Below are 115,343 nucleotides of genomic sequence, written 5' to 3' on the forward strand. Positions count from 1 at the left end.
CTTAAATTAACAGTAAACTTGAAATTAACATTTTAAGGTCCCAAAAATAGTTTTTCAGCAACCTGTTAGTGATTTTTTCTCGACGAAAGGGCGCACCGGAAGCCCGTGTCCCAAAATCTCCCTGAAGGGGGAACAAAGTTTCTGTAGGTCAGGGTCGTAAACTCCTGCATAAACCCATGTTCGCGTTTTTGAATACCCGCTCCGCGGGTGACCTTGTATTTATCGCCGAAGTTTTCGTCCTGATGGGTGGAGTTGGGGTAGGGGAGATACCAGCTTGCCGTCCATTCGGAAACGTTTCCATTCATATCGTAAACACCGTTACGGCTGATGTCTTTTTTAAAGCTCCCCACTGAGCTTACGGTTTTTCCGAAATTGGCCCAGTCGCCATGAAACTCTTGCCCCCATACGAATAACAAGCCATTGTCGCCCCTTGCCGCCTTTTCCCATTCAAATTCCGTAGGCAGTCGTTTGCCAATCCACAAACAATATGCGTCGGCTTCGTACCAACTGATTCCGCGAATGGGCTCATTGGGTTTTAAGGTTTTGTATTTGGCCAGGGGTTTAAATCGCATGAAGTCTTCATAAGTCACTTCATAGCGGTCGATATAAAAGGATTCCAGGAAATATATTTGCTGAGGTTGGGCATTTTTACCTGCTGTGCGTTCGGACATGAACCTTGGAGTATTTTTTTCGGACGAAAATCCCAGCGTAAATTCCCCGGAAGGAATCAAGACTCCGTCTGAAATGTTCTGTTGACAGGAGAGTAAAGAAAAGAGAAACAAAATTGCCAGCGGTGTAAGTTTCAATTAAGGAGTTGTAGAATTTTGTTTAAGGTTTTGGGTGATTTCGCGTGGGGGAGAGATAGCAAATTTCCTGGTGCTTTCGTCGGACATAATGTATTCGACCGTCAAGCAGGCGGCTTCATCCCTGGAACACATAACTGTTCTACAGTCCGTGGCATCTTTGGAGCAATAATAATTTAGAATTCGCATTTTGAAGAAACTATTATCCGAAGTCTTTAGAATGTATACATGCTTATTTGATTCGATATTATGAGTGCGCGTTCGGTAATTATACCACCCATTGAATGCCTTGTTAACACGCGAACCGAAAGACCGTGAGTCTTGTATGAAATCGGTTTCAGGCACCTCGACAATACTATCGAAATCTACAGGACCCAGGTTGACGGCTCCGACCTTTCCGGTTGGATTGGTCACGCCGCTGTTGGTGACGATTTTGGTCCGTTGGAATCCCATGTCCCAATCCAGCCGCCCCAGTTCTTCCTTTTGCTCGTCCAAATCGGACACAAAATGGGTTTTCCCCGAAGAAAAATCTACCAGAGCCCACCTTTCCTTGGAAGTTGCGTCAATGGTCAGCGTGGGGTTTGAGCTTTTAATTACTTTTAGTTTTTTTGGAGGCAGCGGAACGGTTTCAAAATCTTCAATATTATCCAGCATCATATTTAATATAGTATGAAACAGGACCGTCGCAATCAGGAGAATTCCAAATACCTTTACTGTTTTATTCATTATTTCATTTAAGCAGAGATCCAGCTGACAACACATTGAAGAAAAGTCGGACCCAATTCAGCTAATTTATTAAGATTAGTGGTTATATTAATTTATTTCTATGGAAATCCATTAGCCTAATTCATTGAAATCAAGCGCGTTTATTAATTTAACAAATTTCTCTAGAGGTATGATAAATTATATATTGAATAGTGTTGAGAATGAACAACTAATATTTTCAATTTTTTGGGTCCCTGGAACGATCGCTGAGGAAAATGAATAAAGACCGGGAATTTGAATTTAAAAAAGTACAAATAGAAAGCTTTTTAAAAGTAGCTTTTCAAAAAAAGTTTGGCCGAAATTCCAGGGTTTCCATCCGTAAAAGGCAAAAATTTATGGATGAAATAACCCGAAAAGTCAGTAAGAAATTCGGCAAAGATGTGTTGTGCCTTGTTGATTTTACAAAACAGGGGTTCGTGACCCTGGTTTCTCCAGCAAGAAAAATTTCCACTGAAAAAGGCAAGTTAACGCAGTCGTTCACGCATCCTCAGGTGTTTTATACGTCTCATTGCATCGACCGTTTCAGTCAGAGAACAAAAACGGAAGCCAATTGTGTGGTATTTCTTGATTCCTTCATGAATGATGCCTTGCTCTCTTATGGGGAGAACGAAGGGAATTTAACCTGCCCCACCGGTGTTTTTGCCTATGAACTGGAAAACTACCGGTTGATAGTCAAGACTTTCGTTAATTTTGAATTGCTTTCAGCGGCTCAGATCAAGAAGTTTTATGGCCCCGGTATGATATCCACGTTTCCAGAGGAATTTTTAACAGATGAAGCCACAGAAAGTGACTTCATCATAGGAGACGAATTCGCCGATTTTGCAAAGTAGCCATGAGTTTGAGATAAGAAATTATTTTCTCTATTTTCAGAAGCCGGTCTTTTTCTACCCCTGTTATTTTTAGATTCCTAAACATCATCTCCTGAACCCTCGCATTAATGATCCAGCTTTTCAATGTTACAAAAAATTATGGGGGAGTGACCCCGGCTCTCATTGACGTTACTTTTTCCGTCAAAAAAGGTGAGTTTATATTTTTGACTGGGCCTAGTGGCGCGGGTAAAACCACCCTTTTAAAAATACTTTTTCGAACGGAAAAATTCGACCGTGGGCAGGTATTGGTGCATGGAATGAACATAGGGAAAATTCCTGACCGAAAGCTTTACACCTTGAGACGCGAGATTGGTTTTGTTTTTCAGGATTACAAACTCCTTGCAAGGAAAAGCGTCTTTGAAAATGTGTCTTTTGCTCAGGAGGTGATCGGCGCGGATAGAAAACGGATTCGTTTTAAAACCTGGGAAGCATTAAAGAATGTGGGATTGACTCATAAGAAAGACGCCTATCCTCCGCAATTGTCCGGCGGGGAGCAACAGCGGGTGGCCATCGCCAGGGCATTGGTTAATTCTCCAAAGATTATTCTTGCCGATGAACCCACGGGAAATTTAGACCCGGAAATCTCTCTGGAAATATTAAATTTATTTGAACATGCGGTAAAAAAAGGAGTCACGGTTGTTTTTGCCACCCATGATCAGGAAATGATCCGTTCCAGAAATCATCGTGTGATCGTGATCAAACGAGGGGAGTTGGTTGAACGTTGAAAAGGATTTTACAATTTGTGTTGAACGCGGTTTCAACCACCATTTCCAATATAAAATCCAATCGCCAGGTTTTTCTGGTTTCGATTACAACGATCACGATTGCCTTTTCAATCCTGGGACTATTTCTGGTCATATTTGTCAACCTCAATTCCTTTTTGATCACCTGGAACCAACAGGTTCAATTGATCGTCTATCTGGAAGATACTGTCACTACAGAGCAACGCCAGGCTTTGGAGCAGGTGATTTCCATTAATCCAGATGTGGAGTCCATGACCTTTATTCCAAGGGAGGCCGCGTGGGCAAAATTTAAAAATACTTTTTCGTCCAAAAAATCCAATTTCATTGACGACTTGACATTCAATCCTTTACCTAGTTCCTACAATCTAAAATTTAAGCCTGCAGAGGACCGATTTTTGAAAATTCGTCAATTTTCAGAAACTTTTAAGACGAAGGATGGTGTTGAATCGGTTGAGTTTGGTGAAAAGTGGTTGGCAACATTTGAAAATTTCATGGTTTTCATTCGCATTTTCATTTTAGCCATTGGATCGCTATTGGCCCTGGGTTTGATTTTTATTATATCCAATACCATCAAGTTATCGTTTTATTCACGTCAAGATGAAATCGAGTTGATGCTTTTGATTGGCGCCACTCCCAATTTTATCGTCATTCCTTTTCTGATAGAGGGGATGCTACAGGGACTATTAGGGAGTATTTTGGGCCTTACTTTAATAAAGTTTCTGCATATTTATATTAGCATTCAGTTTCAAGGTTCACTCGAGTCTATTGCCCGCGGTATGGGTTTCCAATTTATAACCGCACCCTTGATTTTTAGCCTTTTAATAGCAGGAGTTTTCATTGGCTGGCTGGGCAGTTTAATTTCTATCCGCCAATTTTTAAGTCTGGGCCACAAAAAATGAGATTCCTTTTTAAAAAAAATTGGTATCTCCCTTTTAGTCTGGCTTTAGTGGTTTTGGTTCTATCTGGTCCCGGGAGCGCCGATACGATTAAGGACATTCAGGTTCAGATAGCACTGGAAAAAACAGAACTCGATAAATTAAAAGCCCAATTGGATAAACACAACAAATCCATTGAATCTGCTGGGGCTAAGGAAAGCTCAGTATTGACGACGCTGCAGAAAATTGACAACGGCTTGAAGATGAAAGAAAGGGAGCTGAAGATTCATCAGTATAATAAGGCAATAAACCAACAGAAAATATCTGAATCTTCAGAAAATATTGCCGTTGCTGAAAATCAATTGGTTCAACAAAAACAGATTCTGGCGAAGAGGCTTCGGGCCATTTTTAAAGAGGGAAACATGTTTCCCATTAAAGTGCTTTTTTCGGCTGAGAATTTTAACGACCTTATTCAGCGTATAAAATATATGGAATTGGTTACGGCCTATGACTCTTCATTATTTGAAAAGTACGATGAACGGTTAAAGCAACTTGAAGATGGAAAAAAAGCGTTACTTGTTGCGCGAGCCAAACTTGATAAACTGCAGCAGGACACCCTTAAAAAAAACGATGAAATCAAAAAGGAAAAAACCGAAAAGTCAGCGTTTTTGAATAAACTTAAAAAAGAAAAACAATTAAGCGCCAAACTGAAAGAGGAACTCCTGCAGGCTTCAAATAATTTAAACAACCTGATTTTTAAATTGGAACAAAAGCTTGGAAAAGACCAGGGACTGGATTTTGGCGATAAAAAAGGCTGGTTGGCCCTCCCGGTTAATGGGCAGTTTCTCAATAAATTTGGCAAGAAAAGGGATAAACAATATGATTCCTATATCGTTTATAATGGAGTGGACATCAAGGCGGCCAAAGGAACCCCTGTCCGCTCGATTTTTTCGGGAAATGTGTTGTATGCCAATGAACTGGAAGGTTATGGCAACCTTGTGATCATAGGGCATGGTAAAGATTACCATTCTCTGTATGGTCATCTGGATGAAATAATCACCAAAGAGGGCCGCACCGTCCAGCCCAGTCAAATCATTGGCCGGTCAGGAGACACTGGCTCCCTGGTGGGGGAAACCCTCTATTTTGAACTGAGGCACAAAGGCAAACCGATCGAACCCACCCGTTGGTTCAGGCTAGCCCAAAAGTAAGTGTTTAGCATTTGAAACTATGAGTAACATAATGAGTATTAAAGGTTTTGTGTTTAGATAAACCAAAAATTTTCATTTTGAATCAATACTCTTTATAATAAATATTAATAATATTAAAATTTTTTTGGGAGAAACCAACTTGACTTCCGTGGAGCAGCAAACCAAATCCAATAAAGCACATTTATTTCCCAAGGCAGTGGCGACCATCGGCATGCTGGCTGTATTAATCATTCTGGGGTTCGGGGAGTTTGCCAAAGCGGAAGAAATGGGTACAGTAAAGGAAAAATCTTCCACAAAAAATTATGAAAAGTTGAAAGCCTTTTCCGAGATTCTTTCCCTGATCGAGTCCAGCTATGTTGAAGAGGTCGAATCCGAGAACCTGATTGATGGAGCGATCAGTGGCATGGTCAAATCACTGGACCCGCATTCATCTTACCTGCCGCCAACTTCTTATAAAGAAATGCTTGTGGATACCTCTGGAAAATTTGGAGGATTGGGCATTGAGATCAGCTTAAAAAAGGGAATATTGACCGTTATTTCTCCTATAGAGGAAACTCCTGCTTTTAAAGCGGGAATTCAGGCGGGTGACAAAATCATCAAGATTGAAGATGAATCCACTCTGGACATGACGCTCACCGATGCAGTATCCCGTTTGCGTGGAAAGACCGGGGAACCCATCACCATCACTATTTTCAGAGAATCTCTTGATGCGCCCAAAGAGTACACGATTGTCAGGGATATCATTAAGGTACGGAGTGTCGTCAAGAAGGTGTACCACAATGATATTGGCTATGTGAAAATCCGAAGTTTTTCCAAGTCCACCAGTGCGGACCTCGATGCGGCTCTTGCTGAATTTGAGAGAATCGGCGTTTCCAGATTGATCCTGGATGTACGTAACAACCCAGGTGGATTGCTCAATCAGGCGGTGGAGGTTTCTGACCGGTTTCTTAAAAAAGAGAATTTGATTGTTTATACCAAAGGTCGGACCAACGAACAGAATATGCGGTTCACCACCCATGATAAAGTGAACCGGGTGAGCTACCCCATGATTGTTCTGGTTAATGGCGGTAGTGCCAGCGCTTCAGAAATTGTGGCAGGAGCCCTGCAAGACCTTGGGCGTGCGATTATTTTAGGAACCACCACTTTTGGGAAAGGGTCCGTTCAGACCATCATACCCTTAACAGATGGTTCCGCATTGCGGTTGACGACGGCACGGTATTACACCCCCAGTGGACGGATCATTCAGGAAAATGGAATCGTGCCTGATATTATCGTGGAAATGCCTTTGCCATCTGAATTGAAAGAAGATGAAGCGGATGAAGAAGAGAAGAATCCTGAAAAAGATAAACTCCGCCGTTATCTTCGCGAAAAGGATTTAAAAAAACACCTCAAGGGCAAAAAAAGTTTTGATGGAGTGGACGAGCGAACTCCGACGGAAATAGAACAGGAAGAAGCAGAAGCAAAAGAAAAAGAGAACGCAGAGGATAGCGCCTCGTTGGAAGCAGAGTTGAAAAAAGATCCGCAACTCAAGACAGCCCTGGCTCTTCTTGAAGGATGGGATATTATGAAAAAAACCTTAAAATCCAACCCCACAAATGATAACTCCCTGATTCCTAATCAGGTCAGCATGAATTAATAAGGCAATTTTTTTTTTAATGGATGATATTCCTCCCTACTCTCTCCCGGTGGAGAGGTAGGGAGGTTTCATTTTTTTATGAGGTTTTTGAAAACTATCAATGTTGGTCCTGGGCATAGAAACATCCTGTGATGAAACAGCGGCGGCTGTACTAAAAGGTGGTAAAGAGCTGTTATCCAACGTCATTTCCGATCAAATCCAAATCCACAACCAATATGGAGGCGTGGTCCCGGAAATTGCGGGGCGCTGTCATGTTGAACGCATTCATCGTGTCATCAATCAATCCCTGAAGGAAGCGGGCGTTACCCTGAAAGATATCGACCTCATTGCCGTCACCAAGGGACCGGGGCTGGTGGGGGCCTTGCTGGTAGGGCTCAATACCGCCAAGGGGATCGCTTATGCGGCCCAAAAACCTCTCATCGGCGTTAACCATCTGGAGGGCCACCTGCTTGCTGTTTTCCTGCAGGAAGACGTAGCCTTTCCTTTCCTGGCTCTCGGCGTGTCCGGCGGGCACACGGACCTGTACCGCGTGGATGGGTTTGGCAAGTACAAGCTTCTGGGAAGAACTCGGGACGATGCGGCAGGCGAGTGTTTCGATAAAGTCGCCAAGATGATGGGGCTTGCCTATCCCGGTGGACCGATCATTGAGAAAACAGCCCGTTCGGGAAATTCAAAGGCTTTCAAGTTTCCGCGCGCGTTTTTGGAGAAAGAGTCGTTGGATTTCAGTTTCAGTGGATTAAAAACCGCCGTCCGCAACCTGCTCGAGAAACGCAGTAAAGGTGAATGGCCCAAACTATCAGATGCAGACGTGGCCGCCAGTTTTCAAGAAGCGGTGATTGATGTCCTGGTCAAAAAGATGTTACTGGCCTGCGAGCAGAATGACCTTGAACGGGTGGTGGTGACCGGCGGCGTTGCCTCCAACGGCGCCTTGCGAGAAGCAGTCAAAACCGCCGCCGAAGAAAACGGCATGCAATCGTATTTTCCAAAGCCCGTCTATTGCACCGACAACGCCGCCATGATCGCCTGCGCCGGCTATCATCGCTACACAAATGGCGACCATCCAAAAGATAACTCCCTGGACCTCGATGCCCGCGCGACTTTGCCGTTATAGGAAGGAAAGGTAAGCTCCAATGTGCTCACTTTAAAGACACGATGTAACAAGTCAACTCATCACCAACCATGTATCTGGCGAAAGCTTAATTCATCTCTTCTTTGAGGTTTATCTCAAGGATACAGCCCGCGCATCATTTGAGCTTCCGCTACTCGTTTGATGCCGATCATCAGAGCGGCTGTACGCATTCCCACTTTTTCCTGTTGATGCAATGTATAGGTTTCCTCGAAGGCGTTTCGCATGATCTTTTCCATGCGCTTGTAAACATCATCCATTTCCCAGAAAAAACTCTGCAGTCCTTGCACCCATTCAAAATAGGAAACCACCACGCCCCCGGAGTTACACAATATATCTGGAATCAGGAAAATCCCACTTTCTTCTAAAATTTTGTCCGCTTCCAGGGTTGTGGGGCCATTTGCCCCTTCCGCGAAAATTTTGCAATTAATTTTCCTTGCGTTTTTTTCTGTCACCTGATTTTCCAGAGCTGCCAATACTAAAATGTCGCATTTGGTGGTCAGCAATTTGGCGTTGGTGATTTTTTCCATATCCGGGAAGTTGTCCAATTGCCGGTCCTCAAGCGAATGTTGGTGCAGGGGGTCGATGGGAATTCCATTTTTGTTGAAGATCCCGCCCAGTGAATTGCTGACCGCGATGATTTTCGCCCCCATCCCCTGTAAAAATTTGGCTGAGTAATAACCAACGTTGCCGAATCCCTGCACCACCACCGTTGCCCCCTCCAGCGGCAAATTGATTTTTTTGGCCGCATGCGCGATGGATTGCGCCACCCCCAGGCCAGTAGCTTCCCTGCGTCCCAGGGAACCTCCCATGATTTCCGGTTTTCCCGTGACCACGCCCATGGTATGGAATCCCGTCTGCATGCTGTAAGTGTCCATGATCCAGGCCATGGTCTGTGAATTGGTCCCCACATCCGGCGCGGGAACGTCTTTTTCCGGCCCGATGATCGGGAAAATCGCGGTGGTGTACCTGCGTGTCAACCTTTCCAGCTCGTTTTGCGACATTTCCTTGGGATCGCAGTTAACCCCGCCTTTAGCACCGCCGAGTGGAATGTTCATCAGTCCCCCTTTCCAGGTCATCCAGGTGGCCAGAGCCGTGACTTCACCCAGGTTGACGCTGGGATGGTAGCGCAGTCCGCCTTTTCCCGGCCCCAGGGCGCTATTGTGCTGAACTCTGTAGCCATAAAAAGTTTTGACTGTCCCGTTATCCATTTTTATAGGAAGACTGACCATCAGGGACCGGTCCGGTGTTATCATCCATTCCGCCACGTCTGGCGGCAGCTTTAACAGATCGACCGCCTTGTGGAACTGGGTCAAAGCCATTTGATAGAGCGGGGTAAAATATTCTGGATTGGTTCTCTGCTCTGGAACTAAATTCATAAATGATTCTCCCGTAGGGTGGGCGGCGACTTGCTTCTTGAGAAATAAAATGGATGCTGTTAGGCTTTTGGCCTTATTAAATTCCAACTTTTGTTAAATTGCAATTTTGATTTCATCATGCGCGTATTAGTTACAGGTGGCGGCGGGTTTCTGGGCAGTCACATTGCCAATAGGCTGAATAACCGGGGGGACCAGGTTTCCGTTCTGGGGCGGAGAAAATATTCTTACCTGGGAGAAGGAATCGAATCCATCGTCTGCGATATTCGCGACAGTCAGGGGGTTGCTGACGCGCTCAAGGGCTGTGATGCGGTGTTTCATTCAGCGGCGATTCCCGGTGTTTGGGGGGATTTTAAGAAATACCACAGCATCAATGTGGAGGGCACGCACAATGTGATTGAGGGTTGCCGGGAGCATGGAGTTAAGAAATTGATATTTACAAGTTCTCCCAGTGTCGTGTTTGGCGATTCGGATCTGGAGAACGTGGACGAGAGCGTCCCTTACCCAGAAAGCTATCTTTGTCATTATCCCGAAACCAAGGCCATGGCGGAGCGAATGGTCATGGATGCTAACGGATTGGATGGATTGGCGACGGTTTCTCTACGCCCGCATCTGATCTGGGGAGCGGGGGACCCGCATCTGGTTCCCCGAATCCTGGAACGGGCCAAAAAGGGAAATCTGGTACGAGTGGGAAGCGGAACCAACCTGGTGGACATGATCCATGTGGAGAATGCCGCCGCCGCGCATGTGCAGGTTTGCGATGCTTTAGAATCGGGGGCTAAAGTGGCGGGCCAATGTTATTTTGTCAGCGATGGAGAGCCGGTGGTGTTATGGGATTGGATCGACCATCTGCTGATGGCCCTCGAACTTCCTATCGTAGAAAGGACCGTTTCCTATAAAACCGCATGGATTCTGGGAGGCATTCTGGAAAGAACTTATGGATTGTTGCGGATCAAGCGCGAGCCTCTCATGACGCGATTTGTGGCGGCTCAATTGGCAACTTCCCATTATTTCGATATCTCAAAAGCAAAACGGGATTTTGGGTATACGCCGGTGATCAGTCCGGATACGGGGATGGAGCAGATGATCAAGACTCTTCGGCAGGTTCCCCCAGCATATTAATTTTGTGCGCCATGCTTCCCGCTCCAAAGCCGTTATCGATATTGACCGTTGCGATGCCCTGAGCACAGCTGTTTAGCATGGTGAGCAGTGCCGCCACTCCGTTGAAAGAAGCACCATAGCCGACGCTGGTGGGTACCGCAATGACCGGACTTTCCATCAATCCCCCCAAGACGCTGGCCAATGCCCCATCCATCCCCGCGACTGCCACCACCACACGGGCCCGGCGCAAGTGGTCTATATTATGCAGTAAGCGGTGAATGCCCGCGACCCCGACATCAAAAACCGTTTCCACCTTGCTGCCAAATAATTCCGCTGTGACCACGGCTTCCTCGGCGATTGGTATGTCGGACGTTCCGGCGGTGACGACCACGATCAAGCCTTTGCCCTGAACCTTTTTCTTTTTTCGGATCACCAGGGTTTGGGACAATTCGTTGTATTCGGCCTTTTTGGGCAGGTGACGCTTGATGACTTTGAGAACCTCCGGTGCGAGTTTGGTGGCGAGGATATCGCTTCCGGCCTCGCTCATTTTCTGGATGATGGACACCAACTGTTTTGGGGTTTTGCCCTGGCAGAAAATAACTTCGGGTTGTCCGGTTCTCAGGTGACGATGATGGTCGATGCGGGCAAATTCCAGATTTTCAAACGGAAGAGTTTTCAGGATTTCCAGACTTTGAGCCGGAGTCATTTTTTGGTGGTAAAGATCGGTCAGAATCTTTTTCAGTTCCTCTTTTTTCATTCCAATCCCCTGACCCCGGAAAATTCGGTGTCGATTTCCACGCTCATCAAATCTTCCAGCGCTTTGTGTGGTGATTTATCCTCGTAAATCACGCGATACGTTTCTTCAATGATCGCCGCCTGAATTTTGAATTTATTTTTTAAGGCAAATGCCGATTTGACAGTAAAAATTCCCTCGGCCACCATTTTCATATTTTTGGTGATTTCGCTTAATTTTTTCCCTTGCCCGAGTTGGATGCCAACGTTGCGGTTGCGGCTCAGGTCCCCCGTGCAGGTTAGTACCAGGTCCCCCATACCGGAAAGCCCGGAAAACGTTTCCGGACGAGCCCCCTGCGCGGTGCCGATGCGCGTGATTTCCACCAGGCCCCGGGTGATCAGGGCGGCTCTGGGGTTGTATCCCAATTGCATCCCGTCACAAATCCCGGTAGCAATGGCGATGACATTTTTTAAAGCCCCGCCAATTTCCACCCCCAGAGGATCGGTGCTGGTGAAGACTTTCATTTTAGGTGTAGAAAATATTTCACGAACGCGCTCTGCGGTTTCCATAGTATCGGCGGCGGCCACCAGTGCGGATGGCAGTCCCTGGGCGATTTCCTTGGCGAACGTGGGGCCGGAAATGGCCGCTGACGTGTGCGGGACATCCAATTCCTGCTCCAGTATCTGGTGGATGGTGCAAAGGGTTTCATTTTCTATGCCCTTGCTGGCGTTAATGAGGAGGCACCCGGGTTTTAAATAGGGCTTAATATTTTTTATGGTTTGCCGCATCACATGGGTGGGCACAACTAAAAGAAGAATGGATTTATCCGCAACGGCTTCTTTAAGGGAAGCCGTGGGATGAATATTTTGGTGTAAAGGGAACCCCGGCAGGAAAAGGGTGTTCTCCCGCTTCTTTATCATGCTTGCACAAAGATCTTCCTCATAGACCCAGAGGGGAAAGGAATACCCCTTTTCTGCCAATAAAAGAGCCAGGGCGGTTCCCCAGCTTCCGGCGCCAATAATCCCTAAAGATTCATATGTCATGGAAAAAATTCGCGGATTGAAAGGTTTAAATCATTATATTTCTACATATTATAGCGAAAGGATTGCCTACGCCATAAAACTATTTTTGCAAGGAAATGGTTGTGAAAATGACCCTTGTATGTCCATTTTCTTTGTGCTTAAATCGAAAACAATCTGAATAATTATTAAAAGTAAAAATATATCCGTTTTTTAGCATCACTATTCATTAAATGATATCCGAAATTTTCCTAATTTTATGGCCAAGCGAGTAAAGGTTACCAGAAAAGAACTGCTTAAGGAACCCGACCAGTTTCTTTCCGCTTCACAGAAGGTTTCGTTATATGCTTCTCAACACAAGAATAATTTATTGATTGGCACCGGTGTGGTCGTGGTAATTTTTGCGCTTCTAGGAGGATATCGATACAACCAGCAGGTGCAGAACTTGAGGATGGAGTCCTTGTATTTTAAAATGGTTAAACTCCATGATCAGAAACCTGGCAAGGACTCTCCGGACAACACAGGCGAATTGGAAACGTTACTGGGACAGTTCAATGCGGGGCCTCAACAAGTGCGGGCCAGTTTGTTGGTGGCAGAGGAGTATTTCCGCAAGGAACAGTTTGACAAGGCAATTGCTCTTTATACCGATATTCAGCAGCGGTCTGAGTCAAAAGATCTTTCCAATCAACTGGCAAAAGTTGGTCTGGCCTATTCTTATGAGGGTAAAAAGGACTATGCAAAGGCAATCGAAACCTACATAGCTCTTGTGAATAAACCGGACGGATTTCCATTATTCGATGTTTATATAAGTCTGGCTAGATGTTACGAATTGAACAAAGATAAAAAGAATGCTCTCTTAATCCTGCGAGAAATTGAAACTAAATTTCAGGGGCACCCACAGTTGGGATCCGTAGAACGCCGAATCGCCAGCTTGTCGGGGCAGACATGAGTATAAATTTTTCTTTTAGTGGTTATGTCTTTAAAAGAGCATAAAAAGTTTCTCCCGCTTGTTGTTTTGATTCCCTTTTTGTTGGGAATCATTCTTCTTATTCCGCCCTCCGCATTTACCGTGCCTTTTATTTCCAAAGAAACCGAACTTTCCATGGGAAAGGGCGCCGATAAACAGGTTGTCCAGCAATATGGAATTTATCAGGACAAAGAGCTTCAACTTTATGTCAATAAAGTGGGGCAAAAACTGGTTTCCAACCTTTCCGATAAAGTATTTCGCCGTTATTTCTTCAAGTTGGTGGACAGCTCCGAGATAAACGCCTTTGCCCTGCCAGGGGGGTATATCTATGTGACCCGGGGCCTCTTGGCGATGCTAAACAGTGAGGCTGAGTTGGCGGGGGTGTTGGGGCATGAAATTGCTCATGTGACCTTACATCACGGCGCTAAAATGATGGTCCGTTCCATTGGCGCTCAGATTTTAAGTATCGGTGGCGCCATTGCCAGCCCAGAAAATGCGGGGCAATGGTTGGCGGTGAGTACGGCTATGTTTCAACAGATCAACCTTGGTTATGGAAGGGATGCCGAGCTTGAATCGGACGCCCAGGGAATGTTGACAGCAACAGAGTCTGGGTACAAACCAGTGGGAATCGTGAATTTTCTAAAAAATCTCCGAAGGCAGGAAATCATGACCGGTCAGTCCTATCACAGTTTTCAGGCTTCGCATCCTGATACAAAGGACCGGGTCATTAAAGCGGATTTGATGGCCACATCTGTAGAAAGAAATAAGAAAAACCTGACACTCAATCGTGAAGTTTATCTTTCAAAGATCAAAGGATTAACGTATAGCGGTAAATCCCAGGGAAAAACAGAAATAAATTACAAGCCGCAATATATTGATGTTTACGAAGTGCAGCCAGGGGATACGTTTCAGAGTATTGCCACAAAGGAACTGGGCGATAATAAGCTGGATCTGGATATTTCTGTTCTCAACGGAAGAAAAGAAAATTCTCAACCCGTTGCCGGAGAGTTGTTAAAATTAATCCGTGATGGAATCGATCCTGGCAATAAAATTTTAAAATTACAGAATAATACTCCTTGATTTTCTTATGGAGAAAGTTGTAACTTTAGCAAAAACCTACACCGTTTATTTGAAGGCGGGTGGGGAGGTTTGTAATAGGCTGGGCCGTGGAACCCGGGTTTGTCCTGTAAAAAGAAGCGGAGAATGGGTTAAAATTTCCTGGAAAAAAAAGAAAAAAGAGAGGCTGGATTCATAACCTTTTGGATTCCAGCAATATCAATGGGGATGAACTGCATTTCTAAAAGACGAGTTGAAATTTAATTTCAATAATCAGTCGGATGGTTGGGGGCCATGAACGATCAAAACTTAGATCATATTGATGACGAAGAGTTGTTGAGTTTGTTTTATGCGACGGAGAAATTATTGCAATCCAATAATAATATTGCGGACCCGTCGGCACTGAGAAAAATCGAGTCCATCAAAAAAAAGCTTATCATATTGGAACAGGAAATGAAATTGAGAAGTCTTTGGGAAAGTGAGGAGGAGGAGTGATCAAGGATCAAATGACCTGACTTATTAAGAGCTTTTCAGTAAAGCCCTAATTTATGAAGTTCCTCTTCATAGTGTTTGTGGTACATGATTTCCCATTCAGGGCTCCCCTCACGCAGTTTCTTACTGTAGGAGGTGATGGTTTTTCGGGCCAGTTCATCGGCCTTGTCTTCCACCATCAACTTTTCTGTGATGACTCGGGTGATTTCCAGGCGAATCTCATTGAGATCCACCTTGTAGTCGATTTCCTCCCGATTCTTAAAATCGTTTGCAATGAGACTGCTGATATGATTGATTTTATCTCTGCTGATTTTCATTTTAGTTAAATTCCATTTATAAAATGAGACCGCGCTCTCTAACCAGTTTGGATTTTACCATTTGAAACACTCTGCCAAAATCCATCATACCTCGTTCATATTCTTCGGTCCGGGATTCCAGAAGCATTTTCACTTCCTCGTTCAACCGATCCTCGACCATAAGATCATCAATGATGATGCCTGCGACAATGGCTTCCAGCTTTTCAGGGCGTTCTTCCCAAATGATTAACTCCTTGCTTGTCAAAGATTGAACGATTGATTTGGATATTTTTTCGACCAGCTCTTTGGGTATTCTCATTATTTTGTTTGAATTTCAAGGTTTTTTTGAACTTCTTGGCTCGGCCATTTTCCCGATTAAGCTAAAGCGGGAGACGGGATTCGAACCCGCGACATTCAGCTTGGGAAGCTGACACTCTACCAACTGAGCTACTCCCGCAGGTAATGAAGGCAAATTTAATTTTATTTAAACTTCCTGCCCTCCTAAAATTATAATCAAATTGTCTCCGGTTGTCTGAATATCCAATATTTTTATTTTTTGATGGTGAATATCAGCTATCGCTTTGTTAACCATTTTTTCAATGGCCTCAGCGTTTTCTTCTATGATATTCAATACTTTTACTCCGGAAATTCTATGTGATTCTAAACCCATTTCCACCTCGTAGAGTCACATCGGGGTTTAGCCCCCCTGAATTCATTTAAAAATCAGCAGAAAATAGGGCTATAACCGTCTAGTCAATTTGTTTGCCATTATCCAATATTTTCTGGGAGTTATCAATTAATATAATATTATCTCCTTAAGGGGTGGTCCAGAAATTGATAACCTTGATGCTGTGGGTATAAATTTTATGAAACAAACTATTCTCTTTAAATATCCGTAAGAGATTCTAAGAGTGCTCAATTAATTTTAGAAATTTACGGAAGTGCGAGTATATTTTCAGGAAGTTGGCTTCATCCTGGTGCGAAATCATAGATGAGCTTATGGAATGGGGTTGAAAGTCCATTTAAAAAAGTATAATGATTATTGTATTTCCAGATGTTATTAAGTATTATCTTTTTCAATAACATCCACACATTATCAAAGTGCAACGAATTATGCCTGGTGGGAGATCTCCCTTTTTTTAATAGGAAATAACGTGGTCAGACCTGTCAATTTTACTGAAAAAATACCCATCAGCCATCACTTGATTGAGTTGAAGGATCGATTCATTGTCGTGGCCCTTGTTGTTGCTTTTTTCTTTGGGCTCTGCTTTTATTTCATCGATTTTTTGCTCATATGGCTGGAGGACCCACTTCCCAGCCAGTACGCGGACCTCACTTTTATCACTCCCACAGAACCGTTCTTTACAGCCATGAAAGTTTCTTTCATGGGCTCTCTATTCATTTCAATGCCAGTAATTTTGTACCACACGTGGGGATTCATAGCCCCCGGCCTGAAAGTGAAGGAGAAAAAAGTCACCGCCATGTTTGTTGGCTTTGGCACGTTTTTCTTTATGATGGGCGGTCTATTTTGCTATTTTCTAGTGTTGCCGTTGGGACTAAAGTTTTTGCTGACCTATGGCAGTAATTGGTGGACGATGCAGGTCACCATCGGATTTTATTTTTCCTTCGTGGTCAAACTGATCCTGGCGTTTGCATTTGCTTTTCAGACCCCGCTGTTGATGGTGTTGATGACCAAGTTTGGCGTGGCCAATACGGTGAAAATGCGGTTGTATCGAAAGTGGGCTTTTATGGGTACCTTTGTGGTCGCGGCCGTTCTCACTCCCCCGGATATTATCACCCAGATTCTGCTTGCACTTCCTTTGTACGGATTGTACGAGTTTGGAGTTGTGGTTTCCTATTTCTTTGAAGACCCCAAAAATAGGGAAAAAGTAAGGCAACAGATGGCAGATCAAATGGCTGCCAAACAGGCCGCCAGCCAAGCAAAACAGCAGTATGAGGAACAAAAGAAAACCAAGAAAAAAGTTGTTCGCAGGGTGGTGGTCCGCAAAGTTAAAAAGGAATAAATTATATTCCTTCTAATCGAAGGCCCTTTAATTGCCTGTATGTAATTCTGATAGATTTTTTGGGTGTTTAAATATCGTTAAAAAAGAAACACCAGGAGGGTCGTCAAACGGGGATAAACATGCAGGAGCAACAAGCCCGCCAGGGAACAGCTTGCATGAAACAGGATGGATGCATACAACGTTCCCGTTAATTGGAACAAAAAAGCGGTGATGAGACCCAGGATAAAAAGTCCCAAGTTCAATTTAAAATGGGCCAGGGTGAAAATGGCTGCGGCTCCATAGACGGCCAGGATGGAATTATATTTCCTGCTCAAGCTCTGAAACACCCCGCCGGTAAAAAAGAATTGTTTCAGCAGGGGAACAAGTAAAATTTGCCCCAGTATATACAAAGGGTGAAGATTTTCCCCTCCCTGCGCCCCGCGCTGATTTACACTGAACAGTTCGTGCTTGTCCAGCCCCGAAACCAAAATGAGACCGTCTAAAAGAGGCAGGGCGACGACAATCAATCCTCCGGAAATCACTCCAATCATTAAATGATTCCCAATATGTTGTATGGAAAACCCCGATTGGTTTAAGGGGTTTTTTTTGATGCCCAGAACATATAAGAGAATGACCGTAAAAAATAACAAATAAACATATTGAGGCATCCAGGGGTGGCCTCGAAAGAATAATTGAATCCCTGGATATAAAACGAAGAAATAAAATAAAACCATCGTTACTGTGAACTTGAAATCCCAGATTTCTTGCGATTCAACCTTTTTTATTTTTAATGGGAGTCCCAAGGGGTGAAGATCCTGGTAAAAGGATGGCAGTTTATTTTGTGCTGGGGAGGGGAGGTTGGTCTACGCCCGAAATGGGAGCGACAGGGTTGACCTGGGTGGTGTTTCCGCTGAAATGAGCCTGATTTCTATTTTTTTCCTCTGGGTTGGCGACTCGTGTCTCAAAGCCACTGATGTGCGTCCAGAGTAATTTGTCCTTCGATTTGTTGCTAAAATTATCCTGATTTCCCGAGATTTCGTTTTTTAAATGGGCGGCATTAAAGTAAAAGCCGCCAAAAATTAAAGCGGAAAGGATGCAAGATTCTATAAAGACGTTTTTCCACATTTGTTTAATTTCGAGAGCCTATTAATATTTGGCATATTGTATTGCGATACTATGCTATTAGCAATATTTAACGGAAGTGAGCCCACTGTTTAATCCTTTAAAAACTTGTTAACCATAAGGTTATGGAGTTGACAAAATATTGCTCTTTATTTACTATCCCGAAAAGCACTACAATGCTCCTAGAGACTTCATTTAATTGCTCTAATTTTAATACCATAATCCTTTCAAAGCCATTTAAAACTTTATTGGATGCTTTATGGGAAATTGACGCAACAATTTTTTTCAACGAATGAGAAAATGAATAAACTTGCCATTGCATCTGACCATGCGGGATTTGAACTTAAACAAAACGTTGTTGCCTATTTGCGCGCTAAAGGGGTGGCGTTTGAGGACTATGGGCCGGTCAACTCCGACCGCGTGGACTATCCCGATTACGGAATTCAGGTTGCAAAGGCAATAATAGATAAAAAAGTCGACCGTGGAATCGTGATCTGCGGTACCGGCGTGGGCATGTCGATCGTTGTGAACCGATTTCCTGGGATCCGCGGGACGCTGTGCGCGGATTTATATACCGCCAAGATGTGCCGCGAGCACAACGATTCCAATATCCTCATTATGGGAGGGCGCGTCATTGGGATGGGCCTGGCCGAAGAGATCGTTAAGACCTGGCTGGAAACTCCATTCGAGGGTGGCCGCCATCAGCAACGCCTCGATAAAATTGAAGAAATTGACCGGACGTTAATAAATTAATAAGTTAATCAATCAAGGAGAACATTAAATTGTCGCTTGCGGATTTTGACCCAGATATTGCCAACGCCATAAAAAATGAGGCCGATCGGGAGAATAATACTCTGGAAATGATTGCCTCTGAAAATTTTGTCAGCCCCCAGGTTATGGCAGCCCAGGGGTCGGTCATGACCAATAAATATGCCGAAGGCTATCCGGGAAAGCGGTATTACGGAGGCTGCGAGTTTGTTGATGTTGCCGAGACCCTGGCCATTGAACGGGCCAAAAAACTGTTCGGCGCCGAGCATGCTAATGTTCAGCCGCATTCCGGGTCGCAGGCGAATATGGCCGTTTATCACGTGGCCGTGAAACCCGGCGACACGATTCTGGGAATGAATCTTTCCCACGGCGGCCATTTAACCCACGGTTGCCCGGTTAATTTTTCCGGCTATACCTATAATGTCGTACCCTATGGGGTCAACAAAGATACGGAACAGATCGACTATGAAGAAGTCGCAACGTTGGCGCGTGAACACAAGCCGAAACTAATTATCGTCGGCGCCAGCGCTTATCCAAGAGTGATTGATGCTGTCAAATTTCGCGAAATTGCTGATGAGATCGGCGCCAAGATCATGACCGACATTGCCCATCCGGCTGGACTTGTCGCCACGGGGCTTTACCCGTCTCCTGTTCCCTATTCGGAGTTTGTGACCACCACGACCCACAAAACCCTGCGCGGACCGCGTGGCGGCATGATCCTGTGCAATGAGAAATTTGCCAGGGAAGTGGATAAGAAAATTTTTCCTGGTATTCAGGGCGGACCTCTCATGCACGTCATCGCTGCAAAGGCCGTGGCCTTCAAAGAAGCGTTGAGCGAGGATTTCGTCACCTATCAAAAACAGGTGGTGGCCAATGCCAAATACCTTGGCGAGCATTTGTCCAAGAACGGATTCAAAATGGTCAGCGGTGGAACCGACACGCATTTGTTGCTGGTCGATCTGCGTGCGCAGGACATCACCGGAAAAGCTGCCGAAGAGGCGTTGGAACTGGCTGGAATCACGGTGAATAAAAATACCGTTCCGTTTGAAACCCGCAGTCCCTTTGTCACGTCCGGCATTCGCATTGGCACCCCGGCTTTGACGACTCGAGGCATGAAGGAAAAGGAAATGGCAGCGATCGGTGATATGATCATCCAGACTTTAGAGCGGGTGGAGGATAAAGAGTTCCATGCAAAAACCTTGTGTAAGGTTCGTGAGCTGTGCGAGCAGTTTCCCTTGAAATATGAATTGACGGGAAAATATTAATAGCCGATGAAATGCCCTGCTTGTTCCAATATGGAAAATAAGGTGATCGACTCCCGTATGAACAAGGAGGGGAATATCATCCGCCGCCGCAGAGAATGCCTCAGTTGCAGTGACCGGTTTACCACTTACGAACGTTTGGAAAGATCTTTACCATTTGTCGTTAAAAAAGATGGCCGGCGGGAAGAGTTCAACCGGGAAAAGATTCTCGACGGAGTGAAAAAAGCCTGCCAGAAGCGGCCAGTCAGTATCGAGAAAGTTGAAGCCCTGGTAGACCGCGTCGAACAGCATTTTCAGGATTTAGGCGAAAAGGAAATTTCCGCCGTCGACATTGGCGAGAAAGTCGTCAAGGAACTGTACAAACTGGACGATGTGGCCTACGTCCGGTTCGCCTCCGTGTATCGCTCGTTCAAGGACGTAAACGAATTCATGGTTGAATTGAAGGAAGTCCTGAAAGATAAGCAAAGCCCCAAAGAACCCGATCGCGTTTAGTAACCTCTGGAAAATCAAAACCTCTCCTCCCTACCCTGACGGTGGAAGGAAAAGATCTGGATAGCCAAATTCTGGATCTTGCCGAAAGAGGAAAGAAATTGGACGCGATTTCCATGGTCCGTCAGAAATATGGGTATTCCCTGGCCCAGTCCAAGGAGATTGTCGAAGGGCTAATGTAAGGTTGATTGATTTTTCTCCGAGTATCTCCTTTTTTTAACTAATCTCCCCCGTTGAATCCCTCAGTACAAAATGTTACCATAAGTCTCTCTATTTGCAGACGTTATAGTTCCATCGTTTCCCTTTGAATTTATAAGCACTAAGTCCTTACCGCTCAGGCTTTATGGAAAAAATCGCGTTTAACATTTCCCTATTCAGTTATCTAGCAGCGTCTCTGGGGTATTTCCTCTATCTGGTCTATCGCAAGCCTGTGGTTTCGACTCTTGCAACTGCCACGGTCGGGGCGGGGCTGTTGTCGCATACGGTCTGGCTGGGGTTGCGTTCGATGAAAACCGGGCATGGCCCCTATACCACCAATTTTGAGATCGCCATGTTTTTTGCCTGGGTGATCGTGGTGGTCTATTTCCTGACAGAGTGGAAGTATAAAATCAAAGACTTGGGGGCTTTTGTCATTCCCATGGCGTTTCTGGCTCTTTTGTTTTCTGTATTTATGTCTCAGGAAGCGGCACTGGTGGAGGAAACCGAGACCTTCTGGCTGACTCTGCACCGTACCCTTTCGGTGATAGGATATGCGGCTTTCACCATCGCTTTTGCGGTGGCGATCATGTATCTTATTCAGGAAAATCAGGTCAAATCCAAGAAGCTGGGGATCATGTATTTTCGCATGCCCTCGCTTGAAGTTTTAGATAAGCTGAACGACAAGGTCATCACAATAGGCTTTCCTTTGTTTACCTTAGGTTTCATGACCGGGCCTCTGTGGACAGCCAAGATGAACCAGTCGTTTTTTTCGTGGGACATAACAAAAACCTGGCCACTTGTTATCGTTTGGATCATTTATGGCTATCTGTTTTTTGGACGGTTATTTGCCGGCATTCGCGGTAAGAAAGCGGCGCAGGGGGCGGTTCTCGGTTTTGTGATGGTGGTATTAACTTATTTTTTGCACGTGTGAACATGGCGGACCCTAATTTAATTCTGGTGGGTGTGAACCACAAAACGACTCCGGTGGAAATCCGCGAACGTCTGGCGTTTTCCCGTGGCGAAATCGAAGCCTCACTGGAACGGTTGGTTGGCAATCCAGAGATCATCGAGAACATCATCCTGTCTACCTGCAACCGGGTGGAAATATACGCACGTGTCAATGACACGACAAAAGGGATCGGGCTTCTTAAAGATTTCATCTGCGATTACCACAATATCAGCCCCAAAGAACTGGATAAATATTTTTACAGCTATCAGGATGAACGTGCGGTGGAGCACCTGTTCCGTGTGTCGTCCAGTCTGGATTCGATGGTGTTGGGCGAAGCCCAGATTCTGGGGCAGGTGAAGGATGCCTACAATACGGCGCGTGCGCTCCGTTCCACGGGGATGGTCCTGAACCAGTTGTTTGAAAAGGCGTTCAATGTCGCCAAGAAGGTGCGGGAAGAAACGGGCATTGCCGAGAGGGGTGTTTCCATCAGCAGTGCCGCCGTGGAACTGGCTCGGAAGATTTTCGAGGATTTGGAAAATCATTCCGTCATGCTGGTGGGAACGGGTGAAATGGCGGAACTGGCGGCCAAGCATCTCATCTCTTATGGCGTTAAAACCGTCTATGTCTGTAGTCGCACGTATGAACGAGCCGCCGCTCTGGCCAAGACGCTCAATGGATGCGCCCTTGATTTTGAAATGTTCAAGGATGAAATGTATAAGGCCGATATCGTCATCACGTCCACTGCATCGCCAAAGTTTATTATCAAAAAGGACATGGTGGAACGCGCGATTCATCAGAGAAAAAATAAACCGATCTTTTTTATCGATATCGCGGTTCCACGGGATATCGAGCCGGAAGTCAACGATCTGGAAAACGTTTATCTCTATGATATTGACGATCTTCAGGGCGTTGTATCTGCAAATATCAAGGAACGGGAGAAAGAAGCGGAAACCGCTATGGAACTGATTCAGATTGAGGTCACCAAGTTCAACAACTGGGTGGTTTCTCTGGATGCGGTGCCCACGATTGTTGAAATTCGCAACCGCGCTGACTCCATCCGCAAAAAGGAGTTAGAGAAGGCTTTAAAGAAAATGGAGCCTCTATCCGAACAGGATGAAAATACGTTGCACCTGATGACCCAATCAATCCTCAATAAAATTTTTCATAAGCCCACCATCAACCTCAAAAAACAAACTCAATCCCAGGAAGGCCATGTTTACTTGAAGGCCATCCGGCATCTTTTTCATCTGGACGACTGAATGGATTTAGAAAAAATTATTATCGGTAGCCGGGGCAGTGGTCTGGCTCTCTGGCAGGCCAACTGGATAAAATCCCAGTTGGAAGAACTTCACCCCGGTCTCGCGGTGGAAATAAAAATTATCAAGACTTCAGGTGACATCATCCAGGATGTTCCCCTGGCCAAGATCGGTGGCAAGGGATTGTTCGTCAAGGAAATTGAAGAGGCAATGTTGCGTGGAGAAATAGACATCGCCGTTCACAGCATGAAAGACGTGCCGATGAATCTTCCCTATGAATTGGATATTTCTGTCATAACCGAACGGGAGAACCCGTTCGACGCCTTGATTTCACGGGATAATATCAAACTCGATGATTTGCCTGAAAATGCCAAAATAGGCACCGGCAGTTTAAGAAGAAGTTCTCAATTGTTGAAATATCGCCCGGACCTGCAAATTTTCCCCCTGCGTGGAAACATCGATACCCGGATCAAGAAGCTGGAATCCGAAGGGTTGGATGCCATCATTTTAGCCGCCGCAGGGCTGAGACGCATGGGATGGGCGGATAAGATCACTGAAGTAATCTCCCCGGAAATTATTTTACCGGCTATGGGCCAGGGGGCTGTGGGCATTGAGGCGCGAAAGAACGACTATGAGGTACTCGCCGCAATACTGGATCTGGATCATGAGCCCACTCACCTGGCTCTGGATGCGGAACGGGCTTTGGTTGGGGAACTGGAAGGAGGCTGTCAGGTTCCTATTGGGGCGTATGCCACACTCGACGATGATTCCGATGAATTAACCCTCAAGGGTCTTGTCTCCAGCCTGGATGGAAAAACCATTTATCAAAAGGAAAAAAAGGGAGCATCCTTTGAGGCCAAGAAACTGGGCCGGGAGACGGGCAAGGATCTCCTTCGTATGGGTGCGGATATAATTTTAAAAGAAATTTATCAGCCATCCGATCCTAATTCATAATTTATCCAAAAAGTTTAGCCGTATCGAAGATAGACTCTCTTCTTCCTCGCCTTCCTGAATACATTTCGACTTTTTATTTGAATGTTCAAAGATCCCCCAGGGAAGCCGCAAATATTTTATTCACAAAGGTATCGACAAAACGGCCTTTGGTCCAAATATTTGGAGCACCTAACCAAGATTGGATGAGGAACGTTCTGCCGTAAATTGACCGGTTCCCGCTAGCTTGTTGACAGGAAGGGTCATGACCGTTTTTAAAGTGAATGTAGGCGATAGGGGTCGCGGGGCAAGGGTTGTTTGTGGGTGTTGTTCTGGTTGCGGTTGGCATCGCAATGATGGGACCGTGGGGGGGGGTGCTCGGCGTTATTGGGTTTGTCCCATTTATCACGGGTCTGACTGGGTGGTGTCCGCTTTATGCTTTGTTTAAGGGCAACACCAGCAATTTGCTTCGCCATTGGGAGGTGTTCCAAGCGAGGACGCAGGGGAGAGCGGAGGCCTTTATTTTAAAGGAGTGGGGTAATTCAAAAAAATTTTCGTCATTTCCGAAAAAGTTAGTAATTTTCTGATACAATTGCGCTAATTTAAATGAATTTCATCTAATTATTTCCTTTTCTTTAATCATCTTCCAAATCCATTCCTGCAAGAAATTCGGTTTGTGATAAAAATGGGACACTTCCTTAATAGTTTCTTAATAAATAGATAGCAAAATAGAGAAATAAATTTGATCAATAATTTTGTCGATCAGAGTAAACCTCTGATTTGATTGACTGGTGGAGTTGTAAATAATGTTTAGTTTAAAGAAGAATCTGAATGATTGGGCAAGAGTGGGAAGAATTGTGATGGCAGTCGTTCTGATCAATTTGGGAATTGCGTTTGAGGGCACTCTGGGGTTCACTCTTGGATTAATAGCTCTTCTTCCATTGTTTATTGGGCTGACGAGCTGGTGTCCCATCAATGCACTGCTAATCCGTCTCCAAGGTACGGGCTCTGCTACAGTCGGCACGGTCCATGTAAATAAGTCTGCCTGATATTTTATGATTACTGGGTTTGTTTATTAAAACCACTGCTCATTTTTCGGTGATTGCAGTCTTTCTTCTGCCAGTTTGATGGCCTCTTCCTTAAAGATAATATCTTTTTGTTTCTGTCTAGCCAAGCGCTTGTGAATTTCTGTGATATTCCGGGAAACAGTTTTTTCAATCAATTCTTCCAGATAGCCTCTGGGTCCTTTTTTTAAGACATTCTGTCTGTAAGTCGGGTCTGCGGTCATTTTTAATTCGACAGCGCATCCTATAACGCCGCCGACATTCACGATAAAGTCCGAAAGTGACCGAATATTTCTTCGGTTTTGCAGATAGTATTCGGTCATTTTGTTGACCGGTGCGTTGGCTCCCTGAAGTATCATGCGACACTGAATACGATCGGCATTTTTTGCGGTGATGCAATCGGGTCTTGCCGCCGGAACCAGAATATCGCAGGGCGCTTCCAGCATCCAGTCCAGTTGTTTTTTTGGGAGTCGCCTTCCCACCGGTTCAGAATAGTTTTGCAGTCCTTGTGGGGCTTTTCTGATGCGGTTCAATTCCTCCACATTCAAGCCTTTAGGATTCCACAATGCCGCATGGATGTCGGATGCGCCTACAATCACAGCGCCCGCACGATGCAGTTTGGTGGCGGTCCAGGACCCCACATTGCCATATCCCTGAATGACCACCCGGGCATTTTTAACTGGAAAACCTCCCTCCTGTTGTTCCATGGTTTTTGCCGCGGCGAATAGGCCGTGGGCGGTGAGCCCCCATTCATCAATAGGAATTCCTCCCTTTTCAGGAGGCCTTCCGGCCCCGCCCCGCAAATGATTTTCGGTTCCCAGTTTTTCCGAAAAGGATTCATAAATCTGCTGAATGTCTGTTTCGTTAGTTCCCATATCCGGCGCCGAGATATAAGTATTAATTTTGAACAGGGCTTCCGCAAAGAGTCCGATGAGATCCTTTTTGAGATTGGGTTGAGCCTGTAAAAATAATGGATCGACGGCCAGTCCAGATTTTCCACCTCCAAAGGGAAGGCACGCCGCGCTGTTCTTTAGAGTCATGGCTCGCGCCAGACGCGAGACTTCCATCAAAGTCACATCCGGGGCCATGCGAATTCCTCCTAGACCAGGGCCGCGAAGGGTGTTGTCGACGACTACAAACCCCCAGGTTTTCGCGGTTTTAGGATCGTTCAAGCGAATTCTTCGATCTGGGGGATATTCATCGCATTCGGAAAATCGCCCGGACGTTGATTTTTCCGGGAGGATTTCTAGTACAAACTGGTTTGGCAATTCAATAGCTGTCAACGCTTAGTCTAATTTAAATGATTGTTTAGTTGAAATATTAAGAGAAACAAGGCAAAAATAAGCGGTTCGTGGTTATATCCATTCGTAACCGTTTAACTATATTAAAGCAAATATAGAATTCAGTAATGGAAAAAACATTTCTCTTAATTTCTCTGGTTAAGGAATCATGATGAAAAACTCCCTCACACACGATCAAATAGACGCTCTGGTTCAACGGACGTTGGTTGAAGACCTGGGTACTGGCGACATCACTACCCGCAATATTATTGACAATGGGGCTGTCTGGGAAGCGGAGGCGGTGGCGAAAGAAGCATTGACACTCTGTGGGATGGAAATATTCCGTCGGGTATTCACTATGCTTGACCCCTCGTGTACGTTTCCGGGTCCATGTCATCGTGATGGGGAGGAAGTGTCTGTTGGTGAAGTGATCATAAAAATCCAGGGCAAAGCCGTTACGTTGTTGGAAGGAGAACGGACTGCTCTGAATATCCTGCAACAATTGAGCGGTATCGCGACCTTGACACGAAAATTTGTGGATCGGGCCAAACCCGTTACTATCTTGGATACGCGAAAAACGACACCGGGTCTGAGAGCTTTCGAGAAATACGCAGTTACTTGTGGAGGCGGTATGAATCACCGCTTTGGTTTGTATGATGCGGTGATGATCAAGGACAATCATATCAAGGCCGCAGGTGGTATCAACGTGGCGGTGGAACGGATTCGAAAAAAACTGGCACACGAAAAAACCATCGAGGTGGAAACCACCAGTCTGGAAGAGGTGGCGGAAGCTTTATCCGCTGGTGTGGATATTATCATGCTGGACAATATGACGACTGCTATGATTCAGCAAGCTGTCAAGTTGGTTGACCACCGGGTAAAAATTGAAGTGTCCGGTTCCATTTCACTGGAGCGTCTGGATGAATTGGCCGGTACTGGAATTGACTATATTTCGGTTGGGGCCTTGACTCATTCCGCCCCGGCGGTGGACATCAGTATGAATTTCCTAGGAAATGCTTCTTGAGGAGAAGCCGGTTAGAAATGGTATACTGGGAAACAGATTTTAGAGGTCCCATTAAAACTATAAGGATTGGCCGTGCCCTGTAAAGATTCTTCTTCAAGAGTTGTGGTCAAGCTGGATTTTGACGAACGTTTACTGACGTTCGACTTTTCCAAGATAACCTGTAGCAAGGAAGTCGGCGGTGGCTCAGGTTATCTGGAATATTGCTCAGGCAAACTTGTACACGAAATCCTGACGGACGATTTTAACGACCTGGTGCAGACTTTGAGATTGGAGGACCCGGAAGATCAATTTTTTCTCTACCTGGAATGGGATGCCCTGAGAACGGCTATTTTTCAATATCTGGGAAGCGATGAGGAGGTGGACCGGGAACGGTATCAATTGTCCTCCATCACCCATGAGATGGACCATATAGAAATATGCCAGGTCATACGCCCGAACCAAAATATGCCAAAGCTCGTCTCCTGTTTTAAACGCTCCTCCCTGCCGCAGAATCAATCGGGGTAGAGACGAACCGGCCGCACATACCCTTGTGAAAAATCCTGATCGAACCCCTGCGAAATTCCACTGGAATAATTAAAATAAAAAGCTGCCTGCTGATCAAACGGCAGACACCAGGACCCGTTGCCGCCACCGGGAGCGAAGGCGGGGTCGAGGTGAAGCTCTTGTTTCGATCGACCGATAATCAGGCTCTCTGGAACATACAGCTTCTCAATTTCTTCGCGTTCGGCAATGCGCCAGTCATGAAACCCAAGGAAATCGGTTTTGTTTAAGTTATCAACAAAAGCCAATGCCTCCTGAAAGGTGAGCCAATCCTGCTCAATGGACCAGGAGTCCTCTTTGGACCAGACGAGTCCGGATTCATTGTCCCGGACCATCCCTGGTCCCTCATCTACAAATCTCGTTTCATTATTCATCGCGGTAAATTCAAAAATAGTGTTTGAAGGTTCAAAGAAATATTTTTCAATAATAAAAACACCGTCTATAATGCCAAAATACTAGTATCAAGGGATGTATCTTGGCGTATCCATATTATATTCAAAAATTACCTTGTAAAGAAATTAGAAACTTCCCATGCAGAAACGATTCATTGTGACAGTCATCATTTGTATCTTATTCACAAGCATCTTTCTTATCGAGAAGGAGGAACTTGCCTGGGGGCAGTCGGGTATTTCTTCCTGGGGAATTTTTTCTTCGTTTCACCTGCCGGGCGATGTTTCCAGTGAGGCATGTGGGGAAAAAATAAAACCAGCAAAATATTTTACCAATGTTTCGCTTTATTCTCTTATCGCCGGATTTGGTCTGGTTTTCGCGGGAATATTTATCAATAAAAAAGCACTGAAATTAGGGCTTTGGTCTGTATCTCTCATTCCGTTACTTATCTGGGTTTACCTGAATTATTTTGTCGATTATGAGCGAATGAAAAGATTGCAGTTCACCTACAATGCCGCGGCTGAAAATACTCTGGCAAACATCGCGGAGGCGCAGGACAGATACAAATCCGAGCAGGATACCTTTATTAAGGATTTTGATCAATTGTATTCCCATATGGCGGGATCGCATGGCATTGACGAATGTGTGGAAATTCTGAAAATTGAAGCGGAATGGAATAAATGGTCCGCTCAGGCCAAACATGTTTCCAGCCCTGATAAAGTTATTTGGGACAGTCGCACAGGTAGCTCTCTAAAAAAGGGTTAAGGAAGAGTTTTTTTATTCAAACCATAAACCAGATGCAATCATCTGCCCTGGATTACTTCATTAGACACAAACAATGCCCCTGACTAAAATACTTGTAGTTGACGATGAGCAAAAAACACAAAAAATCTTAAAACGATTTCTTGAGAATAAACAGTTTGAGGTGATGGTTGCGGGAGACGGTAAGGACGCACTTGCCAAATTCGATACGTTCAACCCTGAGTGCGTTCTTCTGGATATTCAGATGCCGCATCTAAGTGGTACAGAGACCCTGAAAATGATCAAAAGCCGGAAACCGGAAGTCGAGGTGATCATGGTGACGGCAGTGACCACTCTCAAGGTCGCCGAGGGTTGCCTGGACGATGGCGCCTTTTCCGTGATCGAGAAACCAGTGAACCTGGAATACCTGCACAGTAAAATAGTGGAAGCCTTGAAACTAAGGGAAGAAACCGTTAGTAAAACCAATAGGAAGTAAAAAACAGCCCCCAGTTCGCTCCATACACCACTCCTCTGAATCAAACACGGTGTAAAATTTTAATTTGTTTTTTGAGGTGACGGTTATCCTCAGGGCAGGTTATCCTTCATCCCAATACTGGGCAATTCCATGCAGTGAAACCATTCCGATTATGTTGTTATTTTCCAGCACCATGGCATAAGACACATTGAAATTAGTCAAGTGCCGTGCCGCATAGGGGAGGGGCATATTGGAAGGAATACTGAGAACCGGTTTTGACATGATTTCATAGACATGGGTCTCTTGCAGTTTTCGTCCTTGTCCTATCACTTTCCGGGCAATGTCTCTCATAGTCATGATCCCATAGACATCCGTATTGGATCTTGGCTCAATAAGAATTACACTGATTTTTTCCGCTTTCATCAGGGCCAGGGCATCTGACACTTTAGTAATGCCTTCGATTTTTTTGAAATCACGCATCATGATGTCTTGAACCCTTTTAGAATCCGGCATCAAACCCTCCTAAAAATATTTTATTTTTGTGTCTTTTTCCATAACAGGGAGCTGACTTTCCAACCCAATCGCCCGATCAATCGTCCAGCAAAAAGCGATCCCATTGCCATGCTCGTTCAAATGCCCACCATTGTAAATGGCTTCCATAATTTCATCAGATTTGAAATCTTCTACCAAAAAGAGAAGCATATCTTTCTGGGTTTCCATAGTCAGGCCAAAAAATGATTTATTCTTGTGAATTCCTTCTCCGCGGGCATTCAGGATCGTGACCCCCGTGGCTCCGGCATCCTTGGCTGCATTAATAACCTCATCCTGGTAGTCGTCATTAACTAAGGCGAGAATAATTTTAAAACGCATTGGAATTGTTTCCTTTAAAAGTTTGCATTATAGGATTTCAATTTGTTTTTGCAAGCCATTGGCCGATCATAGCATAGGCCAAAACGGCGATGATAGGGAAAAGGGAAGCGAAGGCTATGAGACCGAAACCATCCAAAACCGGAGAGCGTCCGGGCACGTTGGAAGCCAGGCCGATTCCCAATGCCGCTAATACGGGGACGGTTACAGTGGATGTGGTCACGCCTCCACTGTCATACGCCAGGGGGATGATCATTTTAGGGGCAAACATAGTTTGGATGAGGAGAACCAGATATCCGCCGGAGATGTAAACATACAGTGGCGTTCCCGTAACAATGCGATAGGCTCCCAAAGCCACCCCACATGCAACCCCAAGGGCAACGGCAATTCTCAACCCCCATTCCGTTATGGAACCTGTAGAAATTTCTCTTGCCTTGATAGAGACTGCAATCAAGGCGGGTTCCGCAAGGGTGGTTGAAAATCCGATAAGAAATGCGAATATATAGGTCCACATATAAAGTGCAGGGTCCACTTTGTCAGCGGCAAGAAATGCCTTTAAATTTTCACTATTGCCCCCGGTCAAAAATTCAGGTTGGGTTAATTGATCCGCCATACTGATTCCGATTGGGAAAATGCATTGCTCCAATCCAACAATAAAAATTGCCAGGCCAATGATGACGAGAACAAGTCCAAATAAAATTTGCTTTAAATGGGGAATTTTTTTTCTAAGAACAGCGCCTTGAAAAAATGCGAGGACCAGCAAAATTGGTAAAATATCAATGAGAGTGCCTTTTAGAGAACTCTGAATAAGTGCGATTAAGTTTATTTCTTCCGTCATAACTTGACACCGAGGGTAAACATTCCATATAGCATGACAAATAATATAGGTGCCAGGCTGGCCATGGCGATCAAACCAAATCCGTCAATCATGGGGTTGCGGCCACGGATAGAAACAGCCAACCCAATACCCAATGCGGTAACCAGGGGAACCGTAATGGTTGAGGTCGTGATCCCCCCTGAATCATATGCGATTCCTATAATTTCTTTAGGTGCAAAAAAGGTGGAAATAATGATCAAACCATACCCTGAAAGGATGAACCAAATCAGCGGCCAGCCCTTAATTATTCGAACCACTCCAAGGGCGGTGGACAACCCCACGGAAATGGCTACGGTGAGTCGAAGTCCAAAGACAAAGGAAGTTATGGCAGACTCTTGTTGTGAAATTGAACCGGAGTCGGCAACCAATTGACCGGCTTTGTTGGCAATAACGGTAAGTGCGGGTTCAGCAATGGTCGTGGAGAACCCCAATAAAAAACCAAAAAGTATGATCCAAAAAATATTTCCCTTTTGGGCAAATTGGGTGGCGATTCTTTCCCCCATGGGAAATAAGGCTTTTTCCAATCCCAAAATAAATAAAAAGAGGCCCACCACAACGAAACCAACACCAAGAATCGTTTGCTCAAGGTGAGGGAAGGGTTTTTGAATGACAAATGTTTGGAAAAAAAATATGACGCCCAACAAAGGGAGTATGTCTATCAGAACGGAAAAAAATTTATGGAAAATAAATTTTAGAATGCTCACAGAAAGATAAGAAACGGTTGTTTCATGAGGAGGTCGGAGAAAATGTAAAAATTATTTACGCAAAAAAGATAAAGTTTGAATTACTAGAAATTATTTTCGTTTGGAATACTTGATTATGATTCATCTGGATTCTGGGAAGTTTTCGAACCTGAACTACCCAGTGTTTCTGGGATAAGTTGTACTGCACCGGAATTTACATCACTGACTAACCGCGAAATATTCTCAACCGAGACTTCCTGATAGTCGGATTCTTTCTTAGATCGCCTGAAGTTGCGGATGGTGTTTCCAAACAGCGCTCCCAAGGCTGGGTATTTTCCAGGCCCCGAACAGGATCATGATGATAACCAGAACAATCATTAATTCGGGAAACCCTATTCTCCCCCTATCCATCCGTGACAACCAAATTTTCCAATTACTTACAGGCCAAAGAGTATACCTAATACAATTTTGAAAACCAAGTTATAATAGCTTCATAGCTGAAAAACAGCGCAAGACGGTTATCAAGTGAATTTCATTGACCTGAGGAATATGCAGATATGGACAACGAAGAATTAAATAAAGAAATCCTTATTGAATTATTCTATTCAACCAAAGGCAATATCGATAAAGTGAATGCAGCGATTGACGTCAGATTTAAAATGCACCCGACTCGCAAGATAACCATGTTTGAAAAATACGTGCAATCCCGTCTCCAGTTGAATCCTAAAGTTCTTAAAATGTCGGGCCTGGAAGTCTCTGTAATGGAAGTCGTTTATTTAAGCCAGCACCCTGGTCTTCAACAACTTGAGGTTTTAGATTTACGGAAAAATGGGTTTGGTGATGCGGGGCTGGATGCAATCGCTCAATCCACGGTGTTTACAAATTTAAAGAAGCTGGATTTGCGGAATAATCAGATCACGCGGGTAGGAATGTTGTCGCTGTCTAAAACAAAAGCACTGAATAATCTTGAAGAGTTGGATCTAAGAGTTAATAGCCTGGGAAAACGATGGGAAGAAAAACTCAGGGAAGTTGGTGATTTCCCTAAACTAAAAGAATTAAAAATCATTTAAAAATTTTTGTTGGGGAAAAGAGCGTTAAATAATTGCACTATTTTTTTGTTCCCTAATTTTCTGAACCATTTTATCTGCAATTTCCTCCGCTTTGACTTGGTAGGTTCCATTTTCCAGAATGTCACGAAACTTGCTGACTAATTTTTCGCGAACCTGTACCCCTGTCTTGGATTTTGTTGCTTCAGAAAGCGCTTCTGGCTTATGTGATAATGTCACGCGATCTATGGTTTCTGGCCCCTTGGATGCTGCCGTTTGAGCCGGAATTAAACGGGGGGACGAATTATTGACCAAACTTCGCCTGCTAATTTTTTGGGTGGGATCGAATTCTGTCATTTTATTTCGATTCGGGGCTCAATGGTTGAATGCTAAATACCAGCGACAATTTTTTTGAGGAACCGTTTCCAAAAAATAACAGGGGTTGCCGGGAACTGCTTGGTTGCGTTTCTCCTGTTTGATTTGAAAAAAGGTTGGAGGACATTGAGGGATGGGGAAGCGTAGACACTTCATGAATTATTTCCTCCTTGAAATAAAATTATCTGAGACCGAATAACTATTCTCCAATGAAATCAGAGAAAGAATGTTGAATCTCATCGGGTCAATCTTCCTTGCTGACACCTATTTAAATTTTCGGATTAAATACAGGAATCTTGAGCCTTTTGACAAAGAAATCTCATAATAATTAAAAATAACAAGAGATTAGCGTTTATTCTATCGTATGCGCGTTAATTATCATTAGGATCGTAAAAATTCCTACGGGATAATGTTTGGTTCTTGGACCGAAGTTGAAAACTTGTGAAATATCATAGGGTTTCGATCCAAAATAATAAATATTTGTATTCCGATAAAATTATTGTATAATAATAACAATGAGTTACCTCCCGTTAGTGGACCCGCTTGTGAGAATGGCCCCCCCCGACTCCCAAGCGGGTTCTCTTATTTGGCCTTCTTTTTAAAATCATGTTCCCAAATTAAAAGCCAGGACGCAGGCTGGAGGCATTTTAAATGTTTTTTTAAGATCTGATGCGATCAAGAATATTTAAATTAAAATTGAAATGAATTGAAACCTACGGAGGTGATACCGGCTGACGCACTAGGAAATTCACCCAATTAAAAAAATTAATTGGACCTTAATTACCAGTCCACTGTTGTAAATTAGCCATGAACCTGGGTAATTTATTGAGAACAGGTCGAGTTGAGTGCAATTGAATCGGTTGAAGGGTGTTCAGTCCTTTTGATTGCCAGTTTTGCTTTTTATATCTTGATAAATAGTAGCAACTTCCCCATTTGAAAAATACGATGTTCTTTGCTCAAATAGATCAGGTAACTAACTGCCAAGTAATTTCTTAGGAGCTCGTATGCCTTGACTCAGAGAAATCTGGAAACTTAGCATCAAGCGCTTCTTTAACCCAGCGTGGAATCTTACGTCGGTCTGCAGTTTGCAAAGACATGTTCTCTTCTGCCTTCTTGAAATTATCCCAATGTGTTTTTAGAAGAACATCACTGGATACGACTTGCTTCATTGTGCCATCCGGATTCAATACTTTAACCTCATAAAACATGACAGCCTCCTTATTTATCTTTAAGTTTCAATAACTTAGAGGCAAAGGTTGTGCCATTTTCGAATAATTATTTAAATATAAGGGTTTACACGAATCCCAACCCATTCGACAGAAAAATAATTATTGATAAATCATACAGTTTCAGCCAAATTGTGACTAAAAATGTCATTTATTGGCTAATAAAAAGGAGGGAAATGGTATGCAGGATTTAAGGATAAAAGTTATGGGAATGAGCTGCAATCATTGCGTTCAAACCATTGAGAAAGCGGTTGGAGAAATTTCAGGGGTTCAGCAAGTGAATGTGGATTTAGATAAGAAAGAAGTAACCGTAGCTATTGACGAGAATCAAACCAAATTGGAAACCATAACCTCGAAAATTATGGAAGTGGGTTTTGAGGTCGTTGAAGAAAAGAGAAGTCCTGAATAGAAGAATCAGGAGGCGAGTCGTCCAATTTTTACCTTGAGAGTTCTTTCCGTTCCGTTGCGAATCACTTTGATGGGAACAGTTTTGCCTATTTGCGTGTCGGCTACCATTTGCTGAAGTTTTGATGAACCGGAAACATTGACTCCATTGAATTGAACAATGATATCGCCTCTTACAATGCCTCCGCTTGCAGCTGGAGTACTTTTGTCCACGCTGTTCACCAATACCCCGGCTTTAGTGTGCTTGAGGTTAAATGATAACGCCAGGTCAGGGGTCAGGGATTGAATACCGATTCCAAGCCAACCCCGCGTCACTTCGCCTTTTTCAATGAGCTGAGAGGCAACATTCATTGCCATTTCTATGGGAATGGCAAAACCAACGCCTGACCCAATTTCCGCGACGGCGGTGTTGATACCTATGACTTCCCCCTTTAGGTTGATCAAGGGACCCCCGCTGTTTCCAGGGTTGATGGATGCATCAGTCTGGATAAAGTTTTCATAAGTGGTGATGCCAAGGTTGGACCTCCCCTTGCCGCTGATCACGCCAACGGTTACCGTTCCCTCAAGGCCATAGGGATTGCCAACAGCCATCACCCATTCGCCCACACCCAAATCGTTGGACTGCCCGAAAGCCGGGTAGGGCAGGCTCCTAAAGGTAGAAATTTTTAATACTGCCAGATCTGTCAAAGGATCGCTTCCCACCAGCTTTGCCGTATGATCCGAGCCATGGGGGAGCCTCACTAGAAAATTTGAAATATCTTTAACAACATGGTAGTTGGTTAAAATATAACCTTTAGAATTAAGAAACACACCGGACCCAACGTTTTCCATGCGAAATTTTTTTTTGGAAAGAGAATTTGTCATCCAATTTTTAAAAGAATAAAACCAGGGAATGGAAGGGGAGGGCTGAGAGTCTGGCAACGAAGCCTGTTGAATACTCTCCGTAATTTTATTAATACTGACAACGGTAGGCTTAATTTTTTTGGCATTGGCTATAAACGCCGCTTGCAACTCCAGGATATCCTTAAAATCCTGCCGTCCAGAAAATTCATTATCAGCGGTCCTGGCAATATTTGGTAAGCCCATATCAAAATATGGAAGCCGGTTGAGCAACAGATGGGTTCCCATAAATACCAGAGCAATGACCAATAGGGTTCTTAAGGGAAATTTATACTTGCGGAATCGCTCAACCATATTTTTTCCCCTGATACAAAGTGACAATTCCAAAAGTCAGGTCGCTGTGAGTAACATCTTTAAAACCTGCTTTTTCCATGAGGAGAGCAAAATCAGCCCGCATAGGAAATTGTGAGACCGATTGAGGCAAATAATGATAAGCGGTATTGTGCCGTGAAAAAAATTTTCCCACTTGCGGCAATAGAAAGTGAAAATATAATTTGTACATGGCTCCAAGAATAGCATTGCTGGGATGAGAAAATTCCAGAATAATAATTCTCCCATCATTTTTTGTGACCCGGTGCATTTCTCTCAGAGAGCGTTGTGGGTTTGCGAAATTACGGATGCCAAAAGCCGTAATAACCCCATAAAAACTATCGTCGGCAAAGGGAAGAGACTCTCCACAACCTTTTTGCAGGGGGATGGATGCTTCCAGGTTTTTTGATTTAATTTTTCGTTGGCCAAGTTCCAGCATAGGGCCACTAAAGTCAATTCCCATCACTTTTATTTTGGATGGATGACGGGAAGCTATTTCCAAAGCAATGTCGCCTGTTCCGGTGGCGAGGTCTAAAAAACGTTCTCCCTGTTTGGGCGCGAGAAGATCCACCGCAATTTTTCTCCAATACTGGTCCCGTCCTGCACTTAGTAACCGATTGAGCAAATCATACTTTGGGGCCACAGCGCCAAACATCGACTGTATTTGGTGGGAAAATTCCGGCGTTTTTTCTAAAGTTTGCATGAATGATATTTTTAGGACGAACGCTTGGGTTAAATTAACTCATTTAAATTTTATCATCAGAAAAAAACCTAAACAAGACGGATTATTGAAATTTGAATATTCCTGTTTATTGGTTTTCCGGTGTATCTTGGTTCCGCCTTGTTAAATATTATTTGGGCTAGTAATATTCCGTTTAGTTCCCTGAACAATCTAGAAAGCTTATTAATGTGTTTTTACAATATGATAAAAGGAAGGTCTCATGAAAAAAGTATTGGTACCGCTGGCTCCGGGGTTTGAAGAAATTGAAACGGTGACGGTCGTGGATATTCTTCGTCGGGCAGGGGCCAGGGTGACGCTGGCCGGAACACAGGACGGTAGTCTTGAAGGTTCTCGTGGAATCCACCTGATTGCGGACATTCTGCTGGTAAAGGTGGACATTGATGAATTTGACTTGGTGGTCCTGCCAGGGGGCCAACCCGGAACAACCAACCTGCAAAAAAATGAACGGGTACAAATTATGCTGGAAACCATGAACCGGAACGGTAAGTTGATTGCCGCCATATGTGCTGCTCCGCTGGTTCTGCAATCAGCTGGGATTTTGCAGGATAGAACCGCAACCAGCCATCCATCTGTCAAAGACGGGTTAAATAAAGTTAACTACTCTGAAGACCGGGTCGTGGTTGATGGCAACCTGATCACCAGCAGAGGCCCTGGTACGGCCATGGAGTTTGCCATGAAACTCGTTGAAATATTGTTTGGTAGGGATCGCATGGAAACCGTTAATAAGGGCGTCATGGCCATATTATGATTCTTTCGCCTTGAAGTTCTGCTTTAATCCCCTTCTATTTTCTTCCTATTTCTGACTTTTCATTAAAAAAACATAAAAATTAGAAACTTTTTAAAATTTGAAACATCGTAGGTTTAAGAAAATTCTTGCAAAATGGGAATTCCTTTAATTTGAATGGGTTCCCGCGAACTATATAAGAAAACACATTTTTTAAACTTCAGATATTAGGTGTTCAAATGTACGTGAATATTTCTCGTAACAGACTTTTAATCAATAATCGGCGTCATAACCCGATAAAACAGAAAAAAACCTCTAAAAGCGTCGCGGTTAATTGCAATCACTGCGGTGGGATCATCCGACCCGATGGCGAAATCCAGACCTGTATCATGTGTACACGTGAATTGGGTCACCTGTGCGCCAATTGCTCTAACGTGAGCGCCCAACAATTGGCCGATATAAACAGTAAGAGCTCCTGATTGCGGATTTTGCTGTTTTCAACGCAAATTATAAAGGCTGAGGGGCTAAAAGTGATTTTGGCTCTTAGCTTTCCAGCCTGTTTGTGGAATTTATCAGGAACCATTTTTTCAGGATATAAAGAGCCCAGGGCCGGGACCAGGTAACTTTTCCTTTTAGAAAATCTCTCCATACCGTGCTGACCGCCGCTTCTGAAATCAGGTCCGCGAGACGCGGCACAGGAGTCATCAATACAGACTCCACCTCCTGCTTCAAATCTTTACGCATCCAGCTTTCAAAGGGCAAGGTGAATCCCATTTTTTTTCTATGAATCAATTGGGAAGGAATTTTATTGGTGAGAGAACGAATCAAAAGGGATTTGACCGGGTGTCGCGCGAACTGGATGTTGGCCGGAACCGAAAACATTAATTCTACCAGTTGATGGTCAATTAAAGGAACTCGGATTTCCAGGCCGTGCGCCATGCTCATCATGTCCACATCTCTTAGAAGGGTATTGGGCAGGTAATGGGTCAACTCCAGAAATGAGATTTGTTTCAGAGGGTGAGCATGTTTTAAAGGTTCGATCAGAGTTTGAGTTCGATCCAGGTGTTTTTGGATTTGCCTGTCGGCTTGATTTTTATCCACGAATAAACCTTTCACCTGATCTTCACAAAATAACGCTCGCAACAAATAGTAAATATGACTACCGGAATTTTTTCTGCTGATAAAATGACCCAGCTTGGTATTTTGGTCCGAAGTGGGAAGGGTACGTTTAAAAAAGTTACCCATCGCTCGAGACCAGGATGAGGGAAGGGCATTTAAGAGTTTTTTCAGCCGAAGCAATTTAGGGGCGAGTCGAAACGATTCATAGCCTCCAAAAAGTTCATCACCCCCGATACCTGAAAGAGCGACCTTCCAGCCGGCTTCCCGGGCACATTTTGAAATGAGATAGGTATTGATCCCGTCCACAGTGGGTTGATCCATGGCCCCAATAGCTTGTGAAAGGGTGGTGATGAGATGGGACTCTTTGAGTTCCAATGTATGGTGCGTGGTTGCCATCTGCTGTGCCACCAAATTCGAATACCTGGATTCATCGAATTCCTGTTCCTTAAAAATGACCGAAAGGGTTTCCACGGGCTGATCGTTGTACTGGTCCATGAGCGAGACCACCGCGCTGGAATCAATACCACCGCTCAAAAAAGCGCCCAGAGAAACGTCACTGACCTGTCTCAGGCAGACAGATTCCTTCAGTGTGCTTGCAACTCGTTCTTCATAAGAACCTGCATTGTTACTGACAGATTGCAGAGGATCCCAATATTTTTTTCCCGTTATGGAATTGTTGCTTACAAGCAGATAATGGGCAGGGAGCAGTTCTTTTATGGATTTCCATATCGTCTCTGGTCCCGATACACTGCCAAAGGATAAGTAATTGAACAGTCCTGTTTCACTTATGGTGGTTTCAGGAAGGCCGGTGGCCGCCAGGGCACGCACTTCCGATGCGAATAGAAAACAGTCTGGACTGGAGAAATAATAAAGCGGTTTGATTCCCAGCCGGTCTCTCGCCAGAAATAGAACTTTTAGTCGGGAATCCCAGATACCGAAAGCAAACATGCCCCTCAGTTTTTCCAGGCAATCCACTCCCCATTCTTCATAAGCTTTTAGCAGAACTTCTGTATCGGAATTAGAATGAAAACGATAATGTTTTGCCTCAAGTTCTGATCTTAATTCCTTAAAATTGTATATTTCGCTGTTGGTAGAGATCCAGACCGTGCGGGTATCGTTGCCCATGGGTTGATGGCCCCTGGGCGAAAGATCGATAATGGAAAGCCGTTGATGCCCTAAATAAACCGTTGGGCCATTAGGATGTTCCAGTCGTTCTTCGCCACGGTCATCAGGACCGCGATGAACCAGATGATCCAGCATGATTCTAAGAGTTTTTTCAGGAGGGTCTGGCAGTTTGCCTTGGGTGAAATCGACTAAGCCAGCAATTCCGCACATAGTGTGTCGCCTTGGCAAAGCTTGAAGGGTGAGAAATTTTTATTACCACAAGTTCCCATAATGCATATTATGTCAACTAAGATGGAGAGAGCTTGATTTTGATTTGTCGATCAGTCTCAGGATGATCAAACGAAGGATGTTTATCAAGGGCATCTCTAAAAATTAGTTTTCACCGAAAATAGAATCCGTGTGCAAAAGTTTCTTAAATCAGTGGCACGGGCAACCTATCCTTAAATTTAAGGGTGGGTCGCCTGTCCTACTAAAACAAAAGACGCTTCTTTAGAATTGGCGATTCGGTGCCGTTGTCAATTTTTGGAAGTGCCCTCAAATGAAAATATGAGTGCCAACAAAAGACACCCTTCCGGCAACTGAAGGTAAATGTCAGGCAGGATTCACGATGTTTATTTTGGTAGAATTTCTTTAACGGCCCGGATTATATGGGTGGATGACAGGCCATACTTTTCAAATAATTCTTCAGCCGTCCCCGTTTCAGCAAACTGATCTTTCACGGCAATTCTTTTCATCGGGACATGAATATTATTATCCAGAAGGACTTCTCCAACGGCATCACCCAAACCGCCAATGCGATTATGATCTTCTGCAGTGATCACCGCGCCGTGTTCTTTGGCCAGCCTTGCGACCAACTCCGCGTCGATGGGCTTGATTGTGGAAATATTTACTAATGTTGGCGAGATATTTTCCTTTTTCAATTCCTCAATTGCCTTCATCGTCTCCTGGATCATGATGCCAGTCGCAAATATGACAACATCTTTGCCCTTTTGGAGAACGTGGCCCTTGCCAATCTGAAATTTATGGGAAGAATCGTAAATGCCTTTTACTTTCGCTCTTCCAAATCGCAGGTACATGGGGCCTATGTGATTTGCGGCGGCATGCGTTGCCTGGCGGGCCTCTTCCCAGTCAGCCGGTTGAATGACAATTATATTGGGAATAGCACGCGTGTAAGCCATGTCCACGATCATTTGCGCCGAGGGACCGTCTTCACCTACGGACATTCCAGCGTGGGTTCCCGCCAGCTTGACATTTGTGTTGGAATAGGCAACGCTCACCAGGATTTGGTCCATGGAGCGGCCTAAAAGAAAACAGGCGAATGTGGTCGCGAATGGAATTTTTCCTGTCGTGGCCAGGCCAGCGGCGGTGCAGACCATGTCCCCTTCCGCGATTCCCATATTAAAAAAACGTTCAGGGAATTGCTTTCCAAATGGTTGCGTCCGGGAACTATCGCTCACGCCGGCATCCAAAACGACAACGTTAGGGTTTTTTTCTCCTAATTCAATAAGGGCCGCGCCATATCCGTCCCTGGTAGCTCCGTCTTTCATTGCAGCTCCTTCAATGCTTTTTCTAAATCCTCATCGGAAGGCGCAACTCCGTGCCATGCTGTTTTACCTTCCATAAAACTGACTCCTTTACCCTTTATAGTGTCCGCAATGATGACACGGGGTTTATCCGCGTGTAGCGGAAGGTTGAGAGTTTGAACGATATCCTGCATATTGTGACCATCAATTCGGTGGGTGTCCCAGCCGAAAGCCCGCCATTTGTCTTCTATAGGTTCCAGGTCTTTGAGTTCCGCAGTCACGCTATCCTGACAAACCTTGTTGTAATCGACGATGGCGATCAGGTTGTTGGTTTTAAATTTAGCCGCAGACATAGCCGCTTCCCAGATTTGCCCCTCCTGAGTTTCACCATCTCCCAGGACGACATAGACCTTGCAGTTTTTTTTATCCAGCCGGGTTCCTAGAGCAATTCCATGACCGACACTCAACCCCTGCCCCAAACTGCCGGAGGCGATTTCCACTCCGGGTGTTTTGGGATGTGCGTGCCCGGAGAGAAACAGCGGGCTGTTGATTTTTCGATAAGTTGCCAGCTCCTTTTCAGCGAAATACCCTGCCCTGGCCAGAGCAACGTAATACAAAGCCGATGCGTGCCCCTTGCTTAAAATAAACCGATCCCGGTCCGGGTCGCGGGGATTTTCGGAATCATATTTCATGATTCCTCCAAAAAATAAAGCTGTCACGATATCTGCGGCGGAAAGACTGCCGCCAGGATGTCCCGACCCTGCCCCATGAATGGTTATCAAACTTTTACGTCTGATTTCCAGGGCGATGTTTTTTAACTCGTTAATTGTCGGGGGTGCCGACGAGGCGCTTGTCATAGGGATGCTTTGGTGTAAAGGATTGGAAATCAAAATTTTCCTAAGACTTATATCATATTAATTTATCTTAGGGAATCCAATTCTAATTGAGCTTTTGAACTACAAGCAGGGAATGGAATGCCTGGCGAGTGAGAGCTGAAACTTTAATCTCTTTCTGTAAGGTTATGAGAAGATCAACTCTTTCCATTGACGCCGACAAATTCGTTGCAGACATTGAGGAGGGTTTCGAAATCCACCGGTTTGGTGAAATAAATGTCAGCTCCGGCATCCAGGATAACCTGTTCAGAGTGTCGCAGATCACCTGAAATCGTGACTATTTTTATATTTCCGGTTTTGGGATTAGATTTTAAATTTTTGCAAACTTCCATCCCGTTGATTCCCGGAAGTGCTATGTCGAGAATAATAATGGAAGGCATGAATTGAGCCGCTTTCAAACCCGCATCCCATCCATCAAAAGCTAGCTCGACCACGTAATTATTTTTCTCAAAAAACTTTTTCAGAAGATTAGAAAATTTCTTTTCATCATCCACAATTAAAATTTTCCGGACCGATTGCTTCTCTTCTTCCTGCTGAAGGATATCCTTGATCATGCTTATGGTGTAGCCCTTCTTTTGGAGAGCGTAAACTTTTTTACAACGCTCTTCCACCCACGCCGGATAATAACCCACGATCCCCTTCCCTCCTGGATGGGCTTCCTTTACGGGGTCTGGGAAAAACCCGTATTTCTTCTGCCATAACCAAAGAGTTTTTCTAGTGATGGGTACAACTTTTAAAATGTCGGCGGCTGTTACTCTGGTCATGGTATTTCCCTGAATTTCGTTAGATTAATATTGGTAAAAAGGTAACTGAATAAATCATATAAGCCCAAAGCTGGAAACGGTTTTTTCAGTAACTTCTATCAAGGGCTTTGTTGCGCAGTGATTCTTTCTATTAACTCTTCACTATAATATTACACAGTTAATGTAACTTTACAAATATAAATTTTCAATTTTCTTTATATTTTCATTTAAAGGTGCTCAAATTAATTGAAAAATAGGACTTTATCTTAAATAAAAAATTATATACAATAACTCACATAGATAAATTCAAACAACGAACTTTCATGGACCAGTCCCCATTTTGGTCCCTGACCAAGCTGACTTAAAAGTCTGTTTTGTCTGGATTATATTGCCTGTGGATTGCCCTTTACCAGGTGTGAAACACAGGTGGATGGTGGAAATAGTTGGGAGATAAATTCTCTATTATCGAAGAAAATTTCAGCCCCCTGCCCTTTTTCTTAAATTACGGCTAAGAGCAGAGTTTAAGTTTCAACAAATGTATTGCTGTTTTAATTATTTAACTAATTGGTCAATTATTTATAGATGATGGAGATGAAAGTGCCATGTGTCGCAAACTCCCTGCAATAATCATTCTGAGTTTTCTTTCCTTTTCAGTCATTTTTCCATTTTCTGCCCTGTGGGCGGTGGAATCTGCAACCGACATGCCTTCTGAAGACAATTTGCATTTTCTGACGTTAAGGGAAGCCATTGAGCAGACCCTGAAAAATAATGTCACCATCGCCGTTGAGGAGTTCAATTCAAAAATTCGAGCCCAGGATATCATTGACAGGAAATCCGAGTTCGACCCCAGTGTCGCTATCGAACTGTCTACCGGAGAACAAAAAAGACAAGCCTCCGGTGCCTTTTCTTCGCCCGACGAAAGCCGAGCCCGCGATCACGCCTGGGACCTGTCCCTGAAACAAAAAGTGATCACGGGTGGTGATTATGAAATCAACTTCAACAATGCAAGAGACAAGACCAATTCCGCATTTGCCGGCTTGAATCCGCAATATTCTTCAGAGCTTATTTTGTCGGCCACCCAGCCGCTGTTGAAAAACTTTGGCTTTGACAATAATAAAAGAAATATTTATATCGCCAATAATGACCAGGACATTTCGGAATTTGAATTTGAAGGTAAGGTGATCGACACCGTCACCGCAATGGAAAACGTTTACTGGGAGCTGGTGTTCAGTATCGAAGACCTGAATGTGAAAAAGAAGTCTTTAAAAAGAGCGCAGGATCTTGAAAAACGGGTGCGTGCTCAAGTGGAAGTGGGAACCGTCGCGCCACTTGAAATTCTTCAAGCCCAATCGGAAGTGGCTTCTCGCGAAGAACTCCTGCTTCAGGCCGAGGATCTGATTCAGGACAATGAGGATAACCTGAAAAATATTTTGAATATCAATTTTGACTCTCCAACAGGATTAAAAAAAATGGTTCCTGCGGACAAACCGCAATTCAAGCCTGAGGAAGAAAATTATTTAAATGAGCCTATCAAGGAAGCCTTGAAGAATCGTCCCGATTACCTGTCCCGAAAAACTACACTGGCAAATGAAAATATTCTCGTTAAATACAATGAAAATCAGGTTTATCCTTCCGTGGACCTATTTGGCAGTTTGGGGCTGAACGGAATCAGCGGAGATGCGGTTCCTATCACCACCGGAACCATTACTGGCACCAGTCGTTTCGGTGGGGGATATGATACGGCTCTGAATAATACGATTTCAAAGGATTATTATCAGTGGGAAGTGGGACTTAAGCTCAGCTATCCTTTAGGTAACCGGTCTGCAAAAAGCAAGTTGACGGCCTCCCGTCTGAAAGTAGCTCAGACCCTGCTGGATATCAAGGATCTTGAAAAAAAGATTGTTGTGGAAGTGAGGGAAGCCGTCCGGCAAATAAAAACAGAGAGCAAGCGGGTGCAGGCCACTCGCATTGCCCGCAAACTTGCGGAGGAAAAACTAAACGCTGAGGAAAAAAAGTTGGAGGTTGGCTTGTCCACCAGTTTTGAAGTTCTGCAATTTCAGGAAGATCTGGTTGCAGAGCAGAGCAACGAGATCCGAGCCCTCATTGATTACAATAAATCAAAAACCAGATTGCGCCAGGTATTAGCCACCACGCTTGACTCCAACAATATCAAAGTGGCGTCAAAAACAGATTCATGAAAAAAATCATTATTTATATAGGGGTTCCTGTTCTATTAATTGTCCTTTATTTGATTGCATCCAATTCAAATAGTGATGATTCTAAGCCAACAGTTGCTTTTAAAACCACCGAGGTCATCAAAGGGGATCTGGCAGTTCAAATTTCTGCGACCGGAATCGTCGAACCCAACTTTAAAGTGGAAGTTAAATCGAAAGCAAGCGGCGAAGTTTTAAAATTCGCGTTTGAAGAGGGGGATTTTGTCCAAAAAAATACACTTTTACTGCAACTGGATAAGTCGGACGAAAAAAGAAATGTGGCCAAAGCAAACGCGGAAAAATCAAGCAGCATTGCCAAGTTAAGAAAAGCTGAAACCGCCCTTCTCCTGCAGGAAACCAGGTATCAAACAGATCTGCAAAAAGCCCAGTCCGGGGTGCTTGCCGCAGAAGCCAACTTGAAAGAATCCGAAGATAAGCTCCAGCGACAGAAAGATCTGTTTGAGAAGAAATTTTCTTCCCAGGAAACTTTAGATACTGCTTCTACCGCATATTCAATCAATAGAGAAAATTTGATTCAGGCTCAGGCTCAATTGCAGGTGGCGAACGATTCCGTTCACGACATCACCATGAAAAAAAATGAGATTCAACTCGCCAGAGCGGATGTCGAGCGGGCTGAAATTGCCCTGGATGAAGTACAGGAACGCTTGGATGAAACGGAAATATTCGCTCCCATCACTGGAGTGATCATACAAAAGCTGGTTGAGGAAGGACAGATCATCGCCTCGGGAATATCCAATGTGAGCGGCGGAACTCCTCTGGCAACCATTGCGGACATGTCCCGCTTGTTCATCATTGCTGATGTGGATGAAACAGACATCGGTTCGGTAAAACTGGATCAAAATGTGACCCTTTCGGCGGATGCCTTTCCGGGAAAGACCTTTCAGGGAATGGTCCGGCGCATCGCTCCTCAGGGAATCGTTGAAAACAGCATCACCGTTTTCAAAGTCAAGATCGAGGTCCTGGGCTCTGGAAAAAGCAACCTAAAACCCATGATGTCAGCCAACATCGATATTGTGACCTCTTCAGTAAATGATACCCTTTACATTTCAAGAGGGGCGGTCCGAAAAGAGGAAGATGCTAATTATGTTGTCGTTCTGGATAATGGAGCGCCAATGAAAATCCCGATTGAAACAGGTATAGAGAATGCTATTCATACCCAGGTAATTTCAGGATTGGAGATGGGGCAAAAAGTCATATTGGCCGATTGGGAAAAAATTCTGGCAGAGGCTGGTGGTGAAAATAATAAAGGCTCTTCATTGAAAAAAATTCTTTGGATGATTCGGTCTAAATAATATTTTTCGTTTTTGTGGTTTTTTGTGCGGTAAGCTTGATGATATAAAAAATTTGCGGAGAGTATGAATCGGAAATCAATTTTCAATCAGGTAAAAATAAAGTTATGGTTTTCATGTCTGCGAACACCAAAAGGGTTCCCCTGGGTGATTTTGCTTGTGTGGTCTTTCGTATTCCCCCTCCCCTCTCATGGTGAGGAAATTTCCTATCGGGTTAATTTCAAGGGTATCGAAAATGATGAGGTTCAGAAGGCCTTGGAAGCGTCTTCCAATCTTGTTCAGTTAAAAGAAAAACCTCTATCAAGTTCATCCAGTTTAATCCTCCGTGCCCGTGATGATGAAAAACGCCTGCCACAGGTATTAAAGTCTTTTGGCTATTTTGCAGGAAAGACACAAATAGAAATTGAAAAACAATCTGTACAATCCATCCTTCCAAGCGGACTTCGGGGCAAAGAATCCATCGAAGTCGTTATAAGCATTGAAACAGGCCCTGTTTATAATATCGGGAACATTCAAATTATGGGAATCGATCAACTAAATTTACGAAATTTTCAGATCGAATTGAAAACGGGAGACCCGGCACTGGGGCAATCCGTTCTCAATGCCGGGAGCGAAATCACTTCCCGAATCAAACTTGCGGGATATCCCTTTGTTCGTATGGCCAAAAGAAAACTCCGGGTCAATCATCTGAAAAAAATAATGGATGTGTTTTTTGAAATAGACCCAGGTCCCGTAGCAAGTCTGGGGGAAGTTTCCATTACTGGATTGGATAAGGTGAAAGAGGAATTCATACTGAAACGGGTTCCCTGGGTACCCGGCGATGACTATGACCCGCGAATCCTGGAAAAATTTCGCTCTGATCTTTCCGGATTGGGAGTTTTTTCTTCTATGAAATTGAGGATCCCCGATAAAGCCGATTTGAATAAGGAAGAAGCTTCTCAACCCCTGCCGGTGCAATTGGATGTTGAGGAAAAGGCCCCTCGATTTTTCGGATTTGGCGGTGATTTTTCAACGAACCAGGGCATTGGTTTGAATGCCTTCTGGGGGCACCGGAATTTTTTTGGAGAGGCAGACAAATTAAAAATAAAGGGCCGTCTGGGGCGTATCGGCGAAAATGAATTTTCTAGAATTGATCAAATACTGGGGTTGGATTTTCAAAAACCGGATTTTCTGTCCCGTCATCAAGATCTTTTATTTAACGCGGAACTGGCGAATGAACACCCCAACGCATTTGAGCGTGAAAGCATATCCTCCTCGCTGGGATTGAACCGTCGATTGGATAATAAATTTTCGGTCAGCGGGGGTGTTAAATGGGAGTTCGCATCTATTGAGGATGCTAACGGTAAAGATGAGTTCGCTCTGTTTAGTTTTCCCATGGGTCTCATGCACGACACCACAACGGATTTACTGGACCCGAAAACGGGTTTTCGGAATGAGTTGAGCGTCACGCCTTATACCGTAGCGGTCGGATCAACTGGCGGATTCACCAAGTTTAAAGTCGGCAGTCGAGCCTATTATAAAGTTGCGAAAGACGGTTCGGTAGTTCTGGCTGGACGGGTTCTTTTAGGAAGTATCGTTGGCCCCGCAACGAATCAAGTTCCGGCGGACAAGCGCTTCTTTTCAGGCGGTGGAGGGTCTGTCCGCGGTTACGAGTTTCAGAATGTAGGGCCTTTAGATAGCAAAAATGATCCCGCAGGGGGAAGGAGTCTCATTGAAGTGGGAGTGGAAGCCCGGTTTCGATATAAAGATTTTGGTATTGTTCCCTTTATTGATGGTGGCAATGTTTTCGACTCCCAGCTGCCTAAATTTGATGAAGATTTACGATGGGGCGTAGGACTAGGCCTTCGTTATTATACAAAAATAGGTCCCTTGCGGGTTGATCTAGCGGCGCCTTTGAACCGTCGAACCAATGATGACCCTGTCGCTTTCTATATCAGCATCGGTCAATCGTTTTAAATGTATTCAATAACACCCACACGAAAGAAAATTGCCCTGATCGCCGGGATACTTTTGTCTCTGCTGTTTGTTGTGATTTTTAGCGCCTATGGATGGTTGCAATCGAACTCAGGAAAACAACAATTGGTGCGATGGATAGAGGCGGCGGCTAATAATGGGGATACAAAACTGGCTATTGGCTCTCTGGAGGGCAGTGTCCCATCCGCTATGGTATTGACGGATATTTGGGTTTCAGACTCTGCGGGAGTCTGGTTGAAGGTGGATCGAGTGGAATATCGTTGGCATCCGTGGAGCCTGCTTAAAGGACTATTCCGGGTCGAAGAATTAGCTATCCAAACCGTCGATTTATTGAGAAAACCTATTTTACCCGAAACGGAAATTGAAGCGCCCCCACAAGAAAATAGCGAACCCTTCACGGGTATTCCCGTTGCTTTGAGTATTGACCGGCTTGTAGCGGAAAAAATTCGACTGGGGGAAACAGTTTTAGGTGAGGAAGTACAATTAACCTTGAACAGCCAGATGGCCTATCTGGGACTATCCGAAGGGTTGTTGCTCAATCTGAACCTGAAACGCATCGATCAAACCCCTGGCAAGGTGGATCTTGAAATTTCTTTTCTTCCGTTGTCTAAGACCTTTGTGATGGGGTTGAATGCAGAAGAGCCTGCAGGCGGACTTCTGGTGCATGCACTGCAGGTTCCAGATTTGCCGGAAATGTCCGCCATCATCAAGGGAGAAGGAACCCTGGATGATTGGCAGGGACGGTTCAATTTTCATGCAGGGCCTTTCCTGGGTGTGGAAGGACGAGCGGGGCTAAAAACGATTGCCAGTGAGCAATACGCTCTCGATCTTACAATGAAAGCCAAGCTCGCTTCCTATATACCCCCTGAGCTTTTGGATGTCTGGGGAGATTCAGTGGATTTGAGTACCCGTGTGGTCTCAGAATCTTTTAAAAAGATAACAATCCAAAAGCTGAACGTCTCGCATCCAGCGGTCCATTTGGACGTGGGTGGTGATGTGGACTTGGGTGAAGGTGAAATGAGCATGCGTTACACCCTCACTGCCGGAGACGACAAGGCGTATTCAACAATGGTTCCGGATGTTCAGTGGAATTCGCTCAAGCTTTCTGGATCAGCGGAAGGGTTGTTCCTGCAACCCAAAATTGATGTGACTATTGAAGGAAAGGATTTGAGGGCATTGAGTTATGCCGTTTCCCTCACCAATGCTCAATTGCAAATCACACCGGACCAACCACTTAATCAAAAGGGTTTCAAACTGGCTGTGCGTGGAGGCGGGTTGTTGAATGGCCTCAGCGGACCTGACCTGAGTTTAAAGAAAATCATTCCAGAGAAAATGACATGGGGGTTGCTAGGAAATATCGATTTGGATCATCAAAAAATCGATCTGGAGCAATTTGAATTTTTGAGCGATTTGGCTAATTTTAATTTGAAGGGTCAACTGAACCAATGGGGCGAGCAGGCTAAAGTAAATGGAGTTGTCAATCTACCAGAACTATCGAAGTTCACTGAGTTGGCTCAAACGAAATTGACGGGTAATTTAAACTTAGATTTGAGTGTTGAGTCTGAGGAATATGGAAAAACCATATTCACCCGTTTTGATACGTTGATCGAAAATATGGTTACCGACTTTCCAGACGTGAATACTTTGGCGGGAGAGCGGATAAGCATTGCTGGCAAAGTAAGTCTTGCTAAAGATGGTTTGATTCATGTCGATGCGTTGAAGTTCAATGGTGTAGCAATTTCCGGTGTGCTGAATGCAACATTGACTGAGAAGCAGGCAGTGGAAGCCGACTTGTCGGTTACCTTGCCTCGTCTCGCCGTATTATCCGCGAAAGTGGGAAAAAATCTATCCGGCCAATTGCATGTCAAAACAAAAATCCAAGGTATCTTGTCCTCGCCCAGGATCACTGCCAGCATTGAAAGCAAGAATCTCGTTTTTGATGGTATTCCGGTTGAAAAAGGCCGGGGCGATGTAACAGCTGGAAATTTGCAAAAGTCTCCGACGGGAACATTAGCAACTCATATCAAAGCAAATGAATGGGAGGCAACCACTTCCACCGATTTTGCCCTGCAACCGGATGATCGTTTGTCGCTGAAGAAAATCAAAGTTGCGGGTTCAGGGGCAGAAATTCTCGGAGATCTGTTGGTCGATCTAAAATCCACTTCTGTAAATGGAACCTTGAATGGACGGATACTCGATTATTCGACGATCAATGACATCATTAAACAGGATATATCCGGCAATACCGTTTTGACTGTGAATTTGTCGAATGCCGATGGGCAGACGGTAAACTTTGCGGCGCAAGTGGATGATTTCAATTTGAAGGGAGAATCTCCACTTTCAATCAAGTCAGTGGGCTTGTCCGGGAAAGTGACCCATGCCCTGACAGAACCTATCGTAGAAAGTAAATTGCAAGTATCTGCGTTGAGTCACTCGGCGGCAAAAGTTAATAATTTGGTTTTGACTACGCAGGGGTCGTTGAAGGCCATGGATGTTTCACTGGAAGCTGATGCAATGCCGACTGCAGGACCAGAAGCGAATGTTAAATCGACCGGAAAATTGAGCATGGCGGATGCCTCTCAGGAATTTCAATTGAAAACACTGGCAGGAAAAGTGGGTAAGATTCCTTTCCAATTGACTCAACCGGCCCTCATTAAAGTCAATGCTACGGATTTGGAACTGAGTCAATTTGCAATGAAGATACAGGATGGCCAAGTGTCTTCTAATTTTAAAAAGAACTCCGAAGGGTTGTTTGGTGATTTTACCGTGGATCATTTTCCTTTGAACATAGTGAACCAACTTGTTCCAGGGCTGGGTGTTCATGGAGATCTAAAAGGAAAAGCGGTTTTCGATGGTAATTTTGAAAATCCCAAAGGCAATTTAAAATTTTCTGTGACGCAATTGAAATTTGATCAGGCAACTAAACAGGGGTTGGCTCCAGCCACAGTCGATTTGCAAGGAACCTGGGAAAAGGGACTCACAAAAGTTGATTTAAATTTCACTCAACCCTCTGTGGGGGAATTCAAGGCAAACGGTGAAATTCCTCTGGTAATGGTTAATGACCCGACAGGAATTAGTATTCCTGCCAAAGCTCCCCTAAAAGGTAGTGCCAAAGGCCAACTGGGTTTGGATATTTTAAATGATATCCTGGTGGCCAGCGGCAATCAGATTCGAGGCAAGGTGGATCTGGCAGTTCAAGCGGGAGGAACGATAGATGCGCCGCAGGTGGCGGGTACCGTTAAATTCCTCGATGGCGAATTTGAAAACCTGAAATTGGGAACTTCTCTTAAATCCATAGAAATCCTGACATCATTCGATAGGAACCAATTTATTTTAGATAGTCTGAGTGCCCGAACTCCGAAGGACGGTACTATTTTCGCGAAGGGAACTATAAAAAAATCTGGCGAAGATGATTTCATTGCCGACCTGAAACTGAACACAAAATCTGCGCAATTGGTGGCTATCGATACGATCACCTCCCAGGTGACGAGTGATCTGCATTTGCTGGGTTCGATAAAATCCCCTGCATTAAAAGGGGGAATTACCATCAACCATACGGAAATATACGTTCCCAATAAACTGCCTCCAAGTGTCGTGGTGTTGGAGGTCGAAGAAACTGACGGCAATGAAGATGAAATTGAAAAAACAATAAAGATCGAATCAGCAAAAAAAGAGGACCCTGGATTTGATATGGCTTTGGATTTGAAGATAAAGGCTCCAGGGCAGATCTTTGTTCGTGGCAGAGGCTTGGATGCAGAACTTGAAGGAGATCTGCAGGTTACAGGAACTACAAATAAGCCCAAGGTGGATGGAGCATTCAAGCTTCGCCGGGGAACGTTGAATATATTGAATCGAAAAGTAAAATTCAAACAGGGAGTGGTGAGATTCGATGGTGTCCCAGCACGAGAGCCCGATCTTGATTTCAAAGCTGAAATCCCTGCCCAGAACATGACCATACTGATCAGTGTTCTGGGTGCTGTTTCTGACCCAAAAATTAAATTGAGCTCTGATCCGGAAATGCCTCAGGATGAAATACTTTCGAATTTCCTGTTTGATAAAAGCGCTGGTTCCATGACGCCGATTGAGCCGGTGCAACTTGCAAACTCAGCCGCTCAACTCGCGGGGATGGGTGGCCAGGGTGCGGGCGTCATGGATAAAGTGCGCGGCTCTCTGGGATTGGATACGTTGAAATTCTCTGGCGATGATTCCGGACCGGGCGTCGAGGCCGGACGATATGTTGCAGAGGGTGTTTATGTTGGGGTGAAACAAGGGTTGGGAGAGGATTCCAGCGGTGCGATTCTCGAATATGAGGTCACCCCAAATATTACCGTGGAGAGCGATATCGGCGCGGATGCCAAATCCCGTGTGGGGATTTCCATGGAATGGGATTATTAAAGTCTATTTTACCCTCTAACAGGTTGCTGAAAAAGTCCTAAACACGAGCGTTTCCACTGTTGTCATGCTGAGCCTGTCGAAGTATGACCTTGATAATAAAGCTTGGTTTCGCACTTCGACATACCCCTGCGGGGCATGAAGGCAATTGTCGAATATCACAAGCTCAGTGTGACAGTTGCGGGTGGCAAAAATAGTTTTTCAGCAACCTGCCAAGGGAATCATTTATTTATTTCTTGCCACTTCCCCACGCCCATTGAGATAATCAGGACACACATTATAATTTGAATGTTTTCATTTGTGAAAAAGCCCTCTGTGATTGATGTCTTAAATTTAAGTAAAACCTATAGGCTCGGCAATGTGGAAGTGCCCGCTCTGGCAGATGTCAGCTTTAACTTTAACCGGGGAGAATTCATAGCCATTATGGGGCCCTCAGGAAGCGGAAAATCGACATTGATGAACCTGCTGGGCTGTCTGGATCTTCCCACCTCCGGCACTTACCGTTTGGATAATATCGATATTCAGAATATGAGTCCCGACCAGCTCGCAGAAGTAAGAAATCGAAAAATCGGATTCGTGTTCCAGAGTTTTAATCTTTTGCCGCGCGCGTCGGCTTTGGAAAATATCGAGCTTCCTCTCCTTTACGGCCGAGTTCCCAATGCGTCTAAAATAGCGATGGATGCCCTTGCCCGCGTGGGTCTGGCAGATCGAGCCCGACACAAGCCGGCGGAACTATCTGGAGGGGAACGGCAACGGGTGGCCATTGCCCGTGCCTTTGTGAATAACCCCGCCATCATTCTCGCCGATGAGCCCACGGGAAATCTCGATTCCAAAACGGGTGAAGAAATCATGAATATATTCACACGCCTGAATGAAGAGGGAGTGATGGTCATTCTGGTCACGCATGAAAAAGAAATCGCCCAATACGCCCGCCACATTCTGAACATGAAAGATGGAAAATTGTTAAACCCGCCAATGATGACGGGACGCGTTTCCTGATGCTGATCTGGGACTTGTTCAAAATGGCATTGCGAAGTTTGATCGCCAATAAACTGCGAACATTTTTGACAACGCTCGGGATCATCATCGGGGTGGCCTCGGTGATTTCAATGATTGCCATTGGCGAAGGCGCCAAACAACAGACCTTGAGCACGATTTCAAAATTCGGGACCAATATCATCACCGTCAACCCGGGTCGTAAAAAGACCCGTCACGTTTCCAGCGATAAAGTCGTTACGTTGACGTTTGACGATGCGGGCGCTATTGAGACAAGCATACCCCTGATAACAGGAGTGGCGGCTCAGGTGTACCGACCGGCGCAATTAAAGTTTGCCAATAAAAACACCAACACCACGGTTCGCGGAACGGGAAAAGAATATGACCGTCTGGCCAATTTCAACATTGACCGGGGGCGATATTTTAATTCTGACGAAATCAGAACTTCCCGTCAGGTTGCGGTTCTGGGAGCTACAGTGGTCAAGAACCTGTTTGACAGTGAAGACCCCATCGGTAAAACGATGAAGGTCGATGGCAAGAATTATCTGGTCATCGGGATCATGGAAGCCAAGGGAGCGTTGAGTTGGTTCGATCCGGACGATCAAATCTTCATCCCGGTGAGCACGGCGCAGAAACGGCTGTTCGGCATGGATTATGTTCAATCCATCGACGTGCAGGCGGAAAATATTGAGGACCTGGAAGCTATTATGGAAGATATCGATCGGCTCCTGCGATTGCGACACAACATCCGCGAGGGTGAGGAAAGTGATTTCCATGTGCAGAACTCCTCGCAATGGTTGAGCAGTTGGGGCGATGCAGCAAAGACCTTCACCTACCTTTTAGGCGGCATCGCGGCGATATCGCTAATGGTCGGGGGCATCGGCATCATGAACATCATGTTGGTTTCGGTGACGGAACGCACACGGGAAATAGGCATTCGCAAAGCTATTGGAGCGAAAAAAAGAGAGATCATGGAACAGTTTTTGATTGAATCGGTGTTGATGAGTTTTCTGGGAGGAGGCATCGGCATCCTGCTCGGATTGATGATTTCCAAAGTTGTTTCCAAAATGGGTGGATGGGAAACGGTGGTTTCTCCTGAATCCATTCTGCTGTCATTCGGATTTTCTGTCGGCATAGGAATTTTCTTCGGATATTATCCAGCCAATAAAGCCGCCAACCTCAACCCCATTGAAGCGTTAAGGTACGAATAAAATGCGAATCGTACCCAGCCGAGATGAATATTTAGATTTAGTTAAAAGATCCAATCGCGTTCCCGTTTGCGGGGAGAAGTTCATTCCCAACCTGTCGCCTCACCTACTCTATCGCGAACTCTATAAAGATTGTAGTGATTCGTTTTTACTGGAAAGCGGGAAGGGTCCAGAAGATACGTCCCGATATTCTTTCATGGGCGCTTCCAATTCAAGTTCTATAAAAATTCAAGGAAACAATGCCTTCGTGCAAAGCGGTGATGTCTCGGATGCAGTGGACCCTATGGAAGCTCTTGGACGATTGAATTTCGATGATGACATTAAACAGGCAAATTACCTGCCGCATTTTTGGGGCGGCTGGGTGGGAGTCATCGGTTACGAGTTGGTAGGACTGTTTGAAAATCTCCCGGAACGTAAATCAGACGACCTGGAAATCCCTGATTTATACATGGTGCAGGTGGACCATCTTCTTGTTTACGATCATAAAGAAGAAACTTTGAAGGTCGTTGTTTCTCACGAGTCCGGCGAAGGACTTGAGGACTACAACACAATAGTGTCCGAGATTCAGAAATCATGGAATCAGATTGAACAATTTATAGACTCGATACAGAAAACGTCTAAATCCATTTTAAGTAGTCCAATAACGTTCAGTGGAAACAATGGAAGCCACAAGAACGGACTTCAATCCGATATGACTCGCGATGAATATATAAAGTCCGTTAGGAAGGCAAAAAAATATATTGAAGAGGGCGATATCTATCAGGCCAATCTGTCTCAACGATTTACAACCGCGTATGAAGGCGACCCTTTTGACCTGTACCTTGATCTGCGATCCGTGAACCCCTCCCCTTTTTCGGGATTTTTAAAATTCCAGGACTTTGCGATCGTGAGCTCCTCCCCCGAACGGTTGGTCAAGGTTGATAATTACAACGTGGAAACCCGGCCCATTGCCGGAACACGGCCAAGAAGCCCGGACCCTGTGAAAGATCAATCATTATCAACGGAATTATTACTCAACGAAAAGGAACGCGCGGAACATTTGATGCTGGTGGATCTAGAACGCAATGATCTGGGGCGAATCTGCAAAACCGGAAGTGTGCATGTTTCCGACCTCATGTTTCTGGAACAATATTCCCACGTGAGCCACATCGTTTCCAATATAACAGGAGAATTATTGCCTGAGGTCTCGGTCCGGGATATCCTGCGCGCCGTATTTCCCGGAGGAACCATTACGGGATGTCCGAAAGTCCGTTGTATGGAAATCATCGGAGAACTGGAGCCTGTAAGCCGCGGGCCCTATTGCGGTTCATTTGGTTATATTGGTTTCTCCCGCAATATGGATTTGAATATTATTATACGCTCCATTCTATTGAAAGAAGGCAAAGCCTACTTTAACGTTGGCGCCGGGATCGTGGCAGACTCGTGCCCGGAAAAGGAATACCTGGAAACTTTGGACAAGGCCGCGGCGATGATTCAGGTTCTTTCCGAACCAATAAAAGAGAGCCTGTGATGCGGGAACGGACGGTTTTTCTCAACGGACTATTTATGCCCCAGTCATCGGCCACCGTTTCAGTTATGGACCGGGGATTTTGTTATGGAGACGGTTTGTTTGAAACCATGCGCTCTTACGGCAATAATGTGTTTCGTCTGGAAGATCATTTGGAAAGGCTTTATCAGTCGCTGGATCTTATTTATCTCAACGTTCCCATAACGCGCGATGAAATGCGGTCTGCTATTCAGGAAACGTTAAAAAGAAATCAGTGTCCTGACAGCATGGTCCGTTTGACAATTTCCAGGGGCGAACAAACGACGGGATTCCATATCGATCCTGAGGCGTGCCCCACTCTGGTCATCATTGTGAGAGAGCTGGAACCCTTGCCGGAAGAATGGCTTGAAGAGGGAATCAAAATATCACTTTTCCCCTCAACCGCATTCAGGGTCGGTGGCTTGACGCAACAAATAAAATCCTGCAATTTTTTGAGTTATATCCTCGTGCGTGAAATGGCACATCGGGAAAATTCGATGGAGGGCATTTTAATCGACGACGACGACCGCATCACCGAAGGAACCACAAGTAATGTGTTTATTGTTAAAAATGGCCAGCTCAAAACACCGCAATTGAACCGCTATATTTTACCGGGAATCACCCGCCAGGTGGTTTTGAAGCTTGCCGAAAAGAGAGGAATTCCGGTTTCCGAGCAAACTCTCAAATCGGAAGATATTTACCACGCCGATGAGGTGTTTATCACCAATTCCAGGGTCGAAATTTTGCCGGTGAGGTGTGCGGATGACAAGATCATTGGGGCTGGAAAACCTGGAAAAATAACTCGTTTTCTGCATGCCGAATTTTTAAAAAGCATTGAAGGGTCGTATCAAAAGTGCTAACCTCCTCAATTCAAAATTCTCTCATTAATTTTCCAAAAGACAACTCTCATGACTGACCGGTTTCACGATAATCCCAGTGGCATCATCACCGACACCCAAAATCAAATCGAGTGGCTTCCGAAAGATTCCTATTTGGACCTCGGCTGTTGGAGAACCTGGCAAGCCGCTAAAGCATATGTGCTGCTAATGAACCAGGTGTATGCCGGTGGCTACAGCGACTGGCGTCTGCCCACTGAAGAAGAGGCGTTGGCGTTGTTTGACCCACAACTCACATCCGTTGATTGGGAGGGAGAGGAAATTCATATTCACCCGGCGTTCGTGCAAAAATGCGCCAATAATATTTGGACGAGTGTTGCAAATGAGGACGGTCAGGCATTGACGGTTGATTTGCGTGACGGGTCCACAATTTATAACGCCAAAACGGAAGAAGAGTTCCAGTCCGCAAGGCTGGTCCGAAATATCAAAAACTAACCTATCGCTTCATCCTTCTTCAGAAAATTCGTGAACCTTTGATAGAAGGTTTCAAAAGGCATACCGGCTACAGAATCCGTGCGATAAGAATCCCCTGCAACGATATGTTCTTCCACCCCCGAGTCTTTATAGGTCACGACCTGAACATCGGCATGTTGGGTTTTCTCAAATCCGTTGAATAAGCTGGCAGGGGTAATGGCGGGCATGTCGAGGCTAAAGCGCCTCAAGGTTCTTTTTTCTCTCTTTTGATCGTGTAAATCGACAATCAGGGTGTTGTCCATCACCCGGCAATCGATGGTGGCACTTTCTTCCATTCCGGGGACAAACACTTTGTTCTCCACCCGCAGTGCGTATTCAGGGCGAAATGCCCCCTGAAACCATACTTTTCCCGTATCTTTAATTTCCGCCATGACCCCGCAATCCAGAAAGTTGATTTTTGACTTGATCCCATTTTTATAACATAATTTGGTGAAATTTAAATACCAACCAACATCATGCACTCTCTAATTCTTTGACACATACATTACATCTTCGTTTAGAAAAACAACTGGCGCGTCTCAAGGACGAGAATTTGTTCCGCAAGGTTGTGGTTTATAAAGATTACCGTCTGAACTTATCAAGCAATGATTATTTGCAATTGCGGTTTCATCCGCAAGTATTGGCAGGTGCCCACCAGGCCGCAGAAGATTATGGGACCGGAAGCGGCGCTTCTCCCCTGCTCTCGGGTTTTCTTCCCTGCCATCAGGATCTCCTTGAAAAGCTGTGTCAATGGAAACACAAATCCTGTGGAATGCTGTTTAATACGGGTTTTCTAGCAAATCAGGCAGTGCTGAAACACTTGCCGGGGAAAAACGATCTGGTTCTCGCCGACAAGCTGATCCATCATTCCATTGCCCAGGCTCTGGTTCATGGACAGGCTCGCTTCAAACGCTATCATCACCTCGACCTGGACCATTTGCAAGAACTGCTGGACAAAAATAAAGATGATTATGAAACCATTTTTGTGGTGACTGAAAGCGTATTCAGCATGGATGGGGATCATCCTGATCTCAAACGTCTAGTGGAATTGAAACGCAAAGTCCCCTTTATTCTTGTTCTGGATGAAGCACATGGAACGGGTGCGTACGGACAAACAGGCGGCGGTCTGGCCGAGGAAATGAATGTGTTGGAGGAGATAGACATTCTCGTTGGAACGCTTGGCAAAGCGCTGGCCAGCGCAGGGGCTTATGTACTGACTTCTTCCACAACGATTGTGGATTATCTCACCAACCATGCCGGCGAATATATCTATTCGACTTTTTTATCGCCTGCTCAGGCCGGGGCCGCTTCAGCGGCAATTGACATTATCAGAAGCGAAGCGGGTAAGCGCGACGCCCTGAGGGCACTGGCCAAAAAGTTTCGCCAACAGTTGGCCGAATCAGGGTGGAAAACGAATGACTTCGATTCTCCGATCGTCCCGATTGTGATCGGTGATGCGGGTGAAACCTTAAAGCTTCGCAACCACCTGCTGGAATACGGGTATCTGGTGGGAGCGGTGCGTCCGCCCACAGTGCCGCGTGGAACGTCACGACTGCGAGTTTCTCTCTATTCAGATGTGACGGAGTCTCAGTTGACAGAATTTCTCGGTGTATTGAAGCAATGGAAAAAAAATTGACCATCACCGCGGTCTGCGGATGGGCTCTGCCTCCGGAATGGTTCAGAGAACAGGTAGAGAATGCTTTTCCCGATGCAAAAGTAAAAGTTCTCTATCCTTCCCTACCCGGAGATATTTTAGAAGCTGGGGATCTGCTGGGAGGTTCAAAGGCGGACCTGTACATCGGCTATTCTTTGGGAAGCCTTTGGCTCATGACCCATCAGGACTACCTTCCGAAAAATTCCATCAAGGCGGTGTTGGCTCCGATTTTTGCATTTACCCGCGAAAGGAATAGAGGTGGCAAAACTCCTGAAACCAAATTAAAATATCTCATGAAACAATTGATTAGAAACCCGGAGGATCTTTCGCCATTATTGGAATTTTATGCTGACAATGAAATTCATTTCCCGGAAATTCTAATAAAGGAGGTTCCCGCGAGGGGAATTTTAATCAATGGGTTGGAGTTTCTGCAAAGTGCTCCTTCTCCTGAATTGGGGTTGGAAACCTTTGTGGGGCTGGTAGGCGAAAAGGATCGGTTATTGGATGGAGTGCAATTGAAAGCGTACCTTCCTCAATTGGAAATAATTGGAGAAACCGGGCATGCTCCAGGACCTTTATTAAACCATCTGGCCAATAAATTGAATCTTTAATCCAAAGAACCTGGATAATACCTGAGGCATTTTTTCCGAAGCTTGTACAATTTATGATGGATGAGTAAAACCTTTTTCAAAAAACGACCCTATTTGGAATGCATTCCCAGAAAATTCCCGCTGACATAGAAGCTCAAATAGTTAATAGTTTTTCCAAATACGCGAAAAGCTATGACAGACACGCCCAATTACAAAAGACAATGGCGGAAAGGCTGGCTTCCATGTTGCCGGAACCGCTTCCTGCATGTGTGACGGAATTAGGTTGCGGTACAGGGGTGTTTACCCGTCACCTTTTAGCCCACCCTCTTGAAAGCCTGATACTAAATGATATTTCCCCCAGTATGATGGACCATCTTCAGGAAGGAATGACTCTACCTGAAAACACAAAACTTATAATCGGAAACGCGGAACGGGCTGAATTATACCCAACCGATCTGATTGTAGGCAATGCGGTCTTCCAATGGTTTGCCGACCCGCAAAAAACATTGAGCCATCTTCTCCAGTATATGAATCCCGAAGGAGCATTGGTTTTCAGTACATTTGGTCCCGGGACTTTAAAAGAATTCCGCGAGACAGGTTCCCTTAAAAGCCCCAACACTCTTTATTCCTTGCAAGAGTGGAAAACCATGATCGAACAAGCAGGGTTAATTTTAAAGGAATCGCATCTCGAAATTAGAAAAAGTTTTTTCCCTAACACACGAGCTTTGATCCGAAACCTGCAACAAATTGGCGCGGCCCCCCTTCGATTGCTCAAACCGGGTGGATTGAGAAAGTTGATTCGAGAATATGATGAAAAATATATTATGGAGCAAGGGGTCTATGTCACATGGGAATTACTCTACTTTTCAGCCCATCGGTAAAGGAAATATTTTAAAAAATTTTCGTTGTCGTTAGTCAACAAATTCCTATTCAATACCCCACCGCATGCACTTAGAAATCTTCAATAAAAACCTTGCCCATTTGAAAGAAATAGATCCGGCCCTGGCTGATGCGGTTCAGTCTATTCATCCTGGGGATCGATATGTTGTCAGTTGATCCAAAAAAAGACCACCAAGTTTATCCCTTAATTTGCCGGATGGAAATCGAATCACCCTTCATAGTTCATACGATCCTGTTAAAGAAGCAGGGCGATTTGTCAACCTGTGCGATGTCGATAAGTATACAAACTTTATCGTTCCCAGCATTGGATTGGGGTATCACATTCAGGAGCTTATTGAAAGGGTCCCTCGCTCCAGTAAAATAATAATTATTGAAAAGGAAATAGAGGGTCTATTTTGTTGCCTGGCGAATATCGACTTCACTTCCGTCATAACACATCCCGGCGTCCAGTTTCAAATTGGAGTGGCTGCTTCTTCTGTGGAAGAAATTCTGGAACCAAACCGGATTCGTTTTTCTTTAAACGGTTACGCAACCGTAAAATTCAAACCCCTTGTGAATGCGGAAATTGAGTACTATTCGCAACTCTTAAAAAAAATAGATGCGGTATTTAATGAAACCCAGATAGATCTTAAGACCCAGGCGGCATTTTCAAAAATATTCTATCGGAATATATTTGAGAACTGGATAAATATTATTAGCAGTCCGGGAGTCCGCTCCCTGAAAAATAAATATTTTGGGATTCCGGCAATAGTTGTTTCCGCCGGGCCGTCTCTTGATAAAAATATCGCGCTTCTAAAAGAATCCTCTAATAGAGTTTTGGTGATAGCTGTGGCGACCGCCTTAAAACCACTGATAAAAAATAATATTGCAGTCGATTTTGTGGTTGCTGTGGACCCGGAGGAATCCACTCTTCAGTTCTTTGATTTTGAAAATATTTCGCAAAATACCTGGCTGGTTTTTGATCCCTGTGTCCCTGCTTCTGTTGTAAATAAATTTCCAGACAGGAAAATACGGATTGATTCTGGAGTATACCTTTCCCGTTGGCTTGCCTGCAGGCTGGAAGAAGATAACTTTTTGGGGAAAACTCTTTCCGTTGCCCATGCGGCGTTTCTTTTGGCCCGCTATCTTGGATGCAGTCCAATTATTTTGACGGGTCAGGATTTGTCATTCAGTCAAAGTCGCTTACATTGCGCCGACTCCCATTATGATCAAACTCGAAAAGATAAAATTGGTTCGAGACACCCTTTTAAGGAACTCGATGATAATAAATTTGATGAATTTTCGTCTTCTTTTAAAGCCGTCAAGAATATATTTGGAAAGGAAGTCGATACGACATCGGCTTTAAATGCCTATAAAGATGTATTTGCAGATTAAGTGAATGGCCAGACCTCAATTTATAATGCAACCGAAGGGGGACTTCCCATATCCGGCGCTCCCAATATAACTCTCCGCGAAGCAATAAATACGTTCTGTTCTGATAATAATAGATCTCGAATTAATGCGCTGTCAATTGATGTCCCAAAGCCAAAGCAATTGGAGACTATTCATTCGGAACTGATCAAACAATCGGAACTATTCGACAAAATTAGTCAGAATACCCAGAAAATGCAATCAACTTATAGAGTGTCTGACGCCATGACTGATGACCTTAAGAAAAAATTTGTCGGGAAAATGGATAAATTTTATCAATTTATTTTGGATCAGCCGGATACACTGAAGTTAATGCAAGGCTATTCGTATCTGGGGTTTATCGAATGGAATCAGTAAAGCAGTCGGATTTCTCTGAAAGAAACAATGGGCGAGGAATCTGAAATTCTTGCAGATAAGTTTATTAGAGATAAAAAATTTTTGGATATCCTGGGGGAAACGGCTGATTCTTTAAGAAACGCCTTCAAGAAAATGGCCAGCGAGATCAATTAAAAATTCAATTATAACCTCACGGCCTCCAGCAAGCTGGCGCCATGATCCAAAGTGAACCGCTTTATGGAACCAAATCCTGCACCTTTAAGGAGCGTTTCAGTCTCCTTGAAGGTGTACGTTTTTCCGGTGGCAGTGAACATCAACATGGTCAATGAAAATAAGGCGGCATCATAAGGTTCCGTCCTATTTTCATTGAGGAAAAGGTCCACAAGAAGAAACCTCCCCCCTTTTTCCAGGGAGCGATGAATCTTCTTAAAGAGAAGCCTGTTTTCTTTTGGATTATAAATATGCAGGATATTGGAAAAGAGAACGGTGTCAAACCCCTTTCCATAATCCGTCTGGAAGAGGTCACCTTCCATAAAAGTGAAGCGGGAAAATACGGGCGAAGTCTCTAGAATCTTTTTAGCCACTTGAATAGTGACTGGCCGGTCAAACAAAGTGGCGGTTGCTTTTTTATCCTTTCGCAGTATAGCGGCACTGTAAGAACCCGGCCCTCCCCCAAGATCAAGCAATCGTCTAACCGGTTTGCCTGCAACGCAGGTAGCCAGCTTGGCCGAGTAGAATGCACTTCTTTCATGCATTGCGTGGGTGAAATACCATCTAAAGTCGGCATCATCTTCCCCTTCGTGCGGTGACGGGTTCCGCCCACTGCGGACTATTTCCAACAAGTTAGCCCACTCTTGACGGTTTTCCGAGCGCAATTTCACCATGCCCTTTTTATAATGAGGGCTGGATTCGCACAGATGTTTGTAGGTCTCAGGTGTATTTTTAAACTGAGTTTTGATTTTGGAAAGAGCCCCGATCGCTACTAATGCATTCAGAAGCATTTCCGTTTCCAACGGCTGGCTGTTAGCTTTATTAGCGATCGCTCGCACTGAAAGGGATTTATTATCAATGATGGAGAAGATTCTCAACTCCAAAGCCGCCAATAATAAATTGGCCTCCTCCAGTTGGTCTATTTTTTCTATTATCTGTTTGAAGGTGAGCAGAGGCATTGTGTTAAATTATTTTAATTCAAAAAGGAAATAGAATCTCTGTCTATGACAATTGAATTTAGACCGAGGAATTAATATCACCTGATTTTTGGCAAAAAAATACCGGATCTCTGGAGAGGCCCGGTATTTCTTTGGTTGCCACCAAGATCCAGGAACCAAAGTCAGGCTCCTGAAAAAAATATATTTTATAAATTACAATTTTATGGGTTGCCTTGTCAACACAAAGGATTACTCATTGAGTAAAATTTTTAAACTTTCTTCAAGGCCTTGCTCCGATCCAAAGAGTTTATGCCTGAGAATGCCTCTTTTGTCGATAAGGATAGTTGACGGTGTGCCCCGCAATCCATAAGCCTCAAAGGTGTGTGCGTCATATTTTTTTTGTTTTAAATACGCCTTTACCTGACTGACGATCAAGGTTTGGGTTTTGTCTGGAAGCGAATCAAAATTTTCAATATCGCGATGGATTATTTTCTGAATTCTGTCAGGGGATATTTCCGGCGGGTTCTTTTCTAATTTGTCCCAGGCCACAGGAAACGGAATCGAGTATTGCAGGCGATTGTAATTTAGTAAATTTGCTTGTGCCATCGCGGCGAGGGTTTCTCCGATGACTTCTCCGTTGGTTAATAGTTTTTTCAAGTTTTCCAGGTTATTTTTATCGAAGTCTTCGAAGGCGGTGGCCAAACCCCATAGCGCCAGAGCTTGATCCTGGTATTTATTGTAAATATCAATGATCTCTGGAAATCCATGAATAAAACAGCCCGGACAATTTACCTGGAAAAATTTAATCAGAATTACTTTCCCGCTTTCCTTCTCGATGGTGGAAGGTTTTCCCTGAGCCCAGCAATCCACTACCAACTCCGGAGCTTTCTCGTTAACTTTTGACATTTCTGTTCTCTTCCTGAATTTTTTTCATCATAAGATCAATCGTTCGTTTAATGGAATCGGGTGGATTCTTCTCCAGGGCTTGATTCAGAATATAGAGCGCCCTGCTCTTCTCACCTTTTTTATTATGGATAATTCCCAACATAACATGGGACATCATCCACTTGTCACCCTTTGGGAAATGTTTCCTGACAGCTTCGAGGTGTTTGATTGCCTCGGAATATTTTCTTAATTTGTAATAAACGCTTGCCAGACCAAAATGAATATTGTCTTTTAGGGCAATGGGGGGATTGGCTTGCAATGCCACATTGAATTTATGCATGCTTTGTTTCAACTTGCCATCCTTTAGATAATTGATGGCGGCGGTGTAATCTCCCTTGGAAAATTTCTTTATGGGTTGTGACCTGACGGCTTCTAATGTCGTGAGTCTGGATTTCAGGAAGTTATGAGAAAGGTTAAGTTTGTCTAATTCCTTTTTCAATTGCTCCTGTTGCAATTTTTGAAATTGTATCCTGGCCTGTAAATCATTTTCCAGAGATTCCGTTTTTTGAATGGATTGTCTTAAAGTGGAACCAAATGCCTGGCTTTTATTATTGAGGTCTTGCTGGTTTAAATAGAGGCTTTCCACCTCACTGGAAATACTAACCAGCGTTTCCTGGCGGTCTTTTCGCAATTCCAGCTCGTATTCATCCGGGGGAATCCAGGCATACATTTCCGTGGGATTCACGGCAGTTTCTTTAATAACCGGTGTTGTGGAACAACCGATAGAGAAAAGTGCTAAAATGCTTAAAATGGAGATATAAAAATATCTTTTCATTTCAGATAAAGTATTCTTTAGTTACTGTTTCTTCTATTTTACATAAAAACTCCTTAAAAAACAAATACTTATAATATTATGCAAGATTACTACACCCTTCTTGGCGTTGAGCGCGATGCTTCAGAGGATCAGATCAAGAAAGCTTATAGAAAAATGGCGATGAAGTATCATCCCGATCAAAATAAAGATAATCCTCAGGCCGAGGAGAAGTTTAAACAGATTGCCGAAGCTTATGCGGTTTTGAGTAATAAGAAAAAGAAACAGCAATACGACCAGTTCGGCGCTGAGGGATTCAAGAAAAAGTTTTCCCAGGAAGATATTTTTCGAGATTTTGACCCCAACGACCTATTCAATGCCTTCGGTGCCCAATTTGGCGGTGGCGATCCTTTTCAAAGCATTCACGAAATGTTTTCCGGTGGCGGGCGGGGATTCAGTTCCGGCGGAAGGCCGCAAAATATCAAGGGAGAAGATCTGGAATCTCATTTGGCGATAACCTTTGAAGAAGCCGCCCTTGGAGCCGAAAAGAGAATCACCATCCAGAAAGGAGGCAGACGCGAGGAAACTGCAATAAAAATCCCTGCCGGAATGGGGAATGGAAAGAAATTGCGTTTGAAGGGAAAAGGCAACCCCAGCCAATTTGGTGGGCCAGCGGGGGATTTGTATATAAAGATCCGGGTAGAGCCGCATCCTACTTTTCACCGGGAGGGTGATGATATAGTGGTGGATTTGGAAATCAACCTGACCGACGCTTTGCTGGGAACAACCACAGAAGTTCCTACCCTGACTGGCCCCAAAAACCTGAAAATTCCAGCAGGAACCCAAAGTCACTCCAAACTGCGATTGAAGGGGTTGGGTGTTCCAAATGCCTCGGGAACCGGTAAAGGCGATCAGATGGTGCGGATAATAGTTAAGATTCCCAAAGAATTGACGGAAGAGCAACAGGAAATCGTTCACACCCTTAAAAACACCGGGATATAATGAGCAAAATTCTAATTTGGGAAGATCAAGGTATACAGCAACCTCTATTTTAAATCCCCCCGGCCCCCTTCTCAGAAGGGGGAGAAATTTATTCCCCCTTTATAAAGGGGGTTAGGGGGATTTTATGAGAATTTTTCGAAAAACTTTTAACAATAATAAAGAAAATCAAAATGGGTTTTCCTTGAGGAGATAGAACAGCTATGGCTCGTATCATTTTCAAACCGGATAATATTACCCACGAAGTGGAGGACGGAACGCCTCTGATTGAATGCAGTGAAGAAGTGGATATTTCGCTCACTTTTGGATGCACAGAAGGAACCTGCGGCGTTTGTGAACTGACCGTGTTGGAAGGAATGGAGAATCTTTCCCGCATCAATGAAGAGGAAAAAGATTATCTTTTAGAGGAGGACCTGGAAGCGGGCATGCGCCTGGGGTGCCAATTGAAAGTCCGCAAGGGCGAAGTGGTCCTCACCTGGAAGGGCAACCGGGCGAAGTGAAGGAATAAAAAAGAATGGATTCTATGAATGCCATATCTGAAGATTCGGCACTTAAATTCTGTGAGCTTTGTAACTGGGTATATGAGTCTTGGGTTACGCACAAGATTATCTTCGATAAAAACAAAAACCCTGATGCTAATATTAGGAAAGTGGCATACTTTGCACAAAGGCTACCCGATATCACCCAAAAATACTCGCTCCTACAAATCTGTAAGCTTCATGATCCAGCCATTCAAGGAAAATCCCCTAATCTTACAATCGACTATATAGTACGTTTCGGAGATTGGGGAGAAGAAGAACCTCGGGTTACGAAAATCGTACAGGAACTTTCTGAGTTTTATAAGAAGCTTAAACCAGCTCGTGACAAGATTCTGGCCCATAATGATTACGAGACGCACACGCTTAACACCATTCAGGGCGTGTTTCCAGAAGGCCTGGATAATAAATATTTTAAAACTTTGCAGGAGTTAGTCAAAGCAGTCAGTGAGAAGTGGCTCTCGAATCCTATATATCCGTTCAATGATCTTGCAGATGCCGAAGAGTTTCTTGAATTGCTAAATCGAAGTCCTAAATTTTAAATCTAAACAAACTATTTGCCTTTCGTCCTCCACCGCCAATCCTTCGGATCATCTGTTCCCGGTTCCCACAGAAATTCCTTTTCATTCATGGTGGACGCCGTCCAACGGCTGAACACGAACAAGGCATCGGATAGCCGGTTGATGTAGGCCAGCAGATTGGCCTCGATTTCCTCGGCGCGGCTCAAACCCACAATGTCTCTTTCCGCCCTTCTGCAAACCGTCCGACATTGGTGCAGAAATGCGTTGACGTGACTGCCCCCCGGCAGGACAAAACTGTTCAGAGGTGTCAGTTCCTCGTTCATGGCGTCGATCACCTTTTCCAGCCACGTCACGTTTTGCTCAGACACCGCAGGCATACTGTTCTTGGGAGCGGATTTCGGATCGGTCGCAAGAATACTGCCAATATCAAACAACCGTTGTTGAATGTTTTGTAAAATCGTTTCTAATTTGTCGCGGCGCACGGATTCGGGTTTTTCCAGATTGAAGCATCTCACGATGCCAACCAGACTGTTGAGTTCGTCCACGGTTCCATAAGCCCGGACCCTTGGGTGGTCCTTCCCGATTTGCTTTCCATAGGCCAGGGAAGTCTCTCCTTTATCGCCGGTTTTAGTGTAAACCTTGTTGATTTTAACCATTGCCTCCCCGGTGGGTTGATCGACTCGGTTGTTTCCCTTCACTATGAGCCGGGCCGTTTTCTGATTCAATTGTACTCTCCCTTCATTTTAATTAAAACCATAATAATTGGGGCCTTAGACCGTCATTTTGCTTGACAGAATGGGGATGATTTATTATTCTGTAAGGAGATAGAAAAACCTTTAAAGCGGTCCGGTGAGGCTGCCAAGGGAGAGTCCGGATGAAAAAATGGCGAATTGATTACGCACCTCCTGAACGGGACTAACCTGTGGGAGGTATTTTTTTACCTTCCTTCCGAGATTCATCCCTCCTGATTGATTTTTTTTGAATAATTAATGAATTCCATCGTTCTCAATTCAAGCGACGTGTCACGGGCGATGACCCGGATCGCGCACGAGATTCTCGAAAAAAACAAAGGCGTTGATAATATCGTGCTGGTGGGCATTCGCACCCGGGGTGCGACTTTATCGAAACGGTTGCAGGAAAAAATTTCAGACATTGAGAATGTGGCCGTAGACCTGGGAGTTTTAGATATCACTCTATACAGAGATGATATTGGACCGGGGAAGAAAAATCCCATCTTGAAGAAAACCGAGATCCCCTTTTCCATCGAAGGAAAGGACGTGATCTTGTGCGACGATGTATTGTTTACAGGGAGGACCATTCGGGCGGCTTTCGATGCTCTGATGGACTTTGGCCGACCGGCCTCCATTCAACTGGCCGTTTTGATAGACAGGGGTCACAGGGAATTGCCCATCCGTCCGGATTATGTCGGTAAGAACATCCCCACATCCAAAAACATGAGAATCCAGGTCCAACTGAAGGAAGACGATCAGGGAGAGGATCAGGTGGTCATCGTTGACCAGGAATAATGAGAGTGAGTCCATGACCCTTAGCGTGAAGCATATCTTGGGGACCCGTGATTTGAAACGAGAGGATATTCAACTCATCCTGGATACGGCGGATTCCTTTAAAGAGATATCCACCCGGCAGATCAAAAAGGTTCCCACCTTGCGCGGGCGGACGGTGATCAACTTGTTTTTTGAACCCAGCACCCGGACGCGAACGTCCTTTGAAATTGCCGGCAAACGATTGAGTGCGGATGTGATCAATATTTCAGGCTCGACCAGCAGTGCGGTGAAGGGAGAAAATTTGATAGACAGCGCCCGCAACCTGGAAGCGATGAACCCTGATATTCTGGTCGTTCGTCATGAAAGTTCCGGCGCGGCTGCGCTTTTAACGCAATTTGTGAAAGGCCCGGTGATCAACGCCGGCGATGGGGCGCACGAGCACCCCACCCAGGCCCTGCTGGACCTGTTGACCATCCGCGAAAAAATCGGGTCGCTGGAAGGGTTGAAGGTTGCCATCGTGGGAGATATCACGCATAGCCGGGTTGCGCGATCCAATATATTTGCCATGCAAACGATGGGAATGAAGGTGATCGTTGTCGGTCCTTCCACCATGATGCCCGTAGAAATGTCCCGTTTGGGCGTGGACGTGGCATATGATCTGGAAAAATCAATTCGCGATGTGGACGTGATCATGGTGCTGAGGATTCAAGCCGAAAGGCAGAACAAATACAACCTCGCCAGTCTGAGGGAATACTCCAACCTGTTTTGTATAACGACCGAAATACTCAAAAAAGCCAAAGAAGACGTGTTAATCATTCATCCGGGACCCGTCAATCGGGGGGTAGAAATCGCATTGGACGTTATGGAAGGTCCGCACTCTCTGATTTTGAACCAGGTCACCAATGGTGTTGCCGTGAGAATGGCGCTTATGTACCTGCTTTTAGGAGGCAGCGATGAAGACCTTAATTAAGGGTGGGCGGCTCATCGACCCGGCCAACGGTCGCGACGGGCTTTTTGATCTGGTCATCGATAAAAGAAAAGTCCTGGCGGTTGAGGAACAAGGAAAACTGTCCGAAAAGGATAGGAACGGTGCCGAAATCATCGATGCAACAGGCTTGATCGTAGCACCTGGTTTCATCGACATGCACGTGCATTTTCGTGAGCCGGGCTTCGAGTATAAAGAGACGATTGAAACCGGGTGTCAATCCGCAGCGGCGGGAGGCTTCACCTCCGTAGCAACGATGCCCAACACAGACCCGGTCAACGACAACCGCTCGGTTACCGAATTCATCCTTCAAAAAGCCAGGGAAAAGGGAATCGTCAATGTTTTTCCCATTGGAGCGATCAGTAAGGGTTTAAAGGGTGAGCAGCTTTCGGAAATGGGTGACTTGAAAGATGCCGGTGTGGTGGCTTTTTCCGATGATGGTCGTCCGGTGATGAACAGTGAGTTGATGCGGCGGGCGTTTGAGTACAGCAAAATGTTCGGTCTGCCCTGTATCCAGCACAGCGAAATGCTGGACCTGGCAGAAGGCGGCTGCATGAACGAAGGTGTGGTTTCCACAGAATTGGGATTGCGAGGAATGCCGACCGAAGCGGAAGATATCATGGTTTACCGGGACATCGCCCTTTTGCAGAAAACAGGAGGCCGTCTGCATGTCGCTCATATCAGCAGCGGTAACGCCGTGGACCTGGTGCGAATGGCCAAGTCCAAGGGACTGCCGGTGACCTGCGAAGTGGCGCCGCATCATTTTGCCCTGACGGAACAAGCAGTCAAGAATTATGATACCAACGCAAAAATGAGCCCTCCGCTCAGGCACGAATCCGATCTTGAAGCGATCAAGGAAGGACTCAGAGACGATACCATCGATATTATCGCTACCGACCACGCGCCGCATGATGTGGTGGATAAACAGGTTGAATTCAACCGCGCGTGTTTTGGAATTGTGGGACTGGAAACCGCCCTCCCCTTGACTCTCAGGCTGGTGGAAGAAAAAATTTTTTCCCTCAGCAAAATGGTGGAAAAACTCAGCTCCCGACCGTCGGAGATTTTCAATTTGAACCGAGGAGCGCTGGGTGTGGGAGATATTGCGGATATTGTTATTTTCGATCCGGATGCGGAGGTTGTGATCGATGTCAGTAAATTCAAGTCACGCAGTAAAAATTCCCCATTTAACGGCTGGAAGGTTAAAGGCAAAGTGATGCGAACCCTGGTCGCGGGCAAGACGGTATTTTTAGAGTCTTCAAATTAATGCATATTGGTTAAAGGTAAAATAATGAAAGCGATTCTGGCTTTGGCAGATGGAAAAATATTTGAAGGCAAGGCATTCGGCGCGAGTGGTGAAGTCGAAGGCGAAGTCGTTTTCAATACCAGTATGTCCGGCTATCAGGAGGTGCTCACCGATCCATCCTATTGCGGGCAGATGGTACTGATGACATATCCTCTTATAGGAAATTATGGTATCAACCCGGAAGATTTCGAATCGTCTCGTCCTTTCTTAAAAGGTTTCATCATCAAGGAACTCAGTGGTATTCCCAGTAACTGGCGTTCCAGTGGAACCCTGGATCAGTTCCTCAAGGATTACGGAGTGGTGGGCATTCAGGGAATTGATACTCGAGCGTTAACGCGGCACATCCGGGACGCTGGAGCCCAGCAGGCTGTTCTTTCTACTGTTGAGTCCGATGCCAAAATTCTGGTTGCAAGGGCAAAACAATCGGTCGGAATTATTGGTCGTGATCTTGTAAAAGAAGTGACATGCAAGGAGCCTTATTTCTGGGAAAATGAAAGCGTGGGTTTTGGTGAGAGTCCGCCTGCAAATGGTAATGGGGGAAAAATATTTTCTGTTGTCGCTTACGATTTTGGCATCAAGCGCAATATTTTAAGAAAATTGACTGCTGCCGGTTGCCGGGTGCGCGTGGTTCCCGCATCCACACCAGCGGAAGATGTATTAGCGACAAAACCGGACGCCGTGTTTTTATCCAATGGGCCGGGTGACCCGGCGGGTGTGCCCTATGCCATTGAAAATGTGAAATATCTACTCGACAAGGTACCTATATTTGGGATTTGTCTGGGGCATCAAATTTTGATCCACGCTTTAGGAGGAAAAACCTACAAGCTGAGGTTTGGACATCATGGCGGCAATCAGCCGGTGATGGACTTAAGAACCCGTAAGGTAGAAATTACCGCTCAGAATCACGGTTTTGCCGCCGATGAGAAATCAATAATGAATGATGTTGAGGTGACATCCATCAATCTCAATGACAATACGATTGAAGGCATGCGACACAAAACTCTGCCGGTGTTTTCGGTTCAGTATCATCCAGAGGCCGCTCCTGGTCCTCATGATTCCGATTATTTATTTCAGGAATTTCTGGAATTAATGAAAGGAAAAGTAAATTGAAAGAAATATTGGATCAATTGATTGAAAATTTCAACCAGCCTCCCTATTCGACTGATATTTGTGAAGCCCGTCAGGATTATCAGAAGTTAGCTGGTGAAATTTATGAAGACGACAAATCTTATGAGTCCCGGGTGGGCTCCTTCCTGGAATGGTATCTTTTCGATCGCGTGATACCAGACGAACAATTAACCCCTCTTGAGACCCTTATCAATAATAAGGTCCAGGGTGATTTACCGGAAGGGATTACAAACCTCGAGGAATTCACTAATAATGTTCACGGTCTTTTCATAATAAAAAAAATCCGCGATCACGAGGTGGTGGCGTTGAACCTTTTGGATGATACGAAGTACAACGTTCGGGAACCTGAAGGGAAATTAATTTTCAAAAAAAATGAACTGTTCGAAGCAAGAATAGTTCTAAATAATGATGAATATTATTTTACGGGAAATTTTTGTTTCCACCCCAAGGAAGCCGTGAAATTTATAAAGAGCGAAATCAAATATATCAGTAAAACCAGGGGTGGGTATTTAAAGGAACTTAAAGTAAAGAACTCGCAACTGGAAAAATTAAACTCCAAGCTGGATAAAAATGCCAGGGAAGTAGAGAAATTAAATACAAAGATTAAAGACTCGAAGTCCGTGGAAAAAATCCGCGTTTGGAATGAAGACCTGGAAAGCTTAAAAAAGGTGCGCGCTGAGTTGATGCAACAAGTTTCTTTAGTAGAAGCAGAAAAATTTAATCTTGAAGTTAATAAACTAAAAAAAGAAATCAATCAACTGTCCAGCAATCTGATTCAAAGACTGAATTATATGAATTTAAAATTTGAACGTTCCCGTCAAATCGATCTACAGGATATATACCGTAACTGATGCCAAAAAGAACCGATATAAAAAAGATTTTGTTGATTGGGGCCGGTCCCATTGTTATTGGACAGGCTTGTGAGTTTGATTATTCCGGAACCCAGGCATGCAAAGCGTTGAAGGAAGAGGGGTATGAAGTCATACTCGTCAATAGCAATCCCGCCACGATCATGACCGATCCCGAGTTTGCCGACCGCACCTATATAGAGCCGGTCACTCCCGAAGTGGTTGAGATGATCATTGCACGCGATCGCCCGGACGCTCTTTTACCAACGATGGGAGGACAGACGGGGTTGAACACTGCCCTGGTTGTCGCTGAAAATGGAGTGCTGGATAAATACGGTGTGGAATTGATCGGCGCCAAGGTGGAAGCGATTAAAAAAGCCGAGGACCGTAACCTTTTCAAGGAGGCGATGAGCCGCATTGGCTTGAGCGTCCCTCCCAGTGGTCATGCGAAAGATTTAAAAACCGCGTGGGAGCTTGTAGCCCAAACTGGTTTTCCGGCCATCATTCGTCCTTCGTTTACTTTGGGGGGAACCGGAGGAAGCATCGCTTATTCAGAAAAGGATTTTGAACGTTTGATTAAATTGGGACTGCACGCCAGCCCCAATAATCAGGTGCTGATTGAAAAATCCTTGTTGGGTTGGAAGGAATATGAACTGGAGGTAATGCGGGATATTAAAGACAATGTGGTGATCGTCTGCTCCATCGAGAATTTTGACCCGATGGGCATTCATACAGGCGATAGCATCACGGTAGCTCCCGCGCAAACACTTACGGATCGTGAATACCAGATCATGCGCAACGCGGCGGTTGATATTATCCGCGAGATCGGCGTGGAAACCGGAGGATCAAATATTCAGTTTGCCCTCGACCCGAAAAACGGCGACATGATCGTTATTGAAATGAACCCCAGGGTTTCAAGAAGTTCCGCCCTGGCTTCCAAGGCGACGGGATTTCCCATCGCCAAAATTGCCGCCAAACTGGCTGTCGGCTATACGCTCGATGAGATTCAGAACGATATCACCAGAGTGACACCAGCATCCTTTGAACCCACTCTGGATTACTGCGTGGTGAAGATCCCCCGATTCACTTTTGAAAAATTTGACAAAGCCGAACCCATTTTAACCACTCAGATGAAATCGGTGGGTGAAGTGATGTCCATCGGACGAACGTTTAAAGAAGCTCTGCAAAAATCCCTGCGTTCCCTTGAAATAGGTGTGTCCGGTCTGGAGGAAATTTTCCACATTGATTTGAATCCGGAAAAATTTTCTTTAGCACAGCAGAAGGAGGAGCTAGAGAAAGCACTTCAATATCCATATTGGGATCGAATCTGGCATATTTTTGCCGCTTTGAGGAGAGGTGTTACCTTGGAGCGGATTAATGAATTGACTGGGATAGACCCGTGGTTTCTTTATAATATTTCGGAAATCATAAACCTGGAACATGATCTGAAAGAGACCGGTGGATCAGACAAAATAAGCGATGAATTATTGAGAGAAGCTAAAAAAATGGGTTTCTCCGACAAATATTTGGCTTTGCTGTGGAATTGTGCAGAAGCGAATGTTGCTGACCGCAGAAAAAATGCAGGGATATTTCCCGTCTATAAACGAGTGGATACTTGTGGCGCTGAATTTGAGGCCTTTACCCCTTATTTATATTCGACCTATGAGGATGAATGTGAGTCGAACCCGACGGATAAAAAGAAAATTATTATTCTGGGCGGCGGACCGAACCGGATTGGCCAGGGTATTGAGTTTGATTATTGCTGTGTACATGCTTCTTTCGCTTTGCAGGAAGATGGTTTTGAAACCATCATGGTTAATTGCAATCCAGAAACTGTCAGTACCGATTATGATACATCCGACCGGCTTTATTTCGAGCCTCTGACGTTCGAAGATGTCATGCATATTGTCCGGGTGGAAAAGCCGTACGGAGTTATCGTTCAGTTTGGAGGTCAAACTCCATTGAAGCTGGCGTTGTCATTGTCAAAGGCAGGGGTTCCCATCATAGGTACCAGCCCTGAAGATATTGACCGGGCGGAAGATCGTAAACTGTTCAAGGAAGTGATCGAGAAATTGGGATTGAAACAACCGAACAACGAGACCGCCACTTCTGTTGAGGATGCGCAACGCATTGCCGCGAATATTGGTTATCCTGTGGTAGTGAGGCCATCGTATGTTCTTGGCGGACGGGCGATGGAAATCGTCTATGACGAAGAACGGCTGAAACATTATATGGTGCATGCCGTCAAAGCTTCACCGGAGCATCCGATTTTAATCGATTCATTTTTGCAGAATGCAATCGAAATTGATGTCGATGCCATTGCCGATGGGACCGATGTGGTCATCGGCGGTTTGATGGAGCATATTGAGGAAGCCGGGATTCACTCAGGAGATAGCGCTTGTTCCTTACCCGCATATTCCCTGGATGCATCCATTATCGAAAGAATTAAGGAACAAACCAAGTCCCTGGCAATGGAGCTGAATGTTAAGGGATTGGTAAATATCCAATTTGCTGTTAAGGATGGCGAAATATACGTCATAGAGGTCAATCCACGGGCTTCTCGAAGCATTCCCTTCGTGAGCAAGACGATGGACGTTCCCCTTGCCAAGCTGGCCGCCCGCGTAATGGCAGGAAAGTCGCTGAAGGAATTGGGTTTTTTAAAGGAAAAAACCGTGTCTCATATCGCGGTCAAGGAGTCAGTTTTTCCCTTCAATAAATTCGCGGATGTGGATGTACTTCTGGGGCCGGAAATGAAATCAACCGGTGAAGTGATGGGCATCGATTCGACCTTTGGCCTGGCATTCGCCAAATCCCAACTGGCAACGGGAATTTGCCTACCTCCTCAAGGAACAGTTTTTATCAGTGTTAAGGAGCAAGACCGACCGGCGGCCTTAAAAGTGGCCAAAGCATTTGAAGAAATGGGCTACGATGTTCTGGGCACTCCGGAAACCATGGATTATATACGGGACAATGGTTTGCACGGGCTTGCGATCAAAACTACGGAAAATGGATTTGCCGGAATGGTGGAAGTCATCGAAAGCAATAAAGTTCAATTTATTATCAATACTGTTTTCGGTGAAGAAGCGATCAAGGAATCTTTTTCTCTTCGTCGCGCCTCTCTCAACCACAACCTGCCCTACTGCACCACCATGGCGGGCGCTTTTGCCCTGGTCGCTGCATTGCAGTCCCTGAAAGTAAATAACCTGCAGATTTGTTCGATTCAGGAATATGGGAAGGGAAACATCCATTAGGAAAGTAATTGATTCCTCTTGATGAATGTTACAGAGGAGGATTAATTTCGGGGCTTTCTCTTTTTAAAGGAATAGGATTGGTTTTTCTTGACTGCGCCAACTCTCCAATTTCAAATCCCTCGCCAGCTATTATGGCAGCTATTGAAAAACCTTCCTGTACGTCCTTGACACGTATCACACCCCGCCGCATAAACTTGTCTCCCAAATCTTTTTGAGTGAAAGGATCTTTGTATTTAAGGGTCACAGAGTAGACATTGAAAAAATCGCCAAAATCGATTCCGTGAATCTTACCGACATTAATGATGACTTCCTGATTTTCAGGAATGACGGATATAATTTCACCTTCCAGGGGTAAAGGATGCAGGGTGGTTATCAAAAATGCATTCACTTTTTGGTTCAATTCAGATAAAGCCCTGCCTATTGAACTTTTTTGAAATCGATCAGAATCAATATCGACCTGGGCTGCGTCGAGCGCAAAGGGAACGGTTCCGGCGCTGGAAACGTTTTTAAAAATTCTTTTATCAACCATTTTTCCCATATGATGGTTGATGAGTTGCAGTTCAATGTCCACTTCGGCTTTTTGTTTTATGGCATCACCAATATTTAAAATCAATTGCGCCCGTGAAGGTGGGGAGCCAGGCGTGAAATTCAGGACCCGGCCTTTTAAAATAAATTGAGTCGGATGATTAAGCTGGGTTTTTCCTGATTGGCCGATGTCTGGTTTTTCGATTTTTTGCAGTTGCTTGATTTTTTTTGGTTGAGGCAGGGAGGACGCAGGAGGCGGGGAAAGTTGAAAAAAATCCGTTTCGTCTATGGACTGTTTAAGAATATCAGTAATTAGATCCCCTGGATTATAAGGGGCCGTCCATCCAACAGGGCTTTCAAATGGTAAAATAGATAGACGGTTTTTATATTCGCTGGCGGCAACATTTTGGGAAAGAAAACCGAAAATAGTTGCCAAGCTAATGAAAAAAATAAATTTAACGATATATCTATTCATAATATTAGTAGTATTTAAAAACACTGATAACTACCTATCGACCAGAAACATTAAATCTTCATGTCAAATGAACAATTATCGATAGAATGTTATGATTTGTTTGGAAGAACGAACTTTCTAATTTTGCAACTATTGAGGGCTTGACCCTACTAATTTTGATGAAGTAGAATCATTGTTATGAAAAAATATCTATTTGTTTGTTTAATAGTATGGGTAGCAATCGCCACTCCTCTTTCATCTTTCGCAAATGAGGGCAGTGGGGAAATGGTGCTGGTTCCAAAAGGTTGCTTCACAATGGGAACCGATAAAGTGTTTCCTTATAAAATGGGATGGAAAAATGAACGCGAACGACCAGCCCACAAAGTGTGTCTGGACAGTTTTTATATTGAAAAATATGAAGTGACCCAAAAAAACTGGGAAGCGGTGATGGGGTTCAACAATACCCCCATCAAAGGCCCTGATTTACCCGTATCTGATATTGATTGGCAGGAAGCGGTAGACTATTGTTCCCGCATTGGCCGTCGGCTTCCTACGGAAGCTGAATGGGAATATGCCGCACGGGCTGGAAATAAGGACGACAACCCCTGGGGAAATGGAATTGATCGAGACTACCTTTGGTATGGAGGAAACTCTTTTCGTAAACTTCAACCCGCAGGAAAAAAGAAACCAAATGCATGGGAACTCCACGATATGATGGGAAGTGTCTGGGAGTGGGTTTCTGACTGGTATGCAGAAGACTACTATAAAGATAGTCCTGAGAATAATCCTCAGGGTCCAGCGAGGCAAAGTTGGCGTGTCATCCGGGGCGGGTCCTGGATAGACGAGGAAAATCTTATCCGCGTCACCGTTCGCTATCAGGGGATGTCGGACCCTACGGAAGATTTCTGGGTGGGCGTCCGTTGTGCTAAATCCCTTCCCAAAAGAAGCAAATAGCTTTCAAAATTTTTTTATTTCACTTCCCTTGAATGCCAAAACTGTCAATCGTATCTACCTGAAGTTAAGCCAAACCTTCAAGGATGCCCGTTCCGAACTCAACTTCAATAATAATTTTGAACTGTTAATCTCCGTTATCCTGAGTGCCCAGGCAACCGATAAATCCGTGAACGCCGCAACGGGCAAACTATTTTCTCTTTACCCTACCCCGGCAAAGATTTTGGAATGTGGAGAGAACCGCCTGAAAACCCTTATCAAGACAATTGGTTTGGCGCCCACTAAGGCCAAAAATATAATACGGACTTGTCAAATTTTAATGGATGAATTCGAAGGTGAAGTTCCAGGAAACCGTGAATCTCTTGAGAAAATGCCGGGTGTGGGTAGAAAAACGGCCAATGTTGTTTTGAACGAAGGGTTCGGTCAACCCACCATTGCGGTAGATACACATGTGTTTCGGGTTTCCCGTCGTACGGGCCTGGCTCCAGGAAAAACCGTACTCGAAATTGAAGAAAAGCTCCTGGAAGTCACTCCCAAGAAATGGAAACAGGAGGCACATAGATACCTCATTCTGCATGGCCGTTATGTGTGTAAGTCTAAAAACTTCGCCTGCGGAGAATGCGTCATTGAAAAGGAATGTCAGTATTCAGAAAAATTTTTCAAATAATTTTTCCTGATTGCTATCCTTTTTAGCACCCTATTTATAGGGTTAGGACTTATGAACAGTCATGGAAAGAAAATCAATTCGCAATTACTCTGATATTCAGGCACGGCTTGCATCGTCCCTGGATGGGGGAATAAAGACCGTTCACCTGGGAAGGGTTGAAAGCAACTCAGCATCCTACCCTATCGAAAAAATTGTATTGGGTCGTGGAAACTCTAAAAGGGTTTTGATTTCTGCGGGAATCCATGGCGATGAACCGGCGGGGGTGGAGACTATTTGTTCCTTTATCGAAGGGAAAGAATATTTAACCTTTATTAAGAGCTGGGAAATAACCCTGGTTCCATGCATCAACCCCCACGGGTATGAGCGTGGAACGCGGGTAAACCATGAGGGAATAGACCTCAATCGATTGTTTAAATCCTCATCACCTCCGAGGGAAGTGGCTCTGGTTCAATCGTTATTTGCCTTTCCTTTTGATCTGACGATTGAACTCCATGAGGATGAAGACAGTTCTGGCTATTATTTATTTCATTCCGCTGATTCTGATTTGAAGACCGATCTGCCCACCAAAATTGTGAATGAAGTCCAAAAAGTCATGCCAGTGAACAGGGACTCTATTATTGATGGATTTCCCGCAAAGGAAGGTGTCATTGACAGGGTGTCCGAACCGGAATCGATGGATTGGTGGCCAATGGCCCTATACTCTTTGTCAAGCGGGACTCATATCTGCCTGACGCTGGAAACAGCTCCCCGGTTTCCCATGGAAAATCGGGTGAATGCTCATTTACAAGCGATAAGAACAGGGTTAGGCAGTTTCCCCGGTTATTAATAAGGTTGGTATATTGCTTTAGGATTCTTTGGGCTTGATCGGGGTAAGAATAGGGATGACGATGGGTTCGCCTAGCGAGAGGGAATGAATGTCCTTCTCCGGGTTGTAACTGCTTAAAAGCCAAAAGGGAATAAAGTTCATGTCATTGCATATTTCCCACAAAGTTTCTCCCTTTTTCACCTTACGGATTACCAACTTGTCGACCTGATAATTGCTGAAAAAGTCATCTTGAATCGCCTTATGAAACTCCTGTCTGCGTTCCATAAATTTTTCAGGATCAGTTTTTGTGAAGGGAACCTTAATTTTGGCGTGCACCGGAATTTGTGAGTTGCGGCGAAGATTGTTTGCCCTCCGTACCCGACTGACCGACAATTGAGCCCATTCCGCGTAATGGCTGAGTGTCTCATCAAAATCAACAGTGATTTCTCCCATGCGGGACTCTTTGTTTGATTCGGACTTAAACTTTACAGGTAAGAAAGCAGGCCGGTTTTTGTTCATCTTGTAATCCTGCGAAGTCAAGTTCGCAAATTTTACCTTCACATCGGGGCGCGTTTGAGATTTTGCTTCAATCACCTGATCCAATTTGTCATTTTGATTTATTTTGGCAATTACGTCATTTTCCTTATTTTCCTTCAATTCAAGCTTTGCAGTTTCGAAATTGGAATTTTCATTAAGGGCACTCCGTGAACTTTCGGGTTCGGTAATCGTATTGCTGGCTTCGGCCACAACCATGCTTTCGCGAATCAACAGTTTTTGTCCCGGATAAAGCGAGTTCGGATTTTTTATTTCATTTAACCGCGCAATTTCTGCACTGTTGGTTTTAAATCGTTTAGCGATCTTGCTCAATTTATCATTTTTCTGGACTCGATAAGAACCTGTGCTAACTTGTTCCATTTCCTTAGCCGGCGCCTTTGCTTCCATCACTTGAAAGGACTCGTTTATTTGCTGACCTTTGGCCTCTGGCAATTTGAGAACTTTACCGACATAAATCCTGTTTCTTAGCCCAATCCCATTTCGTTGTTTTAAATTTTGAACCGAAGTGCCAAAACGCATAGCAAGACCAGACAATGTGTCACCTTGCTGAACGGTGTACCATTTTGATCGAATTTGTTGGTCGTATTTTTCCGAAGTCGCTATTTTTTGGTAAATGGGTCTGAGATTGTCAAATTCTCTAGCGGGTGCTTTAAACACAAACCCTCTTGGAATCCTTTTTTGTCCAGTGATAACGGGTGTGCGCAGCGCGGGGTTGGATTTCGCTATTTCTTCTCGACCCATTCCAAATTGATCCATTACAGTGGAAATATGGACATAGTCATCAAAGCGCACTGAAACATACTTTAACGGCTCGGCCCTGGTGACATTGGGGAAATACTTTGTGGCGTTGTTGGAGACATGCAGAGCCGCAAGGAACTCGGCGTAAAAGTTTCTCGAAGCGAAGCCGAAGGTTCGACTTTTATATTTATTGACGATAGTGGCGATATTAGCCCCAAATTTTTGCTTTGCCAGCATCATTCCCCGGGTCCCATGGTTATAGGCAGTTATGGCAAGGGGCCAGCTTTTCAGCTGCTCAAAATTATGTGTTAATAATTTTGCGGCGGCGTGAGTGGAAAGAATAGGGTCTCGTCTTTCGTCAACATCGTATCCAACCCGCATAAAAAGTCTTCCAGTACCACGAGTAAATTGCCAAATTCCCGCAGCCCCTGCGCTTGAATAAGCCCCTTCATGGAAGGATGACTCCACATGAGGAAGTGCGCCTAATTCCTTGGGAAGGTTGTAATCTTTTAAAATTTTATTTATTTCGTTCATGTATTTGCCAGAACGAAATATCCCCCGTTCAAATCGATCTTTTTGCCCTATCTGGGAACGGATGTTTCCTGAAGCCTGGTAAAACCCGCCTTTCACCAAATCGTGAATACGCTTTTCTTCCCCTGTGAGGATGGTTATGTTCTTTTTGCTGGCTAGTTTTCGCAGTATTTCTTTATATTTATCTTTAACCTTGCGTAACTTATTGTCTTTTGCCCGATTGGACAAAGATTGGCCGCCAAGATAGACGACTTCGTATATCACATCCAGATTCTCGATGTCATGCACAACGGCATAATCTGATGGATATTCTGAATAGATTTTTTTCCAGAAATCGACCTGTTTTTCCAATCCTGGAGGAACTGAAAAATCGTAATCTGACAGGGTATGAACACTTCCGGGAGTATTTCCCAGGGCCTGGGAAAAGGTAACAAAAAATATGAATGTGGCGAGAATGCAGGCAAGTACTTTAAAATAAAGCGATTTCACCAAAAGAACCGTCCTTTTATGGAATGGTTTGAAGGATAATTAAGGCCAATTTGTTTTTCTATTTTTGGACGGTTAAGGCAAAAAAATGAGCCAAACTGGAACATCATTCGCCCTTCCTCCATTCACCCCAAAAAGACATAAGCCCTTTGATTTTAAAAGGATAACAGACATGGCGCGTCCGAGTCAAGTCAATTTTATTTTTTTCAGGAAGGTTGTGTTTGTAGCCTCCCATAAATCAGTATTTTTTGAGTTTAAGAGGGTCTGATGTTTTGGGATAATTTTTATTAATCTGGTAGACAAATGCCAGTAATTCCGCCACAACGTGGTAAACGGTGGGTGGAATGTCCTGGTTAACCTCAATTTGGGAAAGAACCTCAACCAGGTCAGGATCTTCTTTTATTGGAATATTGTGTTTTTTTGCCAGAGCAATAATATTTGCTGCGATCTGGCCTTTCCCTTTGGCGGTTATTTTTGGGGCAAGATCACTGAAGGAGTTGTACCGCAAGGATACGGCAGATTTAGGACGCTTGAAGTCGTTTTTTTTCATGTCGTGACATCGACCAGTTGAGATGTGAGGCCCATCAGTACTTCAGGCAAATCATTAACAGGGTGCATATCTATTTTGTCTTGCACGCAGCAGGCGAGGTGCGCCTTAAATCCGAGTTCGTCGAGCCGCGATTCGAAATCCTGAGCATGGGTGTTTATAAAATCGGCAATGGATTGGTTTTCTACAGTCATCTTTAAGGATAATTGGGATTTCACTATTTGACTGTCAACACGAAGATTGCCTAAATTCGAAAGGTTGAGAAGAAATACCAGATTATAGTTCTGCTTGGATTTGCCTTTATTACCTTCTTCTTCATCCTGTGAGGGACGGATATAAAGTTTGATCGTCGGGTCGCCGTTTGCATAGGGGTTGGGAATTTGCAGTAAGAGAGGTTGACCTTCCTGTTTCGCCAGTTGATTGGTCAGTTGGTGCAATTCAATATTGTCCACTGCCTGGCGAAAAATCTGAGTCGTGTCTTTTAATGCTTGTGATTGTGGAGAAGAACCGCTTTTTTGTAAACTTTGGTTTTCAAGTTTCTGTATCATTTCCAGAAGCAGGCCTTTAAGATCCCTGTTAAGTTCCAGTCCTTTTGCCGATTCGAAATTTGCCCCTTTCTCCAGAAAATGTTTTACTTTGGCTTCATAATCCACTCCAGATAAATTGACCTGTTCTTTAACCATTTGGGCGCTGGGTATTTTTTCGGTCCCCGAGGTCAATGTTTGAATCGTTTGCTCCAGCCTTGCCAATGCCTCCTTCCCTGCAATTTTAAATAACTCGTTTCCTGGGGGCAAATCGCTGACTACAGTGGTGAGTTTATTGACCATCTCCCCAAAGGGCTGGCGTATGGACAGGTAGGGTTTTACCACTCCAGGGTCCACCCGGCTGATGACCGCACCGTCGGTTTGAGCGAGGCGAAACGATCCATTTTCAGTTTGTTGGGCAATGACGGGTATTTGATCTCCAGGTTTCAAGGGCTGAGAACCTTGCGTTGTAACAATAAAATTTCTATTGTTCAGCTGGATAATAGCGGTATCAGGGTCCAAAACTTGTTTTACCGGAATCTGGTAGACCTTTCCCAAATCCAGTTTTAAAAACTCCAGATTGGTTTTTGCAAAGATGGAAATGGGCGAGCTGGGTCTGGAGGAGAGAGTAACATCCTGTTTTACTTCCCTACCTGAAGTGTCATTGACAGCCTTTGCCGGATTATGGGCAATGACCGCGCCAGAATTACTGACGATTTTAAACTCCGGAATGGGGGTGAGTTGTTTCACCTGGGCCGTGAGAGTTTGTCCAACTTTAAAGGAAAGGTTTCCTTCGACAATTAATTTTTGTTTTCCAAAGTCGAGCTGGGATTTTCCATCGGAAAACACTTGCACCACCTGTCCCTTGAGGAACTGGCCGATATTTAGCTGCTGGATGAATTTTTGAGGGAGTGAAGATAAACCTTCAGATGAACCCTCACTGGTGAGGATTTTGAGAACGTTTGATGGTAATTGATCGACTTGCAAGGAAAACTCCGTTTTTCCCCGAAAAAATTAAAAAAGAAATCACTTGCGTAAGCTGAGAACGAGTTCAATTTCTCCCAAAGGAAGATTGATTTTGTCTGCTATTTCTCGCGGGCTAAACCCTTCAGCGGATAATTTCAACGCCTTGCCATATTTATCATTTATCCAGGGTTCCTGAAATTTCTGGTTGATGCTTTGAGAAGAATATCCGGCTGACTTTACTTCCTCCAGGAGTGCCATGAGGGCTTTTTTTTCATTTTCCATCACCTGAGTTAGCGTGAACAGGTCTTTATGCCTGGATTCAACGTTTTCTAAAATCCGGTCAGACAATTTGTGCCCTTCCAGCACCATCTTTTGCAGTGCAACTTCAAAAGCGGCCAATTCATTCTTCTGGGATTCCCAGCCCCTGGCGAATTGTTCTTTTTTTCTGAATCGAAGAACGCAGTAACCGGCACTAACAGCGAAAAGGATATTTAGAAAGATTTGCAGGAGAACCCAGTTATTCATAAAAAAACTAAATCATCACGTTGATGGTTCCACCCTGATTTTCTTCCAATGCTGACATTTTCCTTTTATAAGCTTCATCTTCAGAATCCAAATCAGGCTTTTTATTTTTCTTTCGGAATTGATTCGCTCCAGACCCATCAGGATCAACATTATTGGATTGATTGGAGAGCTCTGAGTTTTGAACGGATAACCGTTTCAACTCATCGGAGATTTTTCTTTCTTCATTTTGATGCTGACCGTTGGCATGGGGAAGGTTTTGCAGGTTATGCTGGACTTTCTCAGTGGCTGTCCCCATCTGCACGATGTGTTGGATATTGACTGGTGAGATTCCCGACATATTAGCTAACTCACTGTTTTAATATCAATTATATTACTATACGTGTTCACATGGAATTGTCAAGGTCCCGGGGGACGGCTGCAAACCCAATAACTATTATCTTTTCGGGGATTAACGATAAAAACTTAACAGAAAATAAAGCAGTAATACTGCTCCCGTTTATTGTAATTAAATTGCTCTATTGTTGAAGTCTTTAATGCAGCGATCCGAAGAAAAAACTGGATGTACAGGCGGGCTTCACGTTATTAAATAGTTATGGTTTTAAATAGCCAGGTGGTGCTGGTTTGGGTGTTTATTAAAAACTGCTAGAGGATGGTAAGGAAGGAAATGTCACTTAATCACAAACTGGGTGAATACCACATCATTAACGGTTCCAGTCCCTGCGAGAAGAAGGGGGTTGACTGAAACCAGGATTTCTTTTTTGATTATTTCTTCAATATTTCCTTTATTGAGAAAATATTCCTTCGGGCTTTTCCGGGTTAATATTGTGTAAATATTTTTTCGAATATTTGGGAGACTTTTCTCTATTTCATTGTTCAGGGTACTGTTGCTTAATATGAAATGAGGGGTCAGGGAAATAAAATGACCCGTCTCTGTATTACCTGATTTGAGGGGAAGGAAAAAAGGTTGTAAAGCATATATATTAACTTTATTAAAAGTAGGCTTGACAGCTTCAACTGGAGGGAGAGCGGAAACGGCTTCCTCGACCTTTGCTTCCTTCGGAGAGGACGAAGAAAGAAAATAGTAAGTTCCGGCCGCCGATGCAAGCAACAACAGGATTCCTCCACCCACCACAATCCAGAATTTCTTGCTAAATAGAAAACGGCTGCCTTTGTCTGGTGGTTCTGCTGCCTTTGCGCCCTCTTCCGGGGGGGTCCGTGGCTTCTAGCAGACGTTCAAGCTCTTCAGCTTCTTGAGCACTGGGATCTAATTCTTCAGCTTCTTCAGCTTGCGCCATGACAGAGTCCTTGTGACCATTGAAATTCTGTATTGATCTGGATTCAGAGCGTTGTTTTTAATTCAGTATATAATTTTTGAACCTTGGCTTTGAAGTCTTCATGGTTGCCATCATTTTGTAAAATGTAGTCGGCATGCTTAACTTTTTCTTCCTGAGGCATTTGATTTTGAATTCTCAATGTGGCTTCCTCGCGGGTCAAGGTGCTACGCTTCATTGCCCGGCGAATCAAACTTTCTTGATCGCAGGTGACCACAATCACCTTATCTACCTTTTTTAAATTGCCTGATTCTATTAAAAGTGCGGCGTCGATAATAACGACGGATTGAGGGTCATCTTTAAAAATTTGCCCGCAAAGCCTCATCTCTTCCGCAAAAACTTTGGGATGAAGTATGTTCTCAAGCAATATTTTTTTGCTTTTGTCGCTAAATACGATATTGGCCAGTCTGGTGCGGTCTATCGTTTGATCCTCATTTAAAATCGCTTTCCCAAAAGTGTGGGTTATTTCTTCCCAGGCAGGTTGGTTGGGGAGAACCAGTTCCCGGCAGATAGCATCCGCATCGATAATACTGGCGCCCAGTTCTTTAAGTATGGAGGCCGCAGTCGTTTTTCCGGAACCCATACTGCCGGTAAGACCCACAATCAAACCCATCGTTGTTTCACCTATTCTCAACCTCAAATAGCACTGTTCTTTTACTCACTTCAGCGACTGTAAAAGCTCATCATAAAGCCGGATCAATTTTTGCGTCATGGGGCCGGGTTTGCCGTCTCCAATCGTTCTACCATCCAATTGGGTGACAGGCATGATTTTTTTAATGGTTCCTGTGAGAAATAATTCATCGGCTTTTTCCAGGGCTTCCGCGGGCCATTGCCCCTCCTCCACGGTAACACCATTTTCTTGCGCAAGTTGAATGACCTTTTCGCGGGTGATTCCGGAGAGAATTCCACAGTCAAGGGAAGGCGTCAGGATTCTTTCTCCCTGGACAAAAAATATGTTGCTGGTGGTGCATTCGGTCAAATAGCCGGAGGGACTTAACATCAAGGCATCTTTGGCTCCAAGCCGGTTTGCCTCCATTTTAGCTAGAACGTTGTTAAGATAATTCCCCGTTTTCATGCCTGGATTTAAAGCTTCTTTTGGATTTCTTTTGATGGAAACCAGGGCGATTTTGATTCCATCCTTATAGTTTTCAGGTGGGTATTCTTTGATTTTGGTCACATAAATGACAACATTGGGTTTTTGACACGTGGATGGATCGATATCAAGGTCTCCTATCCCGCGAGTCACAACAATACGAACATACGACTCTTTGTTGCCGGCGGCCTGGAGTGTTTTATCGACTTCCCGAGCAAACCAATTCTGGTCATAAGGAATTGTCAATGAGAGGCCACTGGCCGAATTTAATAGTCGCTTGAAATGATCTTCAAAAAAGGCAGGTTTGTTATGATGAGTAAAAAGCACTTCATACACACTGTCACCAAACAAAAAACCGTGATCAAAAACGGAGATGTGTGCATCATCTTCAATGTTACTGTTAAAATTTATTTTAGTCGTCATGGTTTAAACCCCATCAGGTAATTTTGTATTTGAATATCAGGCAGGCAGGGAATGGCAAATAGAAATGTCAAACCATATCAATTGCTAGAGGACCCCTTTTTTTTATCCAGGGATAAAAGAATGTCTTTCAGTTTATTTTCATCCTCATCAGTGTATTTATCCTGAGGTTCTCCCTTTAAACCTTCAGAGTTTGCACTGCCGTTGGTTCTACTTTTCAGGTCTTGAGCCAGTTTATCGAGGCCTTTCCAGGCGCCAATATTCTCCTTAACTTCGCTCAAATTAATTTTTGGAAAACTTTCAATTAAGCTTTCGCTATTCACTCCGCGAGCCACAACCTGAGATAAATTGTTCAAATGGGGAGCAAAAATAGATCCACGAGTGATGTCAGTATTCAATTCCGGGAAAAACCGAAGCGGAAACATTAGGATAATTAAAATGACAACGCCTTTAACGACCCCAAGAATGCCACCAAATACCCTGTCAAGTGCAGACAAACCTGGGGCGGAATGAATCAGCTTCTTTATGAGTTTGCCCACTAAAGAAATGCCAACAACTCCGGCAATAAAAATAAGACCAAAACTGATTATTTCAGATGCTGTGGTGTTCGAAATATATTGTTTAAGGGTAATAGATAAGTCTGCACGGTAGTTCATGGCCAAAAAGTATCCACCGATATAGGCCAGTACCGAGAATATTTCCCGCACCATTCCACGGATGATGGAGAACACAAGGCTGATACTCAAAACGATTATGACAAGGGAATCAAACAGGGACATAAATTTCTACTTAATACACAAGAAGTTTGTAGTTATTCAATGGGTGTTGCTCAGCAATAATTCCTTAAAGCGATCGGGTTTCTGTTCTTCGTATAGAGTGAGGTAAATGGCGTAATTCCGCAGTACTTTTTTAACGTAGTTTCTTGTTTCAGTATAAGGAATCGTTTCAATAAATTCCAGCGGATCCAAACTGGGGCGCAAGGCTATCCATTGTTTTATTTTTGTTGGACCTGCATTATAGGCCGCTAAAGCATATACCATATTTTGATTAAAGGAAACCATCAGGTAATTTAAATAATCGATCCCCAACCGTACATTGTTGGATGGATTTTTTAACTGTTCCTCTGTGGGAATCTCTTGTCCAAGGGAGCGCGCCACCTCCTCTGCGGTCTTGGGCATTAACTGCATCAATCCGATGGCATTGGCTTTGGAAATGATTCTAGGATTAAAAGCGCTCTCTTGTCGCATCAAAGAAAGAACTAAAAAGGGATCGAGTTCGTAATTTTTTAAAATTTCGTGTATTTGTAAATGAAAGGCTCTGGGGTACAGCCCTTCTGCAACGGACCGGGAAAGCCGCTCATGATTGCCGTTGCCGGCTATTTTCCAGGAAAGGCGCATGGAATCCTGGAAATTGCCTCCAAGCTTAAATAAATGTGCAATGTAAAATGAAAAAGCGGGATTATCCTTTTTAAAAGAAAGGTGTTCCAATTCCTCAACCCCCTGATCACTAAATCCTACGGCGATCAACTGCTCTGCCCGGCGCAATCGTTTACGGTCGATTTCGCCAAGACCAAATATTCTAAAAGCCACCTCCTGAGATGCCTTCTGTGTCAAAAAATGTTTGAGGTCAAATCCTGATTCTTCCTGGGTGATAATGGTATAGAAATCAAAAGGGTGATTTTGGGCAAGTTCTTTGAATATTTTAATTTTTTCATTCTTATTGCCCAACTCTTCCTGAGTTTGAGCCAGCCAATATTGACCTGCCAACTGGTAAGAGGCATTGGGGTAAGTTGCATTCAAGCGTTTATAAGCCGACGAAGAATGAAACTCGATGAGTCGATTAAAATGGGTCTGGGCCAGGTCATATTTTTTTTCCAGCTTATAGATCCAAGGGATTTTGAATAGCGCGGCGGTGGTGAAGGAACCAAAATCATATTTCTGGATCAGTTGTTCATAATATCCTAGCGCTTTGGAATATTCACCTTTGTCCTCGGCAATGCGCCCAAGAAAAAACAGGGCTTTATGACAATCGTTAATTTCCAGGGGATACTGTTGGATTATTTTTTCATAAAAAATTGCCGCCTGCTCGGGTAGTTCTTCCTTCCAAAGGGAATAAGCCACGTCATTGAGCGATTTTCTAGGATATAACGTGGTGAGTTGTTCAACCGCATCATTGACAGGATGATCTCTCAGGTAAGAAATTAGAAGGCGATTCAATATTTTAGTAACCCCCCTCGCCTCTTGAATTCCAGGAAAACTCTGGAGAACATTCAGGCCCAATTTCAAACTCACTTCCTGATCGTCCCGATCGATCGATTCGTAGAAACTTTTCACCATTTCATTTCTATAGATCACCTTATTTTTCTTCTGGGCAATGGGACGTTTCCTTGCTTCGCCATTCATTTTTAAAGAAATGCTTAAATCAAATTCCAGTCCCTCAAGGTCAATATTTATTTTTTTAAGCCTGTCACTATGGACTCTAAAAAAAATTCGCGCTGTTTCTTTTGCTTCTTCAGATTGTGTGTTGTTCAAGATAGAAGCATAAACATCCGCCGCGCCTTTCAAGTCACCGGCAGATCGATAATTTTCGGCCAGAGAAAGGTTGACCATTAATTTATGCTCTTCATTACCCGGAAACTCTCGCATTAATGATTTACGGAATGCCTGCCACGCGGCCCGGTAATTAAGCGCCAAAAAGTAACTTTTTCCCAGTTGGTATTCCACCTCTGCCAGATCACGGGGTACGTTGGAGTAAAATGGACTGTCGGGATAAGACCGGAAAATAATCATGCGAAGATTTTCAGACCTATTGAGCAAATCAAGAGCGGTTGAATATTGCTGGTTATCTAACTCCCTGTTTCCTTGTTCCTTAAAAGCAAGGGAGAGGTAGTTAATCCGGAAATCCTCCAGAATGAAATTACCTACAATTTTTTTGTTCAGATATTTAATAGCGGCCTTGTAATCCTGACTTCGGTAGTGAAGATACCCTATAGCAAGGACCAGCAGGTTCTTCTCTTCTTGAGAGTTACTATTCTCCCAGGCTGATGTGTAATGTTTGAGGACCGAAGGTATTTCTTTCTCATCAAGATGATCGAGTTCGTAACTTTTGTTCCCGAGGACGGTAAGAACAGGGGGGAAAGACTCCAGGGTATTAAAAATATCAAGTGATTTGGCAGAAACATTGCCTATCTGGAAAAGGATTGAAAGAATTAAAGAGAATATTATTTTCAGGAGAGAAGTCATTGGGACCAGGGGATTCGGTGTAACAGTTGAATCAAAACCCGAAAACGTTGCCCGGCTTGATAAAAATCACCCTCCACGAAGGAGTGGGGCTGGGGGAGCTTTTAAACGAACCAGATTGATTTTCTTATTTGGAAATAAGAAGCTTGATTCTGCCGTGAAGACAAAACTTGCAATCTCTATATTAATTCAAAAAGATAGAAATTGGCAGGAAAGAGTTATATTTTTTTCCCAAGAGATCGACTTAAGGAAACGATAAAATCATTTTCCTCATTTACCAAAGGTGTCGACCGCTTAAATTGAGAAGGAACAGATGGCCTTGCTGACAATTTTTCCTGAGTGGATGAGGGACTGACCACCACTTCTTCCCCAACATTCCATTTTCTTTGAGCATTTGGTTCTTTTTCTACCGCAATGATAATGATTTCATGAGTTTGTGAACTCCATTTGGTATGTGGCGCCCGGTTATTCTGATGCCTTCGCTCTTTGCTATTTTGCTGAGCCAGAGATTGAATAGATTCTGGGACTCTATGCCGGCGGTCGTTGTTTCTTTTGTCACCATTTCTTAGAATAATTCCCTTCCGTTTTTGCGATGGTACATTAAAACCTGAAGGTTCTTCAATTCTCAACGCGGGCAGGGATTTAGACGCAGAAATAATTCTTTCCACCATCTTTTCAGAATCGGTAGCCTTACTTCTGTCAATAGCAGCGACCAACATGACAGACCTCCATATTAAAATATAGGGTTTATTGAATTTACTTATATTACAGGATATAAGCCTATCGGCAAGACTTAACTTAATCTTAAGTAATTTTTTTATTTTTTATTAAATAATTAACCTCTATCTTTTAAATAATTGATAAATAGAATCTTAAATGTAGAAGTGAATTGGTATTTTTTTTTGGAAAGGGCGAGATTGATTTCATCCAAGGACCAATAATAACCTTCCAGAATTTCGGTAGGGTTAATTTTGATAGGTTGGCGAGTGGTGCAGGTATAGGCGAAAACATGTTCCCAATAACTCTCTTTACAGGCTTTAATTTTCATGAAAAGGTGCAAAGGCTCGGAAATAGTCAATTCTTCCATAAGCTCCCGATTGGCAGCAGTCAGGTAATTCTCGCCTGCATCGACATGACCGGCGCAGGACGTGTCCCAGAATCCAGGGTTCTCATCTTTGGAAAAAGCTCTTTTCTGCAGGTAAAGATCTCCCTCTGGGTTAAAAACAAAAATATGCACGGATCGATGGAGCAGGTTTTTTTTGTGGATTTCTTTTCGAGTTGCCTGGCCAATGACCCGGTCATCTATATCTACCAGGTCATATATTTCTTCGTCGGAATTCATGAGGTCAAGCGGAGGTTACATTGGTACAAGTTATTTTGTTTATTTGATAATGGGCGAAAACTGAAGTGCATTCCGCGATTCCCTTCAGGCAGAGTTCCTTAACTCACCAGATAACTGAGTTGTTTGGGGATGTCCTCCTCTTCGCAATAGTTATGTGCCGCTAAAATCTTGATATCGTCCAGAACTCTCTTACTGCCTTCAAACAATACCGTTTGATAACCCTTGTCCGCAATGGCTCCACCGGCCTGCAACATGCTCATGACTGATTTCGAGCTATACTTCTCCCCATCCACTATAAGAAATAGATCTTCATCATATTGCCGGGCGATGAGAGACACATAGGTGGAAGGTCGGGCATGAAATCCAAGGGGTTTCGGAATCGAAACTTCAATGGTTTCAGTTTTGATAAAATTTTTGATTATTTCCTCAGCCAACTCACTGCCATTATTCATGAAGTGATTGCTGTAATAAAATCCAAAATTAATGATCTGGCTAAGAAGCTCAGTTTTATTGACCATTTCGGTTATTTTACTTTTGCACTCGCCAGGGCGGATTTCATCTTCATGCCTCTCATAAAAATGACATAACCACAGGACCACTTCCATAAGATGCAGGGTCATGGAAATATGTCCCCGGAGATTTTTAATCATCGGGTATTCGTACTCTAACTTAGTATTTTTTATGTAGGTGTCATAATCCGATTGCAGACTGTGCACATCTTCCTTTAAAGCACGAGCCTTTCTTTCGTTAATTTTATACGGGATCATTTTTTTTAGCGTATCCAGGTCGTCTGTATAGGTAATTTTTACTTTTTGCATTACTTTGGAGACTTCCTGAAGTTTATCGCAGAGCTCAATGATTTGCTCTTCCTCATCTTTTACTTCCTCTTCGGCAATATTACGGGGAAGCCGCTTATTGGATTCGATATCAGAAAACTCATTTGGTGAAACGGACTCTGAGGGAAAAATAAGCCCGTTTATATTCGCTGATTGGATGACTTCTTTATAGATATTCAGGATAGATAAATTCAAAAACTCCAGGGCATTTTGGGCATGAGACTGAAACTGGTCATAATTTTCTTTAGATTTTTCTAAATTGTAAAAAGGGTAACGGTCGAGTAAATGTTTTATGAAAAATGCGGAAATCCCCAGATTCCGAATGCAGGCAACATATTCGGTGAAAAAAGACCATTTTTTATTTTCACGCGCTCCAAATTCATCCAAATAACTTTCCAGAAGTTCTGCTTCCTGAATGAGGTTTGAATAAAATGTTCTGGATATCCCGCTCCCCAATTCCATCCTGGAGGTAAAGGAGTTATAAAATTTGAAAAAAAACGCGCTGGGTTCCTGAACAAGAGCAAGAAATTCTTCCTCGCTGATAAACTGCACAAGAGACTTTGGTTCCACGACTTATCTCCACAATGTTAAATATTACAGGGGCCGACTTGTCAGGCTCACGTATTAAATTTTAACATTATTCACCGCATAAAACGAACCTAAGAAAGATTCATAAAACTCTATCGGACTCCTGGAATTGGACAAACGACAGTAAAATATGGGTTCCCGGATGGGATTGGAATTTTCAATGCACCTTAATTATCAAGGATGGTGGAATTTTTGAAAACTTTTGGCGGGAAGATATTTTTGCCAAATTTGGACATGGGATTCCGGGCCGACTGGAATGGTGAAATGGGAAAACATGAAATCGGGTATGGAGGGGGGAGTGATGAGTTGCATTCCGATTTCTTTCAGGGACTGATTACCCTTTTTAAGATTGCAGGGCTTGCAGGCGACCACCACATTCGTCCAATTGGATTTTCCTCCCCTGGATTTTGGGTGTACATGATCCACGGTGAGCAGGTTGCCCGAATGCCCACAATATTGGCAGGTGTAGTTATCCCGCTTGAGAATATTTTTTTTGCTGAATGAAACGCTGGTTGCTCTATTGCGGCGGATCATTTTCAAAGTTCGAATAACCGCAGGAAGGGGGTAAGTCAATGTAGGAGACCGGACGACATAACCGTTGCTTTCAAGGTTTTCGGCTCTGCCGCTTAAAACCATGATGATGCCGCGCTTTGCAGTACAAAACTGAAGCGGCTCATACGAATAATTGAGAACAAGAATTTTGATGGCATCAAACATACTGTCTCTTCGCCCTTAAACCAAGTTAACAGAATGGTTTACGGAGTTTACAATTTAGACGATCTACCTGTCAATATGAATCCCGGTTAGTTTTTGATAAGGGGTGAAGCACCCGGCAGTGTGAGACGGGGTGCCTTTTGCCCTTAAATTACCGGGATCAAAGGATATTTCCCCTACCAAGCAGATTCTCAGTGTCCAGAGCTTGCTTAATTTTTCTAAGCTCATCCAGCGCCTGAGGCCCGACCATTTTAGCGAAATAGGATTTTTTTAATTTTCCGACCCCGTGTTCCGCGGAAACCGTGCCACCCCATTCTAAAATTTTATCCACCAGCCGATCGTAAGTGGACCTTGCTTGATCGATTTCTCCCGGTCCCGGCAGTAGATTGATGTGCAGGTGGTTATTCCCCAGATGCCCGAAAACAACATATTCTAATCCACTTTTAGAAAGTTCCCGGCGATAAAAATGCATCATTTTCATAAAATGCTCGTCGGCCACCGCCATATCGGTTCCAATTTTCACCCGCCCCAGCCGACTGTTTTCTTCATTGATGAGTACCGGAATATCATGACGGAAATCGTGGAATTTTTGCCGGTCCTTATCATTTTGAGCGAACCATGAATCATCCAGCGGAACATTTTCCGCGCTAAGAAACTCAAACCAGGATTCCAGGACGAAATCATAGTCTTCCTTTTTCACGATGTCCTGTTCAAAGAAAAGGGCTGAGCGGGCGCTATCGGGAATATTGCCATGAGTTAGTTTGAGTTTTTTCAGGGAAAAATTGTCGAAGTACTCCAGGGCGCAGGGAGAAACCAAACTGTCTTTCAAGAAACGAATTTTTTCCACCAGTTCCCAGCAGGATTCCTCGCTGTCGAAAAACAGGATTCCACTGACAAACGCCTCTGGCCGGACAAGTAGTTTCAAACGAATCCGTGTGAACAGAGCTAACGTGCCGTCCGAGCCAATGAAAAGGTCCAGCCAGTCCATTCCCGGTTGGACGTAATATCCCGCCGCATTTTTAAAGTGCGGAATTGCATAGTTGGTTTTCGGAAATGAAATTTCTGTCCCATCGTCCAGTACAAGTGACTCTTTAATGGATTGCCCTCTCCGAATGGTTACCGATTTTCCATTAGCCAGAACGAGGTCGGCCTCCACCACATAATCACGGGTCACACCAAATTTATAGCTTCTGGAACCGGATGCATTGGTTGCCATCGTTCCGCCTAGCGAGGCCAGGGTCTCCGTGGGATTGGGAGGGTAAAAATAGGGAGTGGATAATAAATGGTTTTGCAGATTTTTCAGACTGACCGCCGGGCCGACATCGATCGCGGAGTTTTCAATGTCACCAATGGCATTGAACTTTTCCAGCGAAATGATGACCCCTGATTCAGGAATCCTGGATGCCGTTAAGCCGGTTCCCGCCCCGGAAATTGTTATCGGACGGTCATTAGACTTGAGAAATTGCACCAATTCCTGAGTGGTTTCGGGAATGATGACTTCATCAGCGCATCCCCCTGAATAATTGGATGCGTCTTTCAGATAAGGGGCAATTGTTTGCGGGTCTATTTTTCGAATCATAATTAATGAGGATCATCACTTGCGGGTCGATTCCATCAATCCATTGGCTTGCGGCGGCAGAAACCCCATATAACCATTGTGCCGCTCAATGAGCTCCAGAACTGTATACACTTTTCCGTTCCGCTCCTCCGGCTGGGTGAAAATTTGCCTTAGATCGGTCTCGGGTTCGCCGACAATGTTTGCGGCAAACTGGATATTCCTTTTCTTCATGGCTGCGATGGCGGCATCAATATTTTCCACAAGAATGGCGATATGATGAAAGCATTGATCTCCGTGGGCTTCCACCCAACCGGGGATGAGACTGCCTTGACCACGTTCCCCTGAAAAAGCCTGGTCGATGAATAAGGAAGGATAACCCGGCTTCCGGTAAACCTTGGCCCACCAGGTATCGAATTCCAGCACCCCGATAGATTCATCATAGCGGAAACCAAGGTCAATGACTTCCTGAGCCCTTTTATCGACATCGAGAGTTCTCAGGGTGCAATGGTCGACCAGGGGCATGAGTCCAACACCAGAATGTTTTAACGATTCAGCCAGATCACGGGCCGCCTGGTTACCGGCAATGAAGTTCTCTATATAATCGAAAAAAAATTTATCGGTCTCAGTGTTCATATCAGCCAGCCCTATGCATCCTGCCTGGGGTTTTTCTGATCATTTATGGAATCTTCCTCTTCCTGACGCTTTTTATCCAGATGCATTTTTGGCTGGTTATGAATAAATTTGGCATATTTGGGCAAAAGAATGAGCATCCCCACAGTGAATATACTTCCCATAACCATTATGAGCGTTTCCACAAATCCTCCTGAGTATTGAATTCTATCCGATATCTTTAATATTCTAACATGTTGGTTAAACGATGACTTATCTAATATATAGCAGGTTGCTGAAAAACTATTTTCGCTACCCACAACTGTCACGCTGAGCTTGTGGTATTTTACCTTTGCCTTCATGCCCCGGAGGGGTATGTGGTATTTCACCTTTGCCTTCATGCCCCGGAGGGGTATATCGAAGTGTGAGAACAGCCTTTATTATCAAGGTCATACTCCGACAGGCTCAGCATGACAACAGTGAAAATCCTCGTGTTTCGGACTTTTTCAGCAACCTGATAGACTTGCTTTGAAAGTCCCGATTCATGGGAAGGTCCTGCCTCGATCCAGCTATCCTTGCTTCTTCAACTCGTCCAACGCCAGTGTTTCCGCGTCTTCCAGCTTTTCTTCCGCTAAAAGCTGGTTTATTTCCGTATTTAATAAAATCGATTCCAGAAACTGTTTCCTGGCATCCGGTGTGGAAAGGACTGCTTTTATTTTTTCTCTCAACAGAAATTGCAATTGAATTTTTAAAACATCCTCTTTCTTAATTAAATCATTGAGAACGGGTTCCACTTTTTTTCGTATCTGTTTAGCCATCAGCGGACTTTTACCACCCGTGGAAATGGCAATCTGAACCGACTTATGTATATTCATCACCGAGGGATGATTGAAATCGCTGACTTCGGGATCATCCACCGCATAGGCGAAGCATCGGAGCTTTTTGGACTCTTCAACAATTTTCCTATTTAATTGTTTGTCGTCAGTGGCGGCCATTACCAGAATCAGGCGATGGTAATCATTTAGAAAACTTCCTTCGGAAATTCTTCCTTGTTTTAACAGAACCCTTCCGTTTTTTTCCAAAGCCTTGATTTTCTTTGAAAATTTTTCGGAATGGACAATAATTTCACAATCCTGAAAAAGTAGCGCTTCCACTTTGCGGGTAGCTTCTTTTCCTCCTCCAGCAATAACCACCTGTCTGCCTTTAAGGTTTAAATCTACAATCATGGGAATAGAGCAATTATTGACAAAACTAAGGTTCTAAATGCCCAATGATGCTCACCGGCCCATCATTGGACTTGTTGGATTCATGGAAAATATTTATTCCATAAAAGGAATCGTATCATAATGAACTATCATAGCACTGGGATTATTCATTGAAAAACCAGAGTTATTGTAATAATAATGGTTTATTTAAACTATAATAATGGGGAGTCTCGCATGCGCTACCAACCCTTTTCAATTCTTCTTATTGCTTTGATTTTTATCCCCGGATTTTTTTTCTCCGCATCCCCGGCCTGGGCGGAAAAACCAGTAGAGGATATTTATTTCGGAGATACGAAAAACATGCCCCCGGCATGGTTCAGCCATAAAGAACATACGGACACAGGCCTTCAATGTGACAATTGCCATGATGGACTATTTTTAAAGAAAAGAGGCAGTACAGACATCAATAATGCGTTGACCATGAAAACCATGCAGGAAGGCAAATATTGCGGAAAATGTCATGATGGCGTGCATGAATTTAAGGTCGGGCGATCCTGTTATAAATGCCATGTTAAAAGGAAGTAAATAACATTAAGCCTGTGAGGAAACTTTTCAAAATTTCTTATCTTCCCATTCCAATAATATCCTGCCTTTGTTTCCTGTTTTTTTCCAGAAGCTCCTTTGCAGCCGATGAGCCGGAAACAATAGATGGGTAGAGTCTCTCAATTATGCAGGCAACCGCTTGACAGCCCCAGGGCGCAAACGTATCCTGAAGCATCTGTAAATTTCCTCAAACCAACCCCAGACATCTATGGAAAACTTATTAAATAAAAAAACTAACAGAAATCAGACAGCGGTTATCGGCGACGTCACTCTGAAGATGAGTGTCCCTGACGCGACACAACCCGAGTGGATCGGCCAGAATGAGGTTTTGAAGCAGATTCTGGCCTGCTGGCTGGTGGTGGGCGAAAAGGACTTCCCCCTTTCTCCGCGCATCGTGGGCATGCCGGGAATCGGAAAAACCACGCTGGCGATGGTTGCGGCTTTAAAGCGTGAACAGCCCTTATACATATTTCAATGCACCAGCGATACCCGCCCGGAAGACCTGCTGGTCACACCCGTTCTGGCGGAATCGGGAAAAATTTCCTACCACGCCTCGCCGCTGGTGAGCGCCATGATCACCGGGGGCATCTGCATTCTCGATGAAGGCAACCGCATGAATGAGAAAAGCTGGGCCTCTCTGGCGCCGCTGTTGGACCACCGCCGCTATGTGGAATCCATTATCGCCGGCATTCAGATCCACGCCCATGAGGAATTTCGCGCCTGCGTCACCATGAACCGCGATGAATCGACGTTTGAGATTCCCGACTACATCTTATCGCGTCTGCAACCGACGCTTCCACTGTCCATGCCCAATCATCAGGATGAAATGGCTATTTTGCGCTATCATCTGCCGTTTGCCGAGGACGACCTGCTGAACATGACGGTCGATTTCTTACAGCAAGCGCATCAATTGGACCTGGATTTTTCTCCCCGCGATGGCATCCACATTCTGCAATATGCTCTCAAACGGTTGAGTCAGGATAAGGATCACCCGCTTGGCAAAGATGCATTCTGGAGAGAAGCCGTGATCCGGGTATTGGGTGAAGATGCTCTGGACCTCGACGGGCTGGCTTCCAAAAAGCGACGGGCGCTCGGTTCCGACCGATTGCCGATGGGCCTTGGAGATTTCTTTTTCGATGAAGACAGCCCCCTCCATCCAGATAGCGATTAATCCCGTAATACGGGATAGACAATGAAAAACAAAAAAGATATTTTTACTATCAGCGATAAAATCCGCGTCCTTCCCGTCGTGCACGGCAGCGGCAATTACACGGCGCAGGTGCGGGAAGCCATATTGTCCGCAGGCGGAGATTGTCTGGCGGTGGCCCTGCCGCCGGAATTTCAATCGACCGTTGAGCAGGGTCTCAAACTCCTTCCCGCAGTCACCGTGAGCTGTCTGGAGGAAGCGGATGGAACCCGGAATTACGTTCCCATTGACCCCAGCCAACCGCTCATCATGGGTCTCAGAATAGCCCGGCAAGAGGGCATGGACACCGCGTTCATCGACTGGAGCACGGCATCCTTTGAGCCGCGGCAGATGCATTTCCCCGATACCTTCGCCCTCAGTGGAATGTCTCTCGAAAAGTTCAGCGCCGCTATTCTTTCGACCCTGAAACGCCCCAAGTCCGGCAGTCAGCATGAAAAACGAGCCCGCTGGATGGGCTATCAACTCCATCGTCTGGAGATGGACTATTCCAAAATCATCTTTATCTGTTCCATTCTCGATTGGCCGTGGGTCAAGGAAGCCTATGACGAACGGCTGGAATATTCTCCGCCGGAGATTATCGATGGAACCCCGCATCTTTACGGGGTGGATAACAACACCCTGCTGTTTGCGTTGACGGAATTTCCCTACATCACCTATCTCTATGAAAAACGACGGCAGGAAATGCGTTCCGACCGGGATGTGCAGATCGACGGGGTCAAGGAGATCATCCTCCGCGCACGGGAGATTTTCCTGAAGAAGAAAAAGGTGCGCTATCATAATTTGTCCACCCAGTCATTTCAGGCGTATTTACAATACGTACGCAACCTGACCCTGATGGAATCGCGGTTGATGCCGGACCTGTACACTCTGGTCACGGCGGCCAAGCAGATCGGCGGCGATCTGTTTGCCATTTCGGTTCTGGACGCGGCGCGGGAATATCCTTATCCGGGCAATGAGTCTCTTGATAGTCTCTCACTGGGGATCAATCAGGCGGTATTCGACGAAGATGAAAAAACACCCGTTTCCATGAAAAACCGGCTTTCGGAATTGATGCTGGAATGGCGGACACTTAATCTCAAGCCGGAACCGGACATCAAAAAGCAGGAAAACTGGAAATACCGTTGGGACCCGCATGGCCAGTGTTCCTGGCCGCCAGAGGATGAAAAAATTGAAAGCCTCAACACCCATGTCCGCGAACAATCAAAACTTCTGCTGAGCAACGATCTGGCCCGAACGGAGAAATTCACCTCCTCCGTGAAGGACGGCATCGACATCCGCGATACTTTAAGAAACTGGCACACGGGCGATATCTATGTGAAGGAAATTCCCCCGTCCCGTGGGCAGGTGGAAATCGTCGTGTTCCTGTTCGATCCCGAACCCGACCCCAAGCAATACACCTGGCGGCAGACCTGGTACGCCGAACATGACAATGAGTCCACCCTGTGTTTCTTCGCCACCGAGTATATGAATAACCTGATAGGCCCCGGAGTCGGCGAGGCCAATTATGGCGGTTGCATGATGATATACCCACCGCGGCCCATCTTCAATATTTGGGAAGACCCGAATATCTATCTGGCCGATACGCTGGAAGAAAAACTGCTGGAAGCGGCGTTTTACCATTCCAGGGAAAAGCACGTCACCGTCGTGTCCCCCTGCCCTGCCCGACCCAGCTGGCGGCAGCTGGCACGTCAGTTCAAGAAAAACCTCATCCACATCCCCATGAAACGGTTTTCCAACCAGACCCTGGAACGCGTCCGCCGTTTTCATGTATTGAACGGCAAGGAGATCCGCTCCTTCGCGCAACGCTTTATTCAGGATATTTAGTCCCCGTATCTCATGCAAAATGTTACAATTTGGCTAATATTTAATGAAGAAATTTAGTCCAAAATGGGCTTTTTATCCGTAAATAGACACAGGGTTTGAACGTTATGCGTATCAATAAAAACAATATTAAATATCTTGAGGGGAACTATGCTGAAACTGAAATTTGTTGCATCAATCGCAGAACGAGATATTGATCTTTTGCTCATGGAAGAGATTTCAGTAAGTAATGAATTCCGTGAGTGGTTCTCTTCTCGTGTTTTTGGTGAACCAATTTTTCAATAAACAATCGGTGCATGGCATTCTGTGTCGGATGCAGATCGAGAATCCGATATAGTTTATATTTTTGAAGGAATAAGCGGGGAACGTATAGCAATCCTTATCGAAAATAAAATTGATGCCCCACCACAGCAAGATCAAGGAGAGCGTTATCACAAGCGTGGTGAAAATGGACTTAAGGAAGGAGATTGGGACGAATATAAAACATGCGTGATTGCTCCTGATAAATATTTATCATCATCAAAACATTCTGAAATTTATGACATTGAAATTAGCTATGAAGAGATATTAGCTTACTTTCAATCGCGTCGCCATCGCGATGAACGATTCTCATATAAAGCACGAATTCTTCTTGAAGGGATCGAGAAAAACAGAAAGGGTTACCAACCAAAATACAGTGAAGAAATGACAAATTTTGTGATGGACTATCACACATTTGCAGCCGATAAATGCCCCAAACTCGGTATGCAGGAAGCCAAACCAAGACCGGCGGGAAGTACGTGGGTTATGTTTTATCCAGACGCTCTTTAAAAAAAAAAATCAATCTAGCTCATCAGCTCACTAAAGGGCTGGTAAAGGTATTTTTTAAGGGTCAGGCAGAAGCTATCGATACACTTAAAAAAAAATATGATTCAATTCTTCCCAGTAATGCATTTATTACTTTAGCTGGTAAATCTGTTGCTATCTCTGTAAAAGTTTCAAAGATTGACCCTTTGTCAAAATCCTTTTTTGAACAAAAAGAAAAAGTAGAGCAGGCATTGCAATATTTGATGACACTAGAGGAGTTGGTGTCTGAACATGGCAACATTTAACAATCTCATCCAGAAGATATCTAAAAGGGGCGCAACACTTCCTCATCTAACTTTAAATGACCTTTACCGGAACAAACCGCCTCAATCTTGAATATTTCCGAAAAACTCCTCTCTTTTTTTCTCAATAGACGCTTACAAAATACATCATCCACACTTTTGTACGTGTCCACTAACTCCAAGGATCTCAATATATCCATCAACTGTCTAAAATAATAGCCATAATCGCCCGAAAAGTATAACCCCGTCCGCATTGACAACCCGCCAAATAATAACACCCCACGAAATAAACTGAAAAATTGGGCTTTATTTTGACCCTCATCAACTCCAGTCTTTGGCATGGTGAGTGCATCCTTACTTTATTACTCCACATAAAAATAAGTCTACTTTTAAAGGACTCTCCAAAACAATCAATGAGGTGATGGAATGACAAGCGAGCGAAGAGTTTTCAGTTTGATCCTGGGGATTGCGGTCCTCTTTATTTTTGTAATGCCGCAAGGGATAATGGCCGGTGAAACCCAGGTAACAAAAGATCTCAAATCAACGATCGATCAGGTCATCGTGATTGTCAATGATGAGAAATTGAAGGAAGATCCGGAAAACCGCCGGGAACAACTTCGCCAGACCATCAACAAACGGTTCAATTATAACCAAATGGCCGTTCGGGCGCTTGCTTAAAACTGGAGCCCCAGAACTCCGCAGGAAAGAGACGATTTCACCCGCTTGTTCCGGAAACTTTTAGAGAAGTCCTACGCCAAAAAAATTGAAACGTTTGGGACCGGTAAAGTCAGTTATAAGGATGAAGTGGTTAAGGGAAAATATGCGATGGTTCAGACAACGGTCCAGCAACAGGGACAATCCGTCAGCCTGGATTACAAATTGACCCTGGAAGACGGTGAGTGGAAAGTCTATGACTTTGTGATCAAAGGCGTCAGCATCATTAGTAACTACCGGAACCAGTTCTCCAAGGCGCTCAAAAAAGATTCTTTCGAAGATTTAATGAAAAAACTGGAAGAGTCCGGGGAAGAAAACGTTATTTAGTTCGTGTTAAGCCGAGTACGGCGAAGTTATCGAAATGATTGATGTCAGTTCAGATAATCCGTCGGCCCACGGTCGCTAAAGGAAAACAGGTTGTTTGCATTCCTCTGTGTCAATCCTAATGACTCCTGCAACCGGTCGGGGAAGGCCTGATCGCAATCATGGAGGTATTTCATCACGGCAATCATCCAATCCGCTTCGCGGGGGGCATGGATGACGGCTATATTCTGATCCTCATACTCTTTGCAAATTGAATCCGCTGCCTTGCTGATACCGGGCAGCGTTTTTTTATTCTTAATTGTTAAGGGACGAACCGGGTCCACCTGGATGATTTCCAGCCCCCGATATTCTTCCGGGATATCCTCGGTGATGAACTCCTTAATAGGAACTCCGATTAAATTGGTCAGTCCCGGTCGCGCAAGGGAGGCTATATAAAGAGGCGCTCGCTTAATCGCCGCGTGCTCGGCATATCCTTCGCGGAGAATGGTCGTGTTCTTATCCTCTTCTCCAAAGACCACAAAATCCCAGCGCCCGTAGGTCATGCTTTTCTGCCGCTGAATGACGACTGTTTCTTCAACGGCTTTTTGAATGGCATCGAAAACCTTTTTATCTTTTGTTCTCAATTTGAACTGCGGCATCCTGACTCTCTCCTGAAAATTGTTCAAATGATTATAGTACACATTGCTGAAAATATTGTGGTGTGGATCACTGAAAACAAAATGATTTTGCAATGGCAACCGCCGCCGCCCCTTTGCATCCTGATAATTAAATTCAACCGGAACGGTAATTTTGTTATACTTCCACGTCCTTTAAGTGGCGTGAAGCCGAAGGAGTCCATTCATTTTCCTACCAAACTTCCTTCCCAGCGCATGGAAAATAATAAAAAAGTGAGCAAGGCGGCAGGAGCCGTCAGCGGCATGACCCTCATTTCCAGGATTTTTGGAATGGCGCGGGATTTAGCGATCGCCATGCAATTTGGTTCCTCCGTCGCCGCAGACGCTTTTTTCGTGGCTTTCCGCATCCCCAATATGCAGAGGAAAATTCTCGGCGAAGGAGCGGTCAGCGCGGCTTTTATCCCCGTGTTTACCGACCTGTTGAATACCAAGGGGGAAAAAGCCGCCTGGGAAATGACTGCCAATCTGCTGAATATTGTTTTCGTCATTCTGGTAATCACCACCTGCGCTATATTCTTTTTCAGTCCTGCAGTCATTACCGTGTTTGCTCCTGGTTTTCTCGATGATCCCGAAAAATTCGCCCTGACGGTGAAACTGACCCAATGGATGGCGCCTTATTTGATCTTCATCGGACTCGCATCATTTTGCATGGGCATCTTGAACACGTTCAATGTATTTGCCTTGCCTGCCGCCGCACCCGTTCTGCTCAATATCAGCATGATTCTTGGAATTTTTTTCGTGTCTCCGCTGATGGAGGAACCCATTTTTGGATTGGCCGTGGGCGTCCTTTTAGGTGGGGTTTTGCAATTGCTGGTGCAACTGCCGGAAACCTTTCGCAAGGGATTTACGTTTGTCAAAACATTCGACGTCAAACATCCCGAGATCATTAAAATCGGCAAATTAATGGTCCCGGTCATGTTCGGACTGGCGGTTTACGAAATTAATATGCTGATCGACACCCTTCTCGCTTCCTTGCTTCCCGGTGGTTCCATCTCCTATTTGTATTACGGAAACCGGCTGGTGCAATTGCCGCTCGGAGTTTTTGCCGTCGCTCTGGGAGTGGCCATCCTGCCCATGCTGTCCCGGCAAGCCGCCAACAAGGATTTTGCCGAGCTGAAAAAGACGCTTGCCTTCGGAATACGATTCATTCTTTTTATCACCATCCCGGCAACGGTGGGGTTGATCATTCTGCGATTCCCTATTGTTAACGCACTCTGGGAGCGGGGAGAGTTTTTGCGCGCCTCGACCGACGGAACAGCCATCGCGTTATTGTATTATTCGCTGGGGCTGTGCGCGTTTGCGGGCATCAAGGTGATCGTTCCGGCTTATTACTCGTTGCAGGACACAAAAACGCCGGTAAAGATTGGCATCTATTCGATGCTCCTGAACATCGTATTGAACCTGATTTTAATGGGGCCCTTGCAACATGGGGGGCTGGCGCTGGCGACATCTATTTCGGCCCTACTCAATGTTTTATTGCTGGTTTATTTTCTGAAAAAACGTTTGGGGCTGATCGGCGGACGCCTGATTCTGATTTCCACCCTCAAGCTGGCTTTGTCGTCCACCCTGATGGGAATTCAGATTTATTATTGCGACCTCACCTTTTATGACCCTCTAGCTTCGCTGGGAGAAAGGGTTTTTGTTTTGCTGGGCTGTATTTTTACGGGAATCTTCACCTTTGGATTTCTTTCCTACCTGATGAAAAACGACGAGCTTATTTTCCTTTTGAGTCTGTTCAAAAACCGCCGGCGAAAATCCTGAATTAAACTGATGCCCCTTGTTTTCATCCATTCTTCCTCTATAATGTCGGGCCAACACATTTACGAAAGGAACGTTTGCGAATGATTGCTTGCCTGGATCTTGAAGGAGTATTGATTCCCGAGGTGTGGATCGCTTTTGCCGAGAAAACCGGAATTGAAAAGCTCCGCCTGACGACCCGTGATATCCCCGATTATGACGTACTGATGCGGGGACGATTGAAAATCCTGGAGGAAAATAATCTAAAACTATCGGACATCGAAGACGTGATCCGAGGGATTTCTCCGTTGCCGGGGGCCTATGAGTTTTTGCAATGGCTGCAATCCGAGTTTCAGGTAGTCATACTGTCAGATACGTTTTATGAGTTTGCCGGTCCGTTGATGGCGCAACTTGGCAATCCCACACTTTTTTGCCACAGTCTCGTGCTGAATAAAGAAGGAAGCATCGTGGACTACCGTTTACGCATTACTGATGGCAAAACCAAGGCCGTCCGGGCGTTTAAAAATCTCAATTTCCAGGTGATCGCCGCAGGGGATTCTTATAACGATACCGGGATGCTGCAAGAAGCCGATGCCGGGATTTTGTATTGCCCACCGGACAATGTGATCGAAGAGTTTCCGCAGTTTCAAGTCACCCGCAATTACGTGGAATTTAAAGATGCGCTGATCATAACCCGGGACGGATTGCTGAAAACTGCAAACTCATAGCCGTTATTGGATTTGCGTGTCCAATTCATCCTTGACGATCCACCCGGTTTTACCGTCTCCGGTTATTTGCCACCAATCGTCATTGCTATCCACAATGGTGACCTTGGCCCCTTTCTTCAAAACCGTCAGGATTTTGCCGTCATCCGCCGGTTTTTCTCGTATTTTTGCCTGTTCAGCTTTGATTTGATGAATGGTTTTGAAATCCACAACATGCGGTTTTGCTGTTTTGGTTCCATCCGATGATTCCATGGTGGGCCCGTCCGGCAGGGATTCTTCCTCGTTACCCCCTAAATTAAGACCCAGCTTGATGATAACGATCGCACCGAACAACGCAACAATGAGAAATATTCGGAAAAAGGTCTGCCCACCGCCGATGCCTTTTTCCGGTTCGTCTTCATGAAGTGCGGGAGGGCCGCAATGCGGGCAAAACGTGGCTCCAGCGGGAAGCTGTTCGCTGCATTGAGAACAATAATCCGGACCGTTTTTTTTGTTGGCGTTTCCAATCAAAGAATCACTCATCGCAATTTATTCCTCTAATCCAGTTGATAGACGGCGTTATATTTCGTTTTGAGATAATCTATAAAATGGTCGGGGTTAAGAGGCTCCCCCGTCACTCGTTGAACCAGTTCCTGTGGCGAATATAATCGGCCCTGACGGTGGATTTTCTCGTTCAACCAGTTTTTGATTGGGGAAAAGTCTCCGCTTTCAATGTGTTTCTCCGTATCGGGAACTTCGCGAACCAGGGTCCGATAAAACTGACAGGCATACATCGCGCCCAGCGTGTAAGAAGGAAAATAGCCAAACGCACCGCCGCTCCAGTGCACATCCTGAAGAACCCCCAGCGTATCCGTGGGAGGTTTGACTCCCAGATAGTTTACCATTTTCTCATTCCAGATTTGCGGCAAATCATCGACTGCCATCGAACCGTCAAACAAGCCTTTTTCGATCTCGAAGCGCAGGATCACATGCAGGGGATAGGTCAATTCATCGGCTTCCACCCGGATGAACGAAGGCTTGCAGGTGTTGATGGCTTCATACATCGCATCGGCGGACACTCCGTTGAGATTCTCCGGAAAAGTGGCGCGAAACGTATCCAGATAGCGGGAACAGAACGGTTTGCTTTGCGCTATCATGCGCTCCCAGAACAGTGACTGCGATTCGTGGATGCCCATGGTCAACGCTTTCGAAACCGGAAGGTCGCGGCCCTCAGCCATGCGGCCCTGTTCATAAAGCCCGTGCCCCGTTTCGTGAATGACGGCGTACAGGGACTCGACAAAATCGCTGTCTTTATAACGGGTAGTGATGCGCACGTCCGTCGGGTGCCCTCCCCCGCAAAACGGATGAATGGAAACATCCATGCGGCCCTGATCGAAGGAAAAACCCATTTCGGTGCTGATCTGTTTGCCCAACGCTTCCTGCTTGTCCACGGGAAAAGTGCCCTGCAAAAACGAAATGTCCGGCTGGGGTTTGTCCTGAACGGACTTGATGAGCGGAATCAACTCCGATTTCAAGCGCTCAAAAATGGGGGTGATCTCCGCCATCGTCGTGCCGCGTTCGAAATTGTCGATGTTCGCGTCGTAGGGGGCGAGGTCGGGAAAGACACACTTTGCCCATTGCTTTTTCAATTCCATAAAACGTTTGAGAACCGGAGCAAAATCGGAAAACTTATTATCCTTGCGGGCATCGGCCCAGACCGCATGACCTCGGGACCCCAGCTCGGCCATCTCCTGGACCAGCCTCTTGGGGACCTTGGTTTCCATGTCATAATCGCGTTTGGCCTCGCGTATATTGCACCATTCCTTAGAATCAAATACTGATGGGCCCTCACTGTGCAATTTCCCCAGGCATTCGCCAAGACGCGCATCTGTGGCCCGTTCGTGAATCACTCCGGCCAGAGCGGAAATCTGCTTGGCGCGCGATTCCGCCGCACCGGAAGGCATGATCACCTCCTGATCCCAATGGATCGTGCTCATTATCCCACCGAGACGGGAAATTTCCTCCAACTTTTCGACTAAATCTTCGTATGCGTTATTTTCTACCGTTTTCATAAATTTCTCGAATGTATTGGGTTAACCCCTATAGGGAGAATGGTTTGTTTGCTTAATAATCTTCAAATTTACCACAACATCCGCAGGGTGACGACACAAAGATCGTAAAGAAAATAAAAGATTCTTGGGCAGGATCGACAGCGTGAGCCTGCCGCACACTTCATTGCGAGGAGCCAACGGCGACGAAGTAATCCAGAATACAGGATCTACCCCTTCGGGGCATGAAAGCTTGGGAGTATTATAACGGCCACACCGCTTGTCGCGGCTCGCGAGGGCGTATTTGATAGGCTCAGGGTGACATATGAAAGAAAACTGATATAATCCGATCCATTCTGTTAATCCTGTCTAATAAAAGTTTTTGAATGTGAATTATGGAAAATGAAAAGGAAACCATTGGTACCATTCAAGCCCGGTTGGAGATTCTTTACAAGGGTGTGATCAGCGAAGAGAACTCGGTGCAGTATTACGAGACCCTCATTGAAAAAACTTCCGGGGACTCTGAGGAAGAACTGGGCAAGCGGCGCATGTATGCAGACCTCAGGCAGGAAGAAATGAAGCATGTGGAAACGTTCCGCGTTCTCATCAAACACTGGGAGGAAATGTTATCAAAACTCAAAGGGTGATTGCTCCTCAGTTAATCAATTTAGACTCCTCTCTCCATTTAAGAAAGATATAAAAAAAATCCCCCCAGCCCCCTTTCAAAAGGGGGAGTAACTGCCTCCCTCTTTTTCGTCCTTAGCGCCCACTGCGGGTAAATTTACCGCCTTTCACGCCAACTCCATAAAACCTGTATTTTCATAAGCTTTTAACCCTTCTTATTTATTGACAGGGCTATTATCATTCCATATAATTGATAACTATTCTCATTTTTATTTATATGTGAATGGTGTGTGAAAACGCCTTATTTTTAAAGATTCCAAATAAATGATCCCCGCCCCAAGGGGCGGGGTATTTAAAGGTAGTTTTTTTATAACCTCCCCTAACCCCTCCTTGCAAAGGAGGGGAATGTGAAAGGAAACCCCGTAGCAGAGCTACGAGGAATTCTTTTGATTAACTTATTGATTTAATTAACAATAACTTTACATAGAAAACTATCCATGATAAAGAAATCCCTCCCCACCCTGGTTTTGAGTGTTTTTTTTACCGCCCTCGTTATATCTTCCATTCACGCGCAAGCGGCTACGGAATCTCTGGAAAGCAAAGTCAAAAAGATCGTCATGATGATGAATATCGTCGGTGCTGAGTATGAAGCGGGAATCGTCGATGGAAAAATCGCCATCGCTGCTGAATATGAAGAAAGCAAAGTCTTTTTAGAACAAGCGGAAGGTCGTTTTAAACGGCTTCCAGCTCCCACGGCAGGTTCTACGGATTCCATTGATGGTATTTTTGCCGATCTCGCTATAAAAATAAATTCAAAGGTAGATTCCTCTGAAGTGCTCTTACTTGTCAATAGTATCAATGCGGGCATTAAGAAAGCCTATGACATCAAAATCAGTCAGACGCCTTCCACCCCGGTATCGCTTGCCAATGGTAAAGCCATTTATGAAAGCAAGTGCGCAGTGTGCCACGGCCTAACAGGACAAGGCGATGGCCCGATTGCCGCGCAATTCAATCCGACTCCTGCGATTCTTGCCAACCCCAAGCTCACAGGCGATGACAATACCGTTGCTTACGACAATTTCCAGGTGATCAACGTGGGTATCGCCAACACGGCCATGATTGGCTGGGCGGATTTTCTCTCGGAAAAAGACCTTTGGGACGTCACGTATTATGTCCGTAGTTTTTCCAATGCCAACGTCAAACTGCCTTTGATCATCGCAGGGCTGGCGACTGAGGAGACTGCGGCAGGGGACGATGGCTCCACACATGCGGCGACCGTCATTGCCGCGTCTCGTAAATTGCTCGATACCAGTCTGGAAATTTTTAAAAAGGGTGAAATACAAGAAGCGGCGGACACAGCAATCGATGCCTATCTCACCTACGAGGGTGTTGAAGCGGCACTGCTCAGCAAACGCAAGGAATTGGGACTTCGGCTGGAGTCGGGCTTTAGCCGCTTGCAGGCGGAGATCAAGCGCAAGGCTGATTTACCGCATGTGGAAAAAATTCATGCCAGTATCCATGCGGATCTTTCCAAGGCTCTGGATACTCTCCAGGAAAAAATCAGTTTTTCAGGGATGTTCATTCAATCGTTCTCAATTATCGTCCGCGAAGGATTTGAAGCGATCCTGATCATCGCCGCCTTGATTGCGTTTTTAATCAAGTCACGCAATCAGGACAAGTTGAAATCCATCTATTCCGGTGTTTTCCTGGGAATCGCAGGAAGCTTCCTGACCGCCTACATTGTCCGCGAAGTCATGCATATAAATGCATCCAGCCAGGAGTTGTTAGAGGGCTGGATCATGATTGTGGCGGTGGTCTTTCTATTTTGGGTCAGTTACTGGTTGGTTTCTAAAATTGAAGCCGAGAAATGGCAGTCTTATATCACCAAAAAAATGAAGACGGCGGTTTCAACGGGCAGTATTTTTGCTTTAGGCAGTGTGGCCTTTTTGTCCGTTTACCGGGAAGGGTTTGAAACCGTTCTTTTTTACCAGGCTCTTTATTTGTATGCCGGTGAAGGTACGGCAGGCATCGTCCCCGGATTTATTGTGGGATGCGCTGTTTTGGGTCTTGTTTATTACCTGATAAACAAAGCCGGGGTGAAAATTCCCATCAAATGGTTTTTTGCCTTCACCAGCATTTTTCTTTACTACATGGCATTTACATTTATGGGAAAAGGCTTGCACCGCTTACAGATCGGGCAGGCAATTCCCATCACGCAGGCCGATTTCGCACCTCATATTTCCTGGCTGGGCATGTACCCCACCTGGGAAACTTTCATTGGGCAGGCAATTCTCGTTTTGGCTTATGTTGTTGCGCTGGTGTATACGTTCGGGATCAAACCGGAAGTGGAAAACGAACAGCTCAAAAAAGAGACCTCTCATATTCAAAATAACATTTCCGCAGTGCACGATCTGGTGGAACATATTTCTCATCATGCCAAACGCTGTGAAATCTTTCTGAAGGACACCAAGGATCAGGATTTGAAGGAACTGTCCGGACACCTGAAGGAAATCGACGAAAAAATCCATGAGCTTTTTGATCATGTTTCATTTGTAGAGAACAGGCTTCAGGATGAATTTGAAAAGCTGGGTCAGAGCGCCATGCCCGTTGAAGAAAAGAAAGGCTTGTCTTGAAAATTCGGTCATTTAAAAATACCCGGAATTTTCATAAATGGATCGGGCTGGTTTGCGCGGTGTTCTTCATCATTCTGTCCCTGTCAGGTTTCATCCTCATGCATTACGAAAGCTTTGGCTTGAACAAGGTTGTCGTTAGCGGCACATTCCTTCCAGATAAATACTTTCAAGTTGCCAGTTCCAGAAGAAACATCCATACCATCACTGCAACACCAAACGGTTCTATTTACGTGGGAACTGATCATGGTCTCTACCGTTCCCAGGATAAGGGGAATTCGTGGAATGAACTTGAACAGGGATTATTTCATAAAATTATCCGCGTATTGACCGTGGACCCGGTACAAAGTGGCGTTCTATATGCCGGAACTCCAGGAGGAATTTTTAAAACAGAGGATGGCGGCGATCATTGGACGGAATGGTTCGACGCCTCCAGCGGACTGACCAACGGAGACGTGCACGATATTGTCATCCACCCTGAAGACTCGTACAAATTATTTGCGGCGACTCAAGGAGGGCTTTATTTTTCGGAAGATGGAGGCGAGTCCTGGGAAATTTTATTTGGTGGCGGAAATGAGGGAAAAGAAATTTCTGTGCAGATGATCCGCATCTCTGCTGTCGATTCCGAAACGATCTACATAAGTACCGCTAACGGAATGTACCGGAGCTTGAACGGTGGGAAGACGTGGGAACCTGTCTGGGAAAATAAGTTTGCTGATGTCCGCAGTATGATCTCTCTTAAAACAGATCCTGAGTTTATTTATATTGGAACCGATGCCGGACTGTTCAAATCTTTCAATCAGGGCCGTAACTGGGTGAAGGACAAAAATAAAAACATCAACCATGTGTCTTCCATTCTTGTGAACCCGACAAACATTGCCAAACTGACCATTTCAACAGGAGAAAATATTCTTCTTTCTGCTGATGGCGGTGATTCTTGGCAGCCGTTAGATTTTAGTTCAAACGAAAAGTCTGGAAGCTTATTTTCGTCTAGCCCACCTTTACTGACCCGGATCTATCGAACCCATTCCCCTTCCCCTGTCTGGATTGCCGGAACCACTTCCGGCCTGTTTTTATCCCAGGATGGCGGCAAACATTGGCGCGAACAGGAGTTGTCTAATTCTGCAAAACAACCTGACGAAAGAAAAATGGATTTGGTCAAACTCTTCACTGAAATCCATACCGGAAGGTTTTTCGGCTCCTATTTCGTCCTTCTGGTGGATTTGGCCACATTGGGCCTTATCCTGCTTGTCATTTCAGGGATTTGGGTGGGCATCGCCCGCAACAAAATCAAGAGAGGGAAAAAAGATCGGTCTGCCGGAGAATTGGAAACAGAGTTATTGATAAACGTTCAGGAAACCGCTGACGATCTTTCTGCTGAGACTAACGAGATCCACGATATGATCGAGCATATCAGCAATCATTTAGAAAAGTGTAAAACGGTTTATATGTCGAAAGAGAAAAAAGAGATCGAAGAGATCGATCGCCACATCACGACGTTAGATAAAAAGATGCACAATCTGATACAGCGCATCGGCGAGTTTGAAAAATTTTCACAAAATTGAGAGCGGTTTTTCTGGATTATTAGTGAATCAATCGTTCTCCCTTGCTGGAACCGGAATCCTTTGAACCCAATTCACGGGGAAATTCCATTTTCTTAAACTCCTCCCAATCATCGCGACACAAATTGAAACCCACATAATCCAGAGCTTGCATGATCTCGGAGTCGCCAAATTTTTCCCCACCCTCGTTTGCTTCCCGAATAGCATCTTCAATGGATTCGCACAGCTTGACAAACCGCTCCTCATCATCACACATCATAAAATTTTTCATAAAATCGAAAGCCATTGAGTCCCCCTTTAAAAGCCTTTAAATACGGCCTATTGCTGATTACTGGACATAGTAGAGTAAAAATTTCTAAGTGCCAACAAAAAAACCTCAATATCGTTTTGAATCAGCGAGTATTTTTTTTCATTCATTCTGGATGCGGATATGATTGATCCCCCCAGAGCAACAGCATCGGCGCCAGCTGATAGATATTCGGAAATATTACCCGGCCCCATTCCTCCGACAGCCATCAGTGGAATATTTTGAAACGGTCCTTTAATGATGCGGAAATAGCCAGAACCCATTTGACTGGCAGGAAATACTTTGACCATAGTCGCCCCGGCGTTCCAGGCATTTTCAATTTCAGTGGGTGTGAGGGCGCCAGGAAAATAAGCAAGGTTGTATTCTTTGCAAAATACAGCCACCTCTTCATTCAGCGTGGGAGACACAATAAACTGAGCTCCTGATTCAAAAGCCGTCTTCGCATCCGCCAGGGAAAGGACCGTACCGGCCCCGAGGCAGATTGAGTTGGAGTAGAGTTTTGCAGCTTTTTTAATAAGGCTGGCGGCGTTGGGTGTGTTCAACGTCACTTCGGCAAACCGAAGACCGCCTGATATCATGGCTTCCATGACACCCTGTAATGATTCTTCTGTCACGCCACGAATGATTCCCAAGGCTGGTTCTTCCTTGAACCTTGTTACATCAAAACGGGACACAGGCATGGATAGATCGATTAGATAGCAGCTTCATTGGTTAATTTTTCATAAAAACTGAGATAATCGTCCTTACTTTCAGATTTTCTCAGTTTCATTGCCGCTCTGGGGTGTACATCCAACACACCGGTTATCATATAAGGAATGTTATAGCCCCACTCTATTTCCTGTTGCAGTTTGACAAAATCCGTCTCCAGAACTTTAAGAATCGGGCGAATATTAAATTTCGGATTTTTCAAAAATCCTAAAATCAACTCGAGAGGACAGTTTCCAGCGGCACGCCCTATACCTAAAATGGTTCCATCCAGGTAATTGATATTTTGAATGATAGCCTCAATGGTGTTAGCGAATGCCAATTGCTGATTATTATGAGCGTGTATGCCTAATTCGCGGGTCTTTAAAATATCTCTATATTTCTTTGCAAGGTAGGCTATTTGTTCTGAATAAAGGGCGCCGAAACTATCCACGAGGTAAACAACATCGACTTCACTTTCTTTTTCCACTTGTTCAAGCGCTTCATCCAATTCACG

At 44.7% G+C, this 115,343-nt stretch carries 118 protein-coding genes, 1 tRNA gene and 1 pseudogene (1 of these 120 running past the window's edge); 65 read left to right on the forward strand and 55 right to left on the reverse strand.

The genetic code is table 11. The features are described 5' to 3' along the window. Window positions 1–65: 65 nt before the first annotated feature. Complete coding sequence (locus O3C58_00675; protein MDA0690376.1) at window positions 66–806, reverse strand: SUMF1/EgtB/PvdO family nonheme iron enzyme; 741 nt, start codon at window positions 804–806, stop codon at window positions 66–68. Continuing rightward, entirely contained in the window at window positions 807–1,529 is a 723-nt protein-coding gene (locus tag O3C58_00680) for an HmuY family protein (protein MDA0690377.1), read from the reverse strand. Window positions 1,530–1,783: 254 nt separating this feature from the next. On the opposite strand from O3C58_00680, the gene O3C58_00685 reads away from it, so the two are divergent. The 6 genes from O3C58_00685 (at window position 1,784) to tsaD (ending at window position 8,010) form a co-directional block, all read left to right on the forward strand. After that, a complete protein-coding gene (locus O3C58_00685; GenBank protein MDA0690378.1) occupies window positions 1,784–2,398 on the forward strand; it encodes a hypothetical protein in 615 nt (204 codons plus the stop codon). A 107-nt stretch (window positions 2,399–2,505) separates the two neighbouring features. After that, a complete protein-coding gene (gene ftsE / locus O3C58_00690; protein ID MDA0690379.1) occupies window positions 2,506–3,162 on the forward strand; it encodes a cell division ATP-binding protein FtsE in 657 nt (218 codons plus the stop codon). Continuing rightward, on the forward strand, window positions 3,159–4,079 hold the full coding sequence (locus O3C58_00695) for a permease-like cell division protein FtsX (GenBank protein MDA0690380.1): 921 nt from the start codon (window positions 3,159–3,161) through the stop codon (window positions 4,077–4,079). Before ftsE ends, O3C58_00695 begins: the two co-directional genes overlap by 4 nt. 53 nt (window positions 4,080–4,132) lie before the next feature. Next, complete coding sequence (locus tag O3C58_00700) at window positions 4,133–5,263, forward strand: peptidoglycan DD-metalloendopeptidase family protein (protein ID MDA0690381.1); 1,131 nt, start codon at window positions 4,133–4,135, stop codon at window positions 5,261–5,263. A gap of 148 nt (window positions 5,264–5,411) precedes the next feature. Beyond that, a complete protein-coding gene (locus O3C58_00705; protein MDA0690382.1) occupies window positions 5,412–6,899 on the forward strand; it encodes a S41 family peptidase in 1,488 nt (495 codons plus the stop codon). Window positions 6,900–6,999: 100 nt separating this feature from the next. Further along, window positions 7,000–8,010: a tRNA (adenosine(37)-N6)-threonylcarbamoyltransferase complex transferase subunit TsaD gene (gene tsaD, locus O3C58_00710; protein MDA0690383.1), complete on the forward strand. Its 1,011-nt coding sequence runs from the start codon at window positions 7,000–7,002 to the stop codon at window positions 8,008–8,010. A gap of 113 nt (window positions 8,011–8,123) precedes the next feature. On the opposite strand, the gene O3C58_00715 is transcribed toward tsaD, so the two are convergent. Then, a complete protein-coding gene (locus O3C58_00715; GenBank protein MDA0690384.1) occupies window positions 8,124–9,404 on the reverse strand; it encodes a Glu/Leu/Phe/Val dehydrogenase in 1,281 nt (426 codons plus the stop codon). A gap of 117 nt (window positions 9,405–9,521) precedes the next feature. Between O3C58_00715 and O3C58_00720 the strand changes: the two genes are divergently transcribed. Continuing rightward, on the forward strand, window positions 9,522–10,523 hold the full coding sequence (locus O3C58_00720; protein MDA0690385.1) for an NAD-dependent epimerase/dehydratase family protein: 1,002 nt from the start codon (window positions 9,522–9,524) through the stop codon (window positions 10,521–10,523). Here O3C58_00720 and larB read toward each other — a convergent pair. Then, complete coding sequence (larB, locus tag O3C58_00725; GenBank protein MDA0690386.1) at window positions 10,489–11,259, reverse strand: nickel pincer cofactor biosynthesis protein LarB; 771 nt, start codon at window positions 11,257–11,259, stop codon at window positions 10,489–10,491. The genes O3C58_00720 and larB overlap by 35 nt on opposite strands. Beyond that, a complete protein-coding gene (locus O3C58_00730; protein ID MDA0690387.1) occupies window positions 11,256–12,278 on the reverse strand; it encodes an NAD(P)-dependent glycerol-3-phosphate dehydrogenase in 1,023 nt (340 codons plus the stop codon). The genes larB and O3C58_00730 overlap by 4 nt, the downstream gene beginning before the upstream one ends. A gap of 235 nt (window positions 12,279–12,513) precedes the next feature. Between O3C58_00730 and O3C58_00735 the strand changes: the two genes are divergently transcribed. The 3 genes from O3C58_00735 (at window position 12,514) to O3C58_00745 (ending at window position 14,772) form a co-directional block, all read left to right on the forward strand. Continuing rightward, window positions 12,514–13,203: a tetratricopeptide repeat protein gene (locus O3C58_00735; protein ID MDA0690388.1), complete on the forward strand. Its 690-nt coding sequence runs from the start codon at window positions 12,514–12,516 to the stop codon at window positions 13,201–13,203. Window positions 13,204–13,227: 24 nt separating this feature from the next. Next, complete coding sequence (locus tag O3C58_00740) at window positions 13,228–14,301, forward strand: M48 family metalloprotease (protein ID MDA0690389.1); 1,074 nt, start codon at window positions 13,228–13,230, stop codon at window positions 14,299–14,301. A 270-nt stretch (window positions 14,302–14,571) separates the two neighbouring features. Beyond that, a complete protein-coding gene (locus tag O3C58_00745) occupies window positions 14,572–14,772 on the forward strand; it encodes a hypothetical protein (protein MDA0690390.1) in 201 nt (66 codons plus the stop codon). 35 nt (window positions 14,773–14,807) lie between these two features. Here O3C58_00745 and O3C58_00750 read toward each other — a convergent pair whose 3' ends face one another. The 4 genes from O3C58_00750 to O3C58_00765 form a co-directional block, all read right to left on the reverse strand. Beyond that, window positions 14,808–15,086 carry a DUF507 family protein gene (locus tag O3C58_00750; GenBank protein ID MDA0690391.1) on the reverse strand — a complete coding sequence of 93 codons (279 nt, stop codon included), beginning with the start codon at window positions 15,084–15,086 and terminating at the stop codon, window positions 14,808–14,810. Window positions 15,087–15,102: 16 nt separating this feature from the next. After that, the gene (locus O3C58_00755; GenBank protein ID MDA0690392.1) at window positions 15,103–15,384 is read right to left on the reverse strand and encodes a DUF507 family protein; all 282 of its coding nucleotides are present in this window, start codon (window positions 15,382–15,384) and stop codon (window positions 15,103–15,105) included. A 65-nt stretch (window positions 15,385–15,449) separates the two neighbouring features. Beyond that, a tRNA-Gly gene (locus tag O3C58_00760) sits at window positions 15,450–15,522 on the reverse strand. A 27-nt stretch (window positions 15,523–15,549) separates the two neighbouring features. Further along, window positions 15,550–15,735, reverse strand: a complete 186-nt coding sequence (locus O3C58_00765) for a hypothetical protein (protein MDA0690393.1) — start codon at window positions 15,733–15,735, stop codon at window positions 15,550–15,552. A 484-nt stretch (window positions 15,736–16,219) separates the two neighbouring features. Between O3C58_00765 and tatC the strand changes: the two genes are divergently transcribed. Further along, entirely contained in the window at window positions 16,220–17,089 is an 870-nt protein-coding gene (gene tatC / locus O3C58_00770) for a twin-arginine translocase subunit TatC (GenBank protein MDA0690394.1), read from the forward strand. A 77-nt stretch (window positions 17,090–17,166) separates the two neighbouring features. Here tatC and O3C58_00775 read toward each other — a convergent pair whose 3' ends face one another. Then, on the reverse strand, window positions 17,167–17,619 hold the full coding sequence (locus tag O3C58_00775; GenBank protein MDA0690395.1) for a CPBP family intramembrane metalloprotease: 453 nt from the start codon (window positions 17,617–17,619) through the stop codon (window positions 17,167–17,169). Between the two features lie 283 nt (window positions 17,620–17,902). Continuing rightward, entirely contained in the window at window positions 17,903–18,193 is a 291-nt protein-coding gene (locus tag O3C58_00780; protein MDA0690396.1) for a hypothetical protein, read from the reverse strand. A gap of 297 nt (window positions 18,194–18,490) precedes the next feature. On the opposite strand from O3C58_00780, the gene rpiB reads away from it, so the two are divergent. From rpiB to O3C58_00815, 7 genes are all read left to right on the forward strand, one after another. Then, complete coding sequence (rpiB, locus tag O3C58_00785; protein MDA0690397.1) at window positions 18,491–18,943, forward strand: ribose 5-phosphate isomerase B; 453 nt, start codon at window positions 18,491–18,493, stop codon at window positions 18,941–18,943. A gap of 29 nt (window positions 18,944–18,972) precedes the next feature. Then, window positions 18,973–20,223: a serine hydroxymethyltransferase gene (locus tag O3C58_00790; GenBank protein ID MDA0690398.1), complete on the forward strand. Its 1,251-nt coding sequence runs from the start codon at window positions 18,973–18,975 to the stop codon at window positions 20,221–20,223. Window positions 20,224–20,229: 6 nt separating this feature from the next. Beyond that, entirely contained in the window at window positions 20,230–20,712 is a 483-nt protein-coding gene (gene nrdR / locus O3C58_00795; protein MDA0690399.1) for a transcriptional regulator NrdR, read from the forward strand. Window positions 20,713–21,052: 340 nt separating this feature from the next. Beyond that, window positions 21,053–21,838: a cytochrome c biogenesis protein CcsA gene (gene ccsA, locus O3C58_00800; protein MDA0690400.1), complete on the forward strand. Its 786-nt coding sequence runs from the start codon at window positions 21,053–21,055 to the stop codon at window positions 21,836–21,838. A 2-nt stretch (window positions 21,839–21,840) separates the two neighbouring features. Then, window positions 21,841–23,115 (forward strand): glutamyl-tRNA reductase, encoded by a 1,275-nt coding sequence (hemA, locus tag O3C58_00805; GenBank protein MDA0690401.1) that lies wholly within the window; start codon window positions 21,841–21,843, stop codon window positions 23,113–23,115. Further along, window positions 23,116–24,066: a hydroxymethylbilane synthase gene (gene hemC / locus O3C58_00810; GenBank protein ID MDA0690402.1), complete on the forward strand. Its 951-nt coding sequence runs from the start codon at window positions 23,116–23,118 to the stop codon at window positions 24,064–24,066. A gap of 332 nt (window positions 24,067–24,398) precedes the next feature. Next, window positions 24,399–24,629, forward strand: coding sequence for a DUF2892 domain-containing protein (locus O3C58_00815; protein MDA0690403.1), 231 nt, complete (start codon window positions 24,399–24,401; stop codon window positions 24,627–24,629). 488 nt (window positions 24,630–25,117) lie between these two features. Here the strand turns inward: O3C58_00815 and O3C58_00820 are convergent, their stop codons facing one another. Further along, the gene (locus O3C58_00820; protein ID MDA0690404.1) at window positions 25,118–26,278 is read right to left on the reverse strand and encodes a Glu/Leu/Phe/Val dehydrogenase; all 1,161 of its coding nucleotides are present in this window, start codon (window positions 26,276–26,278) and stop codon (window positions 25,118–25,120) included. 280 nt (window positions 26,279–26,558) lie between these two features. Here O3C58_00820 and nadC point away from each other — a divergent pair, with 280 nt between their 5' ends. Next, on the forward strand, window positions 26,559–27,410 hold the full coding sequence (gene nadC / locus O3C58_00825; protein ID MDA0690405.1) for a carboxylating nicotinate-nucleotide diphosphorylase: 852 nt from the start codon (window positions 26,559–26,561) through the stop codon (window positions 27,408–27,410). A 72-nt stretch (window positions 27,411–27,482) separates the two neighbouring features. Further along, window positions 27,483–27,914 (forward strand): hypothetical protein, encoded by a 432-nt coding sequence (locus O3C58_00830; GenBank protein ID MDA0690406.1) that lies wholly within the window; start codon window positions 27,483–27,485, stop codon window positions 27,912–27,914. Here O3C58_00830 and O3C58_00835 read toward each other — a convergent pair. Next, on the reverse strand, window positions 27,902–28,324 hold the full coding sequence (locus tag O3C58_00835) for a DUF1566 domain-containing protein (GenBank protein ID MDA0690407.1): 423 nt from the start codon (window positions 28,322–28,324) through the stop codon (window positions 27,902–27,904). The two genes, O3C58_00830 and O3C58_00835, sit on opposite strands and share 13 nt — an antisense overlap. A 157-nt stretch (window positions 28,325–28,481) precedes the next feature. Between O3C58_00835 and O3C58_00840 the strand changes: the two genes are divergently transcribed. Both O3C58_00840 and O3C58_00845 read left to right on the forward strand, forming a co-directional pair. Next, window positions 28,482–29,105: a hypothetical protein gene (locus tag O3C58_00840; GenBank protein ID MDA0690408.1), complete on the forward strand. Its 624-nt coding sequence runs from the start codon at window positions 28,482–28,484 to the stop codon at window positions 29,103–29,105. Window positions 29,106–29,178: 73 nt separating this feature from the next. Beyond that, on the forward strand, window positions 29,179–29,577 hold the full coding sequence (locus O3C58_00845) for a response regulator (GenBank protein ID MDA0690409.1): 399 nt from the start codon (window positions 29,179–29,181) through the stop codon (window positions 29,575–29,577). A 99-nt stretch (window positions 29,578–29,676) separates the two neighbouring features. Here the strand turns inward: O3C58_00845 and O3C58_00850 are convergent, their stop codons facing one another. The 5 genes from O3C58_00850 to O3C58_00870 form a co-directional block, all read right to left on the reverse strand. Further along, window positions 29,677–30,069 (reverse strand): CBS domain-containing protein, encoded by a 393-nt coding sequence (locus O3C58_00850; GenBank protein ID MDA0690410.1) that lies wholly within the window; start codon window positions 30,067–30,069, stop codon window positions 29,677–29,679. Window positions 30,070–30,078: 9 nt separating this feature from the next. After that, a complete protein-coding gene (locus tag O3C58_00855; GenBank protein MDA0690411.1) occupies window positions 30,079–30,426 on the reverse strand; it encodes a P-II family nitrogen regulator in 348 nt (115 codons plus the stop codon). A gap of 37 nt (window positions 30,427–30,463) precedes the next feature. Next, on the reverse strand, window positions 30,464–31,261 hold the full coding sequence (locus tag O3C58_00860) for a DUF1538 domain-containing protein (protein ID MDA0690412.1): 798 nt from the start codon (window positions 31,259–31,261) through the stop codon (window positions 30,464–30,466). Continuing rightward, entirely contained in the window at window positions 31,258–32,004 is a 747-nt protein-coding gene (locus tag O3C58_00865) for a DUF1538 domain-containing protein (protein MDA0690413.1), read from the reverse strand. Before O3C58_00865 ends, O3C58_00860 begins: the two co-directional genes overlap by 4 nt. Before the next feature lie 255 nt (window positions 32,005–32,259). Continuing rightward, entirely contained in the window at window positions 32,260–32,340 is an 81-nt protein-coding gene (locus tag O3C58_00870; GenBank protein ID MDA0690414.1) for a hypothetical protein, read from the reverse strand. 200 nt (window positions 32,341–32,540) lie between these two features. Here O3C58_00870 and O3C58_00875 point away from each other — a divergent pair, with 200 nt between their 5' ends. After that, window positions 32,541–33,053, forward strand: coding sequence for a hypothetical protein (locus O3C58_00875; GenBank protein ID MDA0690415.1), 513 nt, complete (start codon window positions 32,541–32,543; stop codon window positions 33,051–33,053). Window positions 33,054–33,077: 24 nt separating this feature from the next. Here O3C58_00875 and flgM read toward each other — a convergent pair whose 3' ends face one another. Together flgM and O3C58_00885 are read right to left on the reverse strand one after the other, a co-directional pair. After that, a complete protein-coding gene (gene flgM, locus O3C58_00880; protein MDA0690416.1) occupies window positions 33,078–33,386 on the reverse strand; it encodes a flagellar biosynthesis anti-sigma factor FlgM in 309 nt (102 codons plus the stop codon). Window positions 33,387–34,396: 1,010 nt separating this feature from the next. Then, a complete protein-coding gene (locus O3C58_00885; GenBank protein ID MDA0690417.1) occupies window positions 34,397–34,612 on the reverse strand; it encodes a hypothetical protein in 216 nt (71 codons plus the stop codon). Between the two features lie 172 nt (window positions 34,613–34,784). On the opposite strand from O3C58_00885, the gene O3C58_00890 reads away from it, so the two are divergent. After that, window positions 34,785–35,039, forward strand: a complete 255-nt coding sequence (locus O3C58_00890) for a copper ion binding protein (protein MDA0690418.1) — start codon at window positions 34,785–34,787, stop codon at window positions 35,037–35,039. Window positions 35,040–35,044: 5 nt separating this feature from the next. Here O3C58_00890 and O3C58_00895 read toward each other — a convergent pair whose 3' ends face one another. Both O3C58_00895 and ubiE read right to left on the reverse strand, forming a co-directional pair. After that, the gene (locus tag O3C58_00895) at window positions 35,045–36,229 is read right to left on the reverse strand and encodes a trypsin-like peptidase domain-containing protein (protein MDA0690419.1); all 1,185 of its coding nucleotides are present in this window, start codon (window positions 36,227–36,229) and stop codon (window positions 35,045–35,047) included. Next, window positions 36,222–36,947, reverse strand: coding sequence for a bifunctional demethylmenaquinone methyltransferase/2-methoxy-6-polyprenyl-1,4-benzoquinol methylase UbiE (ubiE, locus tag O3C58_00900; protein ID MDA0690420.1), 726 nt, complete (start codon window positions 36,945–36,947; stop codon window positions 36,222–36,224). The genes O3C58_00895 and ubiE overlap by 8 nt, the downstream gene beginning before the upstream one ends. 238 nt (window positions 36,948–37,185) lie before the next feature. Here ubiE and O3C58_00905 point away from each other — a divergent pair, with 238 nt between their 5' ends. After that, window positions 37,186–37,734, forward strand: a complete 549-nt coding sequence (locus O3C58_00905) for a DJ-1/PfpI family protein (GenBank protein MDA0690421.1) — start codon at window positions 37,186–37,188, stop codon at window positions 37,732–37,734. A gap of 519 nt (window positions 37,735–38,253) precedes the next feature. On the opposite strand, the gene asnB is transcribed toward O3C58_00905, so the two are convergent. From asnB to O3C58_00925, 4 genes are all read right to left on the reverse strand, one after another. Then, entirely contained in the window at window positions 38,254–40,164 is a 1,911-nt protein-coding gene (gene asnB / locus O3C58_00910; GenBank protein ID MDA0690422.1) for an asparagine synthase (glutamine-hydrolyzing), read from the reverse strand. Between the two features lie 401 nt (window positions 40,165–40,565). Then, a complete protein-coding gene (locus O3C58_00915; GenBank protein MDA0690423.1) occupies window positions 40,566–41,501 on the reverse strand; it encodes a transketolase family protein in 936 nt (311 codons plus the stop codon). Continuing rightward, window positions 41,498–42,334, reverse strand: coding sequence for a transketolase (locus O3C58_00920; protein ID MDA0690424.1), 837 nt, complete (start codon window positions 42,332–42,334; stop codon window positions 41,498–41,500). Before O3C58_00920 ends, O3C58_00915 begins: the two co-directional genes overlap by 4 nt. A 173-nt stretch (window positions 42,335–42,507) precedes the next feature. After that, on the reverse strand, window positions 42,508–43,134 hold the full coding sequence (locus O3C58_00925) for a response regulator (protein ID MDA0690425.1): 627 nt from the start codon (window positions 43,132–43,134) through the stop codon (window positions 42,508–42,510). Window positions 43,135–43,715: 581 nt separating this feature from the next. Here O3C58_00925 and O3C58_00930 point away from each other — a divergent pair. From O3C58_00930 to O3C58_00970, 9 genes are all read left to right on the forward strand, one after another. After that, the gene (locus O3C58_00930) at window positions 43,716–45,311 is read left to right on the forward strand and encodes a TolC family protein (GenBank protein ID MDA0690426.1); all 1,596 of its coding nucleotides are present in this window, start codon (window positions 43,716–43,718) and stop codon (window positions 45,309–45,311) included. Beyond that, window positions 45,308–46,639 carry an efflux RND transporter periplasmic adaptor subunit gene (locus O3C58_00935; GenBank protein MDA0690427.1) on the forward strand — a complete coding sequence of 444 codons (1,332 nt, stop codon included), beginning with the start codon at window positions 45,308–45,310 and terminating at the stop codon, window positions 46,637–46,639. The genes O3C58_00930 and O3C58_00935 overlap by 4 nt, the downstream gene beginning before the upstream one ends. 156 nt (window positions 46,640–46,795) lie before the next feature. Further along, window positions 46,796–48,592 carry an autotransporter assembly complex protein TamA gene (locus O3C58_00940; GenBank protein MDA0690428.1) on the forward strand — a complete coding sequence of 599 codons (1,797 nt, stop codon included), beginning with the start codon at window positions 46,796–46,798 and terminating at the stop codon, window positions 48,590–48,592. Then, window positions 48,593–53,005 (forward strand): translocation/assembly module TamB domain-containing protein, encoded by a 4,413-nt coding sequence (locus O3C58_00945; protein ID MDA0690429.1) that lies wholly within the window; start codon window positions 48,593–48,595, stop codon window positions 53,003–53,005. 312 nt (window positions 53,006–53,317) lie between these two features. Then, window positions 53,318–54,001 carry an ABC transporter ATP-binding protein gene (locus O3C58_00950; GenBank protein ID MDA0690430.1) on the forward strand — a complete coding sequence of 228 codons (684 nt, stop codon included), beginning with the start codon at window positions 53,318–53,320 and terminating at the stop codon, window positions 53,999–54,001. Between the two features lie 23 nt (window positions 54,002–54,024). Further along, window positions 54,025–55,209 (forward strand): ABC transporter permease, encoded by a 1,185-nt coding sequence (locus O3C58_00955; GenBank protein ID MDA0690431.1) that lies wholly within the window; start codon window positions 54,025–54,027, stop codon window positions 55,207–55,209. A gap of 1 nt (window position 55,210) precedes the next feature. Then, a complete protein-coding gene (pabB, locus tag O3C58_00960; protein MDA0690432.1) occupies window positions 55,211–56,716 on the forward strand; it encodes an aminodeoxychorismate synthase component I in 1,506 nt (501 codons plus the stop codon). A 35-nt stretch (window positions 56,717–56,751) separates the two neighbouring features. Further along, window positions 56,752–57,591 carry an aminotransferase class IV gene (locus O3C58_00965; protein ID MDA0690433.1) on the forward strand — a complete coding sequence of 280 codons (840 nt, stop codon included), beginning with the start codon at window positions 56,752–56,754 and terminating at the stop codon, window positions 57,589–57,591. Between the two features lie 48 nt (window positions 57,592–57,639). Further along, a complete protein-coding gene (locus O3C58_00970; GenBank protein ID MDA0690434.1) occupies window positions 57,640–58,062 on the forward strand; it encodes a DUF1566 domain-containing protein in 423 nt (140 codons plus the stop codon). Here O3C58_00970 and O3C58_00975 read toward each other — a convergent pair. Then, on the reverse strand, window positions 58,059–58,472 hold the full coding sequence (locus tag O3C58_00975; protein ID MDA0690435.1) for a hypothetical protein: 414 nt from the start codon (window positions 58,470–58,472) through the stop codon (window positions 58,059–58,061). The two genes, O3C58_00970 and O3C58_00975, sit on opposite strands and share 4 nt — an antisense overlap. Before the next feature lie 101 nt (window positions 58,473–58,573). Here O3C58_00975 and O3C58_00980 point away from each other — a divergent pair, with 101 nt between their 5' ends. The 6 genes from O3C58_00980 to O3C58_01005 all read left to right on the forward strand — a co-directional run bounded on the left by O3C58_00980 (window position 58,574) and on the right by O3C58_01005 (window position 63,144). Beyond that, window positions 58,574–59,716, forward strand: a complete 1,143-nt coding sequence (locus tag O3C58_00980) for an 8-amino-7-oxononanoate synthase (protein MDA0690436.1) — start codon at window positions 58,574–58,576, stop codon at window positions 59,714–59,716. Continuing rightward, a complete protein-coding gene (locus tag O3C58_00985; protein ID MDA0690437.1) occupies window positions 59,701–60,345 on the forward strand; it encodes a hypothetical protein in 645 nt (214 codons plus the stop codon). The genes O3C58_00980 and O3C58_00985 overlap by 16 nt, the downstream gene beginning before the upstream one ends. 98 nt (window positions 60,346–60,443) lie before the next feature. Then, on the forward strand, window positions 60,444–61,205 hold the full coding sequence (locus tag O3C58_00990; protein ID MDA0690438.1) for a methyltransferase domain-containing protein: 762 nt from the start codon (window positions 60,444–60,446) through the stop codon (window positions 61,203–61,205). 208 nt (window positions 61,206–61,413) lie between these two features. Next, on the forward strand, window positions 61,414–62,598 hold the full coding sequence (locus tag O3C58_00995) for a DUF115 domain-containing protein (GenBank protein ID MDA0690439.1): 1,185 nt from the start codon (window positions 61,414–61,416) through the stop codon (window positions 62,596–62,598). Then, the gene (locus O3C58_01000) at window positions 62,599–62,991 is read left to right on the forward strand and encodes a hypothetical protein (protein ID MDA0690440.1); all 393 of its coding nucleotides are present in this window, start codon (window positions 62,599–62,601) and stop codon (window positions 62,989–62,991) included. Window positions 62,992–63,018: 27 nt separating this feature from the next. Beyond that, on the forward strand, window positions 63,019–63,144 hold the full coding sequence (locus O3C58_01005; protein ID MDA0690441.1) for a hypothetical protein: 126 nt from the start codon (window positions 63,019–63,021) through the stop codon (window positions 63,142–63,144). 8 nt (window positions 63,145–63,152) lie between these two features. On the opposite strand, the gene O3C58_01010 is transcribed toward O3C58_01005, so the two are convergent. The 3 genes from O3C58_01010 to O3C58_01020 form a co-directional block, all read right to left on the reverse strand. Further along, the gene (locus tag O3C58_01010) at window positions 63,153–64,139 is read right to left on the reverse strand and encodes a methyltransferase (protein ID MDA0690442.1); all 987 of its coding nucleotides are present in this window, start codon (window positions 64,137–64,139) and stop codon (window positions 63,153–63,155) included. 228 nt (window positions 64,140–64,367) lie between these two features. Further along, the gene (locus tag O3C58_01015; GenBank protein ID MDA0690443.1) at window positions 64,368–65,024 is read right to left on the reverse strand and encodes a TlpA disulfide reductase family protein; all 657 of its coding nucleotides are present in this window, start codon (window positions 65,022–65,024) and stop codon (window positions 64,368–64,370) included. Next, window positions 65,011–65,838 carry a tetratricopeptide repeat protein gene (locus O3C58_01020; protein MDA0690444.1) on the reverse strand — a complete coding sequence of 276 codons (828 nt, stop codon included), beginning with the start codon at window positions 65,836–65,838 and terminating at the stop codon, window positions 65,011–65,013. The genes O3C58_01015 and O3C58_01020 overlap by 14 nt, the downstream gene beginning before the upstream one ends. Window positions 65,839–65,916: 78 nt before the next feature. On the opposite strand from O3C58_01020, the gene O3C58_01025 reads away from it, so the two are divergent. The 3 genes from O3C58_01025 (at window position 65,917) to O3C58_01035 (ending at window position 67,891) form a co-directional block, all read left to right on the forward strand. Next, window positions 65,917–66,816 carry a DnaJ domain-containing protein gene (locus O3C58_01025; GenBank protein ID MDA0690445.1) on the forward strand — a complete coding sequence of 300 codons (900 nt, stop codon included), beginning with the start codon at window positions 65,917–65,919 and terminating at the stop codon, window positions 66,814–66,816. Between the two features lie 200 nt (window positions 66,817–67,016). Then, window positions 67,017–67,313: a 2Fe-2S iron-sulfur cluster-binding protein gene (locus O3C58_01030; protein MDA0690446.1), complete on the forward strand. Its 297-nt coding sequence runs from the start codon at window positions 67,017–67,019 to the stop codon at window positions 67,311–67,313. Between the two features lie 14 nt (window positions 67,314–67,327). After that, entirely contained in the window at window positions 67,328–67,891 is a 564-nt protein-coding gene (locus O3C58_01035) for a hypothetical protein (protein ID MDA0690447.1), read from the forward strand. Between the two features lie 11 nt (window positions 67,892–67,902). On the opposite strand, the gene O3C58_01040 is transcribed toward O3C58_01035, so the two are convergent. Beyond that, window positions 67,903–68,526, reverse strand: a complete 624-nt coding sequence (locus O3C58_01040; protein ID MDA0690448.1) for a cob(I)yrinic acid a,c-diamide adenosyltransferase — start codon at window positions 68,524–68,526, stop codon at window positions 67,903–67,905. A 333-nt stretch (window positions 68,527–68,859) separates the two neighbouring features. Between O3C58_01040 and pyrR the strand changes: the two genes are divergently transcribed. Genes pyrR through carB form a run of 6 tightly spaced genes read left to right on the forward strand, consistent with a single transcriptional unit; the run spans window position 68,860 to window position 76,890 of the window. Beyond that, window positions 68,860–69,396: a bifunctional pyr operon transcriptional regulator/uracil phosphoribosyltransferase PyrR gene (pyrR, locus tag O3C58_01045; protein ID MDA0690449.1), complete on the forward strand. Its 537-nt coding sequence runs from the start codon at window positions 68,860–68,862 to the stop codon at window positions 69,394–69,396. Window positions 69,397–69,409: 13 nt separating this feature from the next. Beyond that, window positions 69,410–70,345, forward strand: a complete 936-nt coding sequence (locus O3C58_01050; GenBank protein MDA0690450.1) for an aspartate carbamoyltransferase catalytic subunit — start codon at window positions 69,410–69,412, stop codon at window positions 70,343–70,345. Further along, window positions 70,329–71,624 (forward strand): dihydroorotase, encoded by a 1,296-nt coding sequence (locus O3C58_01055; protein MDA0690451.1) that lies wholly within the window; start codon window positions 70,329–70,331, stop codon window positions 71,622–71,624. The genes O3C58_01050 and O3C58_01055 overlap by 17 nt, the downstream gene beginning before the upstream one ends. Window positions 71,625–71,648: 24 nt before the next feature. Next, entirely contained in the window at window positions 71,649–72,773 is a 1,125-nt protein-coding gene (gene carA / locus O3C58_01060; protein ID MDA0690452.1) for a glutamine-hydrolyzing carbamoyl-phosphate synthase small subunit, read from the forward strand. After that, the gene (locus O3C58_01065) at window positions 72,770–73,642 is read left to right on the forward strand and encodes a hypothetical protein (protein MDA0690453.1); all 873 of its coding nucleotides are present in this window, start codon (window positions 72,770–72,772) and stop codon (window positions 73,640–73,642) included. The genes carA and O3C58_01065 overlap by 4 nt, the downstream gene beginning before the upstream one ends. Beyond that, window positions 73,642–76,890, forward strand: a complete 3,249-nt coding sequence (gene carB, locus O3C58_01070; protein ID MDA0690454.1) for a carbamoyl-phosphate synthase large subunit — start codon at window positions 73,642–73,644, stop codon at window positions 76,888–76,890. Before O3C58_01065 ends, carB begins: the two co-directional genes overlap by 1 nt. A gap of 28 nt (window positions 76,891–76,918) precedes the next feature. Here carB and O3C58_01075 read toward each other — a convergent pair whose 3' ends face one another. Then, window positions 76,919–77,890, reverse strand: coding sequence for a hypothetical protein (locus tag O3C58_01075; protein MDA0690455.1), 972 nt, complete (start codon window positions 77,888–77,890; stop codon window positions 76,919–76,921). Between the two features lie 177 nt (window positions 77,891–78,067). On the opposite strand from O3C58_01075, the gene O3C58_01080 reads away from it, so the two are divergent. The 3 genes from O3C58_01080 to O3C58_01090 all read left to right on the forward strand — a co-directional run bounded on the left by O3C58_01080 (window position 78,068) and on the right by O3C58_01090 (window position 80,313). Next, entirely contained in the window at window positions 78,068–78,823 is a 756-nt protein-coding gene (locus O3C58_01080; GenBank protein MDA0690456.1) for an SUMF1/EgtB/PvdO family nonheme iron enzyme, read from the forward strand. Between the two features lie 28 nt (window positions 78,824–78,851). After that, window positions 78,852–79,487, forward strand: coding sequence for an endonuclease III (nth, locus tag O3C58_01085; protein ID MDA0690457.1), 636 nt, complete (start codon window positions 78,852–78,854; stop codon window positions 79,485–79,487). A 61-nt stretch (window positions 79,488–79,548) separates the two neighbouring features. Further along, window positions 79,549–80,313 (forward strand): M14 family metallocarboxypeptidase, encoded by a 765-nt coding sequence (locus tag O3C58_01090; protein ID MDA0690458.1) that lies wholly within the window; start codon window positions 79,549–79,551, stop codon window positions 80,311–80,313. Window positions 80,314–80,331: 18 nt separating this feature from the next. On the opposite strand, the gene O3C58_01095 is transcribed toward O3C58_01090, so the two are convergent. The 17 genes from O3C58_01095 to O3C58_01175 form a co-directional block, all read right to left on the reverse strand. Beyond that, window positions 80,332–82,605, reverse strand: coding sequence for a LysM peptidoglycan-binding domain-containing protein (locus O3C58_01095; GenBank protein MDA0690459.1), 2,274 nt, complete (start codon window positions 82,603–82,605; stop codon window positions 80,332–80,334). 235 nt (window positions 82,606–82,840) lie between these two features. Next, the gene (locus tag O3C58_01100; protein ID MDA0690460.1) at window positions 82,841–83,152 is read right to left on the reverse strand and encodes an EscU/YscU/HrcU family type III secretion system export apparatus switch protein; all 312 of its coding nucleotides are present in this window, start codon (window positions 83,150–83,152) and stop codon (window positions 82,841–82,843) included. After that, complete coding sequence (locus O3C58_01105) at window positions 83,149–84,660, reverse strand: flagellar hook-length control protein FliK (GenBank protein ID MDA0690461.1); 1,512 nt, start codon at window positions 84,658–84,660, stop codon at window positions 83,149–83,151. Before O3C58_01105 ends, O3C58_01100 begins: the two co-directional genes overlap by 4 nt. 39 nt (window positions 84,661–84,699) lie before the next feature. Continuing rightward, window positions 84,700–85,164, reverse strand: a complete 465-nt coding sequence (locus tag O3C58_01110) for a hypothetical protein (protein ID MDA0690462.1) — start codon at window positions 85,162–85,164, stop codon at window positions 84,700–84,702. 7 nt (window positions 85,165–85,171) lie between these two features. After that, on the reverse strand, window positions 85,172–85,501 hold the full coding sequence (locus tag O3C58_01115; GenBank protein ID MDA0690463.1) for a hypothetical protein: 330 nt from the start codon (window positions 85,499–85,501) through the stop codon (window positions 85,172–85,174). Between the two features lie 1,001 nt (window positions 85,502–86,502). After that, window positions 86,503–87,108 carry a dephospho-CoA kinase gene (coaE, locus tag O3C58_01120; protein MDA0690464.1) on the reverse strand — a complete coding sequence of 202 codons (606 nt, stop codon included), beginning with the start codon at window positions 87,106–87,108 and terminating at the stop codon, window positions 86,503–86,505. Between the two features lie 45 nt (window positions 87,109–87,153). Further along, the gene (locus tag O3C58_01125; protein MDA0690465.1) at window positions 87,154–88,011 is read right to left on the reverse strand and encodes an aminotransferase class IV; all 858 of its coding nucleotides are present in this window, start codon (window positions 88,009–88,011) and stop codon (window positions 87,154–87,156) included. Between the two features lie 77 nt (window positions 88,012–88,088). Next, window positions 88,089–88,787, reverse strand: a complete 699-nt coding sequence (locus O3C58_01130) for a CvpA family protein (GenBank protein ID MDA0690466.1) — start codon at window positions 88,785–88,787, stop codon at window positions 88,089–88,091. Between the two features lie 36 nt (window positions 88,788–88,823). Beyond that, window positions 88,824–91,250 carry a transglycosylase SLT domain-containing protein gene (locus O3C58_01135; protein MDA0690467.1) on the reverse strand — a complete coding sequence of 809 codons (2,427 nt, stop codon included), beginning with the start codon at window positions 91,248–91,250 and terminating at the stop codon, window positions 88,824–88,826. A 215-nt stretch (window positions 91,251–91,465) separates the two neighbouring features. After that, complete coding sequence (locus O3C58_01140; protein ID MDA0690468.1) at window positions 91,466–91,966, reverse strand: hypothetical protein; 501 nt, start codon at window positions 91,964–91,966, stop codon at window positions 91,466–91,468. A 116-nt stretch (window positions 91,967–92,082) separates the two neighbouring features. Further along, complete coding sequence (locus tag O3C58_01145; GenBank protein ID MDA0690469.1) at window positions 92,083–92,589, reverse strand: NUDIX domain-containing protein; 507 nt, start codon at window positions 92,587–92,589, stop codon at window positions 92,083–92,085. Between the two features lie 98 nt (window positions 92,590–92,687). Continuing rightward, window positions 92,688–93,995: an HPr family phosphocarrier protein gene (locus O3C58_01150; GenBank protein ID MDA0690470.1), complete on the reverse strand. Its 1,308-nt coding sequence runs from the start codon at window positions 93,993–93,995 to the stop codon at window positions 92,688–92,690. A 192-nt stretch (window positions 93,996–94,187) separates the two neighbouring features. Next, on the reverse strand, window positions 94,188–94,730 hold the full coding sequence (locus tag O3C58_01155; protein MDA0690471.1) for an HNH endonuclease: 543 nt from the start codon (window positions 94,728–94,730) through the stop codon (window positions 94,188–94,190). A gap of 157 nt (window positions 94,731–94,887) precedes the next feature. Further along, entirely contained in the window at window positions 94,888–96,306 is a 1,419-nt protein-coding gene (locus O3C58_01160) for an FAD-binding oxidoreductase (protein MDA0690472.1), read from the reverse strand. A 15-nt stretch (window positions 96,307–96,321) separates the two neighbouring features. Beyond that, window positions 96,322–96,918 (reverse strand): hypothetical protein, encoded by a 597-nt coding sequence (locus tag O3C58_01165; protein MDA0690473.1) that lies wholly within the window; start codon window positions 96,916–96,918, stop codon window positions 96,322–96,324. Between the two features lie 11 nt (window positions 96,919–96,929). Continuing rightward, a complete protein-coding gene (locus O3C58_01170; protein ID MDA0690474.1) occupies window positions 96,930–97,100 on the reverse strand; it encodes a hypothetical protein in 171 nt (56 codons plus the stop codon). Window positions 97,101–97,463: 363 nt separating this feature from the next. Further along, window positions 97,464–98,120 (reverse strand): bifunctional precorrin-2 dehydrogenase/sirohydrochlorin ferrochelatase, encoded by a 657-nt coding sequence (locus O3C58_01175; protein ID MDA0690475.1) that lies wholly within the window; start codon window positions 98,118–98,120, stop codon window positions 97,464–97,466. 213 nt (window positions 98,121–98,333) lie between these two features. On the opposite strand from O3C58_01175, the gene O3C58_01180 reads away from it, so the two are divergent. The 8 genes and pseudogenes from O3C58_01180 to O3C58_01215 all read left to right on the forward strand — a co-directional run bounded on the left by O3C58_01180 (window position 98,334) and on the right by O3C58_01215 (window position 103,859). Then, the gene (locus O3C58_01180) at window positions 98,334–98,684 is read left to right on the forward strand and encodes a hypothetical protein (GenBank protein MDA0690476.1); all 351 of its coding nucleotides are present in this window, start codon (window positions 98,334–98,336) and stop codon (window positions 98,682–98,684) included. A 226-nt stretch (window positions 98,685–98,910) separates the two neighbouring features. Further along, on the forward strand, window positions 98,911–99,873 hold the full coding sequence (locus O3C58_01185; GenBank protein MDA0690477.1) for an AAA family ATPase: 963 nt from the start codon (window positions 98,911–98,913) through the stop codon (window positions 99,871–99,873). Between the two features lie 21 nt (window positions 99,874–99,894). Further along, window positions 99,895–101,733, forward strand: a complete 1,839-nt coding sequence (locus O3C58_01190; GenBank protein ID MDA0690478.1) for a hypothetical protein — start codon at window positions 99,895–99,897, stop codon at window positions 101,731–101,733. 147 nt (window positions 101,734–101,880) lie between these two features. Continuing rightward, window positions 101,881–102,015 (forward strand): hypothetical protein, encoded by a 135-nt coding sequence (locus tag O3C58_01195; GenBank protein MDA0690479.1) that lies wholly within the window; start codon window positions 101,881–101,883, stop codon window positions 102,013–102,015. A 21-nt stretch (window positions 102,016–102,036) separates the two neighbouring features. Next, on the forward strand, window positions 102,037–102,540 hold the full coding sequence (locus O3C58_01200) for a PD-(D/E)XK nuclease family protein (protein ID MDA0690480.1): 504 nt from the start codon (window positions 102,037–102,039) through the stop codon (window positions 102,538–102,540). After that, on the forward strand, window positions 102,510–102,821 hold the full coding sequence (locus O3C58_01205) for a hypothetical protein (protein MDA0690481.1): 312 nt from the start codon (window positions 102,510–102,512) through the stop codon (window positions 102,819–102,821). The genes O3C58_01200 and O3C58_01205 overlap by 31 nt, the downstream gene beginning before the upstream one ends. Before the next feature lie 423 nt (window positions 102,822–103,244). After that, window positions 103,245–103,496: a hypothetical protein gene (locus tag O3C58_01210; protein ID MDA0690482.1), complete on the forward strand. Its 252-nt coding sequence runs from the start codon at window positions 103,245–103,247 to the stop codon at window positions 103,494–103,496. A 15-nt stretch (window positions 103,497–103,511) separates the two neighbouring features. Beyond that, window positions 103,512–103,859 (forward strand): annotated as a pseudogene (locus O3C58_01215) (ABC transporter substrate-binding protein). Between the two features lie 44 nt (window positions 103,860–103,903). Here O3C58_01215 and O3C58_01220 read toward each other — a convergent pair. Next, entirely contained in the window at window positions 103,904–104,494 is a 591-nt protein-coding gene (locus O3C58_01220) for a hypothetical protein (GenBank protein ID MDA0690483.1), read from the reverse strand. A 27-nt stretch (window positions 104,495–104,521) separates the two neighbouring features. Here O3C58_01220 and murJ point away from each other — a divergent pair, with 27 nt between their 5' ends. After that, window positions 104,522–106,291, forward strand: a complete 1,770-nt coding sequence (gene murJ / locus O3C58_01225) for a murein biosynthesis integral membrane protein MurJ (GenBank protein ID MDA0690484.1) — start codon at window positions 104,522–104,524, stop codon at window positions 106,289–106,291. An 80-nt stretch (window positions 106,292–106,371) separates the two neighbouring features. Further along, the gene (gene thrH, locus O3C58_01230; GenBank protein MDA0690485.1) at window positions 106,372–106,995 is read left to right on the forward strand and encodes a bifunctional phosphoserine phosphatase/homoserine phosphotransferase ThrH; all 624 of its coding nucleotides are present in this window, start codon (window positions 106,372–106,374) and stop codon (window positions 106,993–106,995) included. A gap of 3 nt (window positions 106,996–106,998) precedes the next feature. Here thrH and O3C58_01235 read toward each other — a convergent pair whose 3' ends face one another. Beyond that, window positions 106,999–107,514: an SH3 domain-containing protein gene (locus tag O3C58_01235; GenBank protein MDA0690486.1), complete on the reverse strand. Its 516-nt coding sequence runs from the start codon at window positions 107,512–107,514 to the stop codon at window positions 106,999–107,001. A gap of 14 nt (window positions 107,515–107,528) precedes the next feature. Further along, window positions 107,529–109,043, reverse strand: coding sequence for a carboxypeptidase M32 (locus O3C58_01240; GenBank protein MDA0690487.1), 1,515 nt, complete (start codon window positions 109,041–109,043; stop codon window positions 107,529–107,531). 371 nt (window positions 109,044–109,414) lie between these two features. On the opposite strand from O3C58_01240, the gene O3C58_01245 reads away from it, so the two are divergent. From O3C58_01245 to O3C58_01255, 3 genes are all read left to right on the forward strand, one after another. After that, complete coding sequence (locus tag O3C58_01245; GenBank protein ID MDA0690488.1) at window positions 109,415–109,666, forward strand: hypothetical protein; 252 nt, start codon at window positions 109,415–109,417, stop codon at window positions 109,664–109,666. Window positions 109,667–110,140: 474 nt separating this feature from the next. Then, complete coding sequence (locus O3C58_01250; protein ID MDA0690489.1) at window positions 110,141–112,276, forward strand: cytochrome c/FTR1 family iron permease; 2,136 nt, start codon at window positions 110,141–110,143, stop codon at window positions 112,274–112,276. After that, window positions 112,273–113,838, forward strand: coding sequence for a YCF48-related protein (locus O3C58_01255; GenBank protein MDA0690490.1), 1,566 nt, complete (start codon window positions 112,273–112,275; stop codon window positions 113,836–113,838). Before O3C58_01250 ends, O3C58_01255 begins: the two co-directional genes overlap by 4 nt. Window positions 113,839–113,857: 19 nt before the next feature. On the opposite strand, the gene O3C58_01260 is transcribed toward O3C58_01255, so the two are convergent. The 3 genes in view from O3C58_01260 to O3C58_01270 are tightly spaced (at most 32 nt apart) and all read right to left on the reverse strand, a layout consistent with a single transcriptional unit that may run on beyond the window. Continuing rightward, a complete protein-coding gene (locus tag O3C58_01260) occupies window positions 113,858–114,121 on the reverse strand; it encodes a hypothetical protein (protein MDA0690491.1) in 264 nt (87 codons plus the stop codon). Between the two features lie 32 nt (window positions 114,122–114,153). Next, window positions 114,154–114,822: a bifunctional 4-hydroxy-2-oxoglutarate aldolase/2-dehydro-3-deoxy-phosphogluconate aldolase gene (locus tag O3C58_01265; GenBank protein ID MDA0690492.1), complete on the reverse strand. Its 669-nt coding sequence runs from the start codon at window positions 114,820–114,822 to the stop codon at window positions 114,154–114,156. Window positions 114,823–114,833: 11 nt separating this feature from the next. Beyond that, window positions 114,834–115,343, reverse strand: partial view of an aldolase catalytic domain-containing protein gene (locus O3C58_01270; protein MDA0690493.1) — the 3' portion only. Its footprint extends 441 nt past the window's final position; 510 of the gene's 951 nt are visible here — the last part of the coding sequence; its start codon lies beyond the right edge, outside the window — the gene reads right to left on this strand; the stop codon is at window positions 114,834–114,836.

The sequence above is a fragment of the Nitrospinota bacterium genome (genome assembly GCA_027619975.1).
GTDB lineage: Bacteria > Nitrospinota > Nitrospinia > Nitrospinales > VA-1 > JADFGI01.

Coding starts and splice junctions, on each gene's coding strand:
- flgM (MDA0690416.1), bottom strand. CDS start 33,386: ATGACAGAATTCGATCCCACCCAAAAAATTAGCAGGCGAAGTTTGGTC.
- O3C58_00750 (MDA0690391.1), bottom strand. CDS start 15,086: ATGAAAATCAGCAGAGATAAAATCAATCATATCAGCAGTCTCATTGCA.
- O3C58_01090 (MDA0690458.1), top strand. CDS start 79,549: ATGGAAAGAAAATCAATTCGCAATTACTCTGATATTCAGGCACGGCTT.
- asnB (MDA0690422.1), bottom strand. CDS start 40,164: ATGTGCGGAATTGCTGGCTTAGTCGATTTCACCCAAGGCAAACTGCCA.
- O3C58_00935 (MDA0690427.1), top strand. CDS start 45,308: ATGAAAAAAATCATTATTTATATAGGGGTTCCTGTTCTATTAATTGTC.
- O3C58_00905 (MDA0690421.1), top strand. CDS start 37,186: ATGAAAAAAGTATTGGTACCGCTGGCTCCGGGGTTTGAAGAAATTGAA.
- O3C58_01030 (MDA0690446.1), top strand. CDS start 67,017: ATGGCTCGTATCATTTTCAAACCGGATAATATTACCCACGAAGTGGAG.
- O3C58_01140 (MDA0690468.1), bottom strand. CDS start 91,966: ATGTTGGTCGCTGCTATTGACAGAAGTAAGGCTACCGATTCTGAAAAG.
- O3C58_00815 (MDA0690403.1), top strand. CDS start 24,399: ATGGGACCGTGGGGGGGGGTGCTCGGCGTTATTGGGTTTGTCCCATTT.
- O3C58_00845 (MDA0690409.1), top strand. CDS start 29,179: ATGCCCCTGACTAAAATACTTGTAGTTGACGATGAGCAAAAAACACAA.
- O3C58_01100 (MDA0690460.1), bottom strand. CDS start 83,152: ATGAAAAAAAACGACTTCAAGCGTCCTAAATCTGCCGTATCCTTGCGG.
- O3C58_01260 (MDA0690491.1), bottom strand. CDS start 114,121: ATGGCTTTCGATTTTATGAAAAATTTTATGATGTGTGATGATGAGGAG.
- O3C58_00870 (MDA0690414.1), bottom strand. CDS start 32,340: ATGATCCTGTTCGGGGCCTGGAAAATACCCAGCCTTGGGAGCGCTGTT.
- O3C58_00955 (MDA0690431.1), top strand. CDS start 54,025: ATGGCATTGCGAAGTTTGATCGCCAATAAACTGCGAACATTTTTGACA.
- O3C58_00780 (MDA0690396.1), bottom strand. CDS start 18,193: ATGTGGAAAAACGTCTTTATAGAATCTTGCATCCTTTCCGCTTTAATT.
- O3C58_00985 (MDA0690437.1), top strand. CDS start 59,701: ATGGAAAAAAAATTGACCATCACCGCGGTCTGCGGATGGGCTCTGCCT.
- hemA (MDA0690401.1), top strand. CDS start 21,841: ATGGCGGACCCTAATTTAATTCTGGTGGGTGTGAACCACAAAACGACT.
- O3C58_01040 (MDA0690448.1), bottom strand. CDS start 68,526: ATGGTTAAAATCAACAAGGTTTACACTAAAACCGGCGATAAAGGAGAG.
- ccsA (MDA0690400.1), top strand. CDS start 21,053: ATGGAAAAAATCGCGTTTAACATTTCCCTATTCAGTTATCTAGCAGCG.
- thrH (MDA0690485.1), top strand. CDS start 106,372: ATGATTGCTTGCCTGGATCTTGAAGGAGTATTGATTCCCGAGGTGTGG.
- O3C58_00730 (MDA0690387.1), bottom strand. CDS start 12,278: ATGACATATGAATCTTTAGGGATTATTGGCGCCGGAAGCTGGGGAACC.
- ftsE (MDA0690379.1), top strand. CDS start 2,506: ATGATCCAGCTTTTCAATGTTACAAAAAATTATGGGGGAGTGACCCCG.
- O3C58_01135 (MDA0690467.1), bottom strand. CDS start 91,250: ATGACTTCTCTCCTGAAAATAATATTCTCTTTAATTCTTTCAATCCTT.
- O3C58_01155 (MDA0690471.1), bottom strand. CDS start 94,730: ATGTTTGATGCCATCAAAATTCTTGTTCTCAATTATTCGTATGAGCCG.
- O3C58_01025 (MDA0690445.1), top strand. CDS start 65,917: ATGCAAGATTACTACACCCTTCTTGGCGTTGAGCGCGATGCTTCAGAG.
- rpiB (MDA0690397.1), top strand. CDS start 18,491: ATGAATAAACTTGCCATTGCATCTGACCATGCGGGATTTGAACTTAAA.
- O3C58_01130 (MDA0690466.1), bottom strand. CDS start 88,787: ATGTCCCTGTTTGATTCCCTTGTCATAATCGTTTTGAGTATCAGCCTT.
- nrdR (MDA0690399.1), top strand. CDS start 20,230: ATGAAATGCCCTGCTTGTTCCAATATGGAAAATAAGGTGATCGACTCC.
- larB (MDA0690386.1), bottom strand. CDS start 11,259: ATGAAAAAAGAGGAACTGAAAAAGATTCTGACCGATCTTTACCACCAA.
- nadC (MDA0690405.1), top strand. CDS start 26,559: ATGAAAAACTCCCTCACACACGATCAAATAGACGCTCTGGTTCAACGG.
- O3C58_00715 (MDA0690384.1), bottom strand. CDS start 9,404: ATGAATTTAGTTCCAGAGCAGAGAACCAATCCAGAATATTTTACCCCG.
- O3C58_01175 (MDA0690475.1), bottom strand. CDS start 98,120: ATGATTGTAGATTTAAACCTTAAAGGCAGACAGGTGGTTATTGCTGGA.
- ubiE (MDA0690420.1), bottom strand. CDS start 36,947: ATGCAAACTTTAGAAAAAACGCCGGAATTTTCCCACCAAATACAGTCG.
- O3C58_01035 (MDA0690447.1), top strand. CDS start 67,328: ATGGATTCTATGAATGCCATATCTGAAGATTCGGCACTTAAATTCTGT.
- O3C58_01020 (MDA0690444.1), bottom strand. CDS start 65,838: ATGAAAAGATATTTTTATATCTCCATTTTAAGCATTTTAGCACTTTTC.
- hemC (MDA0690402.1), top strand. CDS start 23,116: ATGGATTTAGAAAAAATTATTATCGGTAGCCGGGGCAGTGGTCTGGCT.
- O3C58_01165 (MDA0690473.1), bottom strand. CDS start 96,918: ATGAACACTGAGACCGATAAATTTTTTTTCGATTATATAGAGAACTTC.
- O3C58_00970 (MDA0690434.1), top strand. CDS start 57,640: ATGACTGACCGGTTTCACGATAATCCCAGTGGCATCATCACCGACACC.
- O3C58_00945 (MDA0690429.1), top strand. CDS start 48,593: ATGTATTCAATAACACCCACACGAAAGAAAATTGCCCTGATCGCCGGG.
- O3C58_01265 (MDA0690492.1), bottom strand. CDS start 114,822: ATGCCTGTGTCCCGTTTTGATGTAACAAGGTTCAAGGAAGAACCAGCC.
- tsaD (MDA0690383.1), top strand. CDS start 7,000: ATGTTGGTCCTGGGCATAGAAACATCCTGTGATGAAACAGCGGCGGCT.
- pabB (MDA0690432.1), top strand. CDS start 55,211: ATGCGAATCGTACCCAGCCGAGATGAATATTTAGATTTAGTTAAAAGA.
- O3C58_01235 (MDA0690486.1), bottom strand. CDS start 107,514: ATGAGTGATTCTTTGATTGGAAACGCCAACAAAAAAAACGGTCCGGAT.
- O3C58_01210 (MDA0690482.1), top strand. CDS start 103,245: ATGACAAGCGAGCGAAGAGTTTTCAGTTTGATCCTGGGGATTGCGGTC.
- O3C58_00965 (MDA0690433.1), top strand. CDS start 56,752: ATGCCCCAGTCATCGGCCACCGTTTCAGTTATGGACCGGGGATTTTGT.
- O3C58_01220 (MDA0690483.1), bottom strand. CDS start 104,494: ATGCCGCAGTTCAAATTGAGAACAAAAGATAAAAAGGTTTTCGATGCC.
- O3C58_00840 (MDA0690408.1), top strand. CDS start 28,482: ATGCAGAAACGATTCATTGTGACAGTCATCATTTGTATCTTATTCACA.
- O3C58_01075 (MDA0690455.1), bottom strand. CDS start 77,890: ATGAATAGATATATCGTTAAATTTATTTTTTTCATTAGCTTGGCAACT.
- O3C58_00755 (MDA0690392.1), bottom strand. CDS start 15,384: ATGAGAATACCCAAAGAGCTGGTCGAAAAAATATCCAAATCAATCGTT.
- O3C58_00850 (MDA0690410.1), bottom strand. CDS start 30,069: ATGCCGGATTCTAAAAGGGTTCAAGACATCATGATGCGTGATTTCAAA.
- O3C58_01125 (MDA0690465.1), bottom strand. CDS start 88,011: ATGACGACTAAAATAAATTTTAACAGTAACATTGAAGATGATGCACAC.
- O3C58_01245 (MDA0690488.1), top strand. CDS start 109,415: ATGGAAAATGAAAAGGAAACCATTGGTACCATTCAAGCCCGGTTGGAG.
- O3C58_00860 (MDA0690412.1), bottom strand. CDS start 31,261: ATGACGGAAGAAATAAACTTAATCGCACTTATTCAGAGTTCTCTAAAA.
- murJ (MDA0690484.1), top strand. CDS start 104,522: ATGATTATAGTACACATTGCTGAAAATATTGTGGTGTGGATCACTGAA.
- O3C58_00975 (MDA0690435.1), bottom strand. CDS start 58,472: ATGGCGGAAATTAAAGATACGGGAAAAGTATGGTTTCAGGGGGCATTT.
- O3C58_01005 (MDA0690441.1), top strand. CDS start 63,019: ATGGGCGAGGAATCTGAAATTCTTGCAGATAAGTTTATTAGAGATAAA.
- O3C58_00990 (MDA0690438.1), top strand. CDS start 60,444: ATGCATTCCCAGAAAATTCCCGCTGACATAGAAGCTCAAATAGTTAAT.
- carB (MDA0690454.1), top strand. CDS start 73,642: ATGCCAAAAAGAACCGATATAAAAAAGATTTTGTTGATTGGGGCCGGT.
- O3C58_00930 (MDA0690426.1), top strand. CDS start 43,716: ATGTGTCGCAAACTCCCTGCAATAATCATTCTGAGTTTTCTTTCCTTT.
- O3C58_00835 (MDA0690407.1), bottom strand. CDS start 28,324: ATGAATAATGAAACGAGATTTGTAGATGAGGGACCAGGGATGGTCCGG.
- O3C58_01050 (MDA0690450.1), top strand. CDS start 69,410: ATGACCCTTAGCGTGAAGCATATCTTGGGGACCCGTGATTTGAAACGA.
- O3C58_01195 (MDA0690479.1), top strand. CDS start 101,881: ATGCTGAAACTGAAATTTGTTGCATCAATCGCAGAACGAGATATTGAT.
- O3C58_00875 (MDA0690415.1), top strand. CDS start 32,541: ATGGACAACGAAGAATTAAATAAAGAAATCCTTATTGAATTATTCTAT.
- O3C58_01180 (MDA0690476.1), top strand. CDS start 98,334: ATGCGCTACCAACCCTTTTCAATTCTTCTTATTGCTTTGATTTTTATC.
- O3C58_00915 (MDA0690423.1), bottom strand. CDS start 41,501: ATGAAAGACGGAGCTACCAGGGACGGATATGGCGCGGCCCTTATTGAA.
- O3C58_00895 (MDA0690419.1), bottom strand. CDS start 36,229: ATGGTTGAGCGATTCCGCAAGTATAAATTTCCCTTAAGAACCCTATTG.
- O3C58_01250 (MDA0690489.1), top strand. CDS start 110,141: ATGATAAAGAAATCCCTCCCCACCCTGGTTTTGAGTGTTTTTTTTACC.
- O3C58_00925 (MDA0690425.1), bottom strand. CDS start 43,134: ATGACCAGAGTAACAGCCGCCGACATTTTAAAAGTTGTACCCATCACT.
- O3C58_01080 (MDA0690456.1), top strand. CDS start 78,068: ATGAAAAAATATCTATTTGTTTGTTTAATAGTATGGGTAGCAATCGCC.
- O3C58_00720 (MDA0690385.1), top strand. CDS start 9,522: ATGCGCGTATTAGTTACAGGTGGCGGCGGGTTTCTGGGCAGTCACATT.
- O3C58_01015 (MDA0690443.1), bottom strand. CDS start 65,024: ATGTCAAAAGTTAACGAGAAAGCTCCGGAGTTGGTAGTGGATTGCTGG.
- coaE (MDA0690464.1), bottom strand. CDS start 87,108: ATGGGTTTGATTGTGGGTCTTACCGGCAGTATGGGTTCCGGAAAAACG.
- pyrR (MDA0690449.1), top strand. CDS start 68,860: ATGAATTCCATCGTTCTCAATTCAAGCGACGTGTCACGGGCGATGACC.
- O3C58_00765 (MDA0690393.1), bottom strand. CDS start 15,735: ATGGGTTTAGAATCACATAGAATTTCCGGAGTAAAAGTATTGAATATC.
- O3C58_00885 (MDA0690417.1), bottom strand. CDS start 34,612: ATGTTTTATGAGGTTAAAGTATTGAATCCGGATGGCACAATGAAGCAA.
- carA (MDA0690452.1), top strand. CDS start 71,649: ATGAAAGCGATTCTGGCTTTGGCAGATGGAAAAATATTTGAAGGCAAG.
- O3C58_01145 (MDA0690469.1), bottom strand. CDS start 92,589: ATGAATTCCGACGAAGAAATATATGACCTGGTAGATATAGATGACCGG.
- O3C58_00745 (MDA0690390.1), top strand. CDS start 14,572: ATGAACGATCAAAACTTAGATCATATTGATGACGAAGAGTTGTTGAGT.
- O3C58_00775 (MDA0690395.1), bottom strand. CDS start 17,619: ATGATTGGAGTGATTTCCGGAGGATTGATTGTCGTCGCCCTGCCTCTT.
- O3C58_00735 (MDA0690388.1), top strand. CDS start 12,514: ATGGCCAAGCGAGTAAAGGTTACCAGAAAAGAACTGCTTAAGGAACCC.
- O3C58_01055 (MDA0690451.1), top strand. CDS start 70,329: ATGAAGACCTTAATTAAGGGTGGGCGGCTCATCGACCCGGCCAACGGT.
- O3C58_00685 (MDA0690378.1), top strand. CDS start 1,784: ATGAATAAAGACCGGGAATTTGAATTTAAAAAAGTACAAATAGAAAGC.
- O3C58_01240 (MDA0690487.1), bottom strand. CDS start 109,043: ATGAAAACGGTAGAAAATAACGCATACGAAGATTTAGTCGAAAAGTTG.
- O3C58_01115 (MDA0690463.1), bottom strand. CDS start 85,501: ATGTCGGGAATCTCACCAGTCAATATCCAACACATCGTGCAGATGGGG.
- O3C58_00680 (MDA0690377.1), bottom strand. CDS start 1,529: ATGAATAAAACAGTAAAGGTATTTGGAATTCTCCTGATTGCGACGGTC.
- O3C58_00740 (MDA0690389.1), top strand. CDS start 13,228: ATGTCTTTAAAAGAGCATAAAAAGTTTCTCCCGCTTGTTGTTTTGATT.
- O3C58_01185 (MDA0690477.1), top strand. CDS start 98,911: ATGGAAAACTTATTAAATAAAAAAACTAACAGAAATCAGACAGCGGTT.
- O3C58_00920 (MDA0690424.1), bottom strand. CDS start 42,334: ATGACAAGCGCCTCGTCGGCACCCCCGACAATTAACGAGTTAAAAAAC.
- O3C58_01010 (MDA0690442.1), bottom strand. CDS start 64,139: ATGCCTCTGCTCACCTTCAAACAGATAATAGAAAAAATAGACCAACTG.
- O3C58_01110 (MDA0690462.1), bottom strand. CDS start 85,164: ATGAATAACTGGGTTCTCCTGCAAATCTTTCTAAATATCCTTTTCGCT.
- O3C58_01190 (MDA0690478.1), top strand. CDS start 99,895: ATGAAAAACAAAAAAGATATTTTTACTATCAGCGATAAAATCCGCGTC.
- O3C58_00855 (MDA0690411.1), bottom strand. CDS start 30,426: ATGCGTTTTAAAATTATTCTCGCCTTAGTTAATGACGACTACCAGGAT.
- O3C58_01160 (MDA0690472.1), bottom strand. CDS start 96,306: ATGATTCGAAAAATAGACCCGCAAACAATTGCCCCTTATCTGAAAGAC.